Genomic DNA, 111,943 nt, shown 5'->3' with positions numbered 1-111,943 from the left:
CGTCCCTGCTGGCCGTGCAGCAGGCGCCGCCGGAACCGGACCACCACAACCTGCTCACAGCGCGCGAGCGCCAGGTCCTGTCGCTCATGGCGGCCGGCAACGACGTCAGGGCCAATGCCCGGTTGCTGGGCATTTCGGAGAACACCTGCCGCGGCTATGTGAAATCCATCCTGGCCAAGCTCGGGGCGCATACGCAGCTTGAGGCAGTGGCCATCGCCCAGCGCCGCCACCTGCTGCCGGGGACCACCGATGCTTAGGGCTTGGGGCAGGCCCGCCGCGGTCCGGGCCAAGGGCTCCGCGGCTGCCCCGCTCCAATACACCACCGCGGGCAGCAGCCAGGAGGCCGGCCTGCCCCGCCGGTCGCATCTGCAGCCCGAAACGCGCCGCGCCCTTCGCCGCTACGCCCTCACCGGCCTCGCCGCGTTCCTGATCGTGGTGGTTCCGGTGGTGTTCGGCACGCGCGCCCTCGCCAAGGAGCAGGCCCTCAGGCACGCGACCGAGAATACCCAGCACATGGCGGACTACGAGGTCGGCCCGCTCATCGACTCCCGCGGCCCGGTCCAGGACGCCAGCACACTGAACCGGCTTGACCGCCGGCTGGCCCCAAGTTTCCGCCATGTCGGCCTGGTCAGGTTCAAGGTCTGGAACGCCGAGGGGACCATCCTCTACTCGGACCGCCGGGAACTGATCGGCCGGCAGTTCCCGCTGCCGGACTGGGCCGTGCCGCTGCTGGCCGGCGGCGAACCGCGCGCCCGGTTCGAGGTCCAGACGGATCCGGAGAGCGCCTCGGAGTCGAGCCACGGCGAGCTGGTGGAGATCTACGCGGGCACCATGGCGTCCAACGGGGAACCGGTCATCGTCGAGGCCTACTATCCGGCGCAGGTCGTCCACGACGACCAGCGCAGCATGGTCCTGGGCATCCTGCCGGCCGTCCTGGGCTCGCTGCTGCTGCTGCAGCTGCTCCTGCTGATTCCCGGGCTGCGGATGGCCAAACGGCTGCAGCAGAACAGCGACACCCAGCAGCGCCTGCTGGAACAGGCGATCAGCGCCTCGGACCTGGAGCGGCAGCGGCTGGCCCGGCACCTGCACGATGAGGTGATCCAGGGCCTGGCCGGCCTGGCCTACACGCTCGAATCCTACGAACGGCACGAACCCGGTCCTCCGCCGTCGTTTTTCGCCCAGGCCCGGGCCGTGGTCCAGGAAAACATCAGCACCCTGCGGGGCATTGCCACCGACCTGTATCCGCCGGACCTGGCCGAACTCGGACTGCCCGGGGCGCTGGACCGGCTCGGGGATCCGGTACGCGCGCGCGGGCTGGACTTCGACCTGGTGGTCCGCGGCACGGCACCGGAGGATCCGAACATGCAGGTGCTGCTGTACCGGGTGGCGCGGGAGTCGGTCGCCAATGCGCTCAAGCATTCCGAGGCCGGCCGGATCCAGGTGGTGCTTGCCGGAACCCGGGACGGCACCACGCTCACCGTGGCCGACGACGGACGGGGCTTCGACGTCCGGCAGGCCGCCCCCGAGGGGCACCTGGGGCTGGCCATCCTGCACGACACCGTGGCGGACGCCGGCGGCACCTTGCTGATCACTTCCGCCGCCGGGGCCGGCACGACGGTCGAGGCCGGCCTGCCGGCCCCGGCCGCCATGCGCTAGGAGCGCCCCGCTCCCTAAATGTCGGCGCCTTCGAGCAGTTCGGTCACCAGCGCCGCGACCGGTGAACGCTCGGACCGGGTCAGCGTCATGTGCCCGAAGAGCGGGTGCCCCTTGAGGGTTTCGACGACGGCGGCGATGCCGTCATGCCGTCCCACCCGCAGGTTGTCCCGCTGTGCCACATCGTGGGTGAGCACGATCCGCGAATTCTGCCCGATCCGGCTCATCACCGTCAGCAGCACGTTCTTCTCCAGGGACTGGGCCTCGTCCACGATCACGAAGGAATCGTGCAGCGAGCGGCCGCGGATATGGGTCAGCGGCAGCACCTCGAGCATCCCCCGGTCCATCACCTCCTCCACGACCTCGGCGGACACCAGCGCGCCGAGGGTGTCGAAGACCGCCTGCGCCCAGGGGTTCATCTTCTCAGCCTCCGAGCCGGGCAGGTAGCCCAGTTCCTGGCCGCCGACGGCATAGAGCGGCCGGAACACCACCACCTTGCGGTGCTCCCGCCGTTCCAGCACCGCTTCCAGGCCGGCACAGAGCGCGAGGGCGGACTTGCCGGTCCCGGCCCGGCCGCCGAGGGAGACGATTCCGACCTCGGGGTCGAGCAGCAGGTCGATGGCCAGGCGCTGCTCGGCGCTGCGCCCGTGCAGGCCGAACACGTCCCGGTCCCCCTTGACCAGCCGGACCTGCTTGTCCGCGCCCACCCGGCCCAGTGCGGAACCGCGGCCGGACAGCAGGACCAGCCCGGTGTTGGCGGGCAGCTCCGCCGCCGCCGGGAGGAAGAGCGGCTCGTTGCCGTAGAGCAGCGTCAGATCCTCTGCGGCAACGTCCAGCTCGGCCAGGCCGGTCCAGCCCGAATCCACCACCAGCTCGTTGCGGTACTCGTCTGCCTGCAGTCCCATGGCGGAGGCCTTCACGCGCATCGGCAGGTCCTTGGACACCACCGTCACGTTCCGGCCCTCGCCGGCGAGGTTCATTGCCACCGCCAGGATGCGGCTGTCATTGTCCGCGCCCCGGAACCCCTCGGGCAGCACTTCGGGCGAAATGTGGTTCAGTTCCACCCGCAGCGAGCCGCCCTGGTCGCCGAGGGGAATCGGCAGGTTCAGCCCGCCGTGCTCGAGCCGCAGGTCGTCCAGCAGCCGGAGTGCCTTGCGGGCAAAGTAGCCCAGTTCCGGGTCATGCCGCTTGCCTTCGAGTTCGGTGATCACCACGACCGGCAGGATGACCTCGTGTTCGGCGAAGTGCATGATGGCCCGGGGATCGGACAGCAGTACGGAGGTGTCCAGCACGAAGGAGCGTTCCGCCGTCCCGGCCGTCCCCGGCTGCCCCCCGGCGCATCCTGCGGTGCCGGTTCCTGCGGTGGTGTCAGTAGTGGCCATGGTAGCCCCCGTCCCGAGCGCTGGCGCTTCGATTGCAGTGCGGATAGGAATTCCGGTCCGGCCGCGAGGCCGGAACCGGCCTCCCTTGCTGCGCTGGCTGCTGCGGCAATGACGGCCTCCCGGTCAACCGGCGTCGGTCACCGGCTGATAGTTCCAAATTACGCCGGTGTAATTTATGGGACAACAGCAATTTCCTTCCGCCCCGGTAACGATGCGGTGAACAACCAGCTGTTCAAGTACAGCTAGGTGCCGAAGCGGCGCTGCCGTCTGCCGTAGTCCCGCAGCGCGCGGAGGAAGTCCAGCCGGCGGAAATCCGGCCACAGGGCCTCGCAGAAGTAGAACTCGCTGTAGGCGCTTTGCCACATCAGGAAGCCGGAGAGCCGTTGCTCGCCCGAGGTCCGGATGACCAGGTCCGGGTCCGGCAGCCCGCGGGTGTACAGGTAGCGGGAGATGTCCTCGATCCCCAGGGACTCCGCGACGCTGCGCAGGTCCCGGCCGTCGGCGGCCGCGTCCAGAAGCAGTTCCTTGACCGCGTCCACGATCTCCTGCCGGCCCCCGTACCCAACGGCAACATTGACGTGGACGCCCGGAGCCCCGGCGGTCTGCGCCGCCAGCGATTCAAGCTTCCCGGCCAGGTAGTCCGGCAGTGTCTCGAGGGCCCCCACCGGCCGCACCCGCATGTTCCTGGCTTCGCCCAGCCGGTCCAAGGTGTTGGCAATGATCCCCATGAGCTGTTCCAGCTCGTCGCCGGAACGGTTCATGTTGTCCGTGGAGAGCATGTAGAGGGTGACGACCTTGATCCCCAGCTCATCGCACCAGCCGAGGAATTCGAGGATCTTGTCCGCCCCCGCCTGGTGCCCCTCGCGGGTCGGCGCCCCGGCCAGCTTGGCCCAGCGGCGGTTGCCGTCCACGACCACGCCGATGTGGCGGGGCATCCGCTGGCACAGCAGCGAGCGCTGCAGCCGGCGTTCGTACAGGCGGTAGACGGCACCCGGAAGCCTCAAGTACCCACCTGCCTTATCTGTCGTCACCGCCTCTGGAATTCTACGCCACCGCCGCGGGCGGCCCGTCCGGAGGCCGGTGGGCCCGCAGCCGGCTTACCGGCCGGCCCTGAGCTGGGCCAGCAGGCCGGCCTCGTCCGCCACCGGCCGCGCGCACACCATGCCGCGGCAGACATAGGCCAGCGCCCCGGTCTCCGGCGCGGGCCGGTCCTGCAGAAGCGGCACGACGGCGCGCCCCTGGTCCTGGCCCGCAGCTGCGCCCGCTGCCTGCACGGCGACAACCATCCCGGGGCTGCCGGTACGGCGGGCCGCGCGCACCAGCTTCGCTGCGGCCGCCGGCTCGCCCGTCACCGCCAGTTCCACCGGACCGCAGGCCGCCGCCTGGGCCACGGCCAGGCCCCACCCGGCCATCCGCGGCAGCCGGGGCGCGACCCGGCCCAGGTAGCCCAGCAGGCGCTCTGCCAGCGCGCGGTGCCGGCTGGAACCGCTGTACGCCGCGTAGGTCACCAAGGCACCGGCGAACAGGCTCGCCCCGCTCGGGGTAGCGCTTTCCAGCGGGTCCGCGGCCCGGCGTTCGCCGCGCGCCGCGGACAGCTGCTGCGCCTGCTCGGCCTCGTCCAGCAGCGTCCCGCCGGCCAGGAACCGTTCCTCGGCGCGCAGCAGCAGCCGCTCGGCGGCCGTGTACCACCGGGTGTTCCCCGTGGCCGCATACAGCGTGAACAGTCCCTCGGCGGCCCCGGCGTAGTCTTCGAGCAGCCCCTCGATGCCGCGTGCCTGGCCCTCGTGCGAGACCCGGGCCAGCCGGCCGGCGTCGTCCAGGTGCACGCGCAGCAGGTAGCCGGCGGCCGCCTCGGCCGCCTCAAGCAGCTCCGGGCGGTCCAGGACCCCGGCGGCCTCGGCCAGCGCCGCAACGGCCAGCCCGTTCCAGCCGGCGACCACCTTGTCGTCCCGGCCGGGCTGTACCCGCTGCCGGCGGGCCTGCCGCAGCACGGGCTTGAGCCGGTTCCAGCGCTCAGTCTCGGCGGCATGCAGCCGCCGGCCAGGATGCAGCGGAGAGCCCTCGGCGGTGACCGTTCCGTGCGGCCTGATGCCCATGACCGAGGCCACCCAGTCGGCGTCGCCGCCCTCCGGCCCCAGCACCTTGTGCAGGTCCATGACCGACCACAGGTAGGTCCCGCCCTCGTGGTGCTGCCCGTCCACGACAGTGTCGGCGTCCAGGGAGGAAGCCAGGCCCCCGCCGGGCAGGCCCAGGCTGGAAAGCATCCAGTCCGCCGTCGAGCCGGCCACCTCGCGCGCCAGGTCCCGGTCGCCGGGGTCGGTGCCCTGCAGGGCCCACTGCGCGTAAGCCCGCAGCAGCTGGACATTGTCGTAGAGCATCTTCTCGAAATGCGGCACGGACCACTGCCGGTCCACCGAGTACCTGGCGAACCCGCCCTCCAGCTGGTCGTACAGCGCGGAACAGGCCATGGCCTGCAGCGTGCGCGCGGCCAGCCCCGCGGCGAGCACGGCAGTATCCGCCGCGCCCTCCCCCGCCTCCGCGCCGGCCGGAACAGCCCCCTGCGCGGCAGCATGGCGCAGCAGGAACTGCAGGATGGCCGACGGCGGGAACTTGGGCGCGTCCCCGAAGCCGCCGAACCTGCGGTCCTCCTCGCGGGCCAGCACGCGCACTGCCTCGGACAACAGCCCGGCCAGTTCCTCCGGCTGCGATCCGGCGGCCGGCTGCACGACAGGACCGGCGGCAGCTGCGTCGCCGGAGAGGGAACCGACCAGTGCGCGGTTGACCTCGGCGGCCTCGCCCAGGGCGGCGGCCAGGGCCTGCGCGTTGGCCTCGACACCTTCGCGCCGGTTGGCCCAGGCATCCGTGACCGCTTCGAGCACCTGCCGGAAGGACGGCCGGCCCGGGAACGGCTGCGGCGGGTAGTAGGTTCCGGCGTAGAAGGCCCGGCCGTCCGGCAGGGCGAAGACACTCATCGGCCAGCCGCCTTGTCCGGTCAGCGCCTGGGTTGCCGCCATGTAGACCTCGTCCACATCCGGGCGTTCCTCGCGGTCCACCTTGATGCTGACGAAGTGCTCGTTCAGGTAGGCGGCGGTGGCCTCGTCCTCGAAGGATTCCCGGGCCATCACATGGCACCAGTGGCAGGCCGCGTAGCCGACCGAAATGAAGACAGGCACGTCGCGCAGACGTGCCTGTTCAAAGGCCTGGTCGCAGAAGGGCCACCAGTCCACCGGGTTGCCGGCATGCTGGCGCAGGTAAGCCGAGGCTTCGTTGCGCAGGCGGCCGGCCATGGTCAGTTCCCCGGTCCGTACTTGCCGGGGCCGGCCGGCGGCTCGGGCCGCGCCGTCCCGTGCGGGCGTTCCCGGTCCGGTTCCCCGCTGCCGGCGGCCGGGCCGGACCCGCCGGCGGCTTCAGCGGCTTGCGCGTCACCGATCTCCGCTTCGCTCAGCTGCTGCCGGTAGCGCACGCGGCGGATCCGCTTGGTCATGTCCCGGATCAGCAGGATCAGCACCACCGCCAGCGCGAACGTGATAAAGAACCCCCACGGCCCGGGGGTGACCTGGGTCGGATCAAGCCCGGGCCGCAGTGTCGGCTCCGGGTTCGGCGCGACGGTGGCAAGTACGTGCAGCAGGTGCAAAAGTCAGTCTCTTTCTGGTGTCCTCCCGGGCCGGCGGCGCGGGGCCCGGTGCCGGAGGTGGCGGTATCCCACCCGGTACTATCGTAGGCCCGCGAAGAAGTCCGTTTCCGGCAGGGACGTGGGCACGCGGCTGTCGACCAGCGAATAGTCCTCCCACGGCCACACCTTCCGCTGCAGTTCGGCGGAGACGGCGAAGAAGAATCCGCCGGGCTCGATCTGGGTGCGGTGCGCCAGCAGGGCCCGCTCGCGGTGTTCGAAAAAGTCCCCGCAGTCGATCTGGGTCGTCGTCGAATGCTGCGGCATGGGCGGCTGGTGCCCCTCCGCATCGGCCTCCAGCCAGGCGGCGATCCTGGCCGCATACGGCGATTTCAGTCCGGCCTCTTCCAAGGCATAGTGCAGGGCGCGGAACCGTTCGGGGTTGAAGGCACGGTCATAGTAGAGCTTCGAGGGAGTCCAGGGTTCCCCGGCCGCAGGGTACTTCGTCCCGTCGCCGGCTGCGTGGTAGGCCTCCACGGCAACCTTGTGGGCCATGATGTGGTCCGGGTGCGGATACCCGCCGTTTTCGTCGTAGCTGATCATCACCTGCGGCTTGAACTCCCGCACCAGCCGCACCAGCGGCTCGGCCGCCCGTTCCAGCGGCAGTGTGGCGAAGCTGCCGAACGGCAGCGGCGGCAGCGGGTCCCCCTCGGGCAGGCCCGAATCCACGAAGCCCAGCCAGCGGTGCCGGATCCCCAGTTCCTTGGCGGCGTTGGCCATCTCCAGCCGGCGCAGGCCGGCCAGGTCCCGCTCCGCATGCGGCACGCCGGCCATCTGCGCGTTGAGGATGTCCCCGCGCTCGCCTCCGGTGCAGGTGGCGACCATGACCTCCACTCCGGAGGCCGCATAGCGGGCCATCATGGCCGCGCCCTTGCTGGACTCGTCGTCCGGGTGGGCATGCACGGCCAGCAGGCGCAGGCCGTCCGGCTCGTTCGGTTCCTCGCCGGCCGAGGGTGACGGTGCGGGGATGCTCAACTGGCGCTCCTGGGATCCTTGGGTATGGCCAACACGATAAAGTGGACAGTGTGAGCACCACCGGACCCACCGCTGCCGAAACTTCTTCCGGAACAAGCCTAGCCAATCGTTACGGCACCCAAAAGCGGCGGCCGGATGGCAAACCGGGCAAGGCCAGGAAGGTCCTCGCCGGTGCGGCGTTGGCACTGGCCGTCGCCGGGGCCGCTGTCTTCGCGGCCCTGTCAGGGAACCCGCCGGTGTCCGCCAAGGACGTTGGCTTCCACCTGTCCGATCCGCTGCACGCCGCGGTGGACTTCGAGGTCACCAAGGACCCGGCAGCCACCGCCGAGTGCGCCGTCCAGGTCCTGAACCAGCAGTACGCCATCGTCGGCTGGAAAACGGTCACCATCGGCCCCAATGCCGCCGGCGAGGGCGCCGACGGTGGCCGGATCACCGCCCACCGCGTGGAGTTGAGGACCGAATCCGAGGGTGTCAGCGGCGGGGTGGATTCCTGCTGGATCGTCGACGACGGCCGCTAGGGAACCGCCGCGCCCGGGCAGGAAAATCCTGCCGTGGACAGGAATGGCTCCGCGTGCGCCGGCGTTGAGCTGTATGACGTCGGCAGGGGCGGTGCGTGCCTCCATTGGGCAAACCGCGCGGGGCTGACTACACTTGACCTATACATTCCGCCCCGCCCATCCGGTGAAACCGGGAACCTTACGGCTTCCCAGGCCCTTGATCCACCGGACGGCGGGGTCTTTGCTTGTCGCGGCTGCCGGACCGGCGGCCGCGACCGGCGGAGAGTCACCATGCCGGCACCATGCCAGTGGCGCCGGCAGTAACTAAGGAGAAGTACGTGTCCACATCCAGCGCACCCGTCGCCTGGCTCACTCAGGAGTCCTACGACCGCCTGAAGGCTGAACTGGATCATCTCTCCGGCCCCGGCCGGGCGGAGATTGTTGCCCGTATCGAACAAGCCCGCTCGGAGGGCGACCTCAAGGAAAACGGCGGCTACCACGCCGCCAAGGAGGAACAGGGCAAGGCCGAGGCACGGATCCGCCAGCTCACCGAACTGCTGCGCAACGCCCACGTCGGGGAGCGCCCGGCGGATGACGGCATCGTGGAACCCGGCATGGTCATCGAGGCGAAGATTGCCGGCGACCTGGAGACCTTCCTGCTCGGCAGCCGCGAGGTGGCCGGCGACGCCGACATCGACGTCTACAGCGAAAAGTCCCCGCTGGGCGCTGCCATCCACGGCCTGAAGGCCGGCGACTCCACCACCTACACCGCCCCCAACGGCAAGGAAATCACGGTGGAGATCATCTCCGCCAAGCCCTACGCGGGCTGACACCCCGGCCGCAGGCGAAGGGCAGAGGGCGGACCTGCGGGTCCGCCCTCTTTTTCATGACCCGTTCCGGCGCAGCAGCACCGCCGCGAGCACTCCCCCGGCCGCGCCGAACAGATGGGCCTGCCAGGAAACGCCAGGCCCCGCCGTCGGCAGCACGCCCCACAGGACGGATCCGTAGAAGACGAAGATCACCAGCGCCAGCAGGATCTGTTTCCAGTTCCGGTTGTAGAACCCGCGCACCAGCAGGTAGGCCAGCAGCCCGAAGACCACCCCGGAGACCCCCACTGTCAGCCCGCTGCCGGTGAGCCATACCCCGGCCCCGGAGACCAGCCAGCTTGCGGCCACCACGGCGGCGAACCGGCGCACCCCCTCCAAAAAGACCAGGAAGCCGAGCACGATCAGCGGCAGGCTGTTGCTGGCCAAGTGGTTGAAATCAGCGTGCAGCAGCGGGGAGAACAGCACCCCGTCCAGCCCGTCCAGCCGCCGCGGAATGTTGCCGAACAGGTAGTTCAGCACCCGGCCCGTGGCCAGGTTCACCAGCTGGATCGCCCACAGGATGCCGGTGAACACCACAAGCGCCAGCAGGCCCCGGCGGGCCCGTCCCGCCCGGCCGGGATCCGCGGCCGGCGCTGCGCGCGGCACCTAGTGCACCACGATGGGCTGGAAGCCTTCGGCACGCAGGTTGCGCAGCACCAGCTCGCAGTGCTCGTGCCCCTTGGTCTCGATGTCGATCGTGATCGCCACGTCCCCCATGCTGATCGAGCCGCCGATCCGGGTATGGTCCACGCGCGTGACGTTCGCATCGGATTCGGCGATGATCCGGGAGATCTGGGCCAGCGACCCGGGACGGTCATCGAGCATCATGCGCACCGACATGAAGCGGCCGGAGGCGAACAGACCCCGCTGGATGACCTTGAGCAGGAGCATCGGGTCGATGTTGCCGCCGGAGAGGATCACCGCGGTGGTTCCCGGGGATTCGATGATGCCCTCCATCAGGGCGGCCACGCCGACCGCTCCGGCCGGCTCCACCACGAGCTTGGCCCGTTCGAGCAGGAAGATCAGCGCCCGGGCCAGCGCGTCCTCGCTGACCGTGACGACGTCGTCGACCAGTTCGCGGATGATGGAGAACGGCAGCTGGCCAGGCCGGCCGACGGCGATGCCATCGGCCATGGTGGAGACCTTCTTCAGCGGCACCAGCGCATCCGCGGCCAGCGACGGCGGGTAGGCTGCCGCGTTCTCGGCCTGCACGCCGATCACCTTGATCGGCCGGCCCAGCTCCCGCGCCCGCGCCTTGACTGCGGTGGCGACGCCGGCCAGCAGCCCGCCGCCGCCGACGCCCATCACCACGGTGTCGACGTCGGGAATCTGCTCCAGGATCTCCAGGCCGAGGGTGCCCTGGCCGGCAATGATGTCCGCGTTGTCGAAGGGATGGACGAAGACCGCCCCGGTTTCCTCGGCGTAACGCTGTGCCTCGGCCAGCGCCTCGTCCACGTTGTGCCCGTGCAGGATCACTTCGGCGCCGTGGCCGCGGGTGGCCGCCAGCTTGGGCAGGGCCACGCCCAGCGGCATGTAGATCCGGGCCTTGATGCCCAGCCGGGCAGCGGCCACGGCCACGCCCTGGGCGTGGTTGCCGGCCGACGCCGCGACGACACCGCGGGCCCGTTCCCCGGCAGAGAGCCTGGCCATGCGCACGTAGGCGCCGCGGACCTTGAAGGATCCGGCCCGCTGCAGGTTCTCACACTTGAGGAACACCTCGGAACCGACCATGCGGCCCAGCGCCCGGGACTGTTCGACGGGCGTCTCTTCGACCACGCCCTCGAGCAGCTTGCGGGCCTCCATGACATCGCCGAGGGTGACCGGCAGTTGCGTCAAAGCTGTCATCAGTTGGTTCCTCTCCTTTCGCGCGCGCCGGCGGCGTCCATGCCGGCCGGCCGGCCTGCGCCGGTTGCGTCGGTAGTATGTTCGGTCGTGGCTGCGCCTGCCGGGGCGCCGGCCGAGGCCGGGCCGGGCACTCCGCGGGCTCTGGCCGCACCTTCGGCCGCCGGCAGCAGCGCCGGGTCGGTTTCCCAGGCCCGGGCCGCGATATAGCGGACCGCCGCATTGAGCATGGCCAGCAGCGGCACGGAGAACAGGGCTCCGGGAATCCCGGCGACCATGGTCCCGCCGGCGACGGCCAGCACCACTGCCAGCGGGTGCAGCGACACCGCCTTGCCCATGATCAACGGCTGGAGCACGTGTCCTTCCAGCTGCTGCACGCCCAGCACGATGGCCAGCATGATCAGGGCGTTGATCCACCCGTTGGCGACCAGGGCCAGCAGGACGGCGATGAAGCCGGTGACCAGCGCACCGACAATGGGGATGAACGATCCGAGGAACACCAGGACACCCAGCGGCAGCGCCAGCGGCACCCCGATGATCGCCGCGCCGGCACCGATGCCCAGGGCATCGATGAAGGCAACGAACATCTGGACCCGGATGTACTGCACCATGGAGGTCCAGCCGCGGCGTCCGGCTCCGTCCGCGGCCAATTGCGCCTTGCGCGGCAGCAGGCGCACCAGGAACGCCCAGATCCGGCCGCCGTCGAGGAGGAAGAAGATCAGGGTGAAGATCGTCAGCAGCAGGCCGGTAAAGATATGTCCGGCGGTGGAACCGACGGTCAGGGCGCTGGAAAAGATGGCACTGCTGTTGTTCTGCAGCTGGCGCAGGCCCTCGGTAATGTAATCGTTCAGCTGCGCCGTGGTCAGATGCAGCGGTCCTTCGGTCAACCAGGTCTGGATCTGGCGCACACCTTCGAGCACCTGGTCCCCCAGGGCGCTGAACCCGGCCACCAGCTGCCGGCCCACCAGGGACAGGGCCCCGCCGACCAGGCCGAGGAACCCAAGGATGGTGATCGCCACCGCCAACCCGCGGGGCACTTTGGCCTTGCTCAGGAACCGGACCACGGGGCTCAGCAGTGCCGAGAGCAAGGCGGCGACCATGAGCGGGATAATCAGCAGGGACACGTAGCTGAGCATCCAGACGAGCACGCCGGACACTGCGACGACCACGCCGACCCGCCAGGCCCACGCAGCGCTGATCCGCAGCGCGTAGGGCACGTCCTCGCGGGCGTGGTGCGGCACGTTCCCGGGGAGGCGCCCGGGAACGGGGCGGAATTCTGGCGAAGGCCGGCTCATACGTCCAATAGTTTCACATCCTGGCGCATATACGCTGGCGGTGATGAAGACCGCAGCAGCGCCGGCGGCCGGTGGTCAGCGTGCTGCCAGCTGCGCCGTGATGCCCCAACTGCCGGACAGGGTTTCGCCGGGAGCCAGCCAGGTCAGCCCCTGCCCACTGTTGAAGGCATTGGCCGGTGCGGTCATCGGTTCCACCGCGACCGCCACCGTCCGGCCCGGATACCTGTCCGTGACCAAAATATGCACGTACGGGAATGCTTCGTCCTGCCACAGGGCCACGCTGCGGCCGTCCGGGGCGCTGAGGGTGCAGCGGACGCGGCCGTCCGGATCCCGGCGGAGGCCGGTGTACGCCGTGTCCAGGGCAAGACCTGCCACGCCGGCACCACCGCGCAGATCCAAGGCACCCGCGGCCGGCAGTGCTTCAGTGGGGATAAGGCTTTCGTCCGCGGCCAGGCACGTGTCGCCGGGGACGGTCAGCGTGAGCTGTCCGGTCTCCACCCCGCCCAGCCGCAGGTAGGGATGGGCACCCAGGGCCGCCGGCGCCGGCTCGGCCGAGTGGTTGGTCAGGCTCTGCGTCACGGCCAGCCCGCCGCCGTCGTCGATGGCATAGCGGACCTGGTGGGTCAGGCGGAAAGGGTAGCCGTGCTGCGGAAAGATTTCCGCACGCAGCACCACCGCCGAGGCCGACCGCTCCACCGGCTGGTAGCCGGTGTTGCGCAGCAGGCCGTGGCTGGCATGTCCGCGGCCCGGCTCGGTAATGTCCAGCTGCTGCGGGCGCCCGTGCAGCAGCCACCGGCCGCCGGCGACCCGGTTGGGCCACGGGGCCAGCAGGATTCCTGCCGCGCCCGGCGGAATCTCCGAGTCCCCGAAGGTCTCGGTCAGCTGCACCCCGTCCCGTTCGAACAGGCGCAGGCAGCCGGCCAGTTCCGTGACCACGGCGCGGGCGTCGCCGCGGGAAATCTCGAACTGCTCGCCGCTGGCCGGGCGGGGTTGCTGAAGGCTCATGGCTTAAAGCTACCGGGCAGTGGTCCGGGCACCGCCGCCGTGTGCCGTTAAACGACGTGCGCCCCGGATCTCCGGGGCGCACGGTCAGGCTTCGCAGGGGCGGGGCGTTATTCCTCGCCGCGCAGGATGGCCAGGACGCGCAGGATCTCCACGTACAGCCAGATCAGCGTCACGGTCAGGCCGAAGGCGGCAGTCCAGGCGAACCGGGCATCCACCCCGGCCTTGACCCCCTCCTCGATCGAGGTAAAGTCCATGATCAGCGCAAACGCCGCCAGCGCGATGGCCACGAGGCCAATCAGGACGCCGAGCGGGATGCTGATGCCCATGATGGAGATGTCCATGCCGCGCATGCCCCACTGGTTGTCGAGCACGCCGAACATCACCAGTCCGAAGTTGACCAGCGAGAACACCAGGTAGCCGGCCATGGCAATCATGAAGAACTTCATGGCCTTGGGCGTCGCGCGCACCTTGCCGCTCTTGAACAGGGCCAGCGTCACGGCGAAGACGCAGACGGTGCCGAGCACTGCCTGCGGTGCCACGCCCGGGTACATCGAGTCGATGACCATGGACAGGGCGCCGACGAAGACACCCTCGGCGCCGGCGTAGGCCAGGATCAGGCCTTTCGAGGGCTGCCGCTTGAAGGAGTTGACCAGGCCCAGGATCAGGCCCACGATCATGCCGGGGATCATAAGCGCCGGAACCATCCAGCCGACGGCGGCACCGGCCAGCACCAGGACCAGGCAGGCCAGCGTCTTCATGATCACGTCGTCGTAGGTCATCCGGCCGGTCTGGGCCGGGCCTGCGGACGGGCGGTTGTAGAGATCCTGCAGCTGCTCGCTGCTCATCTGCGCCTGTCCGGCGAGCACTGCCGAACCGGCCGCCGCCCCGCCCGGCTCCTTGCGGAACGCGTTGGGGTTGTTGAAGACCGGATTTCCACCGAGTGCCATGTTTTTTGTCCTCCATCTGGGGGGCATCTAAGGAACGTCCAGGAATGGGTCTGGTTTAACCAACCCTACCAACTCCAACGAACAACAGGCCCGGATCTCTCCCCGGCAGGCAGGAACAGTGCCAATCGTTGCACTTCCTTGATCCTTTCCCGTCCTGTTCCTCCCGTTCCGCTGCCGCCGGGCGGCCAAGCCGGTGCTGCCCGCTCGCTAGAATACTGAGGTGACCGAGAGCCATTCCCCCCGTTCCAGCAGTGGATCCGCCGTCCACCAACTGCCCCTGCGCATGCTCCACGACCGCATCCTCGTGGCCCTGGACAAGGACTCCAGCGAGCGCCGCTCCGCCTCGGGGATCGTCATTCCGGCCACGGCAGTGATGGGCAAGCGGCTGGCCTGGGCCGACGTGGTGGCAGCGGGACCGAATGTGCGCCAGGTCGGCGTGGGTGACCGTGTGCTCTTCGATCCGGAGGACCGGGCCGAGGTCGAGGTCAACGCCAAGGACTACATCCTGCTCCGCGAACGTGACGTGCACGCGGTGGCCGAACCCGAGACGACCGACAGCAGCACCGGCCTGTACCTCTAGACCGGGCCGTACCTCCCGGATGGGCCGCCCCGCCCGACGGGGCACTTCCACGCGTCCGGACGCCCCGCCCGGCCCGCTGGCGCTACATTTTCCCAGTTGTTATTGGATCGCGATCTAAAGCGGCTGTTTCGCAACGTGGCGAACACAATCCACAGGTAACATGATGCGCACGTCGGTGATTTGCATCACAGGCGTGCCAGTATCTGCCGGAGAACCGGCAGGTCCCCCACGCTGTGGAGGTACATAACTTGGGATCAGTGCCGAGGCTCGTACGGTCCACCTGGCTGCTTGCAGCGCTCGCGGCGTTCTTTGCAGCACTGCTCGTCACCGCGCCGGCTTCGCAGGCTGCCGGGCCGGCAGCATCGCCCGCCAGCCAAACCTCGCCCGCCCCGGGGCCTGGCGACCAGGAGAACTTCCGCTTCAGCATCAACGGCGTGCTGCGCAATGCCGGCCAGCCGGTTCCGGACGTGACCATCCGGGCGACCGGCGAAGGCTTCAGCGGCGAGACGGTCACCTCCGCTTCAGGTGCCTGGACCATCCGGGTTCCGGTGCAGGGCACCTACCAGGTGGAACTGGACGAGAGCACCCTGCCCGAAGGCGTGGTGCTGGCACCAGGGGCACAGAATCCCCGGACGGTGACCTTTGCCAATACTTCCAACGCCGGAGCCGTTTTCCCGCTCGGCGAAGGCATTGTGGTGCGGGGGGCCAACCTGGGCGAACAGCTGGCTGAGCGCCTGATCGCCGGGTTGAGCTTCGGCCTGCTGCTGGCCCTGGCATCGGTGGGCCTGTCGCTGATCTTCGGCACCACCGGACTGACGAACTTCGCCCACGGCGAGATGGTCACGCTCGGCGCGGTGCTGATGTTCTTCCTCGCCGGCATGGGACTGCCGGTCTGGCTCGCAGCGGCCCTGGCGATCATCGGCGGCGGCCTCTCCGGCTACCTCCAGGACGCCGGGCTGTGGCGGCCGCTGCGCCAGCGGGGCTCGGGACTGATTGCCATGATGATCGTCAGCATCGGGCTGGCCCTGGCCGTACGGTACGTCATCCAGCTCTTCTTCGGCGGCGCCATCCAGCAGCTGCCCGGCGCGCAAAGCCCGCAGATTTCCCTCGGCGCCGTCTCCATCTCGCAGAACACCCTCCAGTCCCTGGTCATCAGCGCAGTGGTGATCGGGCTGCTCGGGTTCCTGCTGCTGCGCACCAGGCTCGGCAAGGCCACCAGGGCAGTCGCCGACAATCCCGCGCTGGCCTCGGCCTCCGGCATCGACGTGGACAATGTCATCCGCATCGTCTGGACAGTCGGCGGCCTGCTCGCAGCCCTGGGCGGCATCCTCTGGGCGTACTACCGGCCGGGGGTCTCCTTCAACATGGGCCAGCAGATCCTGCTGCTGATCTTCGCCGGGGTCACCCTGGGCGGCCTGGGGACGGTGTTCGGCGCCCTGGTCGGTTCGGTGATCGTGGGCATCTTCGTGGAGGTCTCGACCATCTGGCTGGAGGCCGACCTGAAGTTTGTCGGGGCCCTGCTGATCATGATCGTCGTGCTGCTGTTCCGGCCCCAAGGCATCCTGGGCCGCAGAGAGCGCGTGGGCTAGGAGGCAAGAGCACATGGACTTCCTGAACATTCTCAACGGGGCCCTGGGCGAGATCATCAGCCCGACCACCGCTGCGTACGGCCTGGCCGCGCTGGGCCTGGCGGTGCATTTCGGCTATACGGGCCTGCTGAATTTCGGCCAGGCCGGCTTCATGGCCATGGGCGCCTACGGCTTTGCCATCTCCACGCTGACCTTCAATGCACCATTCTGGGTGGCGGTGCTGGTCGCGCTGGTGTGCTCGGTGGTCTTTGCCTTCCTGCTGGGCATTCCAACGCTGCGCCTGCGGGCCGACTACCTGGCCATCGTCACCATTGCCGCCGCCGAGATCGCCAGGTACGTGGTGACCACCAACCGGCTCACCGACGTCACCGGGTCGGCCGGCGGCCTGAACGGCTTTACCAACGGTTTCTACGCGCTGAACCCGTTTCCCGAAGGCAGGTACGATCTGGGCTTCGTGGCCCTGAGCCACCGGGACCTCTGGGTCCGCGTGACGGCCTGGGCGCTGGTGGCGCTGTGCTGCGTGCTGGTCCTGCTGCTGATGCGCAGCCCCTGGGGCAGGGTGCTCAAGGGCATCCGCGAGGACGAGAACGCCGTGAGATCCCTGGGCAAGAACGTCTACGCCTACAAGATGCAGGCCCTGGTCATCGGCGGCATCCTAGGCACCTTGGCCGGGATCCTGTTCACCCTGCCGCGCAGCTCGGTCCAGCCGGCGAACTACGGCACGGAGCTGACCTTCTTCCTGTGGACCTGCCTGCTGCTCGGCGGCATGGCCACCGTCCTGGGCCCCGTGCTCGGGGCAATGATCTTCTGGGTGGTGCTCTCGCTGACCCAGGGCCTGCTCTACGGAGCGATCGAGTCGGGCATCATCACCTTCATCACCACCACCCAGGCCGGGCAGCTCCGCTACATCATGGTGGGCATCGCGCTCATGCTGCTGATGATCTTCAGGCCCCAGGGCGTGCTGGGCAACAAGAGGGAGCTGGCATTCACATGACCGATAAGACAACCGCTCCGGCCACCATCGACTTTATGGCGGACACCCGTCCGATTGCCGAGGGCGAGGCCGGGCCTGGCTGCCGGAAGCGGGACCCGATCCTGACCGTCAGGCACGTGACCCGCCGCTTTGGAGGCATCAATGCCGTGGACGTGGACTTCCTGGAGATTCCGCGGCACAAGATCACCGCCCTGATCGGCCCCAACGGCGCCGGCAAGACCACGCTGTTCAACCTGCTGACAGGTTTCGACCAGCCCAACTCCGGCGAATGGACCTTCGACGGCCATCCCCTGGCCGGCGTCGCTTCCTACAAGGTCGCCCGCCTGGGCATGGTGCGCACATTCCAGCTCACCAAGGTCATGGGCAAACTTACAGTCCTCGAGAACATGCGCCTGGGAGCCGCCGACCAGCCCGGCGAGCGCCTGTCCGCGGCGCTGTTCAAGAACCTCTGGGGCAGGCGGGAGAAGGAGATCACCGCCCAGGCCGAGGTGCTGCTGGAGAAGTTCAAGCTGGACGCCAAGCGGAACGACTACGCGGCCTCGCTCTCCGGCGGCCAGCGCAAGCTGCTGGAGATGGCCCGGGCGCTGATGGCCCGGCCCAAGCTGGTCATGCTGGACGAGCCCATGGCCGGGGTCAACCCCGCCCTGACCCAGTCCCTGCTGGACCACATCAAGAACCTCAAGGCCGAGGGCATGACGGTGCTGTTCGTGGAGCACGACATGCAGGTGGTCCGCCATATCGCGGACTGGGTGGTGGTCATGGCCGAAGGCAAGGTGGTCGCCGAAGGACCGCCGGCCGATGTCATGAAGGACCAGGCCGTGATCGACGCCTACCTGGGCGCCCACCACGACGTGGACCTGGGCGACACGGAAGGCCTGAAGGAACTCGAGGCGGAACTGGCCCAGGACCAGGCCTCGGTGGTTGGCACCGAGGACGAAGGCATCCTCGGCCACCATATCGCCGAGCGCGACGGCCGCAGGGATGAGGCAGCCGGCGGCACCGCCGGCCGGAAGGACCAGGGATGAGCACACCGGCCACCGGCACCACGGCGGACACCGCCGCCGCAACGGACACCGTCGTCAAGGTCACGAACCTGGTGGCCGGCTACCTGCCCGGAGTCAATATCCTCAACGGCTGCAGCATCGAGGCGCGCAGCGGCGAACTGATCGGCATCATCGGCCCCAACGGCGCCGGCAAATCCACGCTGCTCAAGGCCATGTTCGGCCTGGTGAAGGTCCATTCCGGGTCGGTGGTGGTCCGGGGCCAGGACCTCACCGGGCTCAAGGCCAACAAGCTGGTCACCCGAGGCCTCGGTTTCGTGCCGCAGACCAACAACGTCTTCTCGACCCTGACCATCGAAGAGAACCTGCAGATGGGCATGTTCCAGCGGCCCAAAGGTTTCAAGGAACGCTACGAATTCGTCACCGGGCTCTTCCCGGAGCTGGGCAGACGCCGGCTGCAGCGGGCCGGTTCGCTCTCCGGCGGCGAGCGGCAGATGGTGGCCATGGGCCGGGCGCTCATGATGGATCCTGCCGTGCTGCTGCTGGACGAGCCCTCCGCCGGCCTGTCCCCCGTCCGCCAGGACGAGACCTTCCTGCGGGTCCACGAAATCAACCGGGCGGGCGTTTCGGTCATCATGGTGGAGCAGAACGCCCGCCGCTGCCTGCAGATCTGCGACCGCGGCTACGTGCTGGACCAGGGCCGCGACGCCTATACCGGTACCGGGCGCGAGCTGCTGAAGGATCCCAAGGTCATCTCGCTGTACCTGGGTACCTTGGCCGACACCGACTGAGCGGCGCACCCATCCAACCACGGCGGCGGCGTCCCACCCGGGGCGCCGCCGCCGTCGTGCGCCGGCAGCAGGTGTACCGGCACCGGCCGCCGCAACGCAGCAGGCCCCCGCCGGAGGGCGGAGGCCTGCTGGGTCAGTGCGAGTGACAGGAGGAAAGCGTGTGTCAGAGCTGGCCGAACTCCTCGCGGACCGGCTGCGGGACGTTCTCGGCGTTGTACTTGTAGATGCCGACGTACGCCTCGGTCGGGTCCCCGTTCTCGTCGAAGGTGATTGGGCCCGAGATGCCGTCGTAGTCGATGTCCTGGCCCTCGCGGAGCAGGGTCACGCAGGCGGCGAAGTCATAGCACTTCTCCCCGTCCTTGGAGGCCCCCTCCAGCTGCTTGGCAATGTCCTGGCCGTCGGTGCTGCCCGCGGCCTCGGCAGCCAGGGCTACCAGGGTCACCGCGTCGTAGGCTTCGCCGGCATAGGCGTAGTCCTGCAGGTTGTCGTCGACCGTGGCCAGCCGCTCGCGGAAGTTCGTCTTGGCGAAAGTGCCCGGGATGGTGCCCTGGGCACCTTCCATCATCCCTGCATCCAGGTCCTTGCTCAGGTCAGCGGTATTGCCGTCCACCAGGAAGAGCTGCTCCGGAGAGATCCCCTTGGCGAGCAGCAGCGGCGCGATGCTCTTGACCTCCTCGAAGGTGATCAGGGCGATGGCATCCGGCTTGGCGGCCACCACCGCGTCCACCTGCGAGCTGAACTGCGAGTCGCCGGTGTTGAACATCTCCTCGGCCACCACCTGGCCGCCGGCCCCGGTGAAGGCCTCCTTGACGTTCTTCTGCAGCCCGGTGCCGTACGGGTCGTTGAGCACGATCATGCCCAGCGTCTGGGCGCCGCAGGAGATCATGTAGCTGCCCAGCGTGCGGCCCTGGAGCACGTCGGAGGGCGCGGTGCGGAAGTACAGGCCGTTGTCGTCGTAGGTGGAGAACGCGGGCGAGGTGTTGGCCGGGGAAATCTGGACCACGCCGGCCTTGGTGATCTGGTCGATCACGTTCATGGACACGCTCGAGGAGGCCGCGCCGATAATGGCGCTGACGTCCTGCCCGAGCAGGTCCGTGACGGACTGGGTGGCGATGTCGGTGGTGGTATCGCCGGAATCGCGGTGGACCACCGACACGTCCTTGCCCAGCACGCCGCCGGCGGCGTTGATGTCCTTGACGGCAAGGTCGACGCCGGCGATTTCCGGCGGCCCGAGGTAGGACAGCGTACCGGTGGTCGGCAGCAGGGTGCCCAGCTTCAGCGGCGTGTCGGTCGAGCCCTTGGAGGCCGGAACTGCTGCCGGGTCGCCCGTGGGACGTTCGGTCGATTCGGCGCCGGCACCGCCCTCCGGGCAGGACAGGCCGGAGGCTGCCCCCGCGCCGGTGGTGCCGCCGCCGTCGGTCGGAGCGTTCGTCCCGCCCCCGCAGGCGGAGGCGAAGAGCGCAACCCCGACCCCCAGCACTGCGAACCTGCCGGCCCGGACGGCGCGGCTGCTTCCGCCGGAAGGAACTGCATTGCGTGTTGCAGTCATAAGGTCTTCTCCTCGATCCAAAGGTCGGCCAGCGCGAAACCCCGGTCCTGCGGGAGCCGCGTACCGTAAACATGAACCTAGTGCATGATGAGGCGAAAAATAAGACGTTTCGGTTACATCCTTGTAACGCTCGTCACAGCAGCAACGGCGCAGGTCCGCTGCTGATTAACCGTTGCCGCAACAGGTGCCCCAGACAGGACTCGAACCTGCACTGAGAAGATTTTAAGTCTCCTGCCTCTGCCATTGGGCTACTGGGGCCGGACCGGAAGGTCAGTGACAAGCCTACTCGATGCCTGCTACAGGCCGGCGAACGGGGCGGCGTAACGGAAAGGCCCGGACGGAACGGGACCGGCCAGCGGCAGGGCCATGAAATGGTCGCCCCAGCGCGGATCCGGGGCCAGGATCCCCAGCGCGGCGGCCGGCCGGTAGCCGAACCGCGGATAGTAGCTGGTGTGGCCGAGCAGGACGATGACCCGCTCCCCCAGCAGCAGGGCACGCCGGCGCGTTTCCGCCAGCAGGGCCGCCCCGATACCCCGCCGCTGGCGCTCCGGCAGCACGGCAAGCGGGCCAAGCCCCAGCGCCGGCTCGCTGCCGATCCAGGCCCGGGTGGTAATGCAGTGGCCGGCGACCTCGCCCCCGTCCATGGCGACGACGGACAGTTCGGGAATGTACTCCTCGCAGGCGAACAATGCGGCCAGCAGCCCCGGCTCCGGCGGCTCCGCGCCGTCGTCCGTTCCGAAGGCACTGCGGGCCAGACGCAGGATCGCCGGCCGGTCGGCCGGCTGCTCGCTCCTCAGCTCCACCCCTGCAGTCTACGACTGGAATTCCGCTTGTGGCGACGGCCTTAAAACGACGGCGGCGGGGAGGATCCGCTGGTTGCGGAACCTCCCCGCCGCCGGCTTGCGTCGGGCGGGAAAGCTACTTGCTCTCGCTCTTGGCTTTCTCGGTGTCCTTGGCAGGATCCTTGGCGGGGTTCTGGTCCGCGCTGTGGCCCACGGCGGGCGCCGGGGCCGGGGTGGCGGCGGCGCGGAAGGCCCGGTACGGGGTCTCGATATCGCTGATCTCGGTGGTGTCGCGGCCGAGGAGGGCGTTGAGGGTCCAGTCGGCGATGACGCGGATCTTGCGCTCGACGGTGGGCATGGCCAGGCCGTGGTAGCCGCGGTGGGCCAGCCAGGCCAGGGTGCCCTTGAGCTTGATGCCCATGACCTTGGCCACGCCCTTGTTGATCCCGAAGCCGGCCACCGCGCCCAGGTTCTTATGCTTGTACTCGGTGACCTGGCCCACGCCCCAGCGCTCGGCGTAGATGTTCTTGGCCAGGTGCTTGGCCTGGCGCACCGCGTGCTGGGCGTTGGGCACGCAGTACCCGCCCACGCCCCCGCCGGTCAGGTCCGGCACGGCCGCGACGTCCCCGGCGGTCCAGGCGCCCTCGACCGGGTTGCCGTCCTCGTCCAGGATGCGCAGCTCGGCGTTGGCCCGCACCCGGCCGCGCTCGTCCAGGGCGAAGCCGTAGTTGCGCACCACCGGGTTCGCCTGCACGCCGGCGGTCCAGAGCAGGGTGTCGGCCTCGAAGCTCTGCGCCGGGGTCTTGTCCGGCATGTTGATCAGTTCCAGCTTCCCGCCCACGGCCGAGGCCAGGGAGGTGTTCAGCAGCACCTCGATGCCGCGGGAACGCATGTGCTCGACCACCCACTCGGCCTGGGTCTCGGTCACCTCGGGCATGATCCGGCCCATCGCCTCGACCAGCACAAAGCGCAAATCCGAGCGCTTCAGCCGCGGGTTCTGCTCCACCGCCTTGCGGGCCATGTCCTCGATCTCGGTCATCGCCTCGATCCCGGCAAAGCCGCCGCCCACGCAGACAAAGGTCAGTGCCCGGGCCCGCTCACGGCTGCCCGGCGGCAGCACCGAGCCGGCCTCGATGCGCTCGAGCACCGTGTTGCGCAGCTCCAGGGCCTCCTCGATGGTCTTCAGGCCGATGCCGACCTCGGCCAGGCCCGGGATCGGGAAGGTGCGGGTCACCGCGCCGGTGGCGATCACCACGTCGCGGTAGGGGATCTGGAAGGAAATGCCGTCGGCGGACTCCACGGTCGCGGTCCGGGAGGCGTGGTCGATGGCGGTCACCGAGCCGGTAATGACCTCGGTCTGCTTCAGGTGCATCCGGTGCGAGACCACCGCGTGCCTCGACTCGATGGACCCGGCCGCCACCTCGGGCAAAAACGGCTGGTAGGTCATGTACGGCAGCGGGTCCACCAGGGTGACCACGCCGCCGTGGGCCTTGACCTTCTTCTGGAGTTTCAGGGCCACGTAAAGGCCGACATAGCCGCCGCCGACAACAAGGACGCGCGGACGGTCTGAGAGCGCAGGGGTAGGTGCCATGGGCACCACTATAGCGCCTTTTGTGAAAATTTTCACGAGCCGCCCGGAGCTCCTCCTCCGGGCGGCTTCGTCAGGGCTTTCCGGGCTCCTTACCGTCTGCGCCCTGCACCGGCGGCTGCGGCGCGGGGCCGCTTCCGGCACCCTCCCCGGCGTCGTCTGCCGCCGGGCCTGCCTGCGCGGCGGCGAGCCTCCGTGCGCGCAGCGTCTGCTGCACGCCCAAGGCCAGGACCAGCAGGATCAGCACGCTGAAGCCGACCACCACTGCGGCCGGAAGCAGGCCCCCTTCCAGCCGCGGGGCGACGGCGACGGGCGTGGTCGGCTCCGGGATCGCCGGCCGGGTGGAGTGTGTGGCCGGTGCGCTGTTCTGTGCCGGTGTCGGCTGGCCGCGCCGGTGGACCGTGATCCACTGGGCGATGCTGCCCACCGGGTTCTGGCCGACCTCGGCGACCTCGGCGTTCAGCGCCGCGTCGGCATCCAGGACGCCGAAGCCGTAGATGGGGTCGTGGCCCGGTGCGCCGGCATCCCGGGAGGTGGAGATGATCCGGTTGATCACCTGGGCGGCGCTCATCTGCGGATACTTGGCCCGGATCAGCGCGGCCACACCGGAGACCAGCGGTGCCGCGCCGGAGGTTCCGGACCACTCCGCATACCCCCCGCCGGGCAGCCCGCCGACCAGATCCTCGGCCGGGGCTGCCACGCCAATGACGATGCTTTGGGAAGAGGCATCCTGGCTGGCATTGCCCCGCCGGTCCAGGCCGGCGACGGTCAGTACCCCCGGGATGGTGGCGGGCGCCCCGGACTGGAAGGAGCCGCCCGCGCGGTTGCCCGCGGCGGCGACGATCACCACGTCATGCTGTTCGGCATACAGGAAGGCGCTGTCCCAGCTCTGCGGCCATGAGGTGGTGGAACTGGTCAGGGACATGTTGATGACCTGGGCCCCGTTGTCCACCGCCCAGCGCACCGCAGCCGGGATCTGTTGGTCCACGTCGATGCCTGCTGGATTCTGCGAACCCAGCCAGGTGGACACGGCCAGCAGGTCGGCCTCCGGCGCCACGCCGACGATGCCGTCGGGGCGGCCCCCCTTGCCGTGGCCGTGGCCGGCGAGCAGCGTGGCCACCAAGGTGCCGTGTTCGGGGGTCTGCCCGATGCCTGTCTGTCCGTCCGGGGTGCCGGCACCGGACACGTCGGTACCGCCGATGACGGCATTGCGCAGGTCCGGGTGGCTTGCGTCCACCCCGCTGTCGATGATCGCCACCTTGACGCCGTCGCCCTTGGTGGACTTCCACGCCTCGCGGATACCGTAGGCGCCAAGCCAGTACTGCTTCTCCCGGATCTCGTCGGCGGCGGCGGCCGGGGCAAAGACCAGGCCCGACACCAGGGACAGCACCACACCGCAGACCATCCCCGCCGCACGTAGCGGCCGGGACCGGTCCGGTCGACAGAGGCTGCTGGGCATGGTTATTCTCCTCATCTGCCTGGGTACCCGCGGTTCCGGCAGGTCAGCGGCCGGCGGTCAGTGCCGCGCTCAGGGCAATGCCATCCAGAATATCGTGCTCGCTGGTGGTGGCCCCGTCCACACGCCCGCCGGTCAGCTCGGTGACGCGGGCGTTGATCGTCCGCCAGATGAGCGCCCCGGCCCCGATCACGTCCACCCGGCCCGGATGCATGTAGGGCAGCGCCGCCCGCTGGCTGCGCGTCATCCGCAGCAGCGAGGTGCAGGCAGCGGCCGTGCGGGCGCCGTCCAGTTCGGTGCCGTGGATGATGTCGGCCCGGTATTCGGCCAGGCCCAGGGCATGGGCGGTGACCGTCGTGACCGAACCTGCCACGCCCACCAGACGGTCCGCAGCGGCCAGCGGAACCTCGGCCAGGACCTCGTCCAGGCAGGCGTTGATCTCCGCTTCGGCGGCGGCAATCTCGGCCTCCGAGGGCGGATCCTGCTTCAGGTGCCGTTCGGTGAAGCGGACACAGCCCATGTCCACGCTGCGCGCGGCCTCGACGCCGGCGGCGGTGCCGAGCACGAACTCGGTGCTGCCGCCGCCCAGGTCCACCACCAGGATGCGCTGCTCCGGCTGCGGGTCCAGAACGCTGGCCGCCCCGGCAAAGGACAGGGCTGCCTCCTCGGCGCCGCTGATGACCTCGGGCTCCACCCCGAGCCGGGAGCGGATGCCGTCCACGAACACCTCCCGGTTGGCGGCGTCACGGGTCGCGGAGGTGGCTACGAAGCGCAGGTGTTCGGCGCCATGGCCGCGCAGCAGGTCCGCATACTCCTCGGCCGCAGCGAAGGTGCGCTCGAGGGCGTCCTCGGCCAGCAGGCCGGTGGCATCCACGCCCTGGCCCAGCCGGACAACCTTCATCAGGCGCACCACGTCGGTCAGCCCCCCGGTACCGGCATCGGCAATCAGCAGCCGGATGGAATTCGTCCCGCAGTCAATGGCCCCTACGCGTGTCATTTGCTGTCCTCTTCCCTTGCCGGATCCGCCTCGTGGCCGCCCTGCCTGGCCGCGCGTTTCGCGGCCAGTTCCGCCTCGCCCAGCCCCTGCGTCCTGGTATGCCGGCTGAGGTCCCTCGACGGCGCCTGTCCCTGCACGTCCCAGACGCCCTCGCAGTAGCAGCGGTCCGGTGTCCACCACTCGGCGATGCGTTCCAGGGCCTCGTCCCCCAGCGGGTTCACACCCGGACCGGCAGCCAGCGAGTGGCCCACCAGCACATGCAGGCACTTGACCCGGCCGGGCATCCCGCCGGCAGACACCCCGGCGATCTCCGGCACCTCGCCGATGCCGGCCCGGGCGCCGACCTCGTTGCGCGCCTGCAGGTAGGCCTCGTGGGCCCGCCGGTAGGCTTCGGCCAGCCCGGAATCCCGGGACAGCCGCTCGGTCATCTCGGTCATCACGCCGGCCGCTTCGAGCCGGGAGACCGCGGCGGTGATCACCGGGTGGGTCAGATAGAACGTGGTCGGAAACGGGATGCCACTGCCCAGCCGGGGCGCGGTGGTGGCGACCAGCGGGTTGCCGCAGACGCAGCGGGCCCCGATCTCCACCACGTCCCTGACGGGACGGCCCAGCTGGCGGCTGAGGGTGTCCAGGTCCTGGGGCGTGGGTGTGCGCTGGGCGTTGTCCATGGCGCGGTCCTTCCTAGCTGTGCGGCCGGCGGCTGCGGCCGGTGCGCTCCCCTGCAGGGGCGCGGATATCAAAGCGGGGCGCGGGAGGGCCCCTCCCGGGGCCGCGGGGTCGTCAGTCCGCGGCGTCGTCTCTTCCAGGTTCGTCCGTCGCCGAGCGCTTGACCGAGTCCCACAGCGCGTCAACCCACGGCAGGTCCGACGGCGCGGACCTGGAGGCATGTTCCTTGGACTCGCTCAGTCCCTCGGCGCCGGTGACCATGTACCGTGTTTCGCCCGGCATTACATAGAATATGCGATCCCGGGCCTGCTGCTTGATGTAGGCCGGGTCGTCCCAGCGGGCAATCTCCTTCTTCAGCTGGGCCTGCTCCGCCTGTTCCTGCGCGATTTCGTCCTGCAGCTGTGCGATCGCCGAGCGCTGTTCGATGAAAACGCGCACCGACGGCGCCAACAGGACGGTGATGGTGATCAGGACCACCGCCAGGGCGAGCATGCGCCCGGAGAACGCCTTCGCCGGCACCGGTTCGACGGCCTGGCCGGCAGTCTCCCGGTCTGCCGGGGCGCTGTGCTCCGGCCCGGTCTTCTCCCGTGGTGCCGGTCCGTGCGGGCGGCGGATGCCGCGGGCCAGTTCGCTGCGCTCGGCGGCACGGGCCTGGGCCGGGGTGGGCTTGGCTGCCGGCGGCTCGGGCTTGGGTCCGGGCGTGCTCCGCCGGCGGCTGAATTCGGGACGGAGGATGCGGGCGGCCGGCCTGCTGCCCTCCGCAGCGCCACCCGTGGCCCGGGCCGGGCCGGCTGCCGGGGCCTGCCGGTTGGGGACCTGCCCGCCGGCGGACTGCCCGTCCATGGCATCGCCCGCGGGCCCGCTGTCGCCGGCCGGCCGGGCGGCCCGCGGAACTCTGGGGCGTCGGGTGGTCATGGGGCTCCTGGAACGGCCGGTCAAGAACTTAAACGGTCTTAAGCAGGGAGGCACAGGCCTCCCTGCTTAAGACAATAGCTCCTGCTGCGGCGGGCCTCAGGCTTTGAAACGCGGGAAGGCCGAGGCACCCGCGTAGCGGGCCGCGTCGTCGAGCTCCTCCTCGATGCGCAGCAGCTGGTTGTACTTCGCCACCCGCTCGGACCGGGCCGGGGCGCCGGTCTTGATCTGGCCGGCGTTGGTGGCCACCGCGATGTCGGCGATCGTGGTGTCTTCGGTTTCGCCGGAGCGGTGCGAGGTGATGGTGGTGTAGCCGCTGCGCTGGGCCAGGGACACCGCGTCCAGGGTCTCAGTGAGCGAGCCGATCTGGTTGACCTTGACCAGCAGCGAATTGGCGGTGCGGGAGTCGATGCCCTGCTGCAGCCGCTCCGGGTTGGTCACGAACAGGTCATCGCCCACCAGCTGGACCTTGTCCCCCAGGTCGGCGGTCAGCTTGGCCCAGCCGTCCCAGTCGGACTCATCCAGCGGGTCCTCGATGGAGACCAGCGGGTAGTCGGCCACCAGCTGGGCGTAGTAGGCGCTCATCTCGGCCGCGGACAGGGACTTGCCCTCGAACTGGTAGGCACCGTCCTTGTAGAACTCGGAGGACGCAACGTCCAGGGCCAGGGCGATGTCCTTGCCGGGGGTGTAGCCGGCGCGGGTAATGGCCTCGGAAATCAGGTCCAGCGCCGCCCGGTTGCTCGGCAGGTTCGGAGCGAAGCCGCCCTCGTCGCCCAGGCCGGTGGACAGGCCCTTTTCGTTGAGCACGGCCTTGAGGCTGTGGTAGACCTCCACGCCCCAGCGCAGGCCTTCGGAGAAGGTGGAGGCGCCGATCGGAGCGACCATGAACTCCTGGATGTCCACATCTGAGTCGGCGTGCGAGCCGCCATTGAGGATGTTCATCAGGGGCACCGGCAGCACGTGCGCGTTCGGTCCGCCCAGGTACTTGTACAGCGGCAGGTTGGAAGACTCGGCGGCGGCATTGGCAACGGCCAGCGAGACGCCCAGGATGGCGTTCGCGCCGAGGTTGGACTTGTTGGCGGTGCCGTCCAGGTCGATCATGGTCTGGTCAATCAGGCGCTGGTCGGTGGCGTCGAAGCCCAGCAGTGCCGGCTGGATGGTGTCGACGACGGCGGCGACGGCCTGGCTGACGCCCTTGCCCAGGTAGCGGTTCTTCTCCCCGTCGCGGCGCTCCACGGCTTCGAAGGCACCCGTCGACGCGCCGGAAGGCACCGCAGCGCGGCCCATGGAGCCGTCAGAGAGCAGCACCTCGACCTCAACCGTGGGATTGCCGCGGGAATCGAGGATTTCGCGCGCATGGATGGCATCAATAAGCGCCATGGATTAGCTCCTGTTCATTGGAACGTCGTTGCTTTCAGGTCAGCATTCGCTGCACGACAAGCCGCGTGGGAGGCACTGTCGGAATCAAGACTAATCGAGATCCCGGCCGGGTCTCTCCTGCATTACGCGGTCCTGGAAGCGCCGGACCGCCCGGCGCAGGGCCTGCTCCGGGTCCAGCCCCTGGGCCGCGGCCGCACCGGCGATGCCCAGCAGCAGTTCCCCCAGCTCCTCGTCCGACGCGGCCTGGACCGGCACGTGCCCGTTCCCGGCCGGGCCGGGTACCGGGATCCCGCTGCGGCGGGCGCGGTCGAGCGACTTGGCCGCCAGCGTCAGCGCCGGCAGGGACGCCGGGAGCCCCGCGAACGGACCCGTCCGCTCCGGCCGCTCGGCTGCCTTGACCGCGTCATAGCTGCGCTCGATCTCCTCGAGCGTGGCCGGGAAGCGCTCCTGCAGCGTGCCGTCCGGGCGGAACACGTGGCGGTTGCGCCGGATCAGCTTGGCTGCCAGGTGGGCCGCGACGTCCTCGAAGGAGAAGCGGCCCTGTTCTTCCTGCAGCCGGGCGTGCAGCACCACCTGGTACAGCACGTCCGCCAGCTCGCCCTTGAGTTCCTCGGCGTCCTGGCCGGTGGTGTGGCCGGCGGCGATGGTGCCGGCCAGCTCGTGGGCCTCCTCGAGCAGGTACTCGACCAGCGAGTCGTGGGTGAGCGCCCGCGTCCACAGGCAGTGCTCGCGCAGCTGCGCGACCACCTCGAGCAGGCGCTCCACCGCCGTCGTCATGGCCGCACCGGCCGCCCGGCCGGGACCCTCACGCGCGGCCCTGGAAGCCCTCGGTGATGTACTCCACCAGGGCTTCGCGCTCCTCCAGCGGCAGGAACGCGGCTTCGGCGGCGTTCAGCGTGATCTCCAGCAGGTCGTCCAAGTCGTAGTCGAAGACCTCCACCAGCAGTTCGTACTCGTCGGAGAGGGTCACGCCGCTCATCAGGCGGTTGTCCACATTGATGGTGACCTTGAAGCCGGTTTGGTAGAGCAGGTCGAAGGGGTGGTTTTCAATCCCCTCACCGAAGGGGGCGGTGGCGCCGGTCTGCAGGTTCGACGACGGGCTGCATTCGAGCGGGATGCCCCGGTCCCGGACCCAGGCGGCCACCCGGCCCAGCGTCACCATGGCCAGGCCCTCGCCGCTGCCGGGTGCCTCCGGAGACTGCTGCTCCCCGCCGGCATCCCCGGCCGGAGCGAAATCCACCTGGATGTCCTCGGCGATGCGCACGCCGTGGCCCAGCCGCAGGGCCCGGCCACTAACCAGCGCGTCCACGATGCTGTCCACCCCGGCGGCCTCGCCGGCGTGGATGGTCACCGGGAACTGGTGCTCGGCCAGGTAAGTGAAGGCGTCCTTGAACCGCGACGGCGGAAACCCGTCCTCGGCGCCGGCGATGTCGAAGCCGACGGCCCCCTTGTCCCGGTGGCGCAGGGCCAGCTCGGCAATTTCCTGGCCGCGGTCCGCGTGGCGCATCGCGGTGATCAGCTGCCCGACCTGGATCGGGCGGCCGGTCGCGGCCACCGCCTCCACGCCGGCGTCCAGGCCTGCCTGCACCGCCTCGACGGCTTCGTCCAGCGTCAGGCCGCGGGACAGGTGCTGCTCGGGCGCCCAGCGCACTTCCCCGTAGACCACGCCGTCGTCGGCCAGGTCCTCGACGAATTCCTTGGCCACGCGGAAGAGCGCTTCCTTGGTCTGCATCACCGCCACGGTGTGCTCGAAGGTCTCCAGGTAGCGGACCAGGGAGCCTGAGTCCGCCGACTCGCGGAACCACTGGTCCAGGGCCACCGGGTCCGTGGACGGCAGCTCGTGGCCGACGTCGGCGGCCAGTTCGATAATGGTCGCCGGCCGCAGTCCGCCGTCGAGATGGTCATGCAGGGAAACCTTGGGCAGGCTGCGGAAGTCGATGTCGACGTCGGCGGCTGCGTCAGCCGAAACGCCGGTGGAAAATTCAGCGGAGTAGATAGGCTCAGTCACAGCGTCCACCTTACGGCAGGGGCTCCCGGGCCCGCACCGGCCGGGTTCAGGCTGCCGGTTCGCGCTCCTGCTGCCCGCCGGCACCGGCGGCAGGCTTAGCCGCCAGCCGGTCGCGCGCGATGCGGCGCAGCCTGGCCCGCTGCAGCCTGCCGCCCAGCGCCAGGGCGTAATCGACGGCCAGGCCCGTGAGCATGGCCACGGCCACCGCGGCCACCACCGCCAGCAGATGGTTGTCGCTGACCCACCGGCCCGCCAGCACACCGATGCCGACCGAGTACAGGGCCCAGGAGATGCCCGCCAGGATGGTGAAGAGGACGAAGCGTCCGCGGCTGTAGCCGGTGGCCCCGGCCGTCATGTTGACCGCCACCCGGCCCACCGGGATGTAGCGCGCGCTGAGGATCAGCACTGCCCCGCGGCGGTCGAGCCCGCGCCGGGCCCAGGCGAAGGCGGCGGCCACGCGCGGCCGGCGCATCCACGCGAAGCGCCGGGTACCCAGGGCCTTGCCGATCGCGTACGCGATATTGTCCCCGATGATTGCCCCGAGCGCGGCCACCAGCGCCACCAGCCAGAGGTTCGGAGCCCCGGCCGAGACGGAGACCGCTGCCAGGGCCACCACCGCCGACTCGCTCGGCAGCGGGGGGAAGAAGCCATCCACCGTGCACGAAACGAACAGGAGCGGGTAGACCCACCATTGCCCCGCCGCATCGACGATGAAGACATTGATCGTGTCCATGAGTGCCTGCACGTGTTCATCCTGTCCGCCGGTTGCCTGTTCCAACGATGCCATGGGGCGGAAAGTGCCGCTATCGGCCATCCCCCTGGCCGGCTCCGGACCGGTCTTGGGGATTTCCCCGGGTCACCCGTGCCCGGCCGCAATGCGGTCGATGATCAGCTGCTGGCCGGGCCGGTCCCCTTCCGGACCGATGACGACGGCGCCGGCCAGTGCCTCCTTCGCCCGCCCGAACCGGGCGGGCGTGTCCGTCAGCAGCGTCATCAGCGGCTCGCCGGCCCGCACCACCGCCCCGGGCTTGGCGTGCAGGCGCACCCCCGCGCCGGCCTGCACCGGGTCCTCCTTGCGCGCCCGTCCGGCGCCCAGCCGCCAGGCGGCGACACCGACGGCGAGCGCGTCCAGCTGCAGCAGCACGCCGTCGGCCGGCGCATAGACCACCTCGGAGTGCCGGGCCACCGGCAGCTTGGCCCGCGGGTCCCCGCCCTGGGCCTCGATCATGCGGTTCCAGACGTCCATGGCGCGGCCGTCCTTGAGCGCCGCCGCGGGATCCGCGTCCGGGACGCCGGCTGCCCGGAGCATCTCGTCGGCCAGCCGGACGGTCAGCTCCACGACGTCGTCCGGCCCGCCGCCGGCCAGGACCTCCACAGCCTCCTCCACCTCGATGGCATTGCCGGCGGTCAGGCCCAGCGGGGTGTCCATGTTGGTCAGCAGGGCCACGGTCTCGACCCCGGCGCCGGTGCCCAGGTCCACCATGGTCGCGGCCAGCTCCCGCGCCGATTCCTCATCCTTCATGAACGCCCCGGAGCCGACCTTTACGTCCAGCACCAGTGCCTGCGTGCCTTCGGCGATCTTCTTGCTCATGATCGAGGAGGCAATCAGCGGAATGGACTCGACGGTGCCGGTGACGTCCCGCAGCGCGTACAGCTTCTTGTCAGCCGGGGCCAGCCCGGCCCCGGCGGCGCAGATCACCGCGCCGATGCCGGCCAGCTGGCTCATCAGTTCCTCGTTGCCCAGCTCGGCACGCCAGCCTGGAATGGCCTCGAGCTTGTCCAGGGTGCCGCCGGTATGGCCCAGCCCGCGGCCGGAGAGCTGGGGCACGGCGACGCCGAACACGGCCACCAGCGGAGCCAGCGCCAGGGTGATCTTGTCCCCCACCCCGCCGGTGGAGTGCTTGTCGGCGGTGGGCTTGCCCAGGGCGGAGAAGTCCATCCGGTCCCCGGAGGCAATCATCGCCGCGGTCCAGCGGGAAACCTCCGCCCGGCTCATGCCGTTGAGCAGGATGGCCATGTTCAGGGCGGCCATCTGCTCGTCCGCGACCACCCCGCGGGTGTAGGCGTCGATGGTCCAGTCGATCTGCTCGGCGGTGAGCGTGCCCTTGTCCCGCTTGGTGCGGATGATGTCGACGGCGTCGAAAGGTTCGGTCATGGTCTACTCCAGGTTCGCGTCGGGGCGGGGCGGGCCAAGGTGTTCCGGGCCGAAGGCATCGGGCAGCACCTCTTCGATGGTTTTGATGCCCGAACCGGTCATCAGCTGCATGCCCGGGGTCCGGAATTCGTACAGCAGCTGGCGGCAGCGCCCGCACGGCATCAGGATGTTCCCGGCCCCGTCCACGCAGCTGAACGCGACCAGCCGGCCGCCGCCGGTCATCTGCAGCTGGCTCACCAGCGAGCACTCGGCACACAGCGTCAGGCCGTAGGAGGCGTTTTCCACATTGCAGCCGGAGACGATCCGCCCGTCCTCGGTCAGCGCCGCGGCGCCGACCGGAAAGTCCGAATACGGCACGTAGGCGCGCTTCATCGCCCTGGTGGCGGCCTCGCGCAGGGCCTCCCAGTCGATGTCCGAATCCTTGAAACCCAGGTTCATGTGGTCCCGGTCCCCTCCTGTCAGCCCTTGATGTACGGGATGCCGCTGGCCGCCGGCGCCCGCGTCCTGCCCACCAGCCCGGCCACGGCGAAAATCGTCACCAGGTACGGAAGCATGGCCAGGAACTGGTTGGGCACCGGGGTGCCCAGGAAGCTGAGCACGTACTGCAGGTTGGTGGCGAAGCCGAACAGCAGCGCCGCGAAGAAGGCTCCGACCGGGTTCCAGCGGCCGAAGATCAGCGCCGCCAGGGCGATGTATCCTTGGCCGGCCGTCATGTCCCGGCCGAAGCTGGAGACCGAAACCAGGGTGAAGAACGCCCCGCCGATGCCGGCCACGACTCCGGCCAGCAGCACATTGGAAAAGCGCATCCGGTTGACCTTGACCCCGAGGGTGTCCGCCGCCTTGGGGTGTTCGCCGACGGCGCGGGTGCGCAGGCCCCACTTGGTGTAGAACAGGCCGACGTAGATGACCGCGACCGCCACGTACATCAGGTACCCGACGACGGTCTGCCGGAACAGGATCGGTCCGATGACCGGGATCTCGGCCAGGAACGGAACCGGCAGCACCGGCAGCCGCGGCGGCGAGTTCCAGGTGGCCGCATCGGCGCTCAGCACCGTGGAGAACAGGAAGCCGGTCAGGCCCGAGACCAGCACGTTCAGCACCACCCCGACAATGACCTGGTTGACGATGTACTTGATGCTGAACACCGCCAGCACCAGCGAAACCAGAACCCCGGCCAGGGCGGCGGCCAGCAGGCCGACGAAGGCGTTGCGGGCCAGCGAGCCGGCCACTGCGGCGGCAAAGGCGCCGAAGAGCAGCTGCCCCTCGATGGCAATGTTGACCACGCCGGAGCGCTCGCACAGCACGCCGGAGAGTGAGCCGAAGATCAGCGGCACGGCCAGGGTGACCGAGCCGGCCAGCAGGCCGTAGAGCGCCACGTTCGGCGTCCGGGCGCTGCCGACCACCCAGGTCAGGAAACCCGCCACGAAGAACACCGCGAAGACCGCCAGCAGCCAGCCGGGAACCTGCCGGCCCGCCCGGACCGCCTGGACGGACAGCGCCGCGGCGGCCAGGAGCAGCACCGCGCTGACCCAGCCCACCACCGGGGCGGAGAGCACCAGGTCCGGCAGCACGACCGCGTCGGATGGATCGGAGAGGCGGAACGTGGCTGCATTCACCGGCGCCCCCAGCGCGAAAACCACCAGCGCCAGCACGGCCAGCACGGCCAGGATCACCGGGGTCTTCCAGCTGCGGACGGCACCGGCGGCGCCGGCCGTCTCCGCGGCCTTTGCCGTCATCGTGCTCATGCCGCACCTCCGGTGGCCGCAGGGGAATTCTTCCGGGCGGCCCTGGAGCGGCGCACCTGGCCGGGTTCAGGCAGCCGGAAGATGGCCCTGATCAGCGGCGGGGCCGCAATGAACAGGACGATCAGTGACTGCACCACCAGCACGATGTCGATGCTGGTGCCGGTATTGGTCTGCATGGTCACGCCGCCGGCCCGGAAAGCGCCGAAGAGCAGGCCCGCGGCGAAGGTACCCCACGGCGTCGACCGTCCCAGCAGGGCCACGGTGATCGCGTCGAACCCGAAGCTTGCCGCCACCCCCGAGGTCAGCACCCGTTCTGTGCCGGAAACCTGCGCCACCCCTGCCAGCCCGGCGAGCGCGCCGGCCATGAGCATCACCACCACGTAGCCCTTGGTGACGCTGATGCCCGCGGTCCGGGCCGCCTCCGGGTTGGCCCCGACGGCGCGCAGCTCGAAGCCGACGGTGGAGCGGTTCAGCAGCCACCAGACGAAGACAGTGGCCAGCACCGCCACCACGAAGCCCCAGTGCAGCCGGAAGGCGTCGCCGAAAAGCCGGGGGTACAGGGCCGTGGCGTCCAGTTGCGGGCTGATCGGATTGGTCGAGCCGGGCCGCTGGAAGGCAGGGGTGGTCAGCAGGTACCCGACCAGGTAGATGGCCACGTAGTTGAGCATGATCGTCAGGATCACCTCGTGCGCACCCGTCCTGGCCTTGAGCAGGCCCACCAGTCCGCCCCAGAGCGCCCCGCCGGCCACGCCGGCCAGGATCACCAGCAGCAGGTGCAGGCCCGCCGGCAGGTGCCAGGCGAACCCGACCCAGGCCGCGAACATGGCGCCGATAATGATCTGCCCCTGGGCACCGATGTTGAACAGGCCCGCCCGGAAGGCCAGCGCCACGCCGAGGCCGGCGCAGATCAGCGGCGTGGCCACGGTCAGGGTCTGGGTCAGCGGGTAGACCATCCGGGCGAAGGTGTCGCCCTCGAAATTGAAGACCGATCCTTGGAACAGCGCTGCGTACGCCCCGGACGCCGCGCTCCAGGCCGCCCCGAGCGTGTCGGAGGGCCGGGCAAAGAAGTACGACGACGCGGCGGCCACCCGCTCGTCCGTCAGGGCGATCAGCAGCCCGCCGGCGACCAGGGACAGCACAATCGCCAGGACCGCGACCAGCGCCTCGCCGGTCATGATCCGCTGCAGCAGCGGCCGGGTCCGGCCCAGCTCCGGGTGCAGCTGGCCGCTTTGCGCCGAGGGCGGGACGGCCGGGGGCGGCATCCTGCCGTCGTCGGTCTCCACCGCGGTCTCGAGCCGCTGCTCTTCGGCCTTCGCCTCGGACCTGGCCCCGGAGTGTCCGTCCGGCCGGGCCGGGCCGCGGCCCGGCATCTGCCTGTTCATCTGTCCCCTCCCGCGGTGTCCGCCTGCCGGGCATCCGGCTGCTGCATGGCCCGGGCGTCCTCGGCGGTCATGCCTGCCATCATCAGGCCGAGCATGTCCCGGGAGGTGTCACCGGGCACGATCCCCATGAGCCGGCCGCGGTAGAGCACCGCGATGCGGTCTGCCAGTTCCAGCACCTCGTCCAGTTCGGTGGAGACAATCATCACCGGGGTCCCGTTGTCGCGTTCGGCCACGATCCGCCGGTGCAGGAACTCAATGGAGCCGACGTCGACCCCGCGGGTGGGCTGGGAGGCGATGAACAGCTTCAGCGGCCGGGACAGCTCGCGCGCCATGACCACCTTCTGCTGGTTGCCGCCGGACAGGGTGCCGGCCGCGGCGGCCGCCGACTGGGTCCGCACGTCGAATTCGGCGATCCGCGCCGCGGCGTTCTCCGCCACCCGGGCCGGATTCATGGCCAGGCCCTTGGCGAAGGGTTCGCGGTCATAGCGGTTCAGGACCAGGTTCTCGGCCACCGAGAACGTGCCCACCAGGCCTTGGACGGTACGGTCCTCGGGCACAAAGCCGACGCCGGAGTTGATGATCTCCTTGACCTTCCGCCCCACCAGTTCCTGGCCGTCCAGTGTGATGGAGCCGCTGACATGCTCCTGCAGTCCCAGGATGGCCTCGGCCAGTTCGGTCTGGCCGTTGCCCTGGACACCGGCGACGGCGAGGATCTCGCCGCGGGCGATCGAGAACGAGACCCCGTCCACCACGCGCTGTCCGTTGCCGGCGGTGACGGTGAGGTTCCGGACCTGGAAGGTGACCTCCCCGGGCTGCGCCGGTGCCTTGTCCAGGGCCAGGCTCACGGAACGGCCCACCATCAGGGAGGCCAGTTCCGCTGCCGGGGCCCCAGGATCCGCCTGCCCCACCACCTTGCCGCGGCGGATGACCGTGATGACGTCGGAGACTGCCTTCACTTCGCGCAGCTTGTGCGAGATGAACACGATGGCCTTGCCGTCGGCCTTCAGCTGGCCCATGATGGCCAGCAGTTCATCCGTTTCCTTCGGGGTGAGCACTGCCGTGGGCTCGTCCAGGATCAGCACCTCGGCGTCGCGCACCAGCGCCTTGATGATTTCGGCGCGCTGCTGCACCCCCACCGGCAGGTCCTCCACCAGCGCGTCCGGATCGACGTCGAACCCGTAGGTGTCCGAGATCCTGCGGATTTTGGCACGGGTCGCGTCCAGGTCCAGGAGCCCGCCGGCCTTGGACGACTCACTGCCCAGGGCGATGTTCTCGGCCACGGTGAAGACCGGAACCAGCATGAAGTGCTGGTGGACCATCCCGATGCCGGCAGCCATCGCGTCCCCGGGGCCGTGGAAGGTGACCGGGTCGCCGTCGATGAGGATCCGGCCCGCGGTGGGCTGGTAGAGGCCGTAGAGCACGTTCATCAGCGTGGACTTGCCGGCGCCGTTTTCGCCCAGCAGGCTGTGCACCTTCCCCGGCTCGACCACCAGGTCGATGTGGTCATTGGCCACCAGGGTGCCGAATTTCTTGGTGATTCCCTTAAGTTCGAGCTTCACAACTCCGACCCGTCCTGTCCACCGAAGCAATGTGACTACAGCCTAAACCGACCTGCGCCCGAACAGAACGGACGCCGCCGCCCGGCACGGGTACGGCCGGGGGCGGCGGTCCGGTCCATCCGGGCCTACTTCGGGCTGGCCTCGGATTCGACCTTGATCTTGCCGGAAATGATGTCCGCCTTGATCGTCTCCAGCCCGCTCTTCAGCTCGTCCGGGACGTTCTTCTCCTGGTCGTGGAACGGGGCCAGGGCCACGCCGCCGTTCTCCAGCGTGCCGACGTACGGGGTGTTGTCGAACTTGCCTTCCAGATCCGTCCGGATCACGTCCTCGACGGCCTGGCCCATCAGCTTCATCACGGAGGTCAGGATGAATTCCTCGCCCTTGCCGGCGGTTTCGTAGCCGTCCGCGTCCACCCAGACGACCTTGACGTCCTTGCCCGCGTTGTTGGCCTCGATCACGGCGTCCAGAGTGCCCAGCCCCACCGGCCCGGCAACCGGCATGACCACGTCGGCGCCTTCGTTGATGAAGTTGCGGGTATTGATCTTGCCCTTGCCCTGGTCGTCGAAGTTGCCTACGAAGGTGCCGTTTTGGGCTTCCTTGTTCCAGCCGAGCAGTTCGACGTTGGCGTTGTTCTGCTCGTTGTAGTACTTCACGCCGTCGGCGAAGCCGTCCATGAAGATGGTGACCGTGGGAATCTGGACCCCGCCGTAGGTCGCGACCTTGCCGGTCCCGCTGGTGCCCGCCGCCAGGTAGCCGGCCAGGAAGGCCGCCTGCGCGGTGTCGTAGACAATCGGTTTGACGTTGTCGGTGAACTCCGGATCCGTGTAGTCCACGATGGCGAAGTGCCGGTCCGGGTTCGCCGCGGCGGTCTCCTTGGTGGCATCGCCGAGCAGGAAGCCGACCGTCAGGGTCAGGTCGCAGCCGGCCTGCATCATGCTGTCCAGGTTGGGGACGAAGTCGGTTTCGGCCTTGGACTCGGCTTCCCGGGTCTGGATGCCCAGGTCCTCCTTGGCCTTCATCAGGCCTTCGTAGCTGGACTGGTTGAAGGACCGGTCATCGAAGCCGCCGGCGTCCGAGACAATGCAGCCCAGGTAGTCGGAGGCGCCGGCAGGGGCGGTTCCGGCCGGCTCGTTTTCGGCCGGCGGTGCGCCGCAGCCGGCCAGCACCAGGGCGGAGGCGCCGAGCAGCACGGCCGAGAGACCGGCGCTGCGCCGGACGGCATTGAGGTTGCGCAGGGAGTTCTTCACGGTTCCTCCAGTACAGAAGAAGTATCGCTCCTGGATCCAGGCGCGCAATTATCCCTAGACTAACGCCCGCCGGCCGCAGCATCAGCCGCCGGCGGGGGTTTGGGCAGACATCGTTGGCGATCTGTTACCCGCCGGTAGGTTCCGCCCCGGCCGGCACCGGTCAGGCCGAGGCCGGATGTCCCGCCGCGGCGCGCACCGCCAGCATGGCCGCCGCCGCCATTACCCGCACACCGACGCCAATCGCCTGCTCGTCCGGGGCGTAGTCGCCGCGGTGCAGGTCGAACGTTTCCCCGCCGGGGGTCCGCGTGCCCAGGCGCATCATCGCCCCGGGCACCAGCTGGGTCATCCAGGCGAAGTCCTCCCCGCCCATGGACTGCGGGGTCAGCGTGACGGCTTCAGCCCCCAGTTCCAGGCGCGCCGCTGCCTCCAGCAGCCCGGTCTCGCGCTCGGTGTTGACCACCGGAGGAACCCCGCGGATGTGCTCGAGCCTGACGTCCACCCCGTACGGGGCGGCGACCTGCTGGACCACTTCGTCCACCAGCTCCCCGGCGGCGTGCCAGGCTTCGCCGTCGAGGCAGCGCATGGTGCCGGCCATGACCCCGCGCGCCGGAATAGCGTTCGGCGCGGCGCCGGCCTGGATCTGGCCCCAGACAATGGAAACGGCGCTGCGCACGTCGATCCGCCGGCTGATGACCGCCGGCACGCTGATGGCGATCTGGGCCAGCGCGAAGACCAGGTCCTCGGTCAGGTGCGGCCGCGAAGTATGCCCGCCGCGCCCGGTGAGCTCGATCCTGATGGTGTCCGACGCCGAGGTAATGGCACCGATCCGCGTGCCCACGGTTCCGGCGTCGATGCGCGGGTCGCAGTGCAGCGCCAGGATGCGCGGCACGTCTTCCAGCACGCCCTGCTCGATGACCGCCAGGGCACCGCCGGGCATCGTCTCCTCCGCGGGCTGGAAAATGATCCTGACCCGGCCGTCCAGTTCGCCCTCGATCTGCAGTTCGCGCAGCACCAGGGCCACACCCAGCATTACCGTGGTGTGGATGTCATGGCCGCAGGCGTGGCTGATGCCGCGGTTCGCGGATTCATACTCCAGGCCGGTGTCCTCCAGGATCGGCAGCGCGTCGATGTCCGCCCGCAGCCCGATGATCACCGGGCCATCGCCGATGTCCACGTACAGCCCGGTGCCTTCCAGCTCCTTCGGGTCCAGCCCGGCGGCGCGCAGCCGTTCCAGCAGTTTCCCGGTGGTGCGGAACTCCTTGTGCGACAGTTCCGGATGCTGGTGCAGATCGCGGCGGAACCGCTTCAGCTCATCGAGCAGGGGGGCCGTCCACACGCCCATGTTCGGGATCCTGACCGAGCTCTCTGAAATCTTCTGCACACGAAAACTCTAGCGAGAAGACTGCGGATAGTCCCACCGGGCGTGCCGCCGGCGGACCCCGGCCGCAATGTTGGAGGACGCAGTCAGAGCACGTCGGTGTCGCCGCTGGCCTTCAGGTGCTCGACGGCGGACTTGACCCGCTGCGCGTGCGCCTTGGTGGTGACCAGCAGCGCGTCGGGGGTATCCACCACGACGACGTCGTCGATGCCGATCAGCGCAATCACCCGTTTGGTGTCGGAGACGACGATGCCGGAGGCATTTTCGGCGTACACCCGGGCGCCCTCGCCCAGCACGGTCAGGTTGCCGGTCTCGCTCGCGGCGTTCAGCCGGCCGATGGCGGCGAAGTCGCCGACGTCGTCCCAGCTGAAGGCGCCCGGAATCATCGCCACATCGCCGGCGGCGGCGGCCGGTTCGGCCACGGCGTAGTCAATGGCCGTCTTCGGCAGCGTGGGCCAGACCCGGCGCATCACTTCGCGGCGGGCGGGGGTGTCCCAGGCGGCGGCGATTTCCATCAGCCCGGCGTGCAGCACCGGCTCGTTGGTCTCCAGGTGCTTGAGCAGCAGGTCCACCGGGGCCACGAACATGCCCGCGTTCCAGTGGTAGCCGCCGGCCTCCAGGTAGCCGCGGGCCGTCTCCTCGTCCGGCTTCTCCACGAACTGGGCCACCGCCTGCGCGCTCGGGGCCCCGGCGATCGACATGCCTCCGGCGGTGCGGATGTAGCCGAAGCCGGTGGACGGGTACGTGGGGGTGATCCCGATGGTGACAATGAAACCCTCCGCGGCGGTGTAGACCGCCTCGCGCACCGCCTGCTGGAAGGTCTCGACCGGGGTGATCACCTGGTCCGCGGCGAAGGAACCCATAATGATGGCCGGATCCCGGTGGTGCAGGATTGCCGCAGCCAGGCCGATCGCCGCGGCCGAATCCTTCGGTTCCGGTTCCAGCACCAGGTTGGCGTTCTTGAGGCCGGGCAGCTGCTCCAGCACCGCGCGCCGGTGGGCGCGGCCGGTCACCACCATGGTGCGCCCGTCGGACAGCGGTTCCAGCCGGGCGTAGGTGGCCCGGATCAAGGTGGAGCCGGAGCCGGTCAGGTCGTGCAGGAACTTCGGCGCCGCGGCGCGCGAGAGCGGCCAGAGCCTGGTCCCCACCCCGCCGGCCGGAATGACGCCGTAAAAACGCGCCAGGACATCATCTTCATTCAGTGAACCGAAGGTATTCATCCCTTCAAAGGTAAACCCCGCCGGGGCCGGGGCCTTCATCCTGCCCGGCGATCCACACCGCCGGCCTCGGCCCGCCCGCCCCCGCGACGGCGCGGCGGCGGCCGGCAGGCAGGCAGGGCCGCTATTTAAGAAAGAAAATTGTTGCGTAAATCCCCGGCGCATTTTCCTGATCCGAAACCGGGAAATACTGCTGTTAACTAGCTCACAATGGGCCGTTCGTAAATTGAATAAGCTCTTAGCGAAGCCTAGATTAGTCTTGTTTAAGAGTGCGCTCGCAACGGCGTCATCACTTGCGTGGAAGCCGCGCAAACGCCCGTGCGATGCAGGGAGGTCATTTCGTGTCGAAGACACCAGCAGGAACCCTCTACCGCGGCCGCGAAGGCATGTGGTCCTGGGTAGGACACCGTGTAACCGGCGTCGCAATATTTTTCTTTCTCTTGGTACATGTGCTGGACACCGCGCTGGTGCGTGTTTCCCCTGATGCCTACAACGCAGTCATCGCAACGTACAAGAATCCCTTCATGGCCCTGCTGGAGGCCGGCCTGGTCGCGGCCATCGTCTTCCACGCCTTCAACGGCCTGCGCGTGATTCTCATCGACTTCTGGAAGAAGGGGCCCAAGTACCAGGCCAAGATGCTCTGGGGCGTCATCGGACTGTGGGTTGTCGTCATGGTTCCGTTCCTCATCCGCCACCTTTCGCTTGCCTTTACCGGGGGTCACTAAGTCATGGCTGTTTCCACTGAAATCCAGGCGCCCCGCAGCGGGCGCATCGCACCCGAGTACACGCGCCACGGCCGTTCCAAGGGCAACTTCGAGATGGGCGCCTGGCTCTTCATGCGCCTGTCCGGCGTGGTGCTGGTGGTGCTGATCTTCGGCCACCTGTTCGTGAACCTGATGGTCGGCGAGGGCGTGCACGCCATCGACTTCGGCTTCGTCGCCGGCAAGTGGGCCGATCCGTTCTGGCAGGTGTGGGATCTGTCGATGCTGTGGCTGGCCATGCTGCACGGCACCAACGGCGTGCGCACGATCATCAACGACTACGCGGAGAAGGACGGCACGCGCATCACGCTCAAGACCATCCTCTACGTGGCCTCCGCCGTCATTGTCGTCCTGGGCACCCTGGTGATCTTCACCTTCGATCCGTGCCCGGCCGGCGCCGCCGCCGAACTGCTGCCGTCCTTCTGCCAGGCATAGTTCCGGCAGCCGGCCCGGGACAGGAACTGCCCGGGCCGGCGCCCGCACTCCCCCATCTTTAGATCCAACAGAAAGAGCATCCAGCATGCAGGTCCACAAGTACGACGTCGTCATTGTCGGTGCCGGTGGCGCCGGTATGCGCGCCGCGATCGAATCCGGCCAGCGCGCACGAACCGCAGTACTGACCAAGCTCTACCCCACCCGTTCACACACCGGCGCAGCCCAGGGCGGCATGTGCGCCGCCCTGGCCAACGTCGAGGAAGACAACTGGGAATGGCACACCTTCGACACGATCAAGGGTGGCGACTACCTGGTGGACCAGGACGCCGCGGAGGTCATGGCGAAGGAAGCCATCGACGCCGTACTTGACCTGGAAAAGATGGGCCTGCCGTTCAACCGCACGCCCGAGGGCAGGATCGACCAGCGCCGCTTCGGCGGGCACACCCGCGACCACGGCAAGGCCCCGGTCCGCCGGGCCTGCTACGCCGCGGACCGCACCGGGCACATGATCCTGCAGACGCTCTACCAGAACTGCGTCAAGCACAACGTCGAGTTCTACAACGAGTACTACGTGCTGGACCTGCTCGTCCTCGAGGAGGACGCCGTCCGCGAGGACGGCACCGCCTACAAGCAGAAGCGCGTGGCCGGCGTCGTCAGCTACGACCTGGCCAGCGGCGAAATCCACGTGTTCCAGGCCAAGTCCGTGGTCTTTGCCTCCGGCGGTGTGGGCAAGGTCTTCAAGACCACCTCCAACGCCCACACCCTGACCGGCGACGGCATGGCCATCGCCTTCCGCCGCGGCATTCCGCTGGAGGACATGGAGTTCGTCCAGTTCCACCCCACCGGCCTGGCCGGCCTGGGCATCCTGCTCTCCGAGGCCGCCCGCGGCGAAGGCGCCATCCTGCGCAACTCCGAGGGCGAGCGCTTCATGGAGCGCTACGCCCCGACCATCAAGGACCTGGCGCCCCGCGACATCGTGGCCCGCTCCATGGCCCTGGAGGTGCGCGAGGGCCGCGGCTGCGGCCCGAACAAGGACTATGTGCTCCTGGACCTGACCCACCTGGAACCGGCGCACATCGACGCCAAGCTCCCGGACATTACCGAATTCGCCCGCACCTACCTCGGCGTCGAGCCCTACACCGAGCCGGTGCCGGTCTTCCCGACGGCGCACTATGCCATGGGCGGCATCCCGACCAACATCAAGGGCGAGGTGCTGCAGGACAACGACACGGTCATCCCGGGCCTGTACGCTGCCGGCGAGGTGGCCTGTGTGTCCGTCCACGGCTCGAACCGCCTGGGCACCAACTCCCTGCTGGACATCAACGTCTTCGGCAAGCGCGCCGGCATCTACGCCGCCGAGTACGCCCAAACCGCCGATTTCGTCGAGGTGCCCGAAGGCGCGGATGCGGACACCATCCGCCTGGTCGAGAGCGTGCGCAACGCCAACGGCACCGAGCGCGTGGCGCAGCTGCGCAAGGAACTGCAGGACACCATGGACGCCAACGTCCAGGTGTTCCGCACCGAGCAGTCCCTGAACGAGACGCTGAACGTCATCGCCTCGCTGCGCGAGCGGTACCGGAACATCAGCATCCAGGACAAGGGCAAGCGCTTCAACCTGGACCTGCTCGAGGCCGTGGAGCTGGGCTTCCTGCTGGACATGGCCCAGGTCATGACCGTGGCCGCGCTGCACCGCAAGGAATCCCGCGGCGGCCACTTCCGCGAGGACTACCCGGACCGCGACGACGCCAACTACATGCAGCATTCCATGGCCTACCTGGACGACACGGCACAGGCCGGGACTGTCGCCGGCATCCGGCTCGATACCAAGCCGGTTGTCTTCACGCGCTACGAACCGATGGTGAGGAAGTACTAATGACCGCGCAGAATACCGAACCCGTCGAGCCCGCCTCGAAGGTCGACCTGGCTCCCGGCGTCGGGGGCGGCGGCGAAATCCCCAGCTTCGACATCACGCTGAAGGTCCGCCGGTACAACCCGGAGGTCTCCGAGGAAGCCCGCTGGGACGAGTTCAAGCTGACCATGTACGGCACGGACCGCGTGCTGGATGCACTGCACAAGGTCAAGTGGGAGCATGACGGCTCGGTCTCCTTCCGCCGTTCCTGCGCCCACGGCGTGTGCGGCTCCGATGCCATGCGCATCAACGGCCGCAACCGGCTGGCCTGCAAGACGCTGCTGAAGGACCTGGACACGTCCAAGCCGATCACCGTCGAGCCGATCAAGGGCCTGCCGGTGGAGAAGGACCTGATCGTGGACATGGAGCCGTTCTTCCAGTCCTACCGCGAGATCATGCCCTTCCTGATCAGCAGCGGCCACGAGCCCACGCGCGAACGCCTGCAGTCCCCCGAGGACCGCGAGCGGTTCGATGACACGACCAAGTGCATCCTCTGCGCCGCCTGCACCTCGTCCTGCCCGGTCTTCTGGACCGACGGGCAGTACTTCGGCCCGGCCGCCATCGTCAACGCGCACCGCTTCATCTTCGATTCGCGCGACGACGCCGGCGACATGCGCCTGGAGATCCTCAACGACAGGGAAGGCGTGTGGCGCTGCCGCACCACCTTCAACTGCTCCGAGGCATGCCCGCGCGGCATCCAGGTGACCAAGGCGATCGCCGAGGTCAAGCAGGCCGTACTCAACCGCAGGATCTAGACCCGCCCACCCACACCAGTGCACGAAGGCACCGGTCCGCCGCGCAGGCCGGACCGGTGCCTTCGTGCTATCCCCGGACCGCTGCCCGGTCCACAGCAGGCTGCAGGCACAAGGAGGACGGATGCCAGGGATTGAACAAGTCAAGTTCGCCGGGCTGGGCGGCACGGTGCTGGCCGGGACCGTCGACCTGCCGGACACGCAGGTCCGGGCGTGGGCGGTCTTCTGCCACGGCTTCGCCCTGGGCAAGAACAGCGCGGCGGCCGCGCGGATCTCCAAGGCCCTGGCCCGGCACGGCATCGGCGTGCTGCGCTACGACGCGGCCGGCATTGGTGCCTCGACCGGCGACTGGCACGACGGCACCTTCACCACCAAGGTCGCCGAAATCGGCTGCGCGGCGCGCTTCATGCGGGAAACGGGCCGCACCATCTCGCTGCTGATCGGCCATTCCCTCGGCGGCGCCGCGGTCCTGGACGCGGCCCCGGACCTGGACGAGGTGGACGCCGTGGTCACCGTCGGCGCCCCGTTCGAGCCCCGGCACGTGGTCCACCTCTTCGACCATGTGCTCGACGACGTCCTGGCCCACGGCGCCGCCGACATCACGCTGGGCGGCAAACGCCTGCGCATCCGCCGGCAGCTGGTCCATGACCTGGAACAGGCGGACCTGACCGCCCGGATCGCCTCGCTGGACCGGCCGCTGCTGGTCATGCACTCCCCCACCGACTCGACGGTGGGCGTGGAGAACGCCGGCCGGATCTTCCAGGCCGCCCGCCATCCGAAGTCCTTCATTTCCCTCGAAGGCAGCGACCACCTGCTGACCGACCGGGTGCAGAGCGACCGGGCCGGACTGATCATCGCTGCCTGGGCGAACCAGTACCTGGAGCTGGAAGATCCCATCGGCTGACCGTGAGCGGACCGCCCGCCGGAACCTTCGCCGTGCCGCGCCGCAGCGCCCAGGAGTGTCTGCGGATGCGCCGCGCCCTGCGGCTCAGGTGCCGCCGGGCTTCGGCGTCGGCCTTGCCCAGGGCCCCCCACGCGGTGGCGAGCAGGTACAGCTGGCTCAGGAAATAGAACCAGACGAACAGCCCCAGGATCACCGCGAACGGTGCCAGCAGCGGATTCCGGGAGACGCTGGCGAGCAGGACCGAAGCGAAGTAGCGCAGCACGGTGCTGCCGACGCCGGCGATCAGCGCCGCCTGGAACATCACCGGCCGGGGCATCCGCAGCCCGGAAGCGGCCCGGAACAGGATGACCGCCACCAGCATGTCCAGCAGCAGCATGACCAGGATCCCGCTGGTCCTGGTCAGCGGCCCCGCCACCGCAGCGTCCAGCCGCAGCAGGTCGACGACCAGGTCCAGCACCGTACTGGCGGCTGCCGCCACGGCGGTGGTGATGACCAGCGCCACCGCCAGCACCAGCAGCGTGCCGCTGTCCTTGAGCTTGACGAGCACCGGGTTCGCCTCCAGCGGCGGCAGGTCGAAAACTCCCCGCATCCCTTCGCGGAGGCTGGCGATCCAGCGCAGCGCGGTCAGGACCATGGCCGCGAGGGAAACCGCCAGCGTCACGCCCAGTGCGCCGCCCTGGGAAAAGAGCTGCTCCGGGGTGGCCAGACCGCCGCCGCCGGTGTTGATCAGCCCGGGCGTGGAGTCATTGACGACGTCGACGACGAGTTTCTGCAGCTGGCGGTTTCCGGAGACGATGATCCCGAACACCGAGAACCCTGCCACCAGCATGGCGGCCACCGAGAAGAACATGTTGTAGGCGCTGCCGGCGGCCATCAGCGGCCCGTGCCGCATGTCGTAGAGCCGCCAGGCCCGCACCGGGCGCAGTGTTTCGAACCTGGCCGCCAGGTAATGGAACCAGGCGGCGGCGGCCCGGATACCGCCGGCGCGCCTGGCCTGCAGCAGCGCCCGCCGCTTTCGCAGCATGTGCAGTGTCAGCGCCTGCCGGTCCAGCGGATGCGGTCCGCCCCTAGCGCCCTTCTGCTCCCGGACCGGCGTCTGCGTCAAAGCTCAGCTCTTCCCGTAGGATCCACACGCCCGACGGGTCGTGCTCGTACAGGCCCATGCTACTGACCGTGAATGACGCCGTATACCCGGCCAGCTCGTACTCGGCGGCGTCCATGCTGGCGTGGCTCACACCGTGCGCGACGGTGACGTGCGGATGGAACTCGAACTCCAGGTCCCTGGCCAGCGGCCCGGACTGCAGCTTCCGGTGCAGCTCGACGCAGGAGTCGAAGCCCTCGGAGACATTCACGTAGACCACCGGGGAAACCGGCCTGAAGGTGCCGGTGCCCTGCATGGTCACCGTGAACGGTGCCTGCTCGCGCGCCACCTGGCGCACATGCTCGGCAGCGGCATCCCAGTCGGTGACCGGGGTGGTGGTGACCAGCGTGATGTGCGGCGGGATGACGGCGGCCAGCGGGTCGCCGAAGGACGCCCGCCAGTTCTCCAGCTCGGTAGCCATCGGTTCGGGGATCCCGATCACCACGCCGGCCAGGCCCACTGCCGCGGCAGGTTCCGGGGCGTCCAGCCCGGCGATGCCGGCCTGGAGCGCGATGCTGCTGTCCCGGAACTGGCGGCTCATTGCTGGCGCGGGCTCCCGGGACGGAGGAACCCGACCTTGTCGTACACATCGGCGAGCGTGGCCGAGGCGATCCCGCGTGCCTTCTCGGCGCCGCGGGCCAGCAGCCGGTCCAGCTCGGCCGGGTCGTCGAGCAGCTCGTGCGCCCGCTGCTGGATCGGGGTCAGGGTCTGCACCACGATCTCGGCCAGGTCGGTCTTGAGGTGGCCGTACATCTTGCCTTCGTAGTCGGCCACAAGCTGCTCCACGCTCCTGCCGCTGAGGCTGGCGTAGATGGTCAGCAGGTTCGAGATGCCGGGCTTGGCCTCGCGGTCGAAGCTGATCCGGGTGCCGTCGTCGGTGACCGCCGACTTGATCTTCTTGGCCGCCTGCTTGGGGCTGTCCAGGATATTGATCAGGCCGGCCGGGGATTCGGCGGACTTGGACATCTTGGCGCGGGGCTGCTGCAGATCGTAGATCTTCGCCCCCTCCTTCTGGATCACCGGCTCCGGAACGACAAACGTCTCGCCGAAACGGTGGTTGAAGCGCTGGGCGAGGTTCCGGGCCAGTTCCAGGTGCTGGCGCTGGTCCTCGCCCACCGGCACGCCATAGGGCCGGTAGAGCAGGATGTCCGCAGCCATCAGCACCGGGTAGGCGAACAGCCCGACACTGGCCTGGTCGGAGCCGTGCTTCTGGGTCTTGTCCTTGAACTGGGTCATCCGCGAGGCTTCGCCGAAGCCGGTGATGCAGTTGAGCACCCAGGCCAGCTCGGCGTGCTCGGGCACGTGGGACTGGACGAAGAGCGTGCACTTGTCCACGTCGATGCCGCCGGCAATGTACTGCGCGGCGGTGATCCGGGTGCGCCTGGCCAGGTCCGCCGGATCGTAGTCGACGGTGATGGCATGCATGTCCGGGACGAAGAAGATCGCATCGTACTCGTCCTGCATGGCCACCCAGTTGACCAGCGCGCCCAGGTAGTTGCCCAGGTGCAGGGAGTCGGCCGAGGGCTGCATTCCGGAGAGCAGCCGCTGGCGCTGTCCGGCGGCCGCGGACGACGGCGCGCCCGCCTTCGGTGCCGTGGCGGTGGTATCAGTGGTGCTGGCAGTCATGGAATGAAGGGAACTTTCTAGAACTGGTAGTCGATGACCACCGGTGCGTGGTCGGAGAAGCGGGCATCGTAGGAGGCGGCGCGGTCCACGACGGCGTTCAGCGCAAGCGCGGCGAGCTCCGGCGTGGCCATGTGGTAGTCGATGCGCCAACCGGTGTCCTTGTCGAAGGCCTGCCCGCGCCAGGACCACCAGGTGTAGGGTCCGTCCACGTCCCCGGCCAGCAACCGGTGGACATCGGTGAAGCCGATCTCGTCGCCGAAGAACCGGTCGAAGTAGGCACGTTCCTCGGGCAGGAAACCGGCCCGCTTGACGTTGCCCTTCCAATTCTTGATGTCCAGGGTGGTGTGGCCGACGTTCAGGTCGCCGACCACCAGGGTGTAGTCCCGGGTGGACTTCAGTTCGGGCAGCCGGCCGGCCATGGCATCCAGGAAGCGGTACTTGTCCACCTGCTTCGGCGTGTCCGCCTCGCCGGAATGGACGTAGGCGCTGACCACGGTGAACACCTTCGTGCCGGTGCCGGCGTCGACCTCGAAGTCGGCCTCGACCCAGCGGCCGGAGGTGGCGAAGTAGTCATGGCCGATGTGCCCGCGGGTGGCCACCGGCGCCTGGCGGGAGGCGATAGCCACGCCGGCGCGGCCCTTGGCCTCCGCCTCGGCATGCAGGATATGCCAGCCGTCGCCGAGCAGTTCGCGGACCACCGCGTCCGGCGCGCGCACTTCCTGCAGGCACAGGATGTCCACGTCCCGGTCCGCCAGCCACGCGTCCATGCCCCGCTTGTAGGCGGCACGGATACCGTTGACGTTCACGGACGCGACCCGCAGCCGCGGTCCTGTACCGGCCGCTGCGGCGGCCTGGGGTGCCTGCACGATTGCTTCGGTTGCCAAACTCACTCGACTACCTTACCCGCGCCGGATGATTAGTTGACAACCGTGCCGCTGACCGGCTCGCCGCCGTCGTCCTTCTTAATCATGCCGCGGCCGTTGTGCGCGGTGATCTCGATGGTTTCGAGAGCGCGCTCGACCATGCCGCTGTCCTTGCCCAGGTAGTCGCGGATCACGCGGGCCTGCACCTGGACGATCTTGAAGCTGTGGTCCAGCTTCTGGTCCCGCACGGCGTTGATCCGGGTGACCTCCTCTTCCACCAGCTCGGTGCCGCCGTGCGGCCCGCTGCCGTGCCGGGACGCCTGGCCGGCGAGGTCGGCCTGGATGGTGGCGAACTTCTCGCGGGCCTTCCGGGTGGCCCCGCGCACGCCGAACACCACGAAGGCGGCCAGGACCAGCCAGCCCAGCGAAATGATGGCCACGATCCAGCCGATCACGTCGTTCTGGTTCGCGGCGAAGACCACGGCGACCAGGAACACCAGCACCATCACGGCCATGCCGATATTGCCTGCCTTGAACGGCCAGCCCCGGGGTGCGGAGGTGGCGGCGGGCGGGAGGGAGTTATTGCCGAGTGAACGCATGGGGCCATTGTCTCAAATCCGCGCACCGGCTTCCGCGCCTTCCACCGGAGGCGAACGGACAGCGCCGCAGTGACGTCCGCCGCAAACGGGCGCAGCGGCGGGTGCGGCGGTCAACCCGCCGGGGTCCAGCCCAGCTGCGGCGCGATCCGCTCGGCGGCCAGCTGCAGCGTCCGCCGGTGCAGTTCCGGCGACCCCACGGACGGCAGCGCCACCGTCAGGTGCGTGGCCTGCTGCAGGGCCTCGTCGGCCAGCAGCGCCGCCAGAATCGCCTCCGGATCCCCGTGGTACGCCGGGCTGTACCGCAGGGCGGCGCCGGAAACCGGCCGGCCCTGCGCGTCCATGCGCGCGGCATAGAAGGCCAGCCAGTCCTGCAGCTCCTCGCCGTCGGTCCCGGTCAGATAGGGCAGGATGATCCGCGAGACGCTGATCCGCGGGGCGCGCTGCGGCTCCTGCCGGGCCAGCACCTGCTTGTAGGCGCGGATCTGTTCGGCCTGGCGCACATCGAAAGGCTCGCCGGTCTCTTCGGTATTCAGCGTCGAGACCTGCAGATCGAAGCCCTGCCGGGCCGCCTGCTCCGCCGAGGCCAGGCTCCCGGCGCCGTACCACAGCCGGCGCGCCAGTTCAGGAGCCGGCGGGGTCAGGGTCAGCTCGTCGCCGGCCGGCAGGGTGGAAAAGGGCTCCTCCAGCACCGCGAGGACGTCCCCGCGCAGCGCCGCGAGCAGGCGGGAGAGCCGGCGCTGGACCTCGGCGCGGAAATCCGGGCCGCCGGCGGCGAACAGCTCCTCCAGCACCGGTGCCGGGTAGCCGCTGCTCAGGCCCAGTTCCAGCCGGCCGCCGCTGAGCAGGTCCAGGTTGGCCGCGTCCTCGGCCAGCCGGACCGGATCCTCGTACCGGACGGGCACGACGCCGGTCCCCAGCCGCAGCCGGCCGGTCTGCTGGGAGACCGCGGTCAGGAAGATCAGCGGGGAGGACAGGAACGGCTCGAAATGCCGGTTGCGCACCCAGCCGGCGTCGTAGCCGAGTTCCTCGGCCCGGCGGAACAGCCCGATGCCGTCCTGCAGCGCCCGCGCGGCATCCGCCGGACTGGTCCGGCGGCCGGCGTTGTGGACGAAGCTGAGGAAGCCCAGCTCCAGGCGCTGCCCGGACGGCGGGTTTGTTGACGAATCAGCCGGCACGCCGCCAGCATACCGCCGCTACCACTGGACCAGGCAGAACGGATGCCCCGCGGGGTCCACGTAGACGCGGAAGGTGCCGGTGCCGGAGTCCATGCTCGTCGCGCCCAGCTGCAGCACCAGTTCCTCGGCGATGTCCAGGTCCCGGACCTTGACATCGATATGCATCTGCTGCGGATGCTCCTGCCCCGGCCACTGCGGCGGCTCATAGTCGTCAACCTGCTGGAAGGCGATGGCGGGCCGGTCCGGCGCATCCCCGATGCTGATCCAGCCCTCGGCATGCTGGACCCTGATCATGCCCAGCAGCTGCTCATAGAAGGTTGCCAGCTTGTCCGGGTCGGCACAGTCAATGACCAGTGCCTGCCATGTGCCAATCATCGCCAGCTCCTTTTCAGGTACAGGATGCTCTCGTGCAGTGTGCTCTCATGCAGTGGGGCCGGATGCCGTCGGCTCCTTCCATCATGGCCCGGCCCCGGACAGTTGGCTAGCACGCAATGACCTAAGAGAGCTGCCGGGGGTCCCCGTCCTGAGCTTGCGAAGGCGGGGCGGGCAGCGAACGCTAGCTGAGGAACAGGCGGCGCAGCCGCGCGGTGGTCAGGACCAGCCCGAGCAGGATCATCACCAGGTAGTAGAGGATGTGCAGGCCGGTGGCCGCGGTCACCGCACCCGCGCTGAGCTGGCGCAGCAGCTCCACCCCGTGCCACAGCGGCAGCGCCTGGACCATCCACTGGACCGGCTCCGGGTAGACGCTCAGCGGATAGAAGGTCGCGGAGAACAGGAACATCGGCAGCATGACGAAGCTGATCCAGTCCATCTGCTGGAAGGTCTTCATGAAGCTGGTCACGCCCATCCCGAAGGAGGCGAACCCGAAGGCCACCAGCACCGCGGCCGGGACCATCAGCAGCGCCCACGGCGCCGTGACCAGGCCCATCACCCCCATCACGGCCGTGAAGCCGGTGGCGTAGAGCGCCCCGCGCAGCAGCGCCAGCAGGATCTCGCCCAGGGCCACATCCAGCGGACCCAGCGAGGTGTTCAGCATCCCCTCGTACAGCTTGGCGTAATTGAGCTTGAAGAACACGTTCCAGGTCGAATCGTAGACCGCGCCATTCATCGCCGAGACCGCCAGCAGGGCCGGCGCGATGTAGTTGGCGTACCCGATCCGTTCCCCGCCCGGCCCCTCCACGGTCCCGATCAGCGACCCCAGGCCGACGCCCATCGCCACCAGGTACAGCACCGGCTCCACGAACCCGCTGGCCGTGATGGCCCAGTTGCTGCCCCAGGTGGCCTTCAGCCCGCGGGCGAACACGGCGCGCACGTTGCCGGCGTAGAGCGAGGCCAGCGGACGGCCGGACAGGACCGGCAGCTGCGCCGGCTGCTTCCGGCTGGTCCCGCCCAAGGTCTGCCGGCTCATGTCCCCAGCCGGCGCGCATAGACCCGCCGGGCCAGCAGCCAGCCGGCTGCCGCCAGCAGGGCCAGGTAGCACACGCGCAGGACCGTCAGCCAGGCCGGCTCCACCTGCCCGTAGCCGGCCACACGGCCCAGTTCGGTGGAGTGCCACAGCGGCGAGATCCAGCCGAACCAGCGTACCGCCGGCGGCATGGCCTCCAGCGGAAAGAACGTCCCGGAGAACAGGAACAGCGGCATCACGACAAAGCGCTGGACCAGGGCGAACTGGCCCTTCTCGTCTTCGATCCCCGAGGCGTAGGCCATCAGCGGCAGCCCGAAGGCGAACCCGCCCAGTGCCGCGGTGGGGATCATGGCCCAGCCGGAAGCCTCCGGCACCGCCCCGAACAGCAGCAGGAACAGGAAGTACAGCCCGCAGGTCAGCAGCAGCCGGCACAGCACGCCCAGGCAGTGGCCGTTGACCAGCTGGCGGCTCGCCAGCGGGGTGGCCTGGGGCCCGTAGTAGGTCCGCCGCCACTTGAAGCCGGACATCACCGGATAGGTGTTTTCCTCCGCCGCCACCATGATGGCCGCCGTCGCCAGCAGGGCGGGCGCGACGAAAACCAGATAGGGCACCGCGCGGCCGGCACCCAGCGGAACGCCGCCGGCACCGGTGTTGGCATCCACCAGCGCGGCCAGGCCCACCCCCATGGCAAACAGGTAGACCAGCGGCGTGCCTACGGCGGTCAGGAGCACCGTCCAGCCGTAGCCGCGCATGGCGCGCAGCCAGTGCTCCAGGACGTACAGCGACCCGAGCCGGCGCACCCTGGCCGCCGACTCCAGCGGGGACAGCGGCGGACGCAGTCCGTCCCGGGCCGGCAGGCCGCCGGCCGTGCCGGCTGCGTTGTTGGTGGTCCGCCGGATCTCAGTCAATCAGGCTCCTGCCGGTCAGGCGCAGGAACACATCCTCCAGGCTCGAACGGCGCACCAGCGACGTCAGCGGGCGCAGCCCGCGGCCGGAGACCTGCTCCAGTGCCGCCTCGCCGTCATCGGCATAGATCAGCACACGGTCCGGCAGCGCTTCCTGCCGCTCGCCAATGCCGCCCAGTTCGGCGGCCACCGCGGCATTGCGCTCCGAGCCGAACCGCAGCTCGAGCACCTCGCGGGTGGAATGTTCGCGGATCAGCGCGGCCGGGGAACCCTCGGCCATGATCCGGCCCTTGTCCACCACAATCAGCCGGTCGCACAGCTGCTCCGCCTCGTCCATGTAGTGGGTGGTCAGGATCAGCGTAACCCCGCTCTCCTTGAGCCGGAAGAGCCGGTCCCACAGGATGTGCCGGGCCTGCGGGTCCAGCCCCGTGGTGGGCTCGTCCAGCAGCAGCATACGGGGGTCGTTGACCAGCGACCGGGCGATGGTCAGCCGCCGCTTCATCCCGCCCGAGAGCGCATCGACCTTGGCCCTGGCCTTGTCCGCCAGCTGGGCGAACTCCAGCAGCTCGTCGGCCTTGGGCCGCAGGTAGCTGTGCGGCAGGCCGAAATAGCGCCCGTAGACGATGAGGTTGTCCCGCACCCGCAGCTCCTGGTCCAGGTTGTCCTGCTGCGGCACGACGCCGAGGTGCGCCCGGATCTCGGGACCATGGCGGTCCGGATCCAGCCCCATGATGGCCAGCTCCCCCGAGGTGCGCCGGGAGACGCCGCCGATCATGCGCATGGTGGTGGACTTGCCTGCCCCGTTGGGGCCGAGCAGGCCGAAGGATTCACCGGCCCGAACCTGGAAGGAGATGGCGTCGACCGCGGTGAAGTCGCCGAACTTCTTAGTCAGGTTCCGCGCGGAAACCACGATGTCCCCGCGGCCGGCGGAATCTGGGCGGTGCGCCTGGGACACCCGGACAGCTTATGCCCGATCCGCCCGGCGCGAAAAGCCATCGACTTACCCGATAACGCCCTTTTCACGGCCGGAAGCGGGCGTCATCCGCCAAGTCGATCAGAGGGGCCGGGGCCGCAGGGTGTTCGGGACCGCGCTTGCCGCATAATTGACCATCGTCCGTGCACGGTCCGTCAGCCGGATGGCTTCGGGCCAGATCATCCGCACTGCAATCGGCTTGACGGCCGGAACGATCGGCCTGGCCACCACCTGCCGGCCCTCGTAGCTGGCATCCACCGCCGGGCGCTGGACCAGCACCGAATAGCCCGCACCCCGCCCCACCAGGGACCGGGTCAGTTCGAAATCCGTGGTGCGGTAACGGATCCGCGGCTGCACGCCGGCATCCTCGAACAGGGACATCGTGTGGTGGCTGCTCGGCGGGGCATCCAGCAGGATCATCGGATCCTCGGCCAGCGCGGCCAGGGTGACCTGTTCCTGGCCGGCGAGCCGGTGGCCGTCCGGCAGCAGCACGTAGGCGGCCACTTCGTAGAGCAGCACGGAGCCCAGCCCGGGCCGCAGGTCCATGTCGTAGACCACCGCCAGATCCAGCTCGCCCGCGAAGAGGCGCTCCTGCATCTCGTCCTGGGTGCCCTCGACGAAATCCAGCTGGACCTTCGGGTGGTTCACCGAGAACCCTTCCAGCAGCACCGGCAGGATGGTCGCGGCCACTGTCAGATAGCAGCCGACCACCAGCGGCCCGGACAGCTCCTGCCCGCCGCTGCTGGCGTTCAGCTCGAGTTCCTCGGCGTCCCGCAGCAGGCGGACGGCGTGCGAGAACAGGTAGGAGCCCGCCGGGGTCAGCGAGACGCCGTGGGCCTTGCGGCGGACGGTCAGCTGGGTCCGGAAGATCCGCTCCAGTTCCCGCACCGCCGCTGCCACGGCAGTCGGGGACACCCGCAGCTCATCGGCAGCGGCGGCAATGGTGCCGGTTTCGGCCACCGCGACGAAGTAGGACAGCTGGCGCAGGGTGTAGCGTGCCATCGGCCCCCTCCCGCCCATTCCAAGCCTTTTCCTTGGATATATCCAACATTTATGAACTTTACCTGAGGATATGACGGCTGCCACACTCGGAGGCAGGACGGATCACGCAGGCGTGCGGCGCCGGCAGAACCTAAGGAGTCAAGGATGAGCATCGCGGCAGAAGCCCGCCCCGTTCCCACCGCGGACTGGGTGACGATCGAGGATTTGTACCGCAACCCGTTCCCGATCTACCAAAAGATGCGCGCCGAAGCCCCGGTGCACTGGGTGCCGGCCGTCAACCGCTACATGGTCACCAGCTTCGAAGCCTGCCACATCATCGAGCAGGACCAGGAAATCTACTCCGCCAACGAAACCGGGTCCCTGATGAAGCGCGCCATGGGCCATTCCATGCTGCGCAAGGATGACCCGGAGCACGACGTGGAGCGCAAGTCCTACGGCGGCGTGCTGCGCCCGCGTGCCATCAAGGAGACGTGGAACGCCATCTTCCAGGAGAACAGCGACAAGTATCTGGCGCAGCTCAAGGCCGCCGGCCCCGGTGCCGACTTCATCTGGGAGTACGCGGCCCCGTACGCGGCCGAGAACCTGCGCCGGATCATCGGCTTCGAGAACGCCACGCAGGAGGACCTGCAGCGCTGGTCCCAGACCATGATCGACGGCACCGGCAACTACGCCGACGACCCGGAGGTCTGGGCCAAGGCGGAGAAGTCCTCGGCCGAGGTGGACGCCGCCATCGACGAGATGCTGCCGCGCCTGCGGCAGCATCCCAACGCGACCCTGCTCTCGGGTCTGGCGGACATGAAAATCCCGCTGGAATCGATCCGGGCCAACCTGAAGATGACCATCGGCGGCGGGCTTAACGAGCCGCGCGACGTGCTCGGCGTCGCGGTCTGGGCCCTGCTGTCCAACCCGGACCAGCTGGCCCAGGTGCTGGCCCAGCCGGCGCGCTTCACCGACGTCTTCGACGAGGCGATCCGCTGGGTGGCCCCGATCGGCATGTACCCGCGCCAGGTCACCCGCGACACCGTCCTGGAAGGCATGGCCCTGCCCGAGGGCGCCCGGCTCGGCGTGGTCCTCGGCGCCGCCAACCGGGACCCGAAGCAGTTCGAGGACCCGGAGACCTTCAACATCAATCGTGAAAAGAAGCCGCACCTGGCCTTCGGCGGCGGCATCCACTACTGCGCCGGAGCCTGGGTGGCCAAGGCCTCGGTGGCGGCCATTGCACTGCCGCAGGTTTTTGACCAGCTGCCGAACCTGCGGCTGGACCCGGAGCACCCCGCGGTCGACGCCGGCTGGGTCTTCCGCGGCATGGTCAAGTTCCCGGTCCTGTGGGACCAGAAGTAACCGTCAGACACCTCAAGGAAAAGGCAGAACCATCATGGCCAAGATCAGTTTCCATCACGGCGACGGCAGCACGGACGTGCTCGAGGTCGAGCCGGGCACCTCGGTGATGCGCGCGGCGGTCACCAACGGGGTGTCCGGAATTGTGGGTGAGTGCGGCGGGCAGGCGATGTGCGCCACATGCCACGTGTATGTGCGCCAGGAGTACCTGGATGCGCTGCCGCCGGTGGGCGATGACGAGGACGAGATGCTCGACTGCACGGTGGACGAGCGCACGGACCGGTCCCGCCTGGGCTGCCAGGTCAAGGTCGGCGACGGCCTGGAGGCGATCGAGGTCGACGTGCCGGAAAGCCAGGTCTAGGGCCGTGGACACCAACGGGAACCCGGGGCAGAGGCCTGCGGAGAGCATTGTGGTGGTCGGCAACGGCCAGGCCGGCATCCAGTTGGCCGACTCCCTGCGCAAGGAAGGGCACTCCGGGCCGATCACCGTGATCGGCGAGGAGGAGCACTTCCCCTACCAGCGCCCGCCGCTGTCCAAGGACTACCTGGTTGCGGCCGCCGGGGGCGGTGCGCCGGCGCCGCTGCCGCTGCGCGCCGGGAAATTCTTCGCGGACAACGACGTCGACTCCCTGCTGGGCGTGGCCGTCGCCGGGATCGACCGGGCCGGGCACACGGTAACGCTCGCGGACGGGACAGTGCTGGGCTACTCCAAGCTGGTGCTGGCCACCGGCGCGGCCAACCGCGGGCTCACGGTGCCGGGGGCGGGACTGGCCGGCATCCACGGCCTGCGCACCCTCGCCGACGCCGAGGCGGTGCACGCCGCGCTGGGCACCGCCCGGCGCGTGGTAGTCATCGGCGCCGGGTTCATCGGCCTGGAATTCGCCGCCGCGGCCCGGGCCCGCGGCCTCGAGGTGACCGTGCTCGAATACGCCGGGAGGCCGATGGCCAGGGCCCTGTCCCCGGCCATGAGCGAGTGGTTCGCCGCCGCGCACGCGGACATGGGCACCGTGCTGCGCCTGGGCGAGGGCATCGCCTCCTTCCAGGACGACGGCGCCGGGCACGTGGCCGCAGCCGTCTCCACCACCGGGACGGTCTACCCGGCGGACCTGGTCCTGGCCGGGGTTGGCGTCAGTCCGCGCACCGAACTGGCCGAGGCCGCCGGCCTGGTCGTGGAGAACGGCGTCGCCGTGGACGCATCCCTGCGCACCTCCGACCCGGACATCTACGCCCTCGGGGACTGCGCGTCCTACCCGCAGGCCCACGCCGGGATTCGGCTGCGTCTGGAGTCGGTGCAGAACGCCACCGACCAGGCCCGCCACCTTGCCCGGACCTTGGCCGGCACACACCCGGACGGGCAGCAGCCCTACGCGGACCTGCCGTGGTTCTGGTCCCAGCAGGGGCCGCTGAAGCTGCAGATCGCCGGGCTGATGCACCCCGGGGACGAGACGGTGGTGCGCGGGGATCCGGCAGCCGGGAAGTTTTCAGTCTTTTGCTTCCGCAGAGGAGAACTCACCGCCGCCGAGTCCGTCAACCAACCCGCCGACCACCTGGCCGCCCGGCGCCTGCTCACCCACAAGCTCCCGCTCACCCCGGAACAGGCAACCGACCCGGACTTCGACCTCAAGGCCTACTCCAAAGCCGTCCCCGTCCCCGCGTGAGGACCGTGCAGGGCTTCCACAGCATAGCTGAGCAGGGCGCGCGCCCGGGCGCTGAGCCTGGTCTGCTCGGGCCAGATCGCCGCCACGGAGGTCCTGCTGGCTGGCGGGTCGAGGGGGCGGACCACCACCTGCCTGCCCTCGATGGTCTGCGGCGGCTGGTGCGGCCGGGACATCAGCAGGGCGTAGCCCAGCCCCCGGCCCACCAGCGCCTGGACCAGCACCACCTGCGGCATGGAGGTCAGGATGTTCGGCTGCAGGCCGCGCTCGGCGAAAACCGTATCGGTATTGGAGGTGCTCGGGCTCGAGTCGTACATGATCAGCGGTTCGGGTGCCAGCTCGGCCAGGTCCACCGCGTCCAGCTTGGCGAGCCGGTGGTCCGGGGGCAGCACGGCCATCAGCTCGGTGTCGTAGATTTTCAGGCGCGCATAGCCGCGCGGCAGGAACATGTCGTAGACAATGGCCAGGTCCAGCAGGCCGGCGTCCAGGGCAGGCAGGAGGTCGTCGTGGGTCCCGACGGTCACCTCCACGGTGACTTCCGGGTGGCGCGCCGGGAAGCCTGCCAGGATGGGCGGCACCACGGTGCTGGCGAAGGTGGCAAACACCCCCAGCTTGACCGGGCCCCTGAGCCGCCCGGCCGTGCCTGCCAGGTCGCTGACCAGCCCCTCGGCGTCGTGCAGCAGGCGGCGGGCCCCCTGGGCAAAGAACTGTCCGGCAGGGGTCAGCTGCAGGCCGCGGGCCTTGCGCCGTACGCACAGCTGCTCGCCCACCGCCTGCTCCAGCGCGGAAATGGCCTGGGAGAGTGCGGACTCGGAAATATGCAACGCGGCCGCGGCCGAACTGAGCGTGGCGTGGTCGGGCAGGGCGGCAAAGAGCTGGAGCTGGCGGAAAGTGAAATCAGGCACAGTTTTTCGGTCCGTCCGAAGATGTTCAGTGATTTTCTGAAGTTTACTAAATGAACTTCACATGTGACACTGGACACCCGGAAAGATCAATAGTTAGCGTTTTCAACCATCTTTCGGAATGCGGTACCGGCCCCAATGGGAAGCCGGGGACTTCAAGCAAGGAACCATGACTATGAGCACACGCTCCCAGAGCCACTCCTCCGCCGCCAACCAGCGGCGCGTGGCCTTTGCAACCATCATCGGCACCACCGTCGAGTGGTACGACTTCTTCATCTACGCGACCGCCGCCGGGCTGGTTTTCGCCAACCTCTTCTTCGAGCCGGCCGGCTCGCAGATCGGCCTGCTGCTGGCCTTTGCGTCCGTCGGCATCAGCTTCCTGTTCCGGCCGCTCGGCGCGTTCCTGGCCGGCCACTACGGCGACAGGATCGGCCGGCGCTGGATGCTGGTCCTCACCCTGATCCTGATGGGCGCGGCCACCACCTTGATCGGCGTGCTGCCCACCTACGAGACCGCCGGCGTGCTGGCCCCGGTCATGCTGCTGCTGCTGCGCATCCTGCAGGGCATCTCGGCCGGCGGCGAGTGGGGCGGCGCCGTGCTGATGGCCGTCGAGCATGCGCCTGCCGACCGCCGCGGCCGGGCCGGTTCCTTCCCGCAGCTCGGCGTGCCCCTGGGCATGCTGCTGGCTTCGGGCGTAACCACGCTGATGACCGGCGTCATCTCCCCCGGTGACGCGTTCGTCGAGTGGGGCTGGCGCGTGCCGTTCCTGCTCAGCTTCGTGCTGATCATTGTCGGCTACGTTGTCCGCCGCGCCGTGGACGAGTCCCCGGTCTTCCAGGAAATTGCCGAAAAGAAGCAGCAGACCAAGGTCCCGGTCGCCGAACTGTTCCGCAAGCACTGGCTGCTGGTGATCCTGGCCGCCCTGGTCTTCGCCGGCAACAACGCTGCGGGCTACATGGCCACCGGCGGCTTCATCCCCAGCTACGCCACCAGCGACGCCGTCGGCATGGAGCGCACCGATGTCCTGCTGGCCATCACCTTCGCCTCCGCGTGCTGGTTCTTCTGGACCGCACTGGCAGGGTTCCTGGCCGACAAGATCGGCCGCAAGCGCACCTACCTGATCGGCTTCACCGCGCAGCTGCTGACGGTGTTCCCGCTGTTCTGGCTGATCAATACCGGTTCGCTGGGCATGCTCTACGTGGCACTGGCGCTGTTCACCATCGGCCTGGGCCTGAGCTACGGCCCGCAGGCTGCCTGGTACAGCGAGATCTTCCCGGCCTCGGTCCGCTTCTCCGGGGTGTCGATCTCCTACGCCCTCGGCGCGATCCTGGGCGGCGCATTCGCCCCGACCATCGCCCAGGCGCTGGTCAACGCCACCGGCAGCAGCAACTCGGTGTCGCTGTACCTGTTCGGCCTCACCATCGTCTCGATGGCCGCCGTGCTGATCCTGCGCGACCGCCGGGGGATCGACCTGTCGATCAACAATCAGGCCGAGCAGGAAGTCGGAGCCACCATCTTCGACAAGCGCCGGGCCGTCTCCACGAAGGAGTCCGTCCAGGCCAACGCCTGACCTGCCCGACCCCGAAGGGGGGAGGTTCCGGCAATCCCGGAACCTCCCCCCTTCCCTTTTCCCGGATTAACCCCGAAATGGGATTCTGCTCCCGGTCCGGACCGGGAGCAGAATCCCATTTCGGGGTAAAAATTTCGGGGTAAAAATCAGTGCGCCTGGCGCTCGGCAGCCTCCACCACGTTCGCCAGCAGCATCGCGCGGGTCATCGGACCCACACCGCCTGGGTTCGGGGACAGCCAGCCGGCCACGCTGCGGGCCTCCGGGTCCACGTCACCGGTGACCCGGGACTTGCCGGTCTCCTCGTCCTCGACCCGGCTGACACCCACATCCAGCACCACCACGCCGGGCTTGAGATCCGCGGCCTTGATCATGTGCGGCATGCCGGCCGCGGCGATAACGACGTCGGCCTGGTTCAGTTCCGCGGACAGGTCCTCGGTGCCGGTGTGCGCCAACGTGACCGTGGCGTTGATGTTGCGCCGGGTCAGCAACAAACCCAGCGGCCTGCCCACAGTCACGCCGCGGCCGACCACCAGCACCTTCCTGCCCTTCAGCTCGATGTCGTGGCGCAGCAGCAGCTCCACGCAGCCGTGCGGGGTGCACGGCAGCGGCGAATCCAGCGGCTCGCTCACGTTCAGCACCAGCTTGCCCAGGTTCATCGGGTGCAGCCCGTCGGCGTCCTTGGCCGGATCGATCCTTTCCAGGATCCGGTTGGTGTCGATGTGCTTGGGCAGCGGCAGCTGCACAATGTAGCCGGTGCAGGCCGGATCGGCGTTCAGCTCGTCCAGGACCGCTTCGAGCTCTTCCTGGGTGATGCTTTCCGGCAGGTCGCGGCGGATGGACTCGATGCCCACCTCGGCGCAGTCCCGGTGCTTGCCGGCCACGTACCACTGGCTGCCCGGATCCTCGCCCACCAGCACGGTGCCCAGGCCCGGGGTGATGCCCTTAGCCTTCAACGCGGCCACGCGCTCGGCGAGCTCGGACTTGATCGCCGCCGCGGTGGCCTTGCCGTCGAGGATGCGGGCCGGCTGTGGGTTGCTGTAAATGTTCACGCTCACCATTCCTCGTGTCCCGGGTACAGCGGGAAGTCCTGGGCCAGCTTGGCCACGCGCTTGCGCAGCATCTCGGTGTCCGCCCCGCCCTTGAGCGCGGTGGCAATAACGTCCGAGACCTCTTCGAACTCGGCCGCGCCGAAGCCGCGGGTGGCCAGCGCCGGGGTGCCGATGCGCAGGCCGGAGGTGACCATCGGCGGGCGCGGGTCGAACGGCACGGCGTTGCGGTTGACCGTGATGCCCACCGAATGGAGCAGGTCCTCGGCCTGCTTGCCGTCCAGCTCCGAGTTGCGCAGGTCCACCAGGACCAGGTGCACGTCGGTGCCGCCGGTGAGCACGGACACTCCGGCACCGGCCACGTCCGGGGCGTTCAGCCGGTCGGCGAGGATGCGGGCCCCTTCCAGGACACGCTCCTGGCGCTGGCGGAATTCCTCGGAGGCGGCAATCTTGAAGGCCACGGCCTTGGCAGCGACGACGTGCATCAGCGGCCCGCCCTGCTGGCCGGGGAAGACATTGGAGTTGATCTTCTTGCCGAACTGTTCCTTGGCCAGGATCACCCCGGAGCGCGGGCCGGCCAGCGTCTTGTGCACGGTGGAGGTCACGACGTCGGCATGCGGCACCGGGTTCGGGTGCAGGCCGGCGGCCACCAGGCCGGCGAAGTGCGCCATGTCGGTCCAGAAGTACGCACCGACCTCATCGGCAATGGAGCGGAAGGCCTCGAAGTCCAGCTGGCGCGGGTAGGCGGACCATCCGGCCACGATCACGTTTGGGCGCTCGGCCAGGGCCTGTTCGCGCACCTTGTCCATGTCCACGCGGAACGACTTCGGATCCACCTCGTAGGCGGCCACCTCGTAGAGCTTGCCGGAGAAGTTCAGCTTCATGCCGTGGGTCAGGTGCCCGCCGTGGGCCAGCGACAGGCCCATCATCTTGTCCCCGGGCTCGATCAGCGCGGACAGGGCCGCGGCGTTGGCCTGGGCGCCGGCGTGCGGCTGGACGTTGGCGAACTCGGCGCCGAAGAGGGCCTTGACCCGGTCGATGGCCAGGTTCTCGGCCACGTCCACGTGCTCGCAGCCGCCGTAGTAGCGCCGTCCCGGGTAGCCCTCGGCGTACTTGTTGGTCAGGACCGACCCCTGGACCTCCAGCACCGAGCGCGGCGCGAAATTCTCGGAGGCGATCATTTCAAGGGTGTCCCGCTGGCGGCCGAGTTCGGCCTCCAGCACTGCCGCGATTTCGGGATCAACTTCGGATAGCGGCAGATTGGTCACAGAGGTGGTGGAAGACGTCACGGATTCTCCTGGGTGGGTGCGTTCTGCTACAGGTCAGGCTACCGGCTGCGGGCGCACCCACGCATATGCGTCGGCAGATTGCAGCAACCGGTTAAAACGTGACCCTCGGCCCAGGCGTGCGATCCGTGGTCTGCACTGTGCGGCCCGCAGCCGGCTTCCCCGCTGCGTTCTGCTGCCGCTTCCTGATGGTGCCCCACCTAACGCCAGTCGCGGCACGCACCATCCTACCGGGCCTGCCCGGCCAGTCCGGAATATCCGCCGGCCGCGGCCCGTTGAGATGTTGACAGTTCAACTAAAAGCGGAGGACCCATGCAGACCTTGGCCGCGGTCGTCATCGGCGCGGGGCAGGCGGGCCTGAGCGCCGCATACCACCTGCAGCGCCGCGGACTGGTCCCTGAACGGGACTATATCGTGCTGGATGCCAACGCCGGCCCCGGCGGGGCCTGGCGCCACCGCTGGCCGTCGCTGACGTTCGACGCCGCGCACGCGCTGCACGACCTGCCCGGCCTGCCGCTGGGGAGGCCGGACCCGAAGGAGCCGGCCTCCGCCGTCGTCGGACGCTACTACGGCGCCTACGAGCGGCGCTTCGGACTGCCGGTCCACCGGCCGGTGCGCGTCCGGGCCGTCGAAGCGGCCGGCGGAGGCCTGCTGCGGGTGGGCGGTGCCGGCAGCGAATGGCTGGCCCGGTCCGTGGTCAACGGCACCGGCACCTGGGACCGTCCGTACTGGCCCTGGTACCCGGGCCTGGAGACATTCCGCGGCCGCCAGCTGCACACCCACGACTTCCGCTCCGCCACCGAGTTCAGCGGCCGGCGGGTGCTGGTGGTCGGCGGCGGCACCTCGGGACTGCAGTTCCTGCTCCAACTGGACGCCGCCGGCGCCCGCACGCTCTGGTCCACCCGCCGGCCGCCGCAGTTCACCGATGTCCCGTTCGACGCCGCCTGGGGCACCGACGTCGAACGCAGGGTCAACGAACGCACCCGGGCCGGGCTGCCGCCGCTGAGCGTGGTCACCTCGACCGGGCTGCCGCTGACTGCGGCATACCGGGCCGGGATCGAATCCGGCGTGCTGGTCTCCCGCGGCCGGCTCGGGCGCCTTACCGCCGGCGGCGTGGTCTTCGCCGACGGTTCGGCCGAACCGGTGGATGTGATCCTCTGGGCCACCGGCTTCCGCGCCGCGCTGGACCACCTGGCCCCGCTGCGCCTGCGCGAACCCGGCGGCGGTATCCGGATGGCCGCAGACGGCGTCGGCGTGCCCAAACGTCCCGGACTCTTCCTGGTCGGCTACGGAGCCTCGGCCTCCACCATCGGGGCCACCCGGGCCGGCCGGGCCGCGGCGCTGGCCGCCGTGCGGTTCCTGGCCGGGCACGACGGCGCCGAGGCGGCCCCCGCCGGGCCGCCGGCCGTCCCGGCAGGGGTCTGATCCGCCCCCTCGCTTCGCTCGGACGGGGCCCCTGCCGCTACGCTGGGAACCGTGACAGAAGCACCTGTGGCCGCGGCCAAACCCAGCACCAAGATTGCCTACAATCTGACCCTGTCCTGCGCGGACCGTCCCGGCATCGTCGCCGCCGTCGCCGGAGTGCTGGCCGAGGCCGGCTGCAACATCGTGGATTCGCAGCAGTACGGCAGCCCGGAGTCGGGGCGCTTCTTCATGCGTGTGGCCGTGAGTACCGAGACGGACTACCAGCAGCTGCACGCGAAGCTGCAGCCGGTGGCCGAGTCCTTCGGGATGGACTGGGGCCTGCACCGCGAGGGCCAGAAGATGCGCACCCTGCTGATGGCCTCCAAGTCCGGGCATTGCCTGAACCACCTGCTCTTCCTGCAGCGCTCCGGCACGCTGCCGATCGAGGTTCCCGCCATCGTCTCCAACCACACGGACCTGGCCGGCCTTGCCGAGTTCTACGGGATCGAGTACCACCACATCCCTGTCACCCCGGACACCAAGGCGCAGGCCGAGGACCGGCTGCGCGCCCTGGTCGCCGAGCACGACGTCGAACTGGTGGTGCTGGCCCGCTACATGCAGGTCCTGAGCAACCAGCTGTGCACCGACCTGCAGGGACGGGCGATCAATATCCATCATTCCTTCCTGCCTTCCTTCAAGGGGGCCCGGCCCTACCACCAGGCCCATGCCCGCGGAGTGAAGCTGATCGGCGCCACCGCGCATTACGTCACCCCGGACCTGGACGAGGGCCCGATCATCGAGCAGGAAGTGATCCGGGTCAGCCACGCCCGGTCGGCCGAACAGTTCGTGGCCATGGGCCGCGACGTGGAGGCACGGACACTGTCCCAAGCGGTGCAGTGGCATGCCGAGCACCGAGTGCTGCTGGACGGCACCCGCACCGTCATCTTCAACTGATCCCGCGCGGCTGGCCTGCGGCCGATTCCGCCCGCCGGCCGCCGGCGCGGCGCCGCGGCATGGAGCCGCCGCCGGGCCGCCGGTAGAGTCTGGGCATGGTCTATCAGGAGCAGGAGCACGCCCCGGCCGATCCACGGCGCACCGCCGAACGCGACGCGTTCATCGACGAACTGGTCGCCGGGCACCGGCACCAGGTGCTCGAAATCGGCTGCGGCATCGGCGAGGACGGCCTGGCCTTCGTGGCCGCCGGCATCAACTACGTGGGCGTGGACGGTTCCGCGGACAACGTCCACCGGGCCCGTGCCCGCCGGCTGGAGGCAGTGGTCGGCACCCCGGACGAGCTGCCGTTCGCGGAAGAGACGTTCGACGCCGCCTGGGCCATGGACGCGCTGGAGCAGGTGGCCAACACGGACCTGTACGGCGTACTGACCGAAATCATGCGCGTGCTCAAGCCCGGCGCCCCGCTCGCCGTGGGGCTGCACTCCGGGCAGGACACCGAAGGCCACGCCTCGGAAACCAGCCGCTTCCTGAGCCTGCGCAGCGACGAGATGGTCAGGAACCTGTTCGAGCCCCATGGGAACATCCGTTCGTTCACCACCTGGGAACTGGCCGACGGCAGCGGGCACTATCAGTTCCTGGTCGTCGCCAAACCCTGAGGCGCCGGCCCCGGCCCTAACGCACAGCGGCTCCCCCCACCCCCGCAGGCTCGGCGGGGCCCAGCCGTTACGCTTGGAGCCATGGCTTACATCATCACCATCGCCGGGAAGACCCCGGCCGTCGATCCGTCCGCCTTTGTCGCTCCCACCGCCACACTCAGCGGGGATGTTGCCCTCGCGGCCGAGGCGAGCGCCTTCTACGGCGTCTCCGTCCGCGGCGACTCCGCCCCCATCCGGGTCGGTGCCGGCAGCAACCTCCAGGACAACGTCGTCCTGCACGCCGACGCCGGCTTCCCCTGCACCATCGGGGCGGGCGTCAGCGTCGGACATTCGGCGGTGGTCCACGGCTGCACCGTGGGGGACAACTGCCTGGTCGGCATGAGCGCGACCATCATGAACGGCGCGATCATCGGCGAGGGTTCGCTGGTTGCCGCCGGCGCCGTCGTGCTCGAAGGCACCCAGGTCCCGCCGCGCTCGCTGGTCGCCGGAGTGCCCGCCAAGGTCCGCCGGGAGCTGAGCGAGGAGGAATACCAGTCGGTGCTGCGCAACGCTTCCCACTACGTCGAGCTGGCCAAGGTGCACCGGGAGGCCAACGCCTGACTCCCCCGGGACGGCCCGGGCCGCCCCGGACGGTGATGGACGAGCGCGGCACCGGCGGCAATGATGGAGCCATGACGCACATCGTGCCCCCGCCCTGCGCCGAACCGGGAGCGCCCAGCCCCATCGAGGCCACCGGCCGGCCGCTGCGCTGGGGCGTGGTCTCCACCGGCAGGATGGCCGGCCGCGTCACCGAGGACATTGCCCGGCTCGAGGACGCCGTGCTGCAGGCGGTCAGTTCCCGCAGCCGGGCCAACGCGCTCGACTTCCGCGAGCGCTTCGGCTTCGCTACCTGTTATTGGGACGACGGCGCCACGCGCGGTTACGAAAGGCTCTTCACCGACCCGGCCGTGGACGTGGTCTACGTGGCGACCCCGCACGGGCAGCACTACGCGATCGCCAGGCGGGCGCTCGAGGCCGGCAAGCATGTCTTGTGTGAAAAGGCCCTGGCCATCAATGCGCGCGAGGCCGCGGAATTGATCGAGCTCGCCCGCGCCCGCGACCTGTTCCTGATGGAAGCCATCTGGAGCCGCTTCCTGCCGGCGCTGAACCGGGCCTGGCAGATCATCGATTCCGGTGAGCTGGGCGCCATCCACTGGGTCCAGGCGGACCTGGGCTTCCCCGCGCCCTACGATGTGTCCTCCCGGCTGTGGAATCCGGCGGCCGGCGGCGGCGCCCTGCTGGAGCTGGCCGTGTATCCATTGACCTGGGCCCTGGGGTCGCTGGGCTACCCGCAGACGGTCACCGCCGTCGGGCACGTGAACGAGGACGGCATCGACGACCAGAATGCCCTGACCCTCACTTACAGCTCCGGCGCCCAGGCGCAGCTGACCTCCTCGCTGCTGGCCTGGTCCCCGCGCACCGCCACGGTGGCCGGCTCGCACGGCTGGCTGCGCACCAATTCGCCGCTGCACAACCCCACGGAACTGGTCATCGAGCAGTACCACGGGCCCGTCCGGACCGAGCGCTTCGAGCAGATCGGCAACGGCTTCACCTACCAGCTGCGCGAGGCGACCCGGTGCATCCAGGCCGGCCTGGCCGCCAGCCCGACCATGCCGTGGGAGCACACGCTCAAGACCATGCGGCTCTTCGACGGCGTGCGCGCCCAGCTCGGCGTCAGCTACGTCAACGACCGCATCCCTGCGGTGGACTAGGAGCAGGCCCTGCCGGGCCTATGCAAGGTCGCGCCACCGTGGTTACGCTCAAGCATGGGCGCCGAAGTCAAGTCCAAAACCTTCAGCCGCGAGCAGCGGACGAAGTACCGGCAGCGGCTGCTGGAAAACCTGGAAGCCTTTGAAAGTTACCTGGCCACCGGGCAGTTCGCCGCCACCGGGACCATCGGCCTGGAACTGGAACTGAACCTGGCCAACGCGGACTTCTCCCCCGCACTGCGCAACGCCGCCGTCCTGGAGGCCATCGCGGATCCGGCCTTCCAGACCGAGATCGGCACTTTCAACATCGAGCTGAACCACCCGGCGCTCTCGATCGCGGGCCAGGGGCTCAAGCAGCTCGAGGACAGCCTGCGCGCCCAGCTCAACCGGGCCGACGAGCGCGCGGCGGCGGCGAACGCGGACATCCTGATGATCGGGATCCTGCCCACGCTCAAGCGCAGCCTGGTGGAGGACATGTCCTGGCTCAGCGCAGGCCGGCGCTATGCGGCGCTGAACACTTCGGTGCTGCAGGCGCGCGGCGAGGACGTGCTGCTGGAACTGCGCGGCATCGAGTCCATCTCCTTCTACGCCAAGAACATTGCCCCGGAGGCGGCCTGCACCAGCGTCCAGCTGCATATCCAGGTGCAGCCGCACGAGTTCGCCCCGGTCTGGAACGCCGCCCAGGTCATCGCCGGCCCGCAGGTGGCCGTCGCGGCGAATTCCCCGGTATTCATGGAAACCCTGCTCTGGCACGAGACACGCATCGACCTGTTCAAGCAGGCCATTGACTCGCGGCCACCGGAAATGCGCAACCAGGGCGTGCGCCCGCGTGTCTGGTTCGGGGAACGCTGGATCACCTCCATCTTCGATCTGTTCGAGGAAAACGTGCGGTACTTCCCGGCCCTGCTGCCCGAACTGAACCGGAGCACCGGCGGGCGCACCCGTGCCGGGGCCCCGCTGCTGCCCGAGCTGCGGCTGCACAACGGCACCGTCTACCGCTGGAACCGGCCGATCTACGACCCCGACGGAGACCTGCCGAACCTGCGGCTGGAGAACCGCCTGCTGCCGGCCGGCCCCACGGTGCTGGACACCATCGCCAACGCCGCCTTCTTCTTCGGCCTGGTGCGCGTGCTGCGGACCGCCGACCGGCCGCTCTGGTCCCGGATGGCGTTCAAGACCGCCGCGGACAATTTCCTGACCTGCGCCCGGAAAGGGCTGGAGGCCTCCGTCTACTGGCCGGGCATCGGCGACATTCCGGTCACCGAGCTGATCCTGCGGCACCTGCTGCCAATGGCAGCCAACGGCCTGGAGCAGCTGGGCGTGGACGGCGACCTGATCGGCAGGTACCTGGATGTGGTGCGTGCCCGGACCCAGTCCGAGCAGAACGGCGCTGCCTGGCAGATCGCCGCCCTCCGCAGGCTCGAGGCCTCCGGCCTGGACCGCAGTACCGCGCTGACCGAGATGACCCGCCATTACTGGGAAAACATGCACACCAACCAGCCGGTACACACCTGGCCGCTGCCCTGAGCTGCGCGGCCGGCCCGCACACGACGGCGGCCCCGCGCTTCCCTGGGGAAGCGCGGGGCCGCCGTCGTTCCCTCACGCAGGTCCGGATCGTTCAGGATCTCCCCTCGCTTCGTTCCTCAGCGGGGAACCCCGATCCTTCACTTGCCGCAGAGCGGGCTACCCGGCCGGCGGACGCGTTACTTGCGCAGCGTCGCGAGGACCTCGTTGAACTTGGCCGACGGACGCATCACGGCCGAGGCCTTGGACTCGTCCGGGCGGTAGTAGCCGCCGATGTCCACCGGCGAGCCCTGGACGGCCAGCAGTTCCTCGTTGATGGCCTGCTCGTTGGCGCCCAGTGCCTCGGCCAGGCCGGAGAAGGCCGAGGCCAGCTCGGCGTCCTCGGTCTGCTTGGCCAGCTCCTGCGCCCAGTACAGGGACAGGTAGAAGTGGCTGCCGCGGTTGTCGATCTCCCCCACCTTGCGGCTCGGGGACTTGTTCTCCAGCAGGAACGTGCCGGTGGCACGGTCCAGCGTGTCCGCCAGGACCTGGGCGCGCTTGTTGCCCGCGGTGGCGGCCAGGTGCTCGAAGCTGGCGGCCAGGGCCAGGAACTCTCCGAGGGAATCCCAGCGCAGGTGGTTTTCCTTCAGCAGCTGCTGCACGTGCTTCGGGGCCGAACCGCCGGCGCCGGTCTCGAACAGGCCGCCGCCGTTGAGCAGGGGCACGATCGAGAGCATCTTGGCACTGGTGCCGAGCTCGAGGATCGGGAACAGGTCGGTCAGGTAGTCGCGCAGCACGTTGCCGGTCACCGAGATGGTGTCCTCGCCCCTGCGGATGCGCTCCAGCGTGAAGGCGGTGGCCTCTTCCGGAGCCATAATCTCGATCTGCAGGCCCTCGGTGTCGTGCTCCTTGAGGTACTCGGTCACCTTGCTGATCAGGTTGGCGTCGTGTGCCCGGTTCCTGTCCAGCCAGAAGACGGCAGGCGTCTTGGAGGCTCGGGCCCGGGTCACGGCCAGCTTCACCCAGTCGCGGATCGGCACGTCCTTGGTCTGGCAGGCGCGCCAGATGTCGCCCGGGGCCACCTGGTGCTCGATCACCACGTTGCCGGCGCCGTCGACGATCTGCACCGTGCCGGCCTGCTGGATCTCGAAGGTCTTGTCGTGGCTGCCGTACTCCTCGGCGGCCTGGGCCATGAGGCCGACGTTCGGTACGGTGCCCATAGTCACCGGGTCGTAGGCGCCGTTGGCGCGGCAGTCATTGATGACCACCTGGTAGATGCCGGCGTAGGAGCTGTCCGGCAGCACGGCCAGCGTGTCAGCTTCCTTGCCGTCCGGGCCCCACATGTGCCCGGAGCTGCGGATCATGGCCGGCATCGAGGCATCGACAATGACGTCGCTGGGCACGTGCAGGTTGGTGATGCCCTTGTCCGAGTCGACCATCGCCAGCGCCGGGCCTTCCTCCAGGCCCTTCTTGATGCCGGCCTCGACGCCTTCGCGCACATCGGCAGGCAGGGCATCGAGCCCGCTGAGGATGGAGGCCAGGCCGTTGTTCGGGCTCAGGCCGGCGGCGGCGAGCTGCTCGCCGTAGGTGGCGAAGACTTCCGGGAAGAAGGCCTTGACCACGTGGCCGAAGATGATCGGGTCGGAGACCTTCATCATGGTGGCCTTCAGGTGGGTGGAGAAGAGTACGCCTTCTTCCTTGGCCCGGGCCACCTGGGCGGCCAGGAACTCGTCCAGGGCCGCAGCGCGCATCACGGTGCCGTCGACGACTTCGCCGGCCAGGACCGGGATGGACTCCTTCAGGACGGTGGTGGTGCCATCCTCGGCGACGAGCTGGATCTTGAAGGTGTCGTCGGCGGGGACGACGACGGACTGCTCGTTGGAGCGGAAGTCGTCGGCCTCCATGTGCGCGACGTTGGTCTTCGAATCCGGGCTCCAGGCACCCATGCTGTGCGGGTTCTGGCGCGCGTAGTTCTTCACCGACAGGGGGGCGCGGCGGTCGGAGTTGCCTTCGCGCAGGACCGGGTTGACCGCGCTGCCCTTGATCTTGTCGTAGCGGGCCCGGATCTCCTTTTCCTTGTCCGAGGACGGATCATCCGGGTAGTCAGGCAGAGCGTAGCCCTGTTCCTGCAGTTCCGCGATGGCAGCCTTCAGCTGCGGGATGGAAGCGCTGATGTTCGGCAGCTTGATGATGTTGGCTTCCGGCGTCTTGGCCAGTTCGCCCAGTTCGGCCAGCGCGTCGCCGATCCGCTGCTCTTCGGTGAGGAAATCGCCGAAGGCAGCAATGATCCGGCCAGCCAGCGAGATGTCGCGGGTCTCCACTTCCACACCGGCGGTCGAAGCGTAGGCCTCGATAATCGGCAAGAACGAATGGGTGGCCAGCATCGGCGCTTCGTCGGTGTGGGTATAGATAATCTTGGCCATTTGTGAGGCGTCTCCCTGCAAGGTCTACGGGTATCAGGAAATCTGATCTGATCTCAACGTTCCCAATTTACCCGAGGAGACCTGCCGGGCGGGTACGACGGCGGGGGCCCGGCTTAACAAAGCCGGGCCCCCGCCGTCGTCGTCCTGACCAAGCCAAGCGGCAGGGGTCCCCGTCCTGAGCCTGCAACGGACGGGGAAGCCGATGAACGTTAGTGGAAGAAGTGGCGCGCGCCGGTGAAGTACATCGTGATGCCGGCCGCCTTGGCGGCCTCGATGACCTCCTCGTCGCGGACTGACCCGCCGGGCTGGACCACCGCGCGGACGCCGGCGTCGATCAGGATCTGCAGTCCGTCGGCGAACGGGAAGAAGGCATCCGAGGCGGCCACGGCCCCGCGGGCCCGCTCCGGCGCGGACGCGCCCTCGACGTTCGCGGCACCGCCCGCCGAATCGGCACCGGCCTCGACCGCCACGCCCAAGGTGTTGGCCCGCTCCACGGCCAGCTTGCAGGAATCCAGGCGGTTGACCTGGCCCATCCCGATTCCCACCGCGGCACCGCCACGGGCCAGCAGGACGGCGTTGGACTTGGCCGCGCGCACCGCCCGCCAGGCGAACGCGAGGTCCGCGAGCGTGGCTTCGTCGGCGGCCTCGCCGGCAGCCAGGGTCCAGTTCTCCGGAGCGTCACCCTCGGCGTCGATCGCGTCGGCGGTCTGCAGCAGCATGCCGCCGGAGACCTGCTTGTACTCGACCGAATCCCGGCTGAAGCCCTCCGGCAGCGCCAGCAGGCGGATGTTCTTCTTCGCGGAGAGGATCTCCACGGCCTCGGGCTCGAAGCCCGGGGCCACCACCACCTCGGTGAAGATGTCCTTGACCGCGTTGGCCATGCCGGCGGTCACCGGGCGGTTGGCAGCGATCACCCCGCCGAAGGCGGAGACCGGGTCGGTGGCATGCGCCTTGGCGTGCGCCTCGGCGATCGGGTCGGCGGCGCCGGCGCTGGCGACGGCGATGCCGCACGGGTTGGCGTGCTTGATCACAGCCACCGCCGGCTCGGCAAAGTCGAACGCGGCACGCAGGGCGGCGTCGGCGTCCACGTAGTTGTTGTAGCTCATGGCCTTGCCGTGCAGCTGGTCGGCCTGGGCGATGCCCGGTGCGGCGCCGACCTCGGTGTAGAGCGCCGCCGGCTGGTGCGGGTTCTCGCCGTAGCGCAGGGACTCGGAGCGCTCCAGAGCCAGGCCCGCGTACGGCGGGAACTTCGGCGCTGCCTGCGTGTCGGCGTCGTCGCCGAACTGCTCGGCGGTCCACTTGGCCACGGCAGTGTCGTAGGCGGCGGTGTGGGCGAAGGCCAGGGACGCCAGCCGGCGGCGGGTCTTCAGGTCGAAGCCGCCGGACTTGGCGGCCTCCACGACGTCGCCGTAGCGGGCCGGGTCCACCACGATCGCCACCGACGGGTGGTTCTTGGCGGCGGCGCGCACCATGGAGGGGCCGCCGATGTCGATCTGCTCCACCACCTCGTCCTGGCTGGCGCCGGACTTCACGGTCTGCACGAACGGGTAGAGGTTGACCACCACCAGGTCGAAGGGTTCGACGTCGAGGTCCTTGAGCTGCCGGACGTGGTCCTCCAGCCGGCGGTCGGCCAGGATGCCGGCGTGCACGCGCGGGTGCAGGGTCTTCACCCGCCCGTCCAGGCACTCCGGAAACCCGGTGACCTCGGAGACCTCGGTGACCGGAACGCCGGCGGCGGCGATCTTCTTGGCGGTGGACCCGGTAGACACAATGCTGACCCCGGCGGCGTGCAGGCCCTGCGCCAGCTCCTCCAGCCCGGTCTTGTCGTACACCGAGATCAGGGCCCGGCGGATGGGAACACGGTCAAGCTGGTGCAAGCTCACGCAAATCTCCGTAAGAATCAGGGGGTGGGATGGCATTAGTTTAGAACACCGTTGGTCCCGGGCCGCCTCCGGAGCCGGCCGCCGGCAGCAGCAGTAGAGTTTTGCTAGTCCCTTTGGTTCCCCATCCTCCAGCAGGGAAGGCCACCATGACCCAGACCGAATACCTGCCCACGGGCGACCAGATCGTCCAGGAGCTGCCCTGGCGCTGGAAAGTCCAGGGGAAAATCTTCCTGATCGGCGGCCTGGGCTTCATGTTCGATGCTTGGGACGTCACGCTCAACGGCGTCCTGATCCCGCTGCTCTCGGACCACTGGGACCTTGCTCCCGCCCAGGCTGCATGGATCGGCACCGCGAACCTGGTCGGTATGGCCGTGGGTGCATTCGCCTGGGGCTCCATCGCGGACCTGATCGGGCGCCGCGCGGCCTTCACCGCCACGCTGCTGGTCTTCTCCGTGTTCACGGTCCTGGGCGCGTTCGCCCCGGACATCGTCTGGTTCTGCATCTTCCGCTTCATCGCCGGCTTCGGCCTCGGCGGCTGCGTACCCGTGGACTACGCACTGGTGGGCGAGTTCACCCCGCGCCGGCAGCGCGGCCGGGTCCTGACCGCGATGGACGGCTGGTGGCCGGTGGGGGCTGCCCTGTGCGGTTTCGTCTCGGCCGGCATCATGGCCACCATTGCGGACTGGCGCTGGACCATGCTGGTCATGGTGCTGCCGGCACTGCTGGTGTTCTGGGTCCGGCGCTCCGTGCCCGAATCCCCGCTGTACCTGGTCAGCAAGGGCAGGACGGAAGAGGCCGAGCGGGTGATCAACAGCTTGGTGGAGCGTACCGGCGGCACCGTACGGAAGTGGCGGCTGCCGGACCCGGAACAGGCCCCGCGGCTGTCCCTGGGCAATGTGTTCGAAAAGCTCGGGCAGGTCTGGACGTTCAACTGGAAGATCACCGCCGCAGCTTGGGCCCTTTTCTTCAGCATCCTGCTGGTCTACTACCTGGCGCTGACCTGGATGCCGCGGATCCTGATCGGGGCCGGCTTCGAATCCGCCCGCGCCTTCCTGACGACGGCGGGCATGGCCGCCGTCGGCATCCTCGGCGTCGTCGTGGCGGCCGCCTTCGTGGAGAAAACCGGACGCAAGTGGATCCTGGCGGTCACCGCCCCGCTCTCGGGGCTGATCCTGGTCCTGGTGGCCCTGGTGATCGAGGCACCGGCCGCCGTCGTTTTCTGGCTGCTGGCCTACGGATTCATGGTGCAGGTGGCCATTCCCGTGCTCTACGCCTATGTCTCGGAACTGTATCCGACGGCGCTGCGCGGCTCCGGCTTCGGCTGGGCATCCACCTTCTCCCGCATCGGTGCCGGCTTCGGGCCGCTGATCTTTGTCTCCGTGCTGTGGCCCAATCTCGGCCTGGCCTGGTCCTTTGCCTTGGCGGCGGTGCTCGTGCTGGCGGCCGTGCTGTGGATGGCCCGCTTCGCCCCGGAGACCAAGGGCGCTGAACTGCACTAGGGGCCCCGCGCCTGCCGGCCTGTCCGGCAGGCGCGGGCGGCCAGGCCGGCGGGCCTAGCCGGGCAGTTGCGCGTCCGGGGTTTCCTTCACCGAGAGCATCTGCCAGGCGCCGTCAGTGTAGTTGGCCGTGACGGTGAGGGTGGTGCCGTCCGGATCCCAATCCTTGGAATCGATGATCTTCCCGTCCTGGCCCACAGTGGTGCTGGCATCTTGCATAAACGGAACGACGGCGCTGAGCCTGCCCTGCTTGTCCGGCTTCCCGGCCGCGATCACGTTCAGGGGTTTCGGTTGCCCGCCCACGATCCAGCCGCCGGCCTCGTAGACAGCCTCAATGGCGTCCGCATCGGCCAGGCAGGCCGAGCAGTCCGCCGCGGCGCCGCGCATCAGGCTGGCGTCCCCGGTCTGCAGCGCGTAGTTCTTCGCGTCGAAATAGTAGTAGGTGAAAGCAGCCAACCCCTCGGAGCTGTCCTGCGCCATCCGCGCGTTCGTTTCCGGTGTGCGGACATTTTGTGCCGGAGCTTCGGTGGTTGCCGACACCGGCTTGGCCTCGGATGGCTGGTCCGAGGCGGTACCGGCACCGCAGGCGGTCAGCGCGAGCACGGCGGCCGAGGCCGCGAACAGCATCGTTTTCTTCATCATCTCCCCTGAGGTGGTGGTGTGAGCGGATGCTTCCGGCGGATGGCCGGACACAGCGCCGTCAAAACCCTACCCAGCACCAGGGAGCGAAGCGTGAAAATAATGCTTCACGTGATGCAGATCATGGAAGGGAAAACTCCTGCGGGAACCCGTTAGCAGGCGCTGCCTTCCGGGTTTTCCAGGCAGTTGTCCGCGTAGTTGTTCACGGTGGAACGCCAGACGCTGATCGTGGCCGGCGCCGCGGTGAATGTTCCGTTGCCCGGGATCGGGACGGCTGGGCCGCCGTTGACGCTGTAGGTGCCGCTGAAGGTGGTAGTCAGCGTCACTTGGAAGTCGCCGGTTTCCGTATAGATGTGGCTCGTCGCGGTCCGCTCACCCCAACGATCCCGGGGCAGCGGGCCGCCCGGCGCCGTGGTGGGTCCAAGACCGGATCCGTCGCCGTAGGTCCAGGTGTATTCGATGGGAGTGGCTTCTATCGCGACGTCCTGCCCAGGGATTTGGATGTTGAACCGCTGCTCCGAGGCATCTGCGTAGACGTTGGTGTGGGCACCGATCAAAGTGTGCGGGGTCGGCTGCAACGAGACCGTGCCTGCGTGGACAGGCAGGGACTTGAAATCCGACAGTATGCGGTCGGCGATTCGGTCCAGAATGTCCTCAGGCTCGCTGGAGTAAATGCAGGTCAGGCCGCCGACTTGTTCCGTCCAACCTGAACTGCCGAGAGCGCGGAGTCCCCTGTACCACTAAACGAGCTGTCCGTCCTCCTCCGCGCTACATATGTCGTTCCTGACCCTGCACTGAATGTCCACAAAACCCTCGTGATCTGTGCATACAAGTTCAAAGCGGTAACCGAACGGGTCATCGGCAGTACCAACAGGTATGGACGTCCACATTCCGGACGCAGGATCCCTATTCCACGAGCCCACGGCCGCCCCGTCCTGTCGCCAATTCGTGTCTACGACAGGGGCACTATGCGCCAACGGCATGACGGTAACGGTCAACAGAGAAATGAAAATCCCCGTTAGCCCTACTCTCCGTAGACCGGATGCACCGACCACCTTAGCCCATGCCTTCAACGTTTTTTGCCGTCCAGCGGCCGTCAGCAAATTCGGCGTTTATGACATCGACGATGCCGATGTCATGTTTAGTCTGTTGCTTCAAAGTTCCGTCAGGAAGATAAAAGAATATAGGCTCCTGATCTACCTGCGTCAGAACTTGGTAAGTTCCATCTGGGGCGGGGTGAAATTGTTCAATAACTGAACCAACCACAACTAATTTCCCACCGACAAGCCACTTACCGTCCGCATGCCGCTCCGAGATGGTCTCTTCGACCCTCCCACAACCTGCGCATCCGGGCCCGCTCACTTCCTTCATCGGGCCAAAATCACCGGTCTCGTAGGCAAAACTCAAGGTCTCGTACCAGTATTTAACGAATGCCTTCAGCCCTTTCTTCGACTTCTCCTTCGCGGCTTCGGGTATCTTCGGCACCGGCACATTCTCGGCCGGCCCCTCGGCAGAAGCCGGTTTGTAAGCCGCCGTTGCGCTCGGCGCCGTCGTCTCGGCCGCAGCAGGCGAGGATACAGCCACACTTGGAGCGGGAGTACCAGCGCCGGTACCCTCGGCGTCGCCGCTGCAGGCCGCAAGCCCCAGTGCGCAGGCCGCCGCCACTGCTGCTGACATTCGGGCGCGCGTCAAGAGAACGGTCACACGGCTCACCTGGACCCCCATGTACTGGTTGGGCTGCTGACTCATTGCGTGTGAGCAGTGTGTGTAAGCACACGGTTGGAGCCCGTGCGAGGTTTATCCACAGATTCGAGTAGCGGTACCTAAGGCGTTACGACACTACTCACTTAGCGCTAACTAAGAGGACAGCTTCCGCAGCGTCTCAACCAGCAGCTTCCGTTCCTCGACCTTGATCCGCTCGTGCAGCTCTTCCTCGGTATCACTCTCCAGCACCGGCACTGCGGCCTGAGCCAGGATGGGGCCGGTGTCCACGCCGGAGTCGACCAGGTGCACCGTCACTCCGGTGACCTTCACCCCATGCCGCAGCGCATCGCGAACCCCGTGCGCACCAGGGAAGGACGGCAGCAGTGCCGGGTGGGTGTTGACCATGCGCCCGTCGAACGCGGCGACGAACTCGGCGTCGAGAATGCGCATGAACCCGGCCAACAGCACCAGATCCGGCGCATACCCGGCAACGGCGGCCTGCAGGGCCCGGTTCCATTCCGGCCGGCTGGCGTAGTCCGCCGGCGGCACCGTGAAGGTGGCAATGCCGGCGTCAGCCGCCCGCTTCAGGCCCAGGCAGCCGGGAACGTCGGAGCCCACCGCGGCGATCTCGACGTCCAGCTCCCCCGCCTTGACCGCGTCGATGACAGCTTGGAGGTTGGTGCCTGAACCTGAAACGAGTACCACGATGCGCATGGGTTCAACTTTAGGCGCCAGTCTCGCCTGGCACCCAACCGCCTCCGCTGCTGGCCAGGGAAGGATGATAGGGACCCGGCGCGGCGGCGAAGTCGGCGCGTCGGGGAGCATCCCTCCCGTAGGCTTTAACCCATGCGCGAACAAACCCGGCCGCAGCCCGCCGCAGAACTGCAAAGTTCCACGGCGTTGTTCCTGCGCATGCTGCTGCTGCTTGTCCTGGCCACTTTGCTGGCCTATCCCCTGCCGCTGCCGTGGAAGGTCGTCGCCCCGGTGCTGGGGATTGCCACGGCAGTAGTCGCAATTATCGGGCTCAGGCGGGCAGTCCGGGCACGGGCCACGGGGACACTGCGTACTGTTTTCATCCTGGGCCTGGTGGTGTCCCTGTTCTTCATCCTCACCTCGCTGGCCCAGGTGGTGTTCTGGCCCCTGACGGCGGACTACGAACAGTGCATCCGCTCTGCCCTGACCCAGACAGCGCAGGACCGGTGCATGGCAGAGTACGAGCAGCGGCTCCAGGATTTGAGCACCTTCCTCAGGCGCTGACTGCGGAACGGCTACTGAGTCGCTACGCGCGGCGCGAACGCCGCGGCTCCCGTTCCAGCCACGGTCCGGCTGCCGAACCGATGACGACGCCGGCGGCCACCTCGGCAGCCACCCAGAGGGCGGTCCGCCACGGGTCCGGTCCGATCTCCACCAGCCGTCCGATGCCCAGCGACCCGTTGGTCAGCCAGGCCACCAGGGCCGCGCAGCACCCGGCCACGGCCCCGATCAAAACGGCCAGGCACAGTGTCGATACCGTCGCGGTGAACCAGCGGGCGCGCACCTTGATGGCCAGCCATTCGTCGAAGTGGTTTTCCCCCTCGCGCACGAACCACCAGCCGGCCAGCACGCCGGCCACCACGGGGAGCATGAGCCCGGCCAGGCCGAAGGACAGCTCCCCCGTTGGCAGGGCGCCGAGCACCGGAACAGAGGGCAGCGGGCCCACCGTGGTGGCCATGGGAGTCAGCGAACTGCCGGTGCCGATGGCGAACCCGGCGCCGGAGGACCAAGCCATCGTCCAGCCAACGAAGTTGGGAATCAGGCCCAACTGCACCACGGTCAGCACGGCGCCACCGACGATGCCGGGGCTGAGCTGTTCGTAGATTTCCACGATGTCGGCCCAACGGATGGCGATGGTTACCGCGAGCAAAATGGCGGACAGGCAGACGATCGCGCCGAGCGAGAGCAGGCCGGCCCGGATGACTGCCCAGAGGTAGGAACCGGCCCAGCGGGAATGCTGGCTGGTCCTGCGCACCCAGGCGGCGGCGTCGACACCGATAAGCCGGGCCCAGGATCCCGCCTCACGGTAGGCTCCGACGAGCAGGCCCGCGCCGGCTGCCAGCAGCGGGATGAGGGCCCCGGCGAGCAGGGAGATTTCCACCTCGTCGGTGCGGACCAGGTAGGCGGTAGCCGCGCCGATCAGCGCGTACACGGTGAGCGCACCGGCCAAGGCCTGCCACAACTGGTCGGTATAGGAGGCGCGGGCCAGGCGGCGGCCGGCACGCCAGGACAGGAAGAACGGAATGAGCGTCAGGCCCAGCGGCACCAGGGACAGCGTGCCGCTGAGCGTCTGCTCCGAGCCGGCGGCGGACAGTTGCAGCTGCAGCGGTACCCCGTGGATCAGCAGCCACGCCTGCCCTGCAAGCCTGCCAAGGGATTCGAAGGTCCGGTCCTTGAACCCGTCGGCGAACCAGACCCCGACCAGCGGCAGGACGACGGCGAGCGCGGAGAGCAGGGCGCACTGGAAGAATTCGAAGCCGCCCTGCAGCCACAGGGGCATGGGCAGTTCTGTCTGCCCCGGGCGCCGTATCAGTTTCATCTTTTCCATGGTGCCACCCGGCCGGACCGGCACGGCTGATAGACGCGGCCTGGATGGCGTCCGGCTGCCCGGATGGTGCCTGACCGGGCGGACCGCCGCAGCCATGAATGATTTCCAGCACGGCAGGGCCGCTTTTCCGGCGGCGGAATTATTTGGAAGCCGGAATACCAAAAAACGGGAAAGGGCGGCCGGTGCCCGTCACAAAGGCACCGGCCGCCCGTGGGGCGGAAATTCACTACGGATAATCAACGCGGAATCGACCATCGCGGACACAATCCGGATTTCCGCCTGCCCCACCGTCCGGCAACTCCACCCTTCCATTCCGGGAAGGGCTGCTGAAGCTACCTGACGGCGTCCTTGCGGCGCTTTGGGGTCATCTCATTCACCAAAGCGGCCTTCGCGCGCTTGTCCGCGCGTTTTTCCTTAGTGGATTTTCCCTGTTTTTTGGCAGGGGATCCCTGCGGCGACTTTCCGGACATTCCAGCTCCTTGGTCAGATGAAATTCCTTCAGTCCTAGAGACCATACCCGATTTAAAATAAAACGCCAGCCCCGGCCGCACCGACGGAACTAGGGCTTCAGCACCACCTTGATGCAGCCGTCCTCCTTCTTCTGGAACTTCTCGTACATCGCCGGTGCCTCCGCCAGCGGTGCACGGTGGGTGACCAGGTCGCCGACGCCCAGCGGGTCGGCGTCGTCCTCCACGAGCGGAAGCAGATCCCCGATCCAGTGCCGGACGTTGCATTGGCCCATGCGCAGCTGGATCTGCTTGTCGAACATGGTCATCAGCGGCATCGGGTCCGCCTGACCGCCATACACGCCCGAGACCGAGATCGTGCCGCCGCGCCGGACGGCGTCGATGGCCGCGTGCAGGGCGGAGAGCCGGTCCAGGCCGGCGGTCTTCATGGCTGCCTTGGCCACGGGGGACGGCAGCAGGCTGACGGCGGCCTGGGCAGTTGCCGCCCCGGGCGAACCGTGGGCTTCCATGCCGACGGCGTCGATCACGGCGTCGGGCCCGCGGCCGCCGGTCATCCCGCGCAGGTCCTCGGCGCACTGGCCGCCCCAGTCAAGGGTCGCGATGCCGTGGCGCTCGGCCATGGCCCGCCGTTCCGGCACGCCGTCCACCCCGATGACCCGGTAGCCCAGGTGCTTGCCGATGCGGGTGCAGAACTGGCCGACCGGCCCCAGGCCGAGCACTGCGAGCGTGCCTCCGCCGGGAACGTTGGCGTAGTCGACTGCCTGCCAGGCGGTGGGCAGGATGTCGGACAGGAACAGGTAGCGTTCGTCGTCGGCGTCGGGATTGGCGATCCTGATCGGCCCGTAGTCGGCGTACGGCACCCGCAGGTATTCGGCCTGGCCTCCGGGCACCGACCCGTACAGCTCGGTGTAGCCGAACAGCGAGGCGCCCATGCCGTGCTGCCGGTTCTGGGTCGTCTCGCACTGGGACTGCAGCCCGAGCCCGCACATATAGCACTGGCCGCAGGAGATGTTGAACGGCACTACCACCCGATCCCCCGGCTTCAGGTTGCTGACCTCCGGTCCCACTTCCTCGACGATCCCCATCGGCTCATGGCCCAGGATGTCGCCCTTGTGCATGAACGGGCCGAGCAGTTCGTACAGGTGCAGGTCGGAACCGCAGATCGCGGTGGAAGTGACGCGGATGATGGCGTCGGTAGGTTCCTGGATCTGCGGATCCGGAACCTCCTCAACGCTCAGTTGCCGTTTTCCCTGCCAGGTGAGCGCTTTCATGGGATCTCCTGTCCGTGGACTTCCGGCCCGCGCACCGGACGCAGGCCCGATCCCTGCCCACGCTACCTGCCGGCACCGGCCACTGCCAGCGTCCGCCGGCCACCGGAATTCTTCGCGCACCGTTCACCGGCAGGACACACCGCGCTTGCCTGGCGTCCGCCCCTGCCCGGGAGCGTGGAAGCGTGCGGATTGCAGTGGTTGCCGAATCCTTCCTGCCCCATATGAACGGGGTCACCCACTCCCTGCTGCAGGTCCTGGCCCACCTGCGCCGGCGCGGCGACGACGCCCTGGTCATCGCGCCGTCGTCCGGGCCCGGGGACGGCCCGCGGGCCGCCGCCGGCTACCCGGTGCACCGGCTGCCGTCCTTCCCGCTGCGCAACTACCCTGACGTCCGGGTGGCCGCCGGTACGGTCGCCCGGGTCCGCCGGCTGCTGGCGGACTTCGCCCCGGACGTGGTGCACATCGCCTCGCCGTTCGTGCTTGGCTGGCGCGCCGTCCAGGCAGCCCGGCAACTGGGCATTCCCACGGTGTCCGTCTACCAGACCGAAATTCCGGCCTATGCGGCCCGGTACGGGCTGCCGTGGCTGGAGCAGTTGCTCTGGCAGCGGGTGGAGAACATCCACGGACTGTCCACGCTGACGCTGGCCCCGTCCCGCTTCGCCCTCGAGCAGCTGCAGGGCCGGGGCATCGGCCGGGTGCATCTGTGGCGGCGGGGCGTGGATACGGCGCGCTTCTCGCCGGGCAAGTACGACGGCGCGTGGCGGGCCTCGGTGGCCCCGGAGGGCGGCTGCCTGATCGGCTACGTCGGCCGGCTGGCGGCGGAAAAGCAGGTGGAGGACCTGGCCGTGCTGGCCGGGCTGCCGGGGACCAGGCTGGTCATTATTGGTTCCGGACCGCTTCGGCAGGCGCTGCAGGACAGGCTGCCGGAGGCGCACTTCACCGGTTTCCTCGGCGGGGAGCAGCTGGCCCGGGCGATGGCGTCCCTGGACCTGCTGGTGCACCCGGGCGAGTCCGAAACGTTCTGCCAGACGATTCAGGAAGCCCAGGCCTCGGGCGTGCCGGTGGTCGCCGTCGGCCGCGGCGGGCCGCTGGACCTGGTGGACCCGTCCCGGACCGGCTGGACCTACGCCCCCGGGCGGCTGGACGAGCTGCGCGACCGTGTGCTGGACCTGGCCGGCGACGGCATCAAGCGCCGGGCCTTCGGACGTGCGGCCTGGGAAGCGGTGCAGGGCCGGACCTGGCCCGTGCTCTGCGAGCAGCTGGCGGGGTACTACGTCCAGGCCATCGAGATCAAGCGCCGGGCGCTGAATGCGGAGGCGCGGACGTATCTGGCCTGACCGCATTCCCCGCCCACCTGCCCGTTGACGAGGCGGAAGGTGCCCTTCCCAGCGCTGAAAAGGGCACCTTCCGCGTCGTCAACGGGTTGTGGGGGTGGATGTTGATTATGGTCAGTAACTGGCGGGGGTGCCGGCCTGCTGCGCGGCGTCCTGGGGGACGAACTTGGCGGCGAGCGCCTCGGAACCGCGGGCGAGCAGCGCCACGTCGGCGCCGACGCCGACAAAGTCCACGCCGAGGTCCATGTAGCGGCGGGCCGAGGCCTCGCCGAAGGCATTGACGCCGACGAACTTGCCGGCGGCCTTGACTGCGCGGATGCTCTCGTCGACGGCGGCGACCACGTCCGGGTGGTCCTGCTGGCCGATCACGCCCATCGACGCGGCCAGGTCCGACGGCCCGATGAACACGCCGTCGACCCCGTCCACGGCGGCAATCTGCGCCGCGTTGGCCACGGCCTCGGCGGACTCGATCTGCACGATGATCGTCACCGTCTCCGAGGCCCGGGACAGGTAGTCCGGGATGCGGTTCCAGCGCGCCGAGCGGGCCAGCGCGCTGCCCACCCCGCGCACGCCGCGCGGCGGGTAGTGGGCCGCCGCGACGGCGGCCTCGGCGTCGGCGGCACTGTGCACCATCGGAATGATGAGCGTCTGCGCCCCCAGGTCCAGGAACTGCTTGATCAGCACCGTGTCGTTGACCGGCGGGCGGACCACCGGGACGGTCGGGTACCCGCGGACCGCCTGCAGTTGCGCCAGCACCGACTCCAGGCCGTTGGGCGAATGTTCGGCGTCGATGAAGGTCCAGTCGAAGCCCGCACCGGCGCACAGTTCGGCAATCAGCGGCGAGCCGGAGCAGACCCAGATGCCCGCCAGCGGGCGGTCGGCGGCGGCGAGGACGTCCTTGAAGGACGGATCCGGTTCTACTCGAAACGACATGTGACCGTCCCCAGCCTGCCGTAGTCGGCCACCACCGTGTCGCCGGCGTACACCCACATCGGACGGGTGAAGGAACCGGCCAGGATGATCTCCCCGGCCTTGAGCCCGTCACCGTGGGCGGAGATCTTGTTGGCCAGCCAGTACACGCCGGCGGCCGGGTGGTTCAGCACACCGGCTGCGACGCCGGTCTCCTCCACCGTCTGGTTCTTGTACAGGATCGCCGAGATCCAGCGCAGGTCCACGTCGGCCGGACGGACCGGGTTGCCGCCGATGACCATCGCTCCCATGGCCGCATTGTCGGAGATGGTGTCCACGATGGTGCGGCCCTCCATCTCGATGCGCGAGTCCAGGATCTCCAGGGCCGGGACCACGTACTCGGTGGCGTTGAGCACGTCGAAGATATTGGCGTTCGGGCCGTCAATGTCCTTGTTCAGCACGAAGGCCAGCTCCACCTCGATGCGCGGGTGGGTGTACTGGTCCCACTGCACGGTGCAGCCGTTGTCCAGCACCATGTCATCGAAGATGATCCCGTAGTCCGGCTCGGAGATGCCGGTGGCGTACTGCATCGCCTTGGAGGTCAGGCCGATCTTGCGCCCGACCAGCCGGCGGCCGTTTTCCTCGCTGCGCTTGCGCCACAGGTTCTGCACCTGGTAGGAATCCTCGACCGTCATCTCCGGGAAACGGGCGGTCAGCCGCGGGACGGGAGTGCGGGTGCGGCCGGCCTCCACCAGCTCGTCCGCGATCTTTTCAATGGTCGCCTGGTCTAGCACGCGCGTTACACCACTTCCTCATCGCATTCGGGGCGCAGCACGGGCGCAAGGCACAGCCTTGGGCTTCAGTCCAGATGCTGCTGGTCCCGGCGGCTTCTCCGCCCGGGTCAGCACCATAGTACGTTCACCGCCGCCGGTTCCCGGCCTCGGTTACATGGCCAAGAGCGGGGCAGCCGGGTCCTAAGCGTGGCGCGAAGCGACACGAAAGGGCCTGCCCAGCTCGCTAGGGTGGAGCCATGACCGAAACCTCGCGCCCTGCACCCGGCCCGTCCGCTGCACCTTCGCTGGCGGTCCAGCTGGCCGAACAGTTCAAAGCCTTCGGCGTCGCCAAAGCTTTTGGCGAGCCGGTGCGGCTGGGCGATGAGACGGTGGTCCCGGTGGCCGTGGTGCAGTACGGCTTCGGCGGCGGAGGCGGTCACCACGACGGCGCCGCCGCCGAAAGCGGCGGCGTGCGGCAGGAGGGCGGCGGCGGAGGCGGAGTCATTGTTCCCGTGGGCGTGCTCGCCCGCAACCGGGACGGCCGGGCCGTGTTCCGCCCGAACCCGGTGGCCGTGCTGGCCTGCCTGGTCCCCGTGCTGTGGGCGGGCGGACACGCCGTCTCCCGGGTGGTACGGACGTTCAGGTCCTGAGACGGTAGCCGCGTACCGTCCGCAGCCGTAGGCTCGTAACCGGCAGTACCGGCCGATTCCGAAAGGACGTCCCATGAAGCTCAGCCACATTCCGCTCCGCCTGTCCAGCGGTGCCTTCATCCTCAATGCCGGGGTAGGCAAGCTGGAACTGGACAAGGATTCCGCAGCAGGCATGCAGGCCATGACCGCCCGGGTGTTTCCGCAGGTCAAGGAGATGGACCCGGAGAAGTTTGGCAAGTATCTCAGCTACGCCGAAATGGCCCTGGGCGGCCTGGTGCTCGCGCCGTTCGTCCCCAGCAGGGTCGCCGGCCTGGCCCTGGCCGGCTTCTCCGGCTCCCTGCTGTCGATGTACCTGAAGACCCCGGGCATGACCCAGTCCGACGGTATCCGCCCGACCCAGGAGGGCACGGCGGTAGCCAAGGACGTGTGGCTGCTCGGCATCGCGCTGGCCCTGCTGCTCGATAGCGGGCGCCGGAAGAAGTCCGCGCGGCTCTGACCCGGGCAGCATGCCCTTCTACCAGGATGCCTCCGCCACGCGGCCGCTGACGGCCCTCCACCTCGTGCAGCGGACCCGCCGGCTGTTCCAGCTCGCCGAGCCGATCTACTACCGCCGCCGCGGCACGGACGGCGTCGTCACGGTCCTGGCGCACGACCTCACCCGCGGCCCGGAGGGGAACTCGTCCGACCTGGCCTCGGTACCGACGTGGATGTGGGGGCTGGTGGCCAGCTATGGACGGCAGAGCGCGCCGGCTTTGCTGCACGACCAGCGCACGGTGGAAACCATGCAGCTGCCGCCGCAGGAAGCCCTGCGGCAGCGGCGGATCTACGACGAGGAGTTCCGGCAGGCCCTGCTGGAGACGGGAGTGGCCCAGCTGCGGGCGCGGCTGATGTGGGCCGTGGTCTCCGCGGACAACCACTGGTCCCACACCCGCGTCCGCGGAAAACTGCTCGTCAGCGCCGTCGCCGCCGGGGTGCTGGCCCTGCTCGCCGGCATCGTGCTCTCACTCGCCGCCGGCAGCCCGGTCCCCCTGGCCGTGGCTCTGGCCGCGGCGGCGGTGCTCTCGGCCCTGTGGGGCCGGGACTGGGCTGTTGCGGCGACCTTGGCCGGGATGTTCGGTCTCTTCGCTCCGGTCCTGGCCGCGGCCTGGGCTGGGCAGCTGCTGCTGTGGCTGTGCGAAGTCCTGTGGTGGCTGGCGGCCGGGGCCTTGGCGCACCAGCCGGCACCGGCTCCCGTCCCGGGGCCGCTGGCGCGCAGCCGGGTACTTTAACCCGTGCGGCAGCGGCGGTTCCACCCCCGCCCGCAGCATTATGGCCAAGATCACAATCACGGAACGGGGTTGCGGTGAAGGGGGCAATTCCAAGCGAACTAAGATGGAGCCCAGAACCCCGGCTTTCGAGGCGGAAACCTGGAACCGGAGGTTCACCCACCCCTTATCCGCTCACCTACGGGCACCTTTGGCGTGCCCTGCCCACGCATCGTCAGCACCAGTTTTGGAGGAAGAACAGCAGTCATGTCATCGCAAGCTCTTGAGCATGGTGGCAACCACGACAACAAGGACCTGCCCGGGCGGATCAAGGCAGCAGTACAGGCGGTGTACCGCAGGGCGAAGGCTGCGGACCTGCGCTTTCCCCTGTGGGTCCTCGGGCTGACCTTCGGATTCTGGTTCGCCATTTTCTGGGCGGATGCGCCGCAGATCGGCAGCCTCTCCCCTGTCGCCGCGCTATTGAAGATCTACGGCGCAGGCATCGCGGTGGCCGCATCGCTCGCCATCGTCACCGCCGCGGTCTGGACCATCGTGCGGCGCATGGGCTACGCGGACCTGTTCGCCCCGGATGCCGGGGACGGCGAGGAGTAACGCCGGGTACAACAGCGGCGGGCGCCCCCGCCGGCTCCGGCCTGCATAGGATAGGGAGACAGTCCCATCCAGGCCCGTCCTGCGGCCGGAAACTGCGAGGAGCATGATGACAGCCGAGGCAGCGCCGCGGAAGCACCGCACGGCCGGGCGTCCGGTCCAGAAGATCCTGTCCAAGGAAGCGATCACGGTCGCGGCGCTCAAGCTCATCGCCTCCGGCGGCTACGACGCGCTGACCATGTCCGGCCTGGCCCGCCATCTTGGCGTCGCCCCGTCCGCGCTGTACAACCATGTCGCCTCCAAGCACGACGTGCTGCTGCTGGTCCAGGACCACATCATGGCCAACGTGGACGTCTCCGGGTTCGGCGCACTGCCGTGGGACGAGGCGGTCCGGCGCTGGGCCTGGTCGTACCGGGAAGTGTTCAGCCAGCACACCCCGCTGATTCCGGTCATCGCGGTCCTGCCGGTGACCGGTGCCCCGCGGACGCTGGCCATGTACGAGGAGCTGACCTCCGGCTTCCTCGCCGCCGGCTGGCCCGAACCGCTGGTGGTTCCGGCCATTGTGGCGCTGGAATCCTTCATCTTCGGCTCCGCCTTCGACGTCACTGCCCCGGAGGACATCTTCGAGTCGGGTGAACTGGCCAAGGCCAACCCCAAGTTCAGCGCCGCCGTCCGGGCCCGCCAGCGCAACGGCGGCAGCGCCGCCTCGCCTACGGCCGACGCCGCCTTCCGGCTGGGGCTGGAGGGGCTGATCAGCGGCTTGGAAGAACAGCGCCGCAGCTGGGCTGCGCACGGCGCGTAGCCGGATAAGGGGTCATCATGGCCGTTGCTTTCAACCACACCATCATTTTCGCCAAGGACAAGGTCCTTTCCGCGGACTTCTTCGCCCGGATCTTCGGCGTCGCCCCGCCGCGGCCCATGTGGTCCTTCATGACCATCATGCTGGAGAACGGCGTTGCGCTGGACTTCGCCAACCGGGACGGAGACATCGCCTCCCAGCACTATGCCTTCTTGGTCAGCGACGAGGATTTCGACGGGATCCTCGTCCGGATCGAAGCAGAGCAGGTCCCCTACTGGGCCGACCCGGCCAAGTCCCTGCCGCAGCAGATCAACCGCAACGACGGCGGACGAGGCGTGTACTTCCATGACCCCGCCGGGCACTTCCTGGAGGCGATCACACGCCCGTACGGCTCCGGTGCGGCATGAGCCAGGATCGTCGGAGTCTCCAGGATCCGGTTGTGGCCGTCAGGTCCGCCCTCGTCACCCTCGGCGCCGGCGACACGGTCAGGACCTTCGCCAGCGACGTGCCGACGGCGGCCGCCGCGGCCGCCGAGCTCGGCTGCGACGTGGCCGCCATTGCCAACAGCCTCGTCTTCGAGCTCGACGGCTCGCCGCTGCTGATCCTGGCCAGCGGTGCCGCCCGAGTGGACACCAAGCTGGTGGCCGCGCAGCTGGGCACCGGCCGCATCCGCCGGGCCAGTCCCGAGTTCGTCCTGGCGCACACCGGCCAGCACGTGGGCGGTGTGGCTCCGGTGGGGCACCCGGCTCCGATCCCCACGGTGCTTGACGCTTCCCTCAGGAATCATCCGGTCCTCTGGGCCGGCGCAGGCAACCGCAGGTCCATGTTCTCCATCGGCTTCGACGAACTGCGGCGCATCATCGGCGCCGAGGTCATGCAGGTACGCTGACCCTGTTCCGCGGGCCGGATGCCGGTGTGGTCGGCCCGCGGACGGCACCTCGGCCTCAGTGCAGGTCCTTGCCCTTGGTCTCCGGGAGGGTGAAGATGAAGGCGATGCTGACCATGTGCACGGCCTTGCACGCCAGCGCCGATGCGTGGACCCTCGAGGCGCTCAGCGCACCGCAGCGCGCGGCTGCGCAGCCTCACCGGAGCGAAGCCGGACGCGTATGCCGGGCCGCCGCCGTTGCCGCAACGGACGGGCGACGGCGGCGGAGATCGCCGCGGCCACGGGGATGCATCCGATGACCGCACGCCGGCAACTGAACCGCGTCCTGGCCAGCGGCACCCTGTTCTTCCGCTGCGAAGTGGTGCAGAACTACTCCGGCTACCCGGTCAGCTGCCAGTGGTCCGTCAGCCTCCCGCCGGCCGACCGACGGCGCGCCATCGAGGCACTGCGCAGCTTCCGGGGACTGCGCTGTGCGCCTCCATCACAGGCACCAGCAATTTCACGTTCATCATGTGGATGCCTTCGGCCGCCGAGGTCCTCGACATCGAGGACCGTTTCCTGGCTGCTGTCCCCGGCGAGCGGATCATTGAAAGCTCGCTCACGGTGAAGTTCCTCAAACGTGTGGGCGTGATGCTGAACCCGGACTCGACGGCGACCGGCGACGTGGTGGTGCCGCGGTCGGTGCCGGTGTAGGCCCGCCAAGGGCGGCAGCCAACGGACGCAGGCGCCGTTCCTGCCGAGCACAAGGCCGCGCCCACCGGGCAGGATATGCTCCTGCCCCGTGGGCGCGGCCAATGGTGGATCAGTCCGTTTCGGGACTCTGGCAGTACGGGCAGTCGGAGCCGCAGCCACCCTCCCGGCCCGCGGCGGGTGCCTCGTCCGCTACCCCCACGGAATCACCCCGAGCAGCAGGCCGACGGCGAGCATGACCAGCGAGATGACGGCCGAGCGCCAGAGCACCTTCTTGTGGTGGTCGCCCAACTCCACCTTGGCCAGCGAGACCAGCAGCAGGATGGCCGGCACCAGCGGGCTCTGCATGTGCACCGGCTGGCCGGTGATGGAGGCCCGGGCCATTTCCGCCGGCCCGATGCCGTAGTGGGCGGCCGTTTCGCTCAGCACCGGCAGCACGCCGAAGTAGAACGCGTCATTGCTCATGAAGAAGGTCATCGGGATGCTCAGCAGGCCGGTGATGACCGCCAGGAACGGGCCCATCGATTCCGGAACAATGCCCACCAGCCACTTGGACATCGCATCCACCATGCCGGTGCCGTTGAGTACGCCGGTGAGCACGCCGGCGGCCATCACCATCGAGACCACGGCCACGATGCTTTGGCCGTGCGCCACCAGCTGCGCGGCCTGGTCCTTGACGTGCGGGAAGTTGACCACCAGGGCAATGGCGGAGCCAACCATGAAGACGAAGGCCAGCGGGACAATGTCGAGCACCAGCACCACCATGACCGCCACGGTCAGGGCGAGGTTGAACCAGAACAGCTTCGGCCGCAACGTGGGCCGGTTCGGGTCCAGCGCGGAATCGGCCAGCGATGCCTCCAGGACCGGAGCCTCGAGCACGGCGACGCTGCCGCTGCCGCCCTGGCCTGCCGCACGGCTGCCGGCGAGGCCCGGGCCGGCCGGAACCGAACCGCCGCGGTCCGCCCCGGAGCCGCCGGCACCGCCGGTGGCCCAGAACTCCGGCTTGGCGCCGGCCAGCCGCTTGCGCTCGTGCAGGCCCAGGGTCCAGGCAAAGACCATCACCACGACCATGCCGGCCAGCAGGGACGGGATCATCGGCACGAAGACCTCCGAGGGCGTGACGTCCAGTGCCGCCGCGGCGCGGGCGGTCGGGCCGCCCCAGGGCAGGATGTTCATGGTGCCGTTGGCCAGGCCGGCCACGCAGGTGAGCACCACCGGGCTCAGGCCCAGGCGCAGGTAGATCGGCAGCATCGCGGCCGTGGTCAGGATGAAGGTGGTGGATCCGTCCCCGTCCAGGGAGACGACGCCGGCCAGCACCGCCGTGCCCAGGACCACCTTCGCCGGGTCGTTGCCCAGGGTGCGCAGGATGAAGCGCACCAGCGGGTCGAACAGGCCGACGTCGATCATCAGGCCGAAGAAGATGATCGCGAACATCAGCAACGCTGCCGTCGACGTCAGCGACTTCATCGACTCCAGGACCATCTCGCCCAGGCCAAGGCCCGCTCCGGCGAACAGGCCAAAAATAGTCGGCACCAGAATCAACGCCAGCACCGGCGTGAGCTTCTTGGTCATGATCAAGGCCATAAAGACCGCGATCATGGCAAAACCGAGGAAAACCAGCACAGCTACTCCTTACACCTGCGTCCGGTCCCGTGACCGGCATTACAGACACTAGGGTGGTCCGGATCACCTCTGGCGGTTTAGCCCGGTTGAAGTGCATACTGCTTATTGCGCACGTTTTGCGCATTTAGCTCAGCCCCCTCGACCCAGGAGAACCATGGAACCCACCGGCCGCCGGCCGGCCCGCCTGGGGTTTTCGGCGCGGATGCTGCTGCTCCAGCTGGCGGTGGTGGCCCTCGTGGTGCTGCTGTCCGCCGCCGTCTTCGGCTGGCTGACCTACCAGCGGCTGGGCCGCAACGCCGAGGACCAGGCTCTGGCAGTGGCCCGTACCGTGGCGGCCTCCTCCGATGTGCGCGCCGAAGTGGCCGCCCTGGCCGATGCCGGCCCCGGCCGGCTCGCCGGCGAGGTGCTGGCCGCGGGCCCGCTGCAGCCGCTGGCTGAGCAGGTGCGGGCGCGCACCGACGCGTTGTTCGTGGTCATCACGGACGACGCCGGGCTCCGGCTGGCGCATCCCAACCCGGCTCTGCTGGGCCAGCGGGTGAGCACCGACCCGTCCGAGGCGCTGGCCGGCCGCGAGGTGACCGCGCAGGAACAAGGCACGCTGGGCCACTCGGCCCGGGCCAAGGTGCCGGTCTACGCCCCGGATTCCACAGGACGGATCGTCGGCGAAGTCAGCGTGGGTTTCTCCAGCGAGGACGTGCTGGAAAGCCTGGGCGGAAACATCCTGCCGGTGGCGGCCACCGCCGCCGGGGCCCTGGGCCTGGGCGCGCTGGCATCCTGGCTCCTGGGCCGGCGGCTGAAGCGGCTGACCCTGGGCCTGGAACCCGAGGACATCGCAGCCCTGACGCAGGACCAGGAGGCCGTGCTGCGCGGGGTCGACGACGGGGTGGTCGGCGTGTCCGCGGACCGGCGGATTACCGTCTTCAACCGCAAGGCCAAGCAGCTGCTGGGCCTGGACATTGCCGCGGACCTGGTCGGCCTGCCGCTGGAGCAGGCCGGGCTGCCGGCGGCCGCCGGCGCCCTGCTGGCCGAGGCCGTGCCGGAATCGGCCCCGCTGGAACTGGTCGCCGGCCAGCGGGTGCTGATCCTCACCGCCCGTGCCGTCCAGCCCAGCCGCACCCCCGGCCGGCGCGGCTACCGTCCGGACGCCGGCACGACCATCGCCGGGGCGCCCGAGCTCGGCTGGGTGATCATGCTGCGGGACCGCACCGAGCTGCAGTCGCTGACCCGGCAGCTGGACGCCGTCGGCGCGCTGAGCACGGCGCTGCGGGCCCAGCGGCACGAATTCGCCAACCGGCTGCACACCGTCTCCGGGCTGCTGGACATCGGCCGGCCCGGGCAGGCACGGGACTACCTGGCCGAAATCATGGCCGCCGGTCCGCTAAAGTACCCGGTGGAGCAGGCCGAACTGCTGCGCGATCCCTACCTGCAGGCCTTCATCGGCGCCAAGGCCGTGGAGGCGGCCGAGCGCGGAGTGAGGCTGCGGATCGGCCCGGAAACCAGCATCCACGGACAAGTCTCGGATCCGCAGGATGTGACCACGGTGATTGGGAACCTGATCGACAATGCGGTGCGGGCAGCAGTGCACGGCAGCAACCCCGACCGGTGGGTGGAAATCGAGCTGCTGGACGAGCCCGGGCAGGATTCCGGAACACTGCACCTGGTGGTGGCCGATTCCGGAGACGGCATCCAGGCCGGGCCGGGCGACGGTGCGGACGAGGTCGAACAGCTCTTCTCCGAAGGCTTCTCCACGGCCGCTGCGGTGCGCCCGGACCTTGTGACCGGACCCGGGGCAGCCGGCGACGGAGCGCCGGGCGGTGAGCTGCCGGACATCCACGGACAGGGATTCGGCCTGCCGCTGAGCCGGCAGTTGGCCCGGCGCCGCGGCGGCGACGTCTGGGTGGCGGACCGCGGCCGTCCCGGCGGGCCGGGCGCCGTCTTCTGCGCCCGGCTGCCCGGGACGGTCGCCCCGCCCGCGGCCCGCGCCGCAGGCGGGAAGGACAGTGGGCAGGGCAACGGACAGGATGCCGGACGGAACGGAGGGACAAAGCGGTGACCGAGGACCTGCAGGTGCTGATTGTCGACGACGACTTCCATGTGGGCCGGCTGCATGCAGGCTACGTGGACGCGGTTCCCGGCTTCCGCGCGCTGCCTCCGGTAGGCTCCGCCGAGCAGGCCCTGCGCGTCGTGCACGGCAGCGGGCCGGACCTTGTCCTGCTGGACGTCTACCTGCCGGACGCGCTGGGTCTGGACCTGCTGCGCAGCCTGGACGTGGACGTGATCATGCTGACCGCCGCAGCCGATGCCGCCTCCATCCGCAAGGCGATGCGGCGCGGTGCCCTGGGCTACCTGATCAAGCCGTTCGGGGCCGGCCAGCTGGCCCGGAAGCTGCGCGCCTACGCCCGCTACCGGCGCGTGCTGGCGGAAAAACCCGTGCTGGACCAGGACACGCTCGAACGCGCGCTGCATGCCCTGCATCCGGGCACCGACAGCGGCACCGCGCGGGCCCGCTCCGCCACCGAGGCCTCGGTGCTCGAGGCGCTGGAGCCCGGCACCGCGCAGTCCGCCAGCGAGGTGGCGCGCCGGGTGGGCATCTCCCGCGCCACGGCCCAGCGCTACCTCTCGGCGCTGGCCGACGACGGCGCCATCGAGATCCAGCTGCGCTACGGCAGCACCGGCCGGCCCGAACACCGCTACAGCCTGGCCCCATCCTGACCGGAACGTTGACCCTCTGCCCCGGCGGGAGTACTAATAAGGATTCCGAACCACAGTCAGCGGCTGCCCCTTTCCTCCGCAAGCGCGTCGCGCCTGCCCACTGCTCGCAAGCTCGCAGCGGGTCCCTCGGCGCTAGCTGCAGGCCAGGGCCCCTGCCGCTTCCCTTGGAGGTAAGGCAATGTCGACCCAGTCAACGAATGAGTCCGCGATTCCCGGCTACGCCTACGGCGCCGTCGGCCATTCCCCGGTGACCCTGGATGAGCTGCAGGCGCTGAAGGCCACGGTCATGTTCGGCGAGGAAGACAGTGCGCTGCTGCACCGTGCCGGCGAGCTGCTCGGGGACCAGGTCGAGGAGATCCTCGATGTCTGGTACGGCTTCGTGGCCGGGCAGCCGCATCTGGTGGCCCAGTTCTCGCAGCCCGGCGGCGGCCCGATCACCGAATACCTGCAGGCCGTGCGCGCACGGTTCGGCCAGTGGATCCGGGATACCTGCACCCGCCCCTACGACCAGGCCTGGCTGGACTACCAGGAGGAGATCGCGCTGCGGCACACTCCGGCGCACAAGAACGAAACCGACCATGTCCACTCCACGCCGGTGGTCCCGCTGCGGTACCTGATCGGGCTGATCGTGCCCATCTCCACCACCGTCCGCCCGTTCCTGGCCAGACGGGAGGAGGACCCGGCGCAGGTCGATGCCATGCTGCAGGCCTGGATCAAGGCCGTGGTGCTGCAGGTGGCGCTGTGGTCGCGCCCGTACGCCCGCGAGGGCCAGTGGTAGGGACCGCACCTACCGCCGCCCGCCCGGCTATGGTTAGCATGGCCCCATGGAATTTGCCCAGGACGACGCCGGTGACATGGTGGTTGGGGACGTGGTGCATGTCAAGGGCAAGGCACTGACGGTCGGCATCTCCGGAATCTCCGGCGACGAAGTGCTCAGCCTCGGCTGGGTGGAGACCGGCGAGAGCATCAACCTCACCCTGCCCGAAGCCATCAAGCTGCGCGACGAGATCGACAAGATCATCCGGGACAGGCACACCGGAGAGTAGGCGGCGCCCCTGCCCCTACCTCAGACGCGGAGGCCGGCGCCAAGCGGAATGACGTGCGGCCGGCCCTCGGTCGGCTCCGGCACCACCTGCGCGGCCAGCCCGAAGACTTCCTGCAGCAGGTCCGGGGTGACCACCTCCGCCGGGGTGCCCTGGGCGACGATGCGGCCGGCCTTCATCGCGACCATGTGGTCGCTGTACCGGGCGGCCAGGGAAATGTCGTGCAGCACCATGACGACGGTCCGGCCGTGCCGGCGGTTCAGGCCGCGGACCAGCTCGAGCACCTCCACCTGGTGGGCCAGATCCAGGTAGGTGGTCGGCTCGTCCAGCAGCAGGATGCCGGCTTCCTGGGCCAGCGTCATGGAGATCCAGGCCCGCTGCCGCTGCCCGCCGGAGAGCTCCTCGACCGGATGGTCCGCAAGGTCCAGCAGGTCGGTGGCCGCCAGCGCTTCGGCGACCACCGCCTGGTCCGCGCCCGAGAACTGCTGGTACCACTTCTGCCGCGGATGGCGCCCGCGCGAGACCAGGTCCGCCACGGTCAGCCCGGAGGGGGCCGACGGCGTCTGCGGCAGCACGCTCAGCTGCGTGGCAATGTGGCGGGTGGACAGCTTTGCCAGCGGTTCGCCGTCGAGCGTCACCCTCCCGGAGCGCGGGGGCAGCAGCCGGCCCAGCCCGCGCAGCAGCGTCGACTTGCCGCAGCCATTCGGCCCGATCACGGCGGTGACCTTGGCGTCCGGAACGGACAGCGTCAGGCCGCTGATGATGTCCCGGCCGTCGTAGCCCAGGGTGAGGGATTCGGCCCGCAACCGGCCGGGCAGGGGCAGCTCGGTCACGTGAGCCTCCTTTGGTAACGCAGAATCAGGTAGATCAGGTACGGGGCGCCCACCACCGACGTGACCACGCCGACCGGCAGCGGCAGTGCCAGGGCGTTGGCCGCGGCGGTGTCCGCCAGCAGCACGAAGACGGCCCCGGTCAGCGCCGAGGCGGCCACCGGCGGGACCACTGCCCCGGTGAGGATCCGGGCGATCTGCGGGCTGGCCAGCGCCACGAACACCAGCGGGCCCGCCACCACGGTGCCGACCGAGGCGAGCAGCACCGCAATGCTGAGCATGGTGAGCCTGACGGCGCCGATGCGGGTGCCCAGGCCGACGGCGGTGTCGTCACCGAGGCTGGCCAGCAGCAGCCGGCTGCCGCCGGCGGCGGCGGCGGTCAGCAGGCCGGCGGCCAGGCCGAGCATCGGCGCCACCAGCGGCCAGTCCTTGCCGTTGAGCGAGCCCATCATCCAGGTCAGCGCCTGGGCCGCGCTGGTGACGTCACCCAGGGTCAGCAGCCAGGTGGTCAGGCTGACGGCAAAGCCGTTGATGCCCAGGCCCACCAGCACCAGCCGGTAACTGTCGATCCCGCCCCGGTAGGCCAGCAGGTAGACGGCCACACCGCTGGCCACGCCGGCGGCGAAGGCGGCCAGCGGCATGCCGACGACGGCCGCCGCTCCGCTCAGGCCCGCGGCCCCGCCGCCGGCGGCTATCAGCACCGCCACGGCTCCCAGGGACGCCCCGGCGGTCACCCCGAGCACGTCCGGGCTGGCCAGCGGGTTGCGCGCCACCGTCTGGGTGACCGCCCCGGCTGCGGCCAGGCAACTGCCGGCAATGACCGCCGCCACCATCCGGGGCGCGCGGAATTCGGTGACCGCCAGGTGGATCTTCGCATCCGTGGCGTCCCCGAACATGGCCCGCAGTACGTCCGGGTAGGCCAGCGCCGTTCCGCCGTGGGCCAGGTGCACGGCCATGGCCGCGACCAGCAGCACCAGCAGCACCGCGCCCACGGCCAGCCCGCGGGGCCGGAAGCGGACGGACACCGGGCCCAGCCGCAGCACGCGGACGGAACGGAAGGCCGCCTGCGGCCGGTCGGCGACGGACGTGCTCATACGGTCACCAGCTTCCGCCGGCGGGCCAGGATGACGAAGAACGGCGCGCCGATCACGGCCAGCACCACACCAACGGACAGTTCGCCCGGACGGGCGATGACCCGCCCGGCAGTGTCGGCGAGCAGCAGCAGGGCCGCGCCAAGCACGGCGGAGGCGGGCACCAGCCAGCGGTAGTCGGCTCCGACCAGCGCCCGGGCCAGGTGCGGAACCAGCAGGCCGGCGAAGGCGATCGGCCCGGCCAAGGTCACGGCGGTTCCGGCCAGCAGGGTGATGGCGGCGATGCCGGCGCACCGGGCACGCAGCAGCGAGGTGCCCAGCGAGGTGGCCGTGTCCTCGCCCAGCGCCAGCGTGTTCAGCGCCGGAATGTTCAGCAGCGCCAGCAGCAGCCCGGCCAGCAGGAACGGCCACACCGCCGGGAGCGCGTCATTGCGCACGGCCAGCGACCCGACCTGCCAGAAGCGCAGCGTGTCCAGGGCCGCCGCATTCAGCAGCACAATGCCGGTCACCAGGCCGGTGCACAGGGCCGTGACGGCAGCTCCGGCAAGCACCAGCGTGACCGGCGTCTGCCCGTGCCGCGAGGCCGTGCCGATCAGGAACACCAGGACGCTCGCCAGCAGGGCCCCGGCGAAGGCCAGCACCGCCTGGACCAGCGGCAGCTGCTGGCCGGCCACCGCCGTCACGGCCACGATCGCCAGCGCGGCGCCCTGGTTGATGCCCAGCAGCCCCGGATCCGCTACCGCGTTGCGGGTATGCCCCTGCGTGAGCGTCCCGGCCACGCCGAGGCAGATGCCTGCGGCGATGCCGGTCAGCGTCCGCGGCCAGCGCAGTTCCCGGATCGTCACATCCATGGTGGTGCCCGACGGCGTGAACAGCGCGTGCCAGATCTGCGCCGGCGAGGACGGCTCGCTCCCCACGCAGACACTGGCCGCGGCGCCCACCGCCAGCAGCAGCACCGCCGCAGCCAGCCAGCGGGGGCCGGAACGTCGGCGCGCCGGGCGCGCTGCCTGCCGGCCACCCGGTACGTTCGGTGGAGCCGCCTCCGCCGGCGGTTCCTCCGGGGACGGGGTGTCCCTGCCGGCACTGCGCCGCAGCGTTCCCGAAGTTTTCAAGGGGTCCTACTCATGCGTCGGGGATATTACGTCAGGGTCGTGGTGCGTAATTCAAAACTGCTGCTACAGTCTACGACGGATCCGAGCTTAGCCTTACCTAACCACGCCGCAGAACTTCCGAAAGAGAGCCGTATGAAAACCCACATCCTGAAGAAATTTTGGGCAGTCGCCGCCGGTGCCGCCCTGCTGGGCACGGCCGCGTGCAGCGCCCCGGCCACCAGCGGCACCGCCGAGAGCCCTGCCGGGGAGGCCGGCTACCCGCTGACCATGGAGCACGCCATGGGATCGACCACCATCGAGTCGAAGCCCACCCGCGTCGTCGCCCTGGACCCCAGCTACTCCGACGCCGCCCTGCTGCTGGACGCGGACCTGGCCGGCTACGTGGAGTACCGCCAGGATCCGGGCCAGCCGTTCGCCCCCTACCTGGGCGACGTCAAGGAAGCCACCGCGGAGTCTGTGAACGTGGGCACGCTGGCCGAGCCCGACCTGGAGAAGATCCTGGAACTGGATCCGGACCTGATCGTCTCCGCCCAGGTGCGGCACGAGGCGCTCTACGACCAGCTCTCGAAGATCGCTCCCACCATCTTCTCCGTCAGCACCGGCCCGACCTGGAAGGAGAACGTCGTCTTCCTGGGCGAGGCCCTGGGCAAGAAGGAGCAGGCCGAGGAAGCTGTTGCCGCCTATGAGGAACGCGCCAAGAAGGTCGGCGAGGCGATCCTGGCCAAGAAGCCGGAGACCACCTACTCGCTGATCCGCTTCGCCGGCGAAGACACCGCCCGCCTGTACTCCTCCGACTCCTTCATCGGCGAGATCATGGCCGACATGGGCATCCCCCGGCCGAAGGGCGCCCCGGACACCACCGAGTCGATCTTCGTGCCGCTCTCGGCCGAGCAGATCCTCGACGGCGACGCCGGGCTGGTCATGGTCAGCACCTGGGCCCCGGCCGGCGCCGAGGGCGACGCCTCGCGGGCACAGCAGGAGAAGTTCGAGTCCAACCCGCTGTGGAAGCGGCTCAAGGGCGACGTGGTGACGGTCGACGACGAAACCTTCGTCGCCTCCGTGAGCATCCAGGGTGCGCACGCCGCCATCACCGAACTGGCCGGGCACTTCGGCGTGGACCCGCAGCTGCCGTAACGGCTGGGACACCTGCACGGCGGCGCCGGCACCCGGACGGGTACCGGCGCCGCCGTGCGCCCGGACCTTGCCTCCGGACCCTAGTTGAGCACGAAGACGTTGACCACCACGCTGTCCGGGTGCCGCTCGCCGGTGCCGACCAGGATCTTCGAGTTCAGCCACTCCCATTCCCCGGAGGCGGTGAACTTCGGCAGGCAGCGGAAGTAAATCCGCGCCGGGTCCACTTTCTCGCCGCGCACCAGGCGCTCGATGTCCTCCCGGGACCCGGTACGCAACCCAAAGTTCTCGACGTAAATCCGCTCGCCGCCGTCGGTTTCGATGGCGTACTTCGCCTCCAGTTCGGTCAGCGTCTCGCTCCTGAGCAGCTGGTAATCCGCACCCAACGGCAGGACCTTGCCCTTCAGGGCCGGGCCATCGACAGTGCCGCCCTCGATCGGAATGATGCGCCGGCGGCCGGCCGGGGTGGACCCGATTTCGGCAGGGGTGCCGACCTTGATGGTCAGCGTTGCCAGGTACTCCAGTTCGGGGGTGATCATGGCACCCATCTTAGGGCGGCCCGGCACCCTGCCTTGGAATACCGCGCGCTGCCGGCCGTCCCTGCCCGGGGCTCCGCGGCCGCGCCTGCCGGTACCACTGGGCGCAGAACACGGTGACCAGGGCCAGATCGATGAGGTCTCCGCCGTAGTACATCAGGACGCCCCCGGCCTCCGCCTGCGCTGAAGGTACTCCCATTGGCGGATGGGCGTAGATGTATTTGGACAGGCTGGCGTGTCCGGCGGCTGCGAGGAGCAGCACCGCCGTCCGGGTGGCGAACCCGGCCCGGTGCGGGGACGGATCGATGCCGATGATGGAAGCGGTGAAAAGGTATCCGGCAACCAGGAAATGCAGCTGCACGGCCAGGTGCACGAGCGGGTTGTCCAGCATCGGGGCGCCGGCAGGAGTCGCATAGAGCACCCAGAGCGGAGCGACGTTGAGCACACCCGCCGTCACGGGATGGGAGAGGATGCGTACCGGTGTGCTCTTGAGCAGGTGCGCGAGCCTGCGGGCCGGCACCGGTGGCAGGGACCGCAGGGCCAGGGTGACCGGAGCGGCAGGAACCAGCAGAAGCGGGGCCAGCATGCCAACCAGCAGGTGGGACAACAGATGGGCGGTGAAATCCGTGTATGCCCGTGCCGCGAGCGGGCCGACGAATCCGGCAGCCGCGGCAGCGGTCCCGCCTGCCCACAGCAGGATCCGGCTCATCGGCCAGCCCTGCCCGGTCCGGCGTACCCGCAGCGCAGCCCCGACGTAGCACCCGATCGCCAACATCAAGGGAAGGGCGAAGAGAGCGTCGAGGCCGAAGCCGCCGCCATGCTGGTGCATAGCTCAGGCGTTCGGCCGGGCCCGCCGGGCGCGGACAGCCAGCACGGCCCCGGTGCCCAGCAGCAGCAGGCTGACCGCATTCCAGATCAGGTCATACGGGAGGATGTCGACCCCGTAGCGGATCTGGTGCAGCTGCAGGACCTTGTGGTTGATCAGGCCGTCGAAGAGCTGGAAGCCGCCCAGGCCCAGGAAGAGCCCGGCCCGCGCGACCTGCCGGGAGTATGTGCCGCGCCGGTGTGTGTCAGCCAGCAGAAAGAATCCGGCCACCAGGATGAACAGTTCGGCAGCGTGCAGCAGCCCGTCGGAGAGCAACGCGATGTCGCCGGTCGAGCGGTCGTAGAAGTGGTGCCAGGCCAGCACCTGGTGGAAGATGATCTCGTCGACAGCTGCCATCACGCCGACGCCGATCATCAGGGCTGCCCAAAGCGAGCGGTCCCTGCGCAAGGCAGGCCGCGGAACCTGTGGAGCTCCCATCCCAGTCCTCCCTGACTGCCAAACAGGCACCGTAGCCGGTAGCGAACCGTCACATGCACACTCTAGGCCCGGATCGCGCGCTCGCCCCGCTCCCCCGTGCTGACCCTGATCACCTGGGTGGCCGGGACCACCCAGATCTTGCCGTCGCCGATATGCCCGGTGCGGGCCGCGGCCACGATCTCGTTGATGATCCATTCCACGTCCTCGTCCGTGGCCAGGATGTCCAGACGCACCTTGGGCACCGTTTCCACAGTGATGGCCGCGCCCCGGTAGCTTTCGGTGTGGCCGCTCTGGCGGCCGACGCCGGAAACCGGGGCGATGGTCATGCCGCTGACGCCGAGCCCCTTCAGGGCGGTCTTGACGTCCTCGAGCTTTTGGGGCTGGATCACGGCGGTAATCAATTGCATGGCGGGCTCCTTGGTCGGCCGGCTTACCCATCCGGCACGGCGGTGACGGTCCCGGCGGCACCGTCCACGGTGATGGTCTGGCCGGTGGCCAGCTGCAGGGTGGCATCCGGTACGCCGACCACGGCGGGGATGCCGTATTCGCGGGCCACTACGGCCCCGTGCGAAATGGCTCCGCCCATCTCCATCACCAGCGCACCGGCCGTCATGAACAGCGGCGTCCAGCCCGGGTCGGTGGACGGCGCCACCAGGATTTCCCCCGGTTCCAGCCGGGCCCCGACCGGGTCCAGGATCACGCGGGCCTTCCCGGTCACGGTCCCGGCCGAGGCCGGGCTGCCGGCCAGCACCAGCCGGTCCGCCGCGCCCGGCGCCGTTGCCCCCGCCGTACCGGCCGCCGTCGTTGCGGCCGCGCCGGACGCCGCTGCCGCCGCTTCGACGTCGGTGCCGTCGGAGAGCAGCAGCCGGGGCACATAGCGCCGCTGCAGTTCGCGCTCGTAGCTGCGCCGGCGCCGGGCCACCAGATCCTTCAGCTCGGCCCCGCGCAGGCCCACCCGGGCCTCATCCGGGGCCAGGAAGTAGATGTCCTCCGCGGCAGCGATCCGTCCCTCGGCGGCGAGCGTCCCGCCGACGGCGGTGAGCTGGCGGCGCAGGGCGGCGAAGGTGAGGATGATGTAGAACTTGGGCTGCTCGCGCAGGCCGGCCAGCGCGCGGGTCCGCCGCAGGCACCATCCGACGGCGGCACCGCGCAGCCGGTTGTGCCTCCGGGCGCGGGAGGTGAGATCGGCGACCTTCTCCTCGGCCTGCCCGGCGGCGCGGGCGAACTGGACGTCCGGGGCCGGCTGCGCGCCGGTGGTCCGCAGGTAGTTGGCGACGACCCCGAGCAGGTGTGCCGGATCCTCGGACCAGCGCGGCATGCCCAGGTCGATCTCGGCCACCGCCCGGTGCCCGTAGCGGGCCAGGAAGCCAGCCAGCAGATCCTGCAGCACCGCCGGCAGGCTGCCGGCGCGGTAGCGGCGGGACAGTTCCGCCGCGGATTCATCGGCCAGTACCCGGACCGATTCGGGATCCTTGCGGACGTTGGTGGCCAGCTGCCACAGCTGCAGGTCCATTTCCGTGGTGACATTGTGCGGCAGGCCCCGCAGCACGGTCTGCAGCTCGCCGGGTTCGGCAATGCCGCGCAGCAGCCAGCGGGCCAGGCCGAGCAGGGCAAACCCGGTGGCCGGCGCCGGCAGTACCGCTGGCACCAGGGTCCTGAAGGCCGTGGACATGGTCCGTTCCACAAAGTCCAGCCGCTGCACGGGCGTGGCCGGCCCGGACAGCTCCAGCCGCTGTTCAAGGGTGTGTCCCAGCGCCTGGATCCGGCTCAGCGCGGCCCGGGGCCGGGCGGCGGCCTCGAGGATCCGCAGCAGCAGGAGCCCCACCTGCTTCAGGTCGCTGCCCGAGAGCAGGTTCGGGGACCAGCTGCCGCGGATGACGGAGAACCGCGGATCCTCGTAAAGTCCCTGCAGCAGCGCTGCCGAGCGCGCCTCGGCCACCCGGAACATCCTGAGCATGGTCCGCCGGCCGCTGCGGCTGCGCACCACCGGGGTCAGGTCGATGAACGGGCGCTGGCCGCCTTCGGCGATCCGCCAGCCGGTACGGGCGTCCTGCATCGAGGTGATGGCGGCCAAGCCCATCGGGGTGAACGGCCGGATGAGCCCCTGGGCCAGGCTCGCGCACAGGTACACCCGGGTGCCCCCGGCCGGGACCGCTGCCTCGGGCACCGGGTACAGCGTGGTGATGGCCCGGGACTGGGTGAGCCGGATGGTCCCGTCCTGCTCCGCTGCCCATTCCAGGTCCTGCGGGCAGCCGAAGACCTCCTCCGCCTTGGCCCCCAGCGCCGCGAGCTCGCGCAGCTGCGCGTCCGAGATGCAGGCCCGTGCCGCGCCCTGCTCCTGCCCGTCGCCCTGCCGGCCGCCCAGGGTCCGCTCCAGCACCCGGCCGCTGGCGGTGTCCAGCACAAAGTGGTCCGGGTTCACCGCGCCGGAGACCACTGCATCACCCAGCCCCGGCACTGCGTCGATCACCGCCTGCCGGCGCGTGCCGGTGAGCGGGTTGGCGGTGAACAGGACGCCCGCAGCGGCCGCCGGCACCATTTCCTGGACGACGACGGCGAGGGCCACGCTGTGCTGCCCGATGCCGTGGGCGGCCCGGTAGGCTACCGCGCGGTCCGTCCAAAGCGATGCCCAGCAGCGGCGCACGGCCTCCAGCACGGCGTCGGCGCCGGAAACATTGAGGAAAGTGTCCTGCTGCCCGGCGAAACTTGCGTCAGGCAGGTCCTCGGCGGTGGCCGAGGACCTGACGGCCACCGGCAGATTGGGACCCAGCTCCGCGTAGGCTTCGCGGACCGCCTCCGCCACCTCGGCGGGAATGACGGCGGCCAGGACCGCCTCGCGCGCCCGGCCCGCCGCCTCGGCCAGGCCCGGTCCATCGGCGGCATCCACCTGCCCGGCCGCTTCCACCGGTCCTTCCAGGCCGATGGCCTCGGCCATGATGCGGTAGGCCGCCGTCGTCAGGCAGAAGCCACCCGGGACCGGCAGCCCCGCAGCCATCAGCAGACCCAGATTCAGTGCCTTGCCACCCACCTCGGGCAGCATCCCGGCGCCGATCCGTGCCAGTTCGACGACGAGATGGTCCTGGCGCACCGCGTCCATCCTCTCCCTGGTCCTCGCCCCGCGCAGGTGGTACGTCCTGCCGACTATATGCCCGCCGGCCGCACCGCTCAATGGCCGGCGGCCCCGGACACCCCGGCGCCCCAGGAGGAATTGGTCAGGTGTACAGCGAGACCGGCTGGACGGTGCCGTTGAGGAAGTGCGCGCCCACCTCGATCTTCTTGTAGTCCACCGGGTCATGCAGGCTGTGCGTGCGGATATTGCGCCAGTAGACGTCCAGCCCGATGGAGTTCCTCGTCGAGGAGGCCCCGGTCACCTCGAACACCCGCGAGGCCACCTCCAGTCCCACCTCGGTGGAGACCACCTTCAGGCCCGCGATGGCCAGCTCCAGCTCCGCCCGGTCCTCGGCGGTGACCGCGGCGCCGAGGCCGGCGACGCCGTCGAACCTGCGGTTCAGCGCATCGGCGAGCGCCCGGACCGCCTCGGTCCTGGCCACCAGTTCGCCGTAGACCCGGTGCACCACCGGGTCCTCGGCGTAGGTGTCGGCGCCGGAGAGGAACCAGGAGTTCTTCCGCGCGCGGGTCAGCTCCCGGGCCTGGGCCAGGGCGCCCTCGGCGACGGCCAGGTAGATGTTGCCGAACAGCAGCTGCACGCCCGGGGTCACCACCGAGGAGAACGGTTCGCCGGTGTCTGTGCCGATCACATCCTCGGGTGTCACAGCGACGGCGGTGAAGCGCACCGCCCCGGAGGCCGAGGCGCGCTGGCCCAGGTGGTCCCAGGTGTCCAGGTGCTCGATGCCCTCGCGCCGGGCGTCCAGGGCGAAGACCACCAGTTCGCCGTCGTACGCTCCGCCGCTGGCCACGGCGGCGGAGATCAGCCGGTCCGCCGCGGCGGCCCCGGTGGCGAAGTGCTTGGTCCCGGAGAGCCGGTACCCGTCCCCGTCCGCCACCAGTTCCAGGTCCGGATCCACCGGGTTGAACGCGTCCGCCCAGACCCAGCCGCCCGCGGCGCTGGCCGGTACCATGCGTCCTGGTCCGCCCGCGCACCGTAGAAGGTGATGCAGGCCGAGTTCAGGTAGTGGTAGCCGAGGATCTGCCCGATCGAGGCGTCCGCCCGGGCCACGGTGCGGACCGCCGCGAAGGCCGTCTCCCAGTGCCCGCCCTCGCCGCCGGCAGCGCGCGGGATGAGCAGGTTGACCAGGCCGGACTCGCGCAGCAGCGCCAGTTCGGCCACCGGGGCGGCGCCGGCACGGTCGCGCTCGACGGCGTCGCGCGCCAGTTCGGCGGCGACCGACCCGGCGACGGCGCTCCAGTGGGCCAGCTCATCGGCGCCGGCGTGGCCGGCCCAGGGGCTGCAGGGGACGGTATCGGTGCTCATGGTTGTTTCCTTTCGACGGCGGAGGGTCAGTGCAGCACTGCTGCCGGCCTGGCCCGGGCCACCACCGGCCCGGCGGCGAAGGCCAGCACCAACAGGGCCAGCACGCCGAAGGAGAACGGCCCGTAGCTCTCCTCCCCCACCAGGGTGGGCAGGTTCTGCAGGATGATCGCCACGAACAGCAGCAGTCCGGCCAGGCCCAGCGCCGGGGCCGTCCGCCGCCGCCAGGTGCTGCCGCCGCGCTCCTGCCGGGCGAAGAACGCGAGCACGGCCACGGAGGTGAGCACCAGCAGCAGCACGATGCCGACCGAGGAGATGCCGCCCAGCCAGGTGTAGAACTCCACTATCGGGTCCAGCCCCAGCAGCACCGCCGCCACGTTCAGCACGGCGACGACGCCGGCGGCAGCCAGCGAGGCGCGTGCCGGCGAACCGAACCGCTCGTGCGGGACGGACAGCGGCTGCGCGAAGACACCGCGGGAGGCCAGCTGGAAGATGTAGCGCGAGGCGATGTTGTGGAAGGAGAGGATGCAGGCGAACAGGCTGGTGACGAACAGCAGCGCGATAATGTGCCCGCCTGCCGCGCCCAGGTAGGCTTCGGTCGTCGTCTGCAGGATGGTGCCTGGGTTCGCCGTGGATTCCTCGACGACCTTGGACTGGCCGACGCCGCTGACCAGCAGCCAGCTGGAGAGGGTGTAGAAGCCGCCGATCGACAGCAGCGATATGTAGGTGGCCCTGGGGATGGTCCGGTCCGGGTCCCTCGCCTCGTCGCGGAACACGGCCGTGGCCTCGAAGCCGATGAAGCTCAGGATGGCGAACAGGATGCCGAAGCCGGGCGCGCCGGAGAGGATCTGGCCGGGGCTGACGATGCCGGTGGAGAAGCCTTCCGGTCCACCCCCGGAGAAGATGACGGCGGCGTCGAGCGCCAGCACGATGGCGACCTCGGCCAGCAGCAGCACCGCGAGCACCTTGCCGGAGAGTTCGATGTTGCGGTAGCCGAAGAGCACGACGGCGGCGAAGCCGGCCGCGGCCCAGACCCACCAGGGCAGTGCCGGGCCGCCGTAGGATTCCACCAGGCCGGCCAGGGCCGGGCCGAACAGGCCGAAGACCCCCGCTTCCAGGGCCAGGTAGGCCAGCAGGGCTATGAAGGCCGCGCCCAGGCCGGCACTGCGGCCCAGGCCTTTGTCGACATAGGAATAGAACGCCCCGGCCGTCGGCACGAAGCGGGTCATGGTGGTGAACCCGACGGAGAACAGCAGCAGCACGGCGGTGGCGATCACGAAGGCGAACGGGAAGCCGGCGCCGTTGCCGAAGGCGATGCCCAGCGGCACCGGGCCGCCGATCACGCCCAGCGGCGAGGCCGCGGCGACCACGATGAAGACAATGCCGGAGACGCCAAGCGAACCCCGGAGCCGGCTTCCGGCCGCGTGGGCCGTGCCGGTGGCCGGCGGCTGCGGCGCGGCGCTTGTATGAACGGTCATGGAAGGTCCTGTCACTGGTGCGGCCCCGCGGCTGGCGGGGCAGGGAAAGATCGACCGCCAATCTAGCGACCAGCCCGAAGCCGCACCGCCGTAGATGAAGGCGTGTGTGGCCGTGTGACGCCATGTTGCCGCCATGGCGTCCTGTGCCACCGGCAGAAAGCGGCCAATGGCAGGGGGTTGTCCCGTACTCGACCAGTTTTTCCTTGAAGAGGGACGCATTTGCGGCTGTAGGATGGGTCGCATGCCGCAGATACGGATTTCCGATGCCGCGCGCTTCCTGGGCGTCAGTGACGACACGGTGCGGCGCTGGGTGGACTCCGGCCAGCTGTCCGGCGCGAAGGACGCCTCCGGCTACGCCGCGGTGGACGGGCTGGACCTGGCCCGGCTGGCCCGGAAGCAGGCGGTGCTCCCCGACGATCCGACGGGCATCGGCAGCTCGGCCCGGAACCGCTTCGTCGGCCTGGTCACGGACATCGTGATGGACAAGGTCATGGCACAGGTGGAGCTGCAGTGCGGTCCGCACCGCGTCGTCTCGCTCATGAGCGCCGAGGCAGTGCGTGACCTGGGGCTCGAGCCCGGATCGGTGGCCACCGCCGTCGTCAAGGCCACCACCGTCATTGTCGAGACTCCGCACGGCAAGGGCACGGCATGAGGGCGCTCCGCGGCCCGGCCGCGCTGGCCGCCGCCGGCGCGCTCGCCCTGGCCGGCTGCGGTGCCGGCGGAACGGCCCCGGCGGAATCCGGCAACGGCGCCGGCGGCTCGCTAACGGTCTTCGCCGCCGCCTCGCTCCAGCAGGTCTTCACCGAATTGGCCGGGGCCTTCGAGCAGCAGCACCCGGGCACCGACGTCGTGCTGAACTTCGCCGGATCCTCGGACCTGGCCACCCAGATCACCGCCGGCGCCCCGGCCGATGTCTTTGCCGCCGCCGACACCCGGACCATGGACCAGCTGGCGGCGGCTTCCCTGCTGGCCGGCGAGCCGGAGGAGTTCGCCAGCAATACCCTGACCATCGTGGTGCCGCCGGACAACCCGGCCGGCATCGACTCCTTCGCGGACCTGGCCGAACCAGGCACCGCTGTGGTGGTCTGCGCCCCGCAGGTACCCTGCGGGGCCGCCGCGGAGAAGGCCGCGGCGGCCGCGGGCACCACCCTGCAGCCGGCCAGCGAGGAAGCCTCGGTCACGGACGTGCTCGGCAAGGTATCTTCCGGCGAGGCGGACGCGGGCCTGGTCTACATCACGGATGCCCGGAATGCCGCCGGCCGGGTCACGGCGGTGCCCTTCGCGGAGGCCGCCGCGGCGGTGAACACCTACCCCATCGCCGCCGTCGACGGCAGCGGACAGCAGCAGCTGGCCGCGGAGTTCATCGACCTGGTCACCGGCGGCACCGGCCGGCAGGTCCTGTCCGCGGCCGGCTTCGGCCTGCCCTGACGATGGCACGCAGCGCACACCCCGCCGGCTACTCCGGCCTGCCCCGGTGGATCATGGTGCCCGCGGCCCTGGGCTTCGGGGCCGTCCTGCTGCCGCTGGCCGCACTGGCCGCGCGGGTGGACTGGGCCGGCTTCCTCCCGCTGGTGACCTCCGCTTCCTCGCTGGCGGCACTGGGCCTCAGCCTGCGCACCGCCGCGGCCAGCACCGTCCTGTGCCTGGTCCTGGGCATTCCGACGGCGCTGGTGCTGGCCCGCGCCAGCTTCCCCGGGCAGCAACTGCTGCGCGCCCTGGTGCTGCTGCCGCTGGTGCTGCCGCCGGTGGTGGGCGGCATCGCCCTGCTGTACACGTTCGGCCGCCGCGGGCTGCTCGGCCCGGCCCTGGAGGTGGCGGGGATCCAGATTGCGTTTTCGACGGCGGCGGTGGTGCTGGCGCAGACCTTCGTGGCCCTGCCCTTCCTGGTGGTCAGCCTCGAGGGTGCCCTGCGCACGGCCGGGCACCGGTACGAGGCGGTCGCCGCCACCCTGGGCGCCCGGCCGACGACGGTGCTCACCCGCGTCACCCTGCCGCTGATCCTGCCGGGCCTGGCCTCCGGGGCCGTGCTCGCCTTCGCCCGCGCGCTGGGCGAGTTCGGCGCCACGCTCACCTTCGCCGGCAGCCTCCAGGGCGTCACCCGGACACTCCCGCTGGAAATCTACCTGCAGCGCGAGACGGATCCGGACGCCGCCGTCGCCCTGTCCCTGGTGCTGGTCGCCGTGGCTGCCGCCGTCGTCGGCCTGGCCTACCGCCGCACGCTCAGCGGCGCCCTGGGGGTTGGTGGGCGGTGACCTTCCAGCTCGAGGCGGCAGTGGCGGCCAGGGACTTCGCGGCGTCCCTGGCGCTGGCACCGGGGGAAACCGTGGCGGTCCTGGGACCCAACGGCGCAGGCAAATCCACCCTGCTCTCGGTCACCGCCGGACTGCTGCGCCCGGATGCCGGCCGGGCCATGCTGGACGGGCGGACGCTGTTCGACCTGCCTGGCGGCACATGGCTGGCGCCGCATCTGCGCGGCACCGCGCTGCTGGCCCAGCAGCCGCTGCTCTTCCCGCACCTGAGCGTGCTGGAGAACGTCGCCTTCGGCCCGCGCAGCGCCGGCGCCGGCCGGCACGGCGCCCGGCAGAACGCCCGGCACTGGCTGGCCGAAGTGGACGCGCTCCATCTGGCCGGACGCCGGCCGGGGCAGCTCTCCGGCGGGCAGGCGCAGCGCGTCGCCGTCGCCCGGGCACTGGCCGCCGGCCCACAGCTGCTGCTGCTGGACGAGCCGATGTCCGCGCTTGACGTCGAGGCCGCCCCGATGCTACGGCGGCTGCTCAAGCGCGTGCTGGCCGGCCGCCGGGCCATTATCGTCACCCACGACGTGCTGGACGCGCTCCTGCTCGCGGACCGCGCCGTGGTGATGGAGGCCGGCCGCATCACCGAGGAAGGTCCCGTGCGCCGGATCCTGGAGCGCCCGCGCAGCCGCTTCGCCGCCGGCCTGGCCGGGCTGAACCTGCTGACCGGAACCATCACCGGGGACGGGATCCTGGCCACCGACGGCACCTCAGGGCTCGCCGCCGGCGCCACCGTCACCGGCACCGCGGACCCGGAAGCCGCACCCGGGCAGGTGGGCATCGCGGTGTTCCGCCCGGCCGAAGTGGCGGTCTTCCGCGAGCCGGTCCACGGCAGCCCGCGGAACACCTTCGCCGTCACCGTCACGGACGTGGAGCCGCACGGCGGGCACATCCGGATCCACGCCGGCGGGCTGTATGCCGACATTACCGCCGCCGCGGCCGCAGACCTGGACGTGGCTCCGGGCCTGCAGCTCTACTTTGCGGTCAAGGCCACCGCCGTGGACATCTTCCCCGCCTGAAACTCCGGGACGGGGCAGCGGATCAGGCCTTGAAGATGTCCCGGCGCACCCCCATGATGATCCGGTCCCCCGGCTGCGCCGTCTTCAGGTACCGCGTCACGTTTTTCAGTTCCAGCGCAATACAGCCGAAGGTCGCCACCGGATTGGCGTGCAGGAAGATGGCAAACCCTGCCCCCTGCCGGATCCTCTGCCCCGGGCCACGGTTGTAGTTGATCACCACCCCCTGCCGGTAGTCCCCGGTGGGGGCGCGCATGATCTGCCACAGGTTCTCGTCCGGCCAGCGCTCGAAGAACGGGGAGGCGGCCTCGTAGTACGTGTTGTAGGAGCTGCCCGGTGTGCCGCTCCAGCGCGAGCGCGGATTCAGCTGCCGGTAGGACAGCGCGGTGCCCGGGTTCCCTTCGCCAAAGGCTTCGGTCACGGTGTAGCTGCCCTGCGGCGACCAGCGGTGGGCGGTATGGCCGGAGGGAACGCCGGGCTTCCTGAAGCCCTTCAGTCCCACCGTGGCCGTTGCGGTTTCCCAGCTCTGCACGTAGATGGTGCCGACGCGCCTGCAGTTGACGAAATCCGCCTTGTAGGTGCCGTATTTCTCCGCGATGGCGAACGAAATCCGGTTGGCGTAACCATGACGGTAGCGGGTCTTGCCGGCGCCCAGGGCCCAGCACTCGTTCTTCGGATGGAAACTGGCCCCGGCCCTGCCGGCCACCAGGCTGCCGCCCTGGAACACCTGGGTGGTTTTGCCGTCCCTGGTCTTGCCCCATTGCAGCGGGTATCCGAGCTTGCCGGTCCGGCCGCCGCGTTCCTTCCAGCCGGCCAGCAGCCGTCCGGTGATGGTTTGGGCGCCGGTCGCCGCCGAGTAGGCAACCTGCCCCTTCTGGAAGGCCTGGATCGCGCCGGTCCCGGGCCCGCGCTTCATATCGGCGACCGGATAGCCCAGCTTGCCCACCTCGCTGCCGGCACCGCGGTACTTCCGGCCGATGGCATGGGTGAGTTCCACGGCCCGGGCGCCGGTCTTCGCGGTCCAGTAGATGGCCACCCGCTTGCTGCCCCGGGCCGGCCTGTAGGTGCGCACGCAGCCGCTCCTGGCCAGCCGGCAGTTGTAACTGCCCACCGGAATCAGCTTCAGGGACTTTGCCTTGGCCGCGATCCGTTTCCGGCCGGCTTCAGCGTGTGCCGGCCCTGCCGGCTTCGGGGCCGGAGAGCTCGACGGTTCGGGCGCCGGAGAACTCGACGGCTCCGGCGACGGCTCCGTTGCTGCCGACGTCGTGGCATCCGGCGAGGGCTGCACTACGGACGCGGTGGCGTCCGGCGAAGGCGACCTGGACGGGGTTGCATCCGGCGACGGCGATGCGGACGACGCGGTGCCG

At 69.4% G+C, this 111,943-nt stretch carries 111 protein-coding genes and 1 tRNA gene (2 of these 112 only partly in view); 44 read left to right on the top strand and 68 right to left on the bottom strand.

Annotated features, from left to right (window positions below):
- Positions 1-257, top strand: the end of a protein-coding gene (locus HGG74_RS01630) for a response regulator (protein WP_168484583.1). 403 nt of this gene lie to the left of the window's left edge; the window shows 257 of its 660 coding nt (coding positions 404-660); its start codon lies off the left edge, out of view; its stop codon occupies positions 255-257.
- Positions 250-1,656 (top strand): sensor histidine kinase, encoded by a 1,407-nt coding sequence (locus HGG74_RS01625; RefSeq protein WP_168484582.1) that lies wholly within the window; start codon positions 250-252, stop codon positions 1,654-1,656. The genes HGG74_RS01630 and HGG74_RS01625 overlap by 8 nt, the downstream gene beginning before the upstream one ends.
- 14 nt (positions 1,657-1,670) lie before the next feature.
- Here the strand turns inward: HGG74_RS01625 and phoH2 are convergent, their stop codons facing one another.
- The 5 genes from phoH2 to mca all read right to left on the bottom strand — a co-directional run bounded on the left by phoH2 (position 1,671) and on the right by mca (position 7,674).
- Complete coding sequence (gene phoH2 / locus HGG74_RS01620) at positions 1,671-3,080, bottom strand: RNA 5'-3' helicase PhoH2 (RefSeq protein ID WP_376766113.1); 1,410 nt, start codon at positions 3,078-3,080, stop codon at positions 1,671-1,673.
- A gap of 197 nt (positions 3,081-3,277) precedes the next feature.
- On the bottom strand, positions 3,278-4,039 hold the full coding sequence (locus HGG74_RS01615) for an isoprenyl transferase (RefSeq protein WP_168484744.1): 762 nt from the start codon (positions 4,037-4,039) through the stop codon (positions 3,278-3,280).
- Between the two features lie 93 nt (positions 4,040-4,132).
- Positions 4,133-6,322 (bottom strand): thioredoxin domain-containing protein, encoded by a 2,190-nt coding sequence (locus tag HGG74_RS01610; RefSeq protein ID WP_168484580.1) that lies wholly within the window; start codon positions 6,320-6,322, stop codon positions 4,133-4,135.
- A gap of 2 nt (positions 6,323-6,324) precedes the next feature.
- On the bottom strand, positions 6,325-6,669 hold the full coding sequence (locus HGG74_RS01605) for a hypothetical protein (protein WP_168484579.1): 345 nt from the start codon (positions 6,667-6,669) through the stop codon (positions 6,325-6,327).
- Between the two features lie 78 nt (positions 6,670-6,747).
- Complete coding sequence (gene mca, locus HGG74_RS01600) at positions 6,748-7,674, bottom strand: mycothiol conjugate amidase Mca (RefSeq protein ID WP_312856709.1); 927 nt, start codon at positions 7,672-7,674, stop codon at positions 6,748-6,750.
- A gap of 56 nt (positions 7,675-7,730) precedes the next feature.
- Between mca and HGG74_RS01595 the strand changes: the two genes are divergently transcribed.
- Together HGG74_RS01595 and greA are read left to right on the top strand one after the other, a co-directional pair.
- Complete coding sequence (locus tag HGG74_RS01595) at positions 7,731-8,198, top strand: DUF4307 domain-containing protein (RefSeq protein WP_168484578.1); 468 nt, start codon at positions 7,731-7,733, stop codon at positions 8,196-8,198.
- A gap of 317 nt (positions 8,199-8,515) precedes the next feature.
- Positions 8,516-9,007 (top strand): transcription elongation factor GreA, encoded by a 492-nt coding sequence (gene greA / locus HGG74_RS01590; protein ID WP_312856692.1) that lies wholly within the window; start codon positions 8,516-8,518, stop codon positions 9,005-9,007.
- 54 nt (positions 9,008-9,061) lie between these two features.
- Here the strand turns inward: greA and HGG74_RS01585 are convergent, their stop codons facing one another.
- The 5 genes from HGG74_RS01585 to HGG74_RS01565 all read right to left on the bottom strand — a co-directional run bounded on the left by HGG74_RS01585 (position 9,062) and on the right by HGG74_RS01565 (position 14,132).
- The gene (locus HGG74_RS01585) at positions 9,062-9,649 is read right to left on the bottom strand and encodes a rhomboid family intramembrane serine protease (protein WP_168484576.1); all 588 of its coding nucleotides are present in this window, start codon (positions 9,647-9,649) and stop codon (positions 9,062-9,064) included.
- The gene (gene ilvA / locus HGG74_RS01580; protein WP_168484575.1) at positions 9,650-10,888 is read right to left on the bottom strand and encodes a threonine ammonia-lyase; all 1,239 of its coding nucleotides are present in this window, start codon (positions 10,886-10,888) and stop codon (positions 9,650-9,652) included.
- Positions 10,888-12,180, bottom strand: a complete 1,293-nt coding sequence (locus HGG74_RS01575; protein WP_168484574.1) for an AI-2E family transporter — start codon at positions 12,178-12,180, stop codon at positions 10,888-10,890. The genes ilvA and HGG74_RS01575 overlap by 1 nt, the downstream gene beginning before the upstream one ends.
- A 75-nt stretch (positions 12,181-12,255) precedes the next feature.
- Positions 12,256-13,185, bottom strand: coding sequence for an aldose 1-epimerase family protein (locus tag HGG74_RS01570; RefSeq protein ID WP_168484573.1), 930 nt, complete (start codon positions 13,183-13,185; stop codon positions 12,256-12,258).
- Positions 13,186-13,292: 107 nt separating this feature from the next.
- Positions 13,293-14,132 (bottom strand): Bax inhibitor-1/YccA family protein, encoded by an 840-nt coding sequence (locus tag HGG74_RS01565; protein WP_168484572.1) that lies wholly within the window; start codon positions 14,130-14,132, stop codon positions 13,293-13,295.
- Positions 14,133-14,415: 283 nt separating this feature from the next.
- Here HGG74_RS01565 and HGG74_RS01560 point away from each other — a divergent pair, with 283 nt between their 5' ends.
- The 5 genes from HGG74_RS01560 to HGG74_RS01540 all read left to right on the top strand — a co-directional run bounded on the left by HGG74_RS01560 (position 14,416) and on the right by HGG74_RS01540 (position 19,087).
- Positions 14,416-14,712, top strand: a complete 297-nt coding sequence (locus HGG74_RS01560; RefSeq protein ID WP_168484742.1) for a GroES family chaperonin — start codon at positions 14,416-14,418, stop codon at positions 14,710-14,712.
- 248 nt (positions 14,713-14,960) lie between these two features.
- The gene (locus HGG74_RS01555; RefSeq protein ID WP_246262509.1) at positions 14,961-16,301 is read left to right on the top strand and encodes a branched-chain amino acid ABC transporter permease; all 1,341 of its coding nucleotides are present in this window, start codon (positions 14,961-14,963) and stop codon (positions 16,299-16,301) included.
- A gap of 13 nt (positions 16,302-16,314) precedes the next feature.
- A complete protein-coding gene (locus HGG74_RS01550) occupies positions 16,315-17,295 on the top strand; it encodes a branched-chain amino acid ABC transporter permease (protein WP_168484571.1) in 981 nt (326 codons plus the stop codon).
- Positions 17,292-18,320, top strand: a complete 1,029-nt coding sequence (locus tag HGG74_RS01545; RefSeq protein WP_168484570.1) for an ABC transporter ATP-binding protein — start codon at positions 17,292-17,294, stop codon at positions 18,318-18,320. The genes HGG74_RS01550 and HGG74_RS01545 overlap by 4 nt, the downstream gene beginning before the upstream one ends.
- Positions 18,317-19,087: an ABC transporter ATP-binding protein gene (locus HGG74_RS01540; protein ID WP_168484569.1), complete on the top strand. Its 771-nt coding sequence runs from the start codon at positions 18,317-18,319 to the stop codon at positions 19,085-19,087. The genes HGG74_RS01545 and HGG74_RS01540 overlap by 4 nt, the downstream gene beginning before the upstream one ends.
- Before the next feature lie 163 nt (positions 19,088-19,250).
- Here HGG74_RS01540 and HGG74_RS01535 read toward each other — a convergent pair whose 3' ends face one another.
- From HGG74_RS01535 to HGG74_RS01440, 20 genes are all read right to left on the bottom strand, one after another.
- Positions 19,251-20,636 carry an ABC transporter substrate-binding protein gene (locus tag HGG74_RS01535; RefSeq protein ID WP_168484568.1) on the bottom strand — a complete coding sequence of 462 codons (1,386 nt, stop codon included), beginning with the start codon at positions 20,634-20,636 and terminating at the stop codon, positions 19,251-19,253.
- Between the two features lie 185 nt (positions 20,637-20,821).
- Positions 20,822-20,894: transfer RNA gene (locus HGG74_RS01530), tRNA-Leu, on the bottom strand.
- 38 nt (positions 20,895-20,932) lie between these two features.
- Positions 20,933-21,439 carry a GNAT family N-acetyltransferase gene (locus tag HGG74_RS01525; RefSeq protein WP_168484567.1) on the bottom strand — a complete coding sequence of 169 codons (507 nt, stop codon included), beginning with the start codon at positions 21,437-21,439 and terminating at the stop codon, positions 20,933-20,935.
- 115 nt (positions 21,440-21,554) lie between these two features.
- Positions 21,555-23,009: an NAD(P)/FAD-dependent oxidoreductase gene (locus tag HGG74_RS01520; protein ID WP_168484566.1), complete on the bottom strand. Its 1,455-nt coding sequence runs from the start codon at positions 23,007-23,009 to the stop codon at positions 21,555-21,557.
- Positions 23,010-23,079: 70 nt separating this feature from the next.
- Positions 23,080-24,465 (bottom strand): S8 family serine peptidase, encoded by a 1,386-nt coding sequence (locus HGG74_RS01515; RefSeq protein ID WP_376766109.1) that lies wholly within the window; start codon positions 24,463-24,465, stop codon positions 23,080-23,082.
- 43 nt (positions 24,466-24,508) lie between these two features.
- Entirely contained in the window at positions 24,509-25,459 is a 951-nt protein-coding gene (locus HGG74_RS01510) for a Ppx/GppA phosphatase family protein (RefSeq protein ID WP_168484565.1), read from the bottom strand.
- Positions 25,456-26,127: a DUF501 domain-containing protein gene (locus HGG74_RS01505; RefSeq protein WP_168484564.1), complete on the bottom strand. Its 672-nt coding sequence runs from the start codon at positions 26,125-26,127 to the stop codon at positions 25,456-25,458. Before HGG74_RS01505 ends, HGG74_RS01510 begins: the two co-directional genes overlap by 4 nt.
- Before the next feature lie 112 nt (positions 26,128-26,239).
- Entirely contained in the window at positions 26,240-27,040 is an 801-nt protein-coding gene (locus HGG74_RS01500; RefSeq protein ID WP_168484563.1) for an FtsB family cell division protein, read from the bottom strand.
- A 96-nt stretch (positions 27,041-27,136) separates the two neighbouring features.
- A complete protein-coding gene (eno, locus tag HGG74_RS01495) occupies positions 27,137-28,417 on the bottom strand; it encodes a phosphopyruvate hydratase (RefSeq protein ID WP_168484562.1) in 1,281 nt (426 codons plus the stop codon).
- A 90-nt stretch (positions 28,418-28,507) separates the two neighbouring features.
- Positions 28,508-29,194, bottom strand: coding sequence for a MazG nucleotide pyrophosphohydrolase domain-containing protein (locus HGG74_RS01490; protein ID WP_168484561.1), 687 nt, complete (start codon positions 29,192-29,194; stop codon positions 28,508-28,510).
- Positions 29,195-29,222: 28 nt separating this feature from the next.
- Positions 29,223-30,425, bottom strand: a complete 1,203-nt coding sequence (locus HGG74_RS01485; protein ID WP_312856690.1) for an adenosine deaminase — start codon at positions 30,423-30,425, stop codon at positions 29,223-29,225.
- Positions 30,426-30,471: 46 nt separating this feature from the next.
- Entirely contained in the window at positions 30,472-31,212 is a 741-nt protein-coding gene (locus HGG74_RS01480) for a DedA family protein (protein ID WP_246262507.1), read from the bottom strand.
- A 69-nt stretch (positions 31,213-31,281) separates the two neighbouring features.
- A complete protein-coding gene (locus tag HGG74_RS01475) occupies positions 31,282-32,580 on the bottom strand; it encodes a thymidine phosphorylase (RefSeq protein WP_168484560.1) in 1,299 nt (432 codons plus the stop codon).
- Between the two features lie 3 nt (positions 32,581-32,583).
- Positions 32,584-33,018 carry a cytidine deaminase gene (locus HGG74_RS01470; RefSeq protein ID WP_168484559.1) on the bottom strand — a complete coding sequence of 145 codons (435 nt, stop codon included), beginning with the start codon at positions 33,016-33,018 and terminating at the stop codon, positions 32,584-32,586.
- A gap of 20 nt (positions 33,019-33,038) precedes the next feature.
- The gene (locus tag HGG74_RS01465; RefSeq protein ID WP_168484558.1) at positions 33,039-34,325 is read right to left on the bottom strand and encodes an ABC transporter permease; all 1,287 of its coding nucleotides are present in this window, start codon (positions 34,323-34,325) and stop codon (positions 33,039-33,041) included.
- The gene (locus tag HGG74_RS01460; protein WP_246262505.1) at positions 34,322-35,707 is read right to left on the bottom strand and encodes an ABC transporter permease; all 1,386 of its coding nucleotides are present in this window, start codon (positions 35,705-35,707) and stop codon (positions 34,322-34,324) included. The genes HGG74_RS01465 and HGG74_RS01460 overlap by 4 nt, the downstream gene beginning before the upstream one ends.
- Entirely contained in the window at positions 35,704-37,266 is a 1,563-nt protein-coding gene (locus tag HGG74_RS01455; protein WP_168484557.1) for an ABC transporter ATP-binding protein, read from the bottom strand. The genes HGG74_RS01460 and HGG74_RS01455 overlap by 4 nt, the downstream gene beginning before the upstream one ends.
- A gap of 125 nt (positions 37,267-37,391) precedes the next feature.
- Positions 37,392-38,513, bottom strand: coding sequence for a BMP family lipoprotein (locus tag HGG74_RS01450; RefSeq protein WP_376766108.1), 1,122 nt, complete (start codon positions 38,511-38,513; stop codon positions 37,392-37,394).
- A gap of 160 nt (positions 38,514-38,673) precedes the next feature.
- A complete protein-coding gene (locus HGG74_RS01445; protein ID WP_168484735.1) occupies positions 38,674-39,855 on the bottom strand; it encodes an amidohydrolase in 1,182 nt (393 codons plus the stop codon).
- Positions 39,856-39,977: 122 nt separating this feature from the next.
- Positions 39,978-41,111 carry a mannose-1-phosphate guanylyltransferase gene (locus HGG74_RS01440; RefSeq protein WP_168484556.1) on the bottom strand — a complete coding sequence of 378 codons (1,134 nt, stop codon included), beginning with the start codon at positions 41,109-41,111 and terminating at the stop codon, positions 39,978-39,980.
- Positions 41,112-41,449: 338 nt separating this feature from the next.
- Here HGG74_RS01440 and sdhC point away from each other — a divergent pair, with 338 nt between their 5' ends.
- The 5 genes from sdhC to HGG74_RS01415 all read left to right on the top strand — a co-directional run bounded on the left by sdhC (position 41,450) and on the right by HGG74_RS01415 (position 45,869).
- The gene (sdhC, locus tag HGG74_RS01435; protein WP_168484555.1) at positions 41,450-41,833 is read left to right on the top strand and encodes a succinate dehydrogenase, cytochrome b556 subunit; all 384 of its coding nucleotides are present in this window, start codon (positions 41,450-41,452) and stop codon (positions 41,831-41,833) included.
- A gap of 3 nt (positions 41,834-41,836) precedes the next feature.
- Positions 41,837-42,304, top strand: coding sequence for a succinate dehydrogenase hydrophobic membrane anchor subunit (locus HGG74_RS01430; RefSeq protein ID WP_168484554.1), 468 nt, complete (start codon positions 41,837-41,839; stop codon positions 42,302-42,304).
- An 85-nt stretch (positions 42,305-42,389) separates the two neighbouring features.
- On the top strand, positions 42,390-44,177 hold the full coding sequence (sdhA, locus tag HGG74_RS01425) for a succinate dehydrogenase flavoprotein subunit (RefSeq protein ID WP_168484553.1): 1,788 nt from the start codon (positions 42,390-42,392) through the stop codon (positions 44,175-44,177).
- The gene (locus HGG74_RS01420) at positions 44,177-44,968 is read left to right on the top strand and encodes a succinate dehydrogenase iron-sulfur subunit (protein WP_168484552.1); all 792 of its coding nucleotides are present in this window, start codon (positions 44,177-44,179) and stop codon (positions 44,966-44,968) included. The genes sdhA and HGG74_RS01420 overlap by 1 nt, the downstream gene beginning before the upstream one ends.
- 121 nt (positions 44,969-45,089) lie before the next feature.
- Complete coding sequence (locus HGG74_RS01415; protein ID WP_168484551.1) at positions 45,090-45,869, top strand: alpha/beta hydrolase family protein; 780 nt, start codon at positions 45,090-45,092, stop codon at positions 45,867-45,869.
- On the opposite strand, the gene HGG74_RS01410 is transcribed toward HGG74_RS01415, so the two are convergent.
- The 11 genes from HGG74_RS01410 to HGG74_RS01360 all read right to left on the bottom strand — a co-directional run bounded on the left by HGG74_RS01410 (position 45,817) and on the right by HGG74_RS01360 (position 55,558).
- A complete protein-coding gene (locus HGG74_RS01410; RefSeq protein ID WP_168484550.1) occupies positions 45,817-46,974 on the bottom strand; it encodes a YihY/virulence factor BrkB family protein in 1,158 nt (385 codons plus the stop codon). The two genes, HGG74_RS01415 and HGG74_RS01410, sit on opposite strands and share 53 nt — an antisense overlap.
- Positions 46,937-47,551: a 2'-5' RNA ligase family protein gene (locus HGG74_RS01405; protein ID WP_168484549.1), complete on the bottom strand. Its 615-nt coding sequence runs from the start codon at positions 47,549-47,551 to the stop codon at positions 46,937-46,939. Before HGG74_RS01405 ends, HGG74_RS01410 begins: the two co-directional genes overlap by 38 nt.
- Positions 47,548-48,636 (bottom strand): tryptophan--tRNA ligase, encoded by a 1,089-nt coding sequence (trpS, locus tag HGG74_RS01400; RefSeq protein ID WP_168484548.1) that lies wholly within the window; start codon positions 48,634-48,636, stop codon positions 47,548-47,550. The genes HGG74_RS01405 and trpS overlap by 4 nt, the downstream gene beginning before the upstream one ends.
- A 17-nt stretch (positions 48,637-48,653) precedes the next feature.
- Positions 48,654-49,502 carry an exodeoxyribonuclease III gene (locus HGG74_RS01395; RefSeq protein WP_376766112.1) on the bottom strand — a complete coding sequence of 283 codons (849 nt, stop codon included), beginning with the start codon at positions 49,500-49,502 and terminating at the stop codon, positions 48,654-48,656.
- Between the two features lie 50 nt (positions 49,503-49,552).
- A complete protein-coding gene (locus HGG74_RS01390) occupies positions 49,553-50,098 on the bottom strand; it encodes a hypothetical protein (RefSeq protein ID WP_168484547.1) in 546 nt (181 codons plus the stop codon).
- Positions 50,099-50,208: 110 nt separating this feature from the next.
- Positions 50,209-51,273 carry an LLM class flavin-dependent oxidoreductase gene (locus HGG74_RS01385; RefSeq protein WP_168484546.1) on the bottom strand — a complete coding sequence of 355 codons (1,065 nt, stop codon included), beginning with the start codon at positions 51,271-51,273 and terminating at the stop codon, positions 50,209-50,211.
- A gap of 18 nt (positions 51,274-51,291) precedes the next feature.
- Complete coding sequence (locus HGG74_RS01380) at positions 51,292-51,648, bottom strand: VOC family protein (RefSeq protein ID WP_168484545.1); 357 nt, start codon at positions 51,646-51,648, stop codon at positions 51,292-51,294.
- Between the two features lie 181 nt (positions 51,649-51,829).
- Complete coding sequence (locus tag HGG74_RS01375) at positions 51,830-52,681, bottom strand: ABC transporter permease (protein WP_168484544.1); 852 nt, start codon at positions 52,679-52,681, stop codon at positions 51,830-51,832.
- The gene (locus tag HGG74_RS01370; protein ID WP_312856689.1) at positions 52,678-53,586 is read right to left on the bottom strand and encodes an ABC transporter permease; all 909 of its coding nucleotides are present in this window, start codon (positions 53,584-53,586) and stop codon (positions 52,678-52,680) included. Before HGG74_RS01370 ends, HGG74_RS01375 begins: the two co-directional genes overlap by 4 nt.
- On the bottom strand, positions 53,579-54,538 hold the full coding sequence (locus tag HGG74_RS01365) for an ABC transporter ATP-binding protein (RefSeq protein WP_168484543.1): 960 nt from the start codon (positions 54,536-54,538) through the stop codon (positions 53,579-53,581). The genes HGG74_RS01370 and HGG74_RS01365 overlap by 8 nt, the downstream gene beginning before the upstream one ends.
- A 99-nt stretch (positions 54,539-54,637) precedes the next feature.
- Positions 54,638-55,558: a LysR substrate-binding domain-containing protein gene (locus HGG74_RS01360; protein ID WP_168484542.1), complete on the bottom strand. Its 921-nt coding sequence runs from the start codon at positions 55,556-55,558 to the stop codon at positions 54,638-54,640.
- 144 nt (positions 55,559-55,702) lie between these two features.
- Between HGG74_RS01360 and HGG74_RS01355 the strand changes: the two genes are divergently transcribed.
- Genes HGG74_RS01355 through HGG74_RS01345 form a run of 3 tightly spaced genes read left to right on the top strand, consistent with a single transcriptional unit; the run spans position 55,703 to position 58,554 of the window.
- Positions 55,703-56,899 carry a cytochrome P450 gene (locus HGG74_RS01355; protein WP_168484541.1) on the top strand — a complete coding sequence of 399 codons (1,197 nt, stop codon included), beginning with the start codon at positions 55,703-55,705 and terminating at the stop codon, positions 56,897-56,899.
- 34 nt (positions 56,900-56,933) lie between these two features.
- Positions 56,934-57,257 (top strand): 2Fe-2S iron-sulfur cluster-binding protein, encoded by a 324-nt coding sequence (locus tag HGG74_RS01350; RefSeq protein WP_168484540.1) that lies wholly within the window; start codon positions 56,934-56,936, stop codon positions 57,255-57,257.
- 4 nt (positions 57,258-57,261) lie between these two features.
- On the top strand, positions 57,262-58,554 hold the full coding sequence (locus HGG74_RS01345) for an NAD(P)/FAD-dependent oxidoreductase (protein ID WP_312856688.1): 1,293 nt from the start codon (positions 57,262-57,264) through the stop codon (positions 58,552-58,554).
- Here HGG74_RS01345 and HGG74_RS01340 read toward each other — a convergent pair.
- On the bottom strand, positions 58,524-59,456 hold the full coding sequence (locus tag HGG74_RS01340; protein WP_168484539.1) for a LysR substrate-binding domain-containing protein: 933 nt from the start codon (positions 59,454-59,456) through the stop codon (positions 58,524-58,526). The genes HGG74_RS01345 and HGG74_RS01340 overlap by 31 nt on opposite strands.
- Positions 59,457-59,622: 166 nt before the next feature.
- Here HGG74_RS01340 and HGG74_RS01335 point away from each other — a divergent pair, with 166 nt between their 5' ends.
- Positions 59,623-61,023, top strand: coding sequence for an MFS transporter (locus HGG74_RS01335; protein ID WP_376766107.1), 1,401 nt, complete (start codon positions 59,623-59,625; stop codon positions 61,021-61,023).
- A gap of 146 nt (positions 61,024-61,169) precedes the next feature.
- On the opposite strand, the gene HGG74_RS01330 is transcribed toward HGG74_RS01335, so the two are convergent.
- Together HGG74_RS01330 and glyA are read right to left on the bottom strand one after the other, a co-directional pair.
- On the bottom strand, positions 61,170-62,072 hold the full coding sequence (locus HGG74_RS01330) for a bifunctional methylenetetrahydrofolate dehydrogenase/methenyltetrahydrofolate cyclohydrolase (protein ID WP_312856708.1): 903 nt from the start codon (positions 62,070-62,072) through the stop codon (positions 61,170-61,172).
- A 2-nt stretch (positions 62,073-62,074) separates the two neighbouring features.
- Entirely contained in the window at positions 62,075-63,358 is a 1,284-nt protein-coding gene (glyA, locus tag HGG74_RS01325; RefSeq protein ID WP_312856687.1) for a serine hydroxymethyltransferase, read from the bottom strand.
- Between the two features lie 309 nt (positions 63,359-63,667).
- Here glyA and HGG74_RS01320 point away from each other — a divergent pair, with 309 nt between their 5' ends.
- The 6 genes from HGG74_RS01320 to HGG74_RS01295 all read left to right on the top strand — a co-directional run bounded on the left by HGG74_RS01320 (position 63,668) and on the right by HGG74_RS01295 (position 69,644).
- Complete coding sequence (locus HGG74_RS01320; protein ID WP_168484536.1) at positions 63,668-64,780, top strand: NAD(P)-binding domain-containing protein; 1,113 nt, start codon at positions 63,668-63,670, stop codon at positions 64,778-64,780.
- Positions 64,781-64,831: 51 nt separating this feature from the next.
- Positions 64,832-65,713, top strand: a complete 882-nt coding sequence (purU, locus tag HGG74_RS01315; RefSeq protein ID WP_312856686.1) for a formyltetrahydrofolate deformylase — start codon at positions 64,832-64,834, stop codon at positions 65,711-65,713.
- A 95-nt stretch (positions 65,714-65,808) separates the two neighbouring features.
- On the top strand, positions 65,809-66,369 hold the full coding sequence (locus HGG74_RS01310; protein ID WP_168484535.1) for a class I SAM-dependent methyltransferase: 561 nt from the start codon (positions 65,809-65,811) through the stop codon (positions 66,367-66,369).
- A gap of 81 nt (positions 66,370-66,450) precedes the next feature.
- Complete coding sequence (locus HGG74_RS01305) at positions 66,451-66,969, top strand: gamma carbonic anhydrase family protein (protein ID WP_168484534.1); 519 nt, start codon at positions 66,451-66,453, stop codon at positions 66,967-66,969.
- 71 nt (positions 66,970-67,040) lie between these two features.
- The gene (locus HGG74_RS01300) at positions 67,041-68,120 is read left to right on the top strand and encodes a Gfo/Idh/MocA family protein (RefSeq protein ID WP_168484533.1); all 1,080 of its coding nucleotides are present in this window, start codon (positions 67,041-67,043) and stop codon (positions 68,118-68,120) included.
- 54 nt (positions 68,121-68,174) lie between these two features.
- Entirely contained in the window at positions 68,175-69,644 is a 1,470-nt protein-coding gene (locus HGG74_RS01295) for a glutamate-cysteine ligase family protein (protein WP_168484532.1), read from the top strand.
- Positions 69,645-69,820: 176 nt separating this feature from the next.
- Here HGG74_RS01295 and HGG74_RS01290 read toward each other — a convergent pair whose 3' ends face one another.
- Entirely contained in the window at positions 69,821-72,043 is a 2,223-nt protein-coding gene (locus HGG74_RS01290; RefSeq protein ID WP_168484531.1) for an NADP-dependent isocitrate dehydrogenase, read from the bottom strand.
- A 209-nt stretch (positions 72,044-72,252) separates the two neighbouring features.
- Positions 72,253-73,962 (bottom strand): bifunctional phosphoribosylaminoimidazolecarboxamide formyltransferase/IMP cyclohydrolase, encoded by a 1,710-nt coding sequence (purH, locus tag HGG74_RS01285; protein ID WP_168484530.1) that lies wholly within the window; start codon positions 73,960-73,962, stop codon positions 72,253-72,255.
- A 110-nt stretch (positions 73,963-74,072) separates the two neighbouring features.
- On the opposite strand from purH, the gene HGG74_RS01280 reads away from it, so the two are divergent.
- Positions 74,073-75,425, top strand: a complete 1,353-nt coding sequence (locus tag HGG74_RS01280; RefSeq protein WP_168484529.1) for an MFS transporter — start codon at positions 74,073-74,075, stop codon at positions 75,423-75,425.
- A gap of 54 nt (positions 75,426-75,479) precedes the next feature.
- On the opposite strand, the gene HGG74_RS01275 is transcribed toward HGG74_RS01280, so the two are convergent.
- The 4 genes from HGG74_RS01275 to purN all read right to left on the bottom strand — a co-directional run bounded on the left by HGG74_RS01275 (position 75,480) and on the right by purN (position 78,479).
- Positions 75,480-76,064 carry a DUF6318 family protein gene (locus HGG74_RS01275; protein WP_205761126.1) on the bottom strand — a complete coding sequence of 195 codons (585 nt, stop codon included), beginning with the start codon at positions 76,062-76,064 and terminating at the stop codon, positions 75,480-75,482.
- Between the two features lie 149 nt (positions 76,065-76,213).
- Entirely contained in the window at positions 76,214-76,639 is a 426-nt protein-coding gene (locus HGG74_RS01270; protein WP_246262503.1) for a PKD domain-containing protein, read from the bottom strand.
- Between the two features lie 478 nt (positions 76,640-77,117).
- Complete coding sequence (locus HGG74_RS01265; RefSeq protein ID WP_205761124.1) at positions 77,118-77,810, bottom strand: DUF6318 family protein; 693 nt, start codon at positions 77,808-77,810, stop codon at positions 77,118-77,120.
- A gap of 108 nt (positions 77,811-77,918) precedes the next feature.
- Positions 77,919-78,479 (bottom strand): phosphoribosylglycinamide formyltransferase, encoded by a 561-nt coding sequence (purN, locus tag HGG74_RS01260; RefSeq protein ID WP_168484526.1) that lies wholly within the window; start codon positions 78,477-78,479, stop codon positions 77,919-77,921.
- A 132-nt stretch (positions 78,480-78,611) separates the two neighbouring features.
- On the opposite strand from purN, the gene HGG74_RS01255 reads away from it, so the two are divergent.
- Positions 78,612-79,022, top strand: a complete 411-nt coding sequence (locus HGG74_RS01255) for a hypothetical protein (protein WP_168484525.1) — start codon at positions 78,612-78,614, stop codon at positions 79,020-79,022.
- Positions 79,023-79,044: 22 nt separating this feature from the next.
- Here the strand turns inward: HGG74_RS01255 and HGG74_RS01250 are convergent, their stop codons facing one another.
- The 3 genes from HGG74_RS01250 to HGG74_RS01245 form a co-directional block, all read right to left on the bottom strand.
- On the bottom strand, positions 79,045-80,337 hold the full coding sequence (locus HGG74_RS01250; RefSeq protein WP_168484524.1) for a cell division protein PerM: 1,293 nt from the start codon (positions 80,335-80,337) through the stop codon (positions 79,045-79,047).
- Positions 80,338-80,678: 341 nt separating this feature from the next.
- A complete protein-coding gene (locus HGG74_RS21120) occupies positions 80,679-80,816 on the bottom strand; it encodes a hypothetical protein (RefSeq protein ID WP_205761122.1) in 138 nt (45 codons plus the stop codon).
- 89 nt (positions 80,817-80,905) lie between these two features.
- Positions 80,906-82,084, bottom strand: coding sequence for a zinc-dependent alcohol dehydrogenase (locus HGG74_RS01245; protein ID WP_168484523.1), 1,179 nt, complete (start codon positions 82,082-82,084; stop codon positions 80,906-80,908).
- A gap of 182 nt (positions 82,085-82,266) precedes the next feature.
- On the opposite strand from HGG74_RS01245, the gene HGG74_RS01240 reads away from it, so the two are divergent.
- The gene (locus HGG74_RS01240) at positions 82,267-83,421 is read left to right on the top strand and encodes a glycosyltransferase family 4 protein (RefSeq protein WP_168484522.1); all 1,155 of its coding nucleotides are present in this window, start codon (positions 82,267-82,269) and stop codon (positions 83,419-83,421) included.
- Positions 83,422-83,532: 111 nt separating this feature from the next.
- Here HGG74_RS01240 and HGG74_RS01235 read toward each other — a convergent pair whose 3' ends face one another.
- Both HGG74_RS01235 and hpaH read right to left on the bottom strand, forming a co-directional pair.
- Positions 83,533-84,351, bottom strand: coding sequence for an aldolase/citrate lyase family protein (locus tag HGG74_RS01235; protein ID WP_205761121.1), 819 nt, complete (start codon positions 84,349-84,351; stop codon positions 83,533-83,535).
- Positions 84,336-85,121, bottom strand: coding sequence for a 2-oxo-hept-4-ene-1,7-dioate hydratase (gene hpaH / locus HGG74_RS01230; RefSeq protein WP_168484521.1), 786 nt, complete (start codon positions 85,119-85,121; stop codon positions 84,336-84,338). The genes HGG74_RS01235 and hpaH overlap by 16 nt, the downstream gene beginning before the upstream one ends.
- Before the next feature lie 236 nt (positions 85,122-85,357).
- Here hpaH and HGG74_RS01225 point away from each other — a divergent pair, with 236 nt between their 5' ends.
- From HGG74_RS01225 to HGG74_RS01190, 8 genes are all read left to right on the top strand, one after another.
- On the top strand, positions 85,358-85,750 hold the full coding sequence (locus HGG74_RS01225; RefSeq protein WP_168484520.1) for a spore germination protein GerW family protein: 393 nt from the start codon (positions 85,358-85,360) through the stop codon (positions 85,748-85,750).
- A 73-nt stretch (positions 85,751-85,823) separates the two neighbouring features.
- On the top strand, positions 85,824-86,246 hold the full coding sequence (locus HGG74_RS01220; protein ID WP_168484519.1) for a hypothetical protein: 423 nt from the start codon (positions 85,824-85,826) through the stop codon (positions 86,244-86,246).
- Positions 86,247-86,256: 10 nt separating this feature from the next.
- Positions 86,257-87,018: a DUF1353 domain-containing protein gene (locus tag HGG74_RS01215; RefSeq protein ID WP_168484518.1), complete on the top strand. Its 762-nt coding sequence runs from the start codon at positions 86,257-86,259 to the stop codon at positions 87,016-87,018.
- 243 nt (positions 87,019-87,261) lie between these two features.
- Positions 87,262-87,606: a hypothetical protein gene (locus tag HGG74_RS01210; RefSeq protein WP_168484517.1), complete on the top strand. Its 345-nt coding sequence runs from the start codon at positions 87,262-87,264 to the stop codon at positions 87,604-87,606.
- 106 nt (positions 87,607-87,712) lie between these two features.
- A complete protein-coding gene (locus HGG74_RS01205; protein ID WP_168484516.1) occupies positions 87,713-88,405 on the top strand; it encodes a TetR/AcrR family transcriptional regulator in 693 nt (230 codons plus the stop codon).
- A gap of 17 nt (positions 88,406-88,422) precedes the next feature.
- Positions 88,423-88,809, top strand: a complete 387-nt coding sequence (locus tag HGG74_RS01200; protein WP_168484515.1) for a VOC family protein — start codon at positions 88,423-88,425, stop codon at positions 88,807-88,809.
- On the top strand, positions 88,806-89,291 hold the full coding sequence (locus HGG74_RS01195) for a YbaK/EbsC family protein (protein ID WP_168484514.1): 486 nt from the start codon (positions 88,806-88,808) through the stop codon (positions 89,289-89,291). Before HGG74_RS01200 ends, HGG74_RS01195 begins: the two co-directional genes overlap by 4 nt.
- A 513-nt stretch (positions 89,292-89,804) precedes the next feature.
- Positions 89,805-89,981, top strand: coding sequence for a hypothetical protein (locus HGG74_RS01190; protein ID WP_205761119.1), 177 nt, complete (start codon positions 89,805-89,807; stop codon positions 89,979-89,981).
- 189 nt (positions 89,982-90,170) lie between these two features.
- Here HGG74_RS01190 and HGG74_RS01185 read toward each other — a convergent pair whose 3' ends face one another.
- Positions 90,171-91,601 carry a CitMHS family transporter gene (locus HGG74_RS01185; protein WP_168484512.1) on the bottom strand — a complete coding sequence of 477 codons (1,431 nt, stop codon included), beginning with the start codon at positions 91,599-91,601 and terminating at the stop codon, positions 90,171-90,173.
- A 154-nt stretch (positions 91,602-91,755) separates the two neighbouring features.
- Here HGG74_RS01185 and HGG74_RS01180 point away from each other — a divergent pair, with 154 nt between their 5' ends.
- The 4 genes from HGG74_RS01180 (at position 91,756) to HGG74_RS01165 (ending at position 95,359) form a co-directional block, all read left to right on the top strand.
- Positions 91,756-93,654, top strand: coding sequence for a sensor histidine kinase (locus HGG74_RS01180; RefSeq protein WP_168484511.1), 1,899 nt, complete (start codon positions 91,756-91,758; stop codon positions 93,652-93,654).
- The gene (locus HGG74_RS01175; RefSeq protein ID WP_168484510.1) at positions 93,651-94,313 is read left to right on the top strand and encodes a response regulator; all 663 of its coding nucleotides are present in this window, start codon (positions 93,651-93,653) and stop codon (positions 94,311-94,313) included. Before HGG74_RS01180 ends, HGG74_RS01175 begins: the two co-directional genes overlap by 4 nt.
- A gap of 178 nt (positions 94,314-94,491) precedes the next feature.
- Positions 94,492-95,091 (top strand): protoglobin domain-containing protein, encoded by a 600-nt coding sequence (locus HGG74_RS01170; RefSeq protein ID WP_168484509.1) that lies wholly within the window; start codon positions 94,492-94,494, stop codon positions 95,089-95,091.
- A gap of 46 nt (positions 95,092-95,137) precedes the next feature.
- Positions 95,138-95,359 (top strand): hypothetical protein, encoded by a 222-nt coding sequence (locus HGG74_RS01165; RefSeq protein WP_168484508.1) that lies wholly within the window; start codon positions 95,138-95,140, stop codon positions 95,357-95,359.
- Positions 95,360-95,379: 20 nt separating this feature from the next.
- Here HGG74_RS01165 and HGG74_RS01160 read toward each other — a convergent pair whose 3' ends face one another.
- From HGG74_RS01160 to HGG74_RS01150, 3 genes are read right to left on the bottom strand one after another with little or no spacing between them, the layout of a single operon-like run.
- Positions 95,380-96,189 carry an ABC transporter ATP-binding protein gene (locus HGG74_RS01160; RefSeq protein WP_312856685.1) on the bottom strand — a complete coding sequence of 270 codons (810 nt, stop codon included), beginning with the start codon at positions 96,187-96,189 and terminating at the stop codon, positions 95,380-95,382.
- Complete coding sequence (locus HGG74_RS01155) at positions 96,186-97,280, bottom strand: FecCD family ABC transporter permease (RefSeq protein WP_168484507.1); 1,095 nt, start codon at positions 97,278-97,280, stop codon at positions 96,186-96,188. The genes HGG74_RS01160 and HGG74_RS01155 overlap by 4 nt, the downstream gene beginning before the upstream one ends.
- On the bottom strand, positions 97,277-98,389 hold the full coding sequence (locus HGG74_RS01150; protein WP_246262501.1) for a FecCD family ABC transporter permease: 1,113 nt from the start codon (positions 98,387-98,389) through the stop codon (positions 97,277-97,279). Before HGG74_RS01150 ends, HGG74_RS01155 begins: the two co-directional genes overlap by 4 nt.
- Positions 98,390-98,521: 132 nt before the next feature.
- On the opposite strand from HGG74_RS01150, the gene HGG74_RS01145 reads away from it, so the two are divergent.
- Complete coding sequence (locus HGG74_RS01145; protein ID WP_168484506.1) at positions 98,522-99,523, top strand: ABC transporter substrate-binding protein; 1,002 nt, start codon at positions 98,522-98,524, stop codon at positions 99,521-99,523.
- A gap of 80 nt (positions 99,524-99,603) precedes the next feature.
- On the opposite strand, the gene HGG74_RS01140 is transcribed toward HGG74_RS01145, so the two are convergent.
- The 8 genes from HGG74_RS01140 to HGG74_RS01110 all read right to left on the bottom strand — a co-directional run bounded on the left by HGG74_RS01140 (position 99,604) and on the right by HGG74_RS01110 (position 107,266).
- Positions 99,604-100,059, bottom strand: coding sequence for a DUF3237 domain-containing protein (locus HGG74_RS01140; RefSeq protein WP_246262499.1), 456 nt, complete (start codon positions 100,057-100,059; stop codon positions 99,604-99,606).
- 10 nt (positions 100,060-100,069) lie between these two features.
- On the bottom strand, positions 100,070-100,885 hold the full coding sequence (locus HGG74_RS01135) for a cytochrome c oxidase assembly protein (RefSeq protein ID WP_168484504.1): 816 nt from the start codon (positions 100,883-100,885) through the stop codon (positions 100,070-100,072).
- A gap of 3 nt (positions 100,886-100,888) precedes the next feature.
- Positions 100,889-101,359, bottom strand: a complete 471-nt coding sequence (locus tag HGG74_RS01130; RefSeq protein ID WP_168484503.1) for a DUF2243 domain-containing protein — start codon at positions 101,357-101,359, stop codon at positions 100,889-100,891.
- A 62-nt stretch (positions 101,360-101,421) separates the two neighbouring features.
- Positions 101,422-101,766: a P-II family nitrogen regulator gene (locus HGG74_RS01125; RefSeq protein WP_168484502.1), complete on the bottom strand. Its 345-nt coding sequence runs from the start codon at positions 101,764-101,766 to the stop codon at positions 101,422-101,424.
- A gap of 23 nt (positions 101,767-101,789) precedes the next feature.
- Entirely contained in the window at positions 101,790-104,456 is a 2,667-nt protein-coding gene (locus HGG74_RS01120; RefSeq protein WP_168484501.1) for a PEP/pyruvate-binding domain-containing protein, read from the bottom strand.
- Between the two features lie 115 nt (positions 104,457-104,571).
- Complete coding sequence (locus tag HGG74_RS01115) at positions 104,572-105,363, bottom strand: acyl-CoA dehydrogenase family protein (RefSeq protein WP_312856707.1); 792 nt, start codon at positions 105,361-105,363, stop codon at positions 104,572-104,574.
- Entirely contained in the window at positions 105,288-105,791 is a 504-nt protein-coding gene (locus HGG74_RS21310; protein ID WP_246262497.1) for an acyl-CoA dehydrogenase family protein, read from the bottom strand. Before HGG74_RS21310 ends, HGG74_RS01115 begins: the two co-directional genes overlap by 76 nt.
- Before the next feature lie 26 nt (positions 105,792-105,817).
- Positions 105,818-107,266, bottom strand: a complete 1,449-nt coding sequence (locus tag HGG74_RS01110; protein ID WP_168484500.1) for an APC family permease — start codon at positions 107,264-107,266, stop codon at positions 105,818-105,820.
- 241 nt (positions 107,267-107,507) lie between these two features.
- On the opposite strand from HGG74_RS01110, the gene HGG74_RS01105 reads away from it, so the two are divergent.
- Genes HGG74_RS01105 through HGG74_RS01090 form a run of 4 tightly spaced genes read left to right on the top strand, consistent with a single transcriptional unit; the run spans position 107,508 to position 110,579 of the window.
- Complete coding sequence (locus HGG74_RS01105) at positions 107,508-107,918, top strand: TOBE domain-containing protein (RefSeq protein WP_168484499.1); 411 nt, start codon at positions 107,508-107,510, stop codon at positions 107,916-107,918.
- A complete protein-coding gene (gene modA, locus HGG74_RS01100; RefSeq protein ID WP_168484498.1) occupies positions 107,915-108,694 on the top strand; it encodes a molybdate ABC transporter substrate-binding protein in 780 nt (259 codons plus the stop codon). Before HGG74_RS01105 ends, modA begins: the two co-directional genes overlap by 4 nt.
- 2 nt (positions 108,695-108,696) lie before the next feature.
- On the top strand, positions 108,697-109,518 hold the full coding sequence (locus HGG74_RS01095) for an ABC transporter permease (protein ID WP_168484497.1): 822 nt from the start codon (positions 108,697-108,699) through the stop codon (positions 109,516-109,518).
- Positions 109,515-110,579, top strand: a complete 1,065-nt coding sequence (locus HGG74_RS01090; protein ID WP_168484496.1) for a sulfate/molybdate ABC transporter ATP-binding protein — start codon at positions 109,515-109,517, stop codon at positions 110,577-110,579. The genes HGG74_RS01095 and HGG74_RS01090 overlap by 4 nt, the downstream gene beginning before the upstream one ends.
- 22 nt (positions 110,580-110,601) lie before the next feature.
- Here HGG74_RS01090 and HGG74_RS01085 read toward each other — a convergent pair whose 3' ends face one another.
- Positions 110,602-111,943, bottom strand: the 3' portion of a protein-coding gene (locus tag HGG74_RS01085) for a hypothetical protein (protein ID WP_246262562.1). The gene runs 89 nt beyond the window's last position; only the last 1,342 of its 1,431 coding nucleotides appear in the window; the start codon falls outside the window, past its right edge — the gene reads right to left on this strand; its stop codon occupies positions 110,602-110,604.

Origin of the sequence: Arthrobacter mobilis, from assembly GCF_012395835.1 — a bacterium.
Lineage (GTDB): Bacteria > Actinomycetota > Actinomycetes > Actinomycetales > Micrococcaceae > Crystallibacter > Crystallibacter mobilis.
Note: the sequence above shows the minus strand (reverse complement) of the source record. Positions and strands in the feature narration are given on the sequence as shown.

Coding starts and splice junctions, on each gene's coding strand:
- HGG74_RS01220 (WP_168484519.1), top strand. CDS start 85,824: ATGAAGCTCAGCCACATTCCGCTCCGCCTGTCCAGCGGTGCCTTCATC.
- HGG74_RS01135 (WP_168484504.1), bottom strand. CDS start 100,885: ATGCACCAGCATGGCGGCGGCTTCGGCCTCGACGCTCTCTTCGCCCTT.
- HGG74_RS01300 (WP_168484533.1), top strand. CDS start 67,041: ATGACGCACATCGTGCCCCCGCCCTGCGCCGAACCGGGAGCGCCCAGC.
- HGG74_RS01465 (WP_168484558.1), bottom strand. CDS start 34,325: ATGAGCACGATGACGGCAAAGGCCGCGGAGACGGCCGGCGCCGCCGGT.
- HGG74_RS01130 (WP_168484503.1), bottom strand. CDS start 101,359: ATGGGAGCTCCACAGGTTCCGCGGCCTGCCTTGCGCAGGGACCGCTCG.
- HGG74_RS01505 (WP_168484564.1), bottom strand. CDS start 26,127: ATGGACAACGCCCAGCGCACACCCACGCCCCAGGACCTGGACACCCTC.
- HGG74_RS01105 (WP_168484499.1), top strand. CDS start 107,508: ATGCCGCAGATACGGATTTCCGATGCCGCGCGCTTCCTGGGCGTCAGT.
- HGG74_RS01280 (WP_168484529.1), top strand. CDS start 74,073: ATGACCCAGACCGAATACCTGCCCACGGGCGACCAGATCGTCCAGGAG.
- HGG74_RS01170 (WP_168484509.1), top strand. CDS start 94,492: ATGTCGACCCAGTCAACGAATGAGTCCGCGATTCCCGGCTACGCCTAC.
- HGG74_RS01560 (WP_168484742.1), top strand. CDS start 14,416: ATGCTCCACGACCGCATCCTCGTGGCCCTGGACAAGGACTCCAGCGAG.
- modA (WP_168484498.1), top strand. CDS start 107,915: ATGAGGGCGCTCCGCGGCCCGGCCGCGCTGGCCGCCGCCGGCGCGCTC.
- HGG74_RS01390 (WP_168484547.1), bottom strand. CDS start 50,098: ATGCGTTCACTCGGCAATAACTCCCTCCCGCCCGCCGCCACCTCCGCA.
- HGG74_RS01145 (WP_168484506.1), top strand. CDS start 98,522: ATGAAAACCCACATCCTGAAGAAATTTTGGGCAGTCGCCGCCGGTGCC.
- HGG74_RS01460 (WP_246262505.1), bottom strand. CDS start 35,707: ATGAACAGGCAGATGCCGGGCCGCGGCCCGGCCCGGCCGGACGGACAC.
- HGG74_RS01095 (WP_168484497.1), top strand. CDS start 108,697: ATGGCACGCAGCGCACACCCCGCCGGCTACTCCGGCCTGCCCCGGTGG.
- HGG74_RS01415 (WP_168484551.1), top strand. CDS start 45,090: ATGCCAGGGATTGAACAAGTCAAGTTCGCCGGGCTGGGCGGCACGGTG.
- HGG74_RS01570 (WP_168484573.1), bottom strand. CDS start 13,185: ATGAGCCTTCAGCAACCCCGCCCGGCCAGCGGCGAGCAGTTCGAGATT.
- HGG74_RS01490 (WP_168484561.1), bottom strand. CDS start 29,194: ATGACGACGGCGGTGGAGCGCCTGCTCGAGGTGGTCGCGCAGCTGCGC.
- HGG74_RS01255 (WP_168484525.1), top strand. CDS start 78,612: ATGCGCGAACAAACCCGGCCGCAGCCCGCCGCAGAACTGCAAAGTTCC.
- HGG74_RS01310 (WP_168484535.1), top strand. CDS start 65,809: ATGGTCTATCAGGAGCAGGAGCACGCCCCGGCCGATCCACGGCGCACC.
- HGG74_RS21310 (WP_246262497.1), bottom strand. CDS start 105,791: ATGAGCACCGATACCGTCCCCTGCAGCCCCTGGGCCGGCCACGCCGGC.
- purH (WP_168484530.1), bottom strand. CDS start 73,962: ATGCCATCCCACCCCCTGATTCTTACGGAGATTTGCGTGAGCTTGCAC.
- HGG74_RS01475 (WP_168484560.1), bottom strand. CDS start 32,580: ATGACCGAACCTTTCGACGCCGTCGACATCATCCGCACCAAGCGGGAC.
- ilvA (WP_168484575.1), bottom strand. CDS start 10,888: ATGACAGCTTTGACGCAACTGCCGGTCACCCTCGGCGATGTCATGGAG.
- HGG74_RS01205 (WP_168484516.1), top strand. CDS start 87,713: ATGACAGCCGAGGCAGCGCCGCGGAAGCACCGCACGGCCGGGCGTCCG.
- HGG74_RS01380 (WP_168484545.1), bottom strand. CDS start 51,648: ATGATTGGCACATGGCAGGCACTGGTCATTGACTGTGCCGACCCGGAC.
- HGG74_RS01420 (WP_168484552.1), top strand. CDS start 44,177: ATGACCGCGCAGAATACCGAACCCGTCGAGCCCGCCTCGAAGGTCGAC.
- HGG74_RS01440 (WP_168484556.1), bottom strand. CDS start 41,111: ATGAATACCTTCGGTTCACTGAATGAAGATGATGTCCTGGCGCGTTTT.
- HGG74_RS01195 (WP_168484514.1), top strand. CDS start 88,806: ATGAGCCAGGATCGTCGGAGTCTCCAGGATCCGGTTGTGGCCGTCAGG.
- HGG74_RS01610 (WP_168484580.1), bottom strand. CDS start 6,322: ATGGCCGGCCGCCTGCGCAACGAAGCCTCGGCTTACCTGCGCCAGCAT.
- HGG74_RS01200 (WP_168484515.1), top strand. CDS start 88,423: ATGGCCGTTGCTTTCAACCACACCATCATTTTCGCCAAGGACAAGGTC.
- HGG74_RS01290 (WP_168484531.1), bottom strand. CDS start 72,043: ATGGCCAAGATTATCTATACCCACACCGACGAAGCGCCGATGCTGGCC.
- HGG74_RS01520 (WP_168484566.1), bottom strand. CDS start 23,009: ATGGCACCTACCCCTGCGCTCTCAGACCGTCCGCGCGTCCTTGTTGTC.
- HGG74_RS01575 (WP_168484574.1), bottom strand. CDS start 12,180: ATGAGCCGGCCTTCGCCAGAATTCCGCCCCGTTCCCGGGCGCCTCCCC.
- HGG74_RS01480 (WP_246262507.1), bottom strand. CDS start 31,212: ATGGCATCGTTGGAACAGGCAACCGGCGGACAGGATGAACACGTGCAG.
- HGG74_RS01155 (WP_168484507.1), bottom strand. CDS start 97,280: ATGAGCACGTCCGTCGCCGACCGGCCGCAGGCGGCCTTCCGTTCCGTC.
- HGG74_RS01350 (WP_168484540.1), top strand. CDS start 56,934: ATGGCCAAGATCAGTTTCCATCACGGCGACGGCAGCACGGACGTGCTC.
- HGG74_RS01470 (WP_168484559.1), bottom strand. CDS start 33,018: ATGAACCTGGGTTTCAAGGATTCGGACATCGACTGGGAGGCCCTGCGC.
- HGG74_RS01210 (WP_168484517.1), top strand. CDS start 87,262: ATGTCATCGCAAGCTCTTGAGCATGGTGGCAACCACGACAACAAGGAC.
- HGG74_RS01360 (WP_168484542.1), bottom strand. CDS start 55,558: ATGGCACGCTACACCCTGCGCCAGCTGTCCTACTTCGTCGCGGTGGCC.
- HGG74_RS01405 (WP_168484549.1), bottom strand. CDS start 47,551: ATGAGCCGCCAGTTCCGGGACAGCAGCATCGCGCTCCAGGCCGGCATC.
- HGG74_RS01180 (WP_168484511.1), top strand. CDS start 91,756: ATGGAACCCACCGGCCGCCGGCCGGCCCGCCTGGGGTTTTCGGCGCGG.
- HGG74_RS01535 (WP_168484568.1), bottom strand. CDS start 20,636: ATGACTGCAACACGCAATGCAGTTCCTTCCGGCGGAAGCAGCCGCGCC.
- purN (WP_168484526.1), bottom strand. CDS start 78,479: ATGCGCATCGTGGTACTCGTTTCAGGTTCAGGCACCAACCTCCAAGCT.
- HGG74_RS01225 (WP_168484520.1), top strand. CDS start 85,358: ATGACCGAAACCTCGCGCCCTGCACCCGGCCCGTCCGCTGCACCTTCG.
- trpS (WP_168484548.1), bottom strand. CDS start 48,636: ATGACTGCCAGCACCACTGATACCACCGCCACGGCACCGAAGGCGGGC.
- HGG74_RS01190 (WP_205761119.1), top strand. CDS start 89,805: ATGCCTTCGGCCGCCGAGGTCCTCGACATCGAGGACCGTTTCCTGGCT.
- HGG74_RS01140 (WP_246262499.1), bottom strand. CDS start 100,059: ATGATCACCCCCGAACTGGAGTACCTGGCAACGCTGACCATCAAGGTC.
- eno (WP_168484562.1), bottom strand. CDS start 28,417: ATGGCGCTTATTGATGCCATCCATGCGCGCGAAATCCTCGATTCCCGC.
- HGG74_RS01305 (WP_168484534.1), top strand. CDS start 66,451: ATGGCTTACATCATCACCATCGCCGGGAAGACCCCGGCCGTCGATCCG.
- HGG74_RS01625 (WP_168484582.1), top strand. CDS start 250: ATGCTTAGGGCTTGGGGCAGGCCCGCCGCGGTCCGGGCCAAGGGCTCC.
- HGG74_RS01335 (WP_376766107.1), top strand. CDS start 59,623: ATGACTATGAGCACACGCTCCCAGAGCCACTCCTCCGCCGCCAACCAG.
- HGG74_RS01275 (WP_205761126.1), bottom strand. CDS start 76,064: ATGATGAAGAAAACGATGCTGTTCGCGGCCTCGGCCGCCGTGCTCGCG.
- HGG74_RS01120 (WP_168484501.1), bottom strand. CDS start 104,456: ATGGACGCGGTGCGCCAGGACCATCTCGTCGTCGAACTGGCACGGATC.
- HGG74_RS01250 (WP_168484524.1), bottom strand. CDS start 80,337: ATGAAACTGATACGGCGCCCGGGGCAGACAGAACTGCCCATGCCCCTG.
- HGG74_RS01235 (WP_205761121.1), bottom strand. CDS start 84,351: ATGTCGTTTCGAGTAGAACCGGATCCGTCCTTCAAGGACGTCCTCGCC.
- HGG74_RS01540 (WP_168484569.1), top strand. CDS start 18,317: ATGAGCACACCGGCCACCGGCACCACGGCGGACACCGCCGCCGCAACG.
- HGG74_RS01515 (WP_376766109.1), bottom strand. CDS start 24,465: ATGCCCAGCAGCCTCTGTCGACCGGACCGGTCCCGGCCGCTACGTGCG.
- HGG74_RS01375 (WP_168484544.1), bottom strand. CDS start 52,681: ATGAGCCGGCAGACCTTGGGCGGGACCAGCCGGAAGCAGCCGGCGCAG.
- HGG74_RS01265 (WP_205761124.1), bottom strand. CDS start 77,810: ATGAGTCAGCAGCCCAACCAGTACATGGGGGTCCAGGTGAGCCGTGTG.
- HGG74_RS01125 (WP_168484502.1), bottom strand. CDS start 101,766: ATGCAATTGATTACCGCCGTGATCCAGCCCCAAAAGCTCGAGGACGTC.
- HGG74_RS01500 (WP_168484563.1), bottom strand. CDS start 27,040: ATGACCACCCGACGCCCCAGAGTTCCGCGGGCCGCCCGGCCGGCCGGC.
- HGG74_RS01545 (WP_168484570.1), top strand. CDS start 17,292: ATGACCGATAAGACAACCGCTCCGGCCACCATCGACTTTATGGCGGAC.
- HGG74_RS01445 (WP_168484735.1), bottom strand. CDS start 39,855: ATGGGCGTGTGGACGGCCCCCCTGCTCGATGAGCTGAAGCGGTTCCGC.
- HGG74_RS01510 (WP_168484565.1), bottom strand. CDS start 25,459: ATGACACGCGTAGGGGCCATTGACTGCGGGACGAATTCCATCCGGCTG.
- HGG74_RS01245 (WP_168484523.1), bottom strand. CDS start 82,084: ATGAAAGCGCTCACCTGGCAGGGAAAACGGCAACTGAGCGTTGAGGAG.
- HGG74_RS01110 (WP_168484500.1), bottom strand. CDS start 107,266: ATGACCGTTCATACAAGCGCCGCGCCGCAGCCGCCGGCCACCGGCACG.
- HGG74_RS01165 (WP_168484508.1), top strand. CDS start 95,138: ATGGAATTTGCCCAGGACGACGCCGGTGACATGGTGGTTGGGGACGTG.
- HGG74_RS01550 (WP_168484571.1), top strand. CDS start 16,315: ATGGACTTCCTGAACATTCTCAACGGGGCCCTGGGCGAGATCATCAGC.
- HGG74_RS21120 (WP_205761122.1), bottom strand. CDS start 80,816: ATGTCCGGAAAGTCGCCGCAGGGATCCCCTGCCAAAAAACAGGGAAAA.
- HGG74_RS01215 (WP_168484518.1), top strand. CDS start 86,257: ATGCCCTTCTACCAGGATGCCTCCGCCACGCGGCCGCTGACGGCCCTC.
- HGG74_RS01320 (WP_168484536.1), top strand. CDS start 63,668: ATGCAGACCTTGGCCGCGGTCGTCATCGGCGCGGGGCAGGCGGGCCTG.
- sdhA (WP_168484553.1), top strand. CDS start 42,390: ATGCAGGTCCACAAGTACGACGTCGTCATTGTCGGTGCCGGTGGCGCC.
- HGG74_RS01355 (WP_168484541.1), top strand. CDS start 55,703: ATGAGCATCGCGGCAGAAGCCCGCCCCGTTCCCACCGCGGACTGGGTG.
- HGG74_RS01295 (WP_168484532.1), top strand. CDS start 68,175: ATGGGCGCCGAAGTCAAGTCCAAAACCTTCAGCCGCGAGCAGCGGACG.
- HGG74_RS01430 (WP_168484554.1), top strand. CDS start 41,837: ATGGCTGTTTCCACTGAAATCCAGGCGCCCCGCAGCGGGCGCATCGCA.
- HGG74_RS01565 (WP_168484572.1), bottom strand. CDS start 14,132: ATGGCACTCGGTGGAAATCCGGTCTTCAACAACCCCAACGCGTTCCGC.